The 112,502-nt window shown below is 65.7% G+C and carries 108 protein-coding genes, 1 tRNA gene and 1 riboswitch (2 of these 110 cut by a window edge); of the genes, 65 read left to right on the top strand and 44 right to left on the bottom strand.

Annotated features, from left to right (window positions below; all coding sequences use genetic code 11):
- Together phoU and phoB are read left to right on the top strand one after the other, a co-directional pair.
- Positions 1-597: the 3' portion of a phosphate signaling complex protein PhoU gene (gene phoU / locus AAFG50_RS39980; protein ID WP_011083915.1), read on the top strand. Its footprint begins 120 nt before the window's first position; the window shows 597 of its 717 coding nt (coding positions 121-717); the start codon falls outside the window, past its left edge; its stop codon occupies positions 595-597.
- Positions 598-619: 22 nt separating this feature from the next.
- The gene (gene phoB, locus AAFG50_RS39975; protein WP_008143479.1) at positions 620-1,327 is read left to right on the top strand and encodes a phosphate regulon transcriptional regulator PhoB; all 708 of its coding nucleotides are present in this window, start codon (positions 620-622) and stop codon (positions 1,325-1,327) included.
- Positions 1,328-1,560: 233 nt separating this feature from the next.
- Here phoB and AAFG50_RS39970 read toward each other — a convergent pair whose 3' ends face one another.
- Positions 1,561-2,070: a GcrA family cell cycle regulator gene (locus AAFG50_RS39970; protein WP_011083916.1), complete on the bottom strand. Its 510-nt coding sequence runs from the start codon at positions 2,068-2,070 to the stop codon at positions 1,561-1,563.
- Positions 2,071-2,524: 454 nt separating this feature from the next.
- On the opposite strand from AAFG50_RS39970, the gene AAFG50_RS39965 reads away from it, so the two are divergent.
- The 3 genes from AAFG50_RS39965 to AAFG50_RS39955 all read left to right on the top strand — a co-directional run bounded on the left by AAFG50_RS39965 (position 2,525) and on the right by AAFG50_RS39955 (position 5,822).
- On the top strand, positions 2,525-3,733 hold the full coding sequence (locus AAFG50_RS39965) for an aspartate aminotransferase family protein (RefSeq protein WP_028172739.1): 1,209 nt from the start codon (positions 2,525-2,527) through the stop codon (positions 3,731-3,733).
- Positions 3,733-4,656, top strand: coding sequence for an ornithine carbamoyltransferase (argF, locus tag AAFG50_RS39960; protein ID WP_011083918.1), 924 nt, complete (start codon positions 3,733-3,735; stop codon positions 4,654-4,656). The genes AAFG50_RS39965 and argF overlap by 1 nt, the downstream gene beginning before the upstream one ends.
- A gap of 158 nt (positions 4,657-4,814) precedes the next feature.
- Positions 4,815-5,822: an Hsp33 family molecular chaperone gene (locus tag AAFG50_RS39955; RefSeq protein ID WP_028172740.1), complete on the top strand. Its 1,008-nt coding sequence runs from the start codon at positions 4,815-4,817 to the stop codon at positions 5,820-5,822.
- Positions 5,823-6,040: 218 nt separating this feature from the next.
- Here AAFG50_RS39955 and apaG read toward each other — a convergent pair whose 3' ends face one another.
- Positions 6,041-6,433 carry a Co2+/Mg2+ efflux protein ApaG gene (gene apaG, locus AAFG50_RS39950; protein ID WP_028172741.1) on the bottom strand — a complete coding sequence of 131 codons (393 nt, stop codon included), beginning with the start codon at positions 6,431-6,433 and terminating at the stop codon, positions 6,041-6,043.
- Positions 6,434-6,629: 196 nt separating this feature from the next.
- Here apaG and AAFG50_RS39945 point away from each other — a divergent pair, with 196 nt between their 5' ends.
- Genes AAFG50_RS39945 through AAFG50_RS39935 form a run of 3 tightly spaced genes read left to right on the top strand, consistent with a single transcriptional unit; the run spans position 6,630 to position 9,661 of the window.
- Entirely contained in the window at positions 6,630-7,877 is a 1,248-nt protein-coding gene (locus AAFG50_RS39945; RefSeq protein ID WP_011083921.1) for an OpgC domain-containing protein, read from the top strand.
- The gene (locus AAFG50_RS39940; RefSeq protein ID WP_028172742.1) at positions 7,877-8,656 is read left to right on the top strand and encodes a lipolytic enzyme; all 780 of its coding nucleotides are present in this window, start codon (positions 7,877-7,879) and stop codon (positions 8,654-8,656) included. Before AAFG50_RS39945 ends, AAFG50_RS39940 begins: the two co-directional genes overlap by 1 nt.
- A gap of 12 nt (positions 8,657-8,668) precedes the next feature.
- Positions 8,669-9,661, top strand: coding sequence for an SGNH/GDSL hydrolase family protein (locus tag AAFG50_RS39935; RefSeq protein ID WP_028172743.1), 993 nt, complete (start codon positions 8,669-8,671; stop codon positions 9,659-9,661).
- Positions 9,662-9,787: 126 nt separating this feature from the next.
- Here AAFG50_RS39935 and AAFG50_RS39930 read toward each other — a convergent pair whose 3' ends face one another.
- Positions 9,788-10,975: an O-succinylhomoserine sulfhydrylase gene (locus AAFG50_RS39930; RefSeq protein WP_028172744.1), complete on the bottom strand. Its 1,188-nt coding sequence runs from the start codon at positions 10,973-10,975 to the stop codon at positions 9,788-9,790.
- 74 nt (positions 10,976-11,049) lie between these two features.
- Positions 11,050-11,129, bottom strand: a riboswitch (SAM riboswitch).
- Positions 11,130-11,239: 110 nt separating this feature from the next.
- On the opposite strand from AAFG50_RS39930, the gene AAFG50_RS39925 reads away from it, so the two are divergent.
- From AAFG50_RS39925 to AAFG50_RS39915, 3 genes are all read left to right on the top strand, one after another.
- Complete coding sequence (locus AAFG50_RS39925; RefSeq protein WP_028172745.1) at positions 11,240-12,346, top strand: 2'-deoxycytidine 5'-triphosphate deaminase; 1,107 nt, start codon at positions 11,240-11,242, stop codon at positions 12,344-12,346.
- 192 nt (positions 12,347-12,538) lie between these two features.
- Entirely contained in the window at positions 12,539-13,591 is a 1,053-nt protein-coding gene (locus AAFG50_RS39920; protein ID WP_271556994.1) for a hypothetical protein, read from the top strand.
- A 347-nt stretch (positions 13,592-13,938) separates the two neighbouring features.
- A complete protein-coding gene (locus AAFG50_RS39915) occupies positions 13,939-15,384 on the top strand; it encodes an MATE family efflux transporter (RefSeq protein WP_028172747.1) in 1,446 nt (481 codons plus the stop codon).
- Here AAFG50_RS39915 and AAFG50_RS39910 read toward each other — a convergent pair.
- From AAFG50_RS39910 to AAFG50_RS39885, 6 genes are all read right to left on the bottom strand, one after another.
- Positions 15,381-15,881, bottom strand: a complete 501-nt coding sequence (locus AAFG50_RS39910) for a hypothetical protein (RefSeq protein ID WP_028172748.1) — start codon at positions 15,879-15,881, stop codon at positions 15,381-15,383. The genes AAFG50_RS39915 and AAFG50_RS39910 overlap by 4 nt on opposite strands.
- A gap of 113 nt (positions 15,882-15,994) precedes the next feature.
- On the bottom strand, positions 15,995-16,396 hold the full coding sequence (locus AAFG50_RS39905) for an SRPBCC family protein (protein ID WP_028172749.1): 402 nt from the start codon (positions 16,394-16,396) through the stop codon (positions 15,995-15,997).
- 124 nt (positions 16,397-16,520) lie between these two features.
- Positions 16,521-16,880 (bottom strand): VOC family protein, encoded by a 360-nt coding sequence (locus AAFG50_RS39900; protein WP_028172750.1) that lies wholly within the window; start codon positions 16,878-16,880, stop codon positions 16,521-16,523.
- Positions 16,881-16,983: 103 nt separating this feature from the next.
- Positions 16,984-17,343 (bottom strand): hypothetical protein, encoded by a 360-nt coding sequence (locus AAFG50_RS39895; RefSeq protein ID WP_039186574.1) that lies wholly within the window; start codon positions 17,341-17,343, stop codon positions 16,984-16,986.
- A 130-nt stretch (positions 17,344-17,473) separates the two neighbouring features.
- Positions 17,474-18,313 carry an AraC family transcriptional regulator gene (locus AAFG50_RS39890; protein WP_028172751.1) on the bottom strand — a complete coding sequence of 280 codons (840 nt, stop codon included), beginning with the start codon at positions 18,311-18,313 and terminating at the stop codon, positions 17,474-17,476.
- 10 nt (positions 18,314-18,323) lie between these two features.
- Positions 18,324-18,902: a methylated-DNA--[protein]-cysteine S-methyltransferase gene (locus tag AAFG50_RS39885; protein WP_028172752.1), complete on the bottom strand. Its 579-nt coding sequence runs from the start codon at positions 18,900-18,902 to the stop codon at positions 18,324-18,326.
- A 172-nt stretch (positions 18,903-19,074) separates the two neighbouring features.
- Between AAFG50_RS39885 and AAFG50_RS39880 the strand changes: the two genes are divergently transcribed.
- Positions 19,075-19,148: transfer RNA gene (locus AAFG50_RS39880), tRNA-Gly, on the top strand.
- Positions 19,149-19,237: 89 nt separating this feature from the next.
- On the opposite strand, the gene AAFG50_RS39875 is transcribed toward AAFG50_RS39880, so the two are convergent.
- Positions 19,238-20,230: an alpha/beta hydrolase gene (locus tag AAFG50_RS39875; protein WP_028172788.1), complete on the bottom strand. Its 993-nt coding sequence runs from the start codon at positions 20,228-20,230 to the stop codon at positions 19,238-19,240.
- Between the two features lie 175 nt (positions 20,231-20,405).
- Here AAFG50_RS39875 and AAFG50_RS39870 point away from each other — a divergent pair, with 175 nt between their 5' ends.
- The 11 genes from AAFG50_RS39870 (at position 20,406) to AAFG50_RS39820 (ending at position 30,775) form a co-directional block, all read left to right on the top strand.
- Positions 20,406-20,987, top strand: coding sequence for an XRE family transcriptional regulator (locus AAFG50_RS39870; RefSeq protein WP_028172789.1), 582 nt, complete (start codon positions 20,406-20,408; stop codon positions 20,985-20,987).
- Positions 20,987-21,499, top strand: a complete 513-nt coding sequence (locus AAFG50_RS39865) for a GNAT family N-acetyltransferase (protein ID WP_162185887.1) — start codon at positions 20,987-20,989, stop codon at positions 21,497-21,499. Before AAFG50_RS39870 ends, AAFG50_RS39865 begins: the two co-directional genes overlap by 1 nt.
- Before the next feature lie 2 nt (positions 21,500-21,501).
- Positions 21,502-21,966 (top strand): GNAT family N-acetyltransferase, encoded by a 465-nt coding sequence (locus AAFG50_RS39860; RefSeq protein WP_028172791.1) that lies wholly within the window; start codon positions 21,502-21,504, stop codon positions 21,964-21,966.
- A 101-nt stretch (positions 21,967-22,067) separates the two neighbouring features.
- The gene (locus AAFG50_RS39855; protein ID WP_028172792.1) at positions 22,068-23,111 is read left to right on the top strand and encodes a LacI family DNA-binding transcriptional regulator; all 1,044 of its coding nucleotides are present in this window, start codon (positions 22,068-22,070) and stop codon (positions 23,109-23,111) included.
- A 77-nt stretch (positions 23,112-23,188) separates the two neighbouring features.
- The gene (xylB, locus tag AAFG50_RS39850; RefSeq protein WP_028172793.1) at positions 23,189-24,643 is read left to right on the top strand and encodes a xylulokinase; all 1,455 of its coding nucleotides are present in this window, start codon (positions 23,189-23,191) and stop codon (positions 24,641-24,643) included.
- The gene (gene xylA / locus AAFG50_RS39845) at positions 24,644-25,966 is read left to right on the top strand and encodes a xylose isomerase (RefSeq protein WP_028172794.1); all 1,323 of its coding nucleotides are present in this window, start codon (positions 24,644-24,646) and stop codon (positions 25,964-25,966) included.
- Positions 25,967-25,978: 12 nt separating this feature from the next.
- The gene (locus tag AAFG50_RS39840) at positions 25,979-26,737 is read left to right on the top strand and encodes an ATP-binding cassette domain-containing protein (protein WP_011083940.1); all 759 of its coding nucleotides are present in this window, start codon (positions 25,979-25,981) and stop codon (positions 26,735-26,737) included.
- On the top strand, positions 26,737-27,819 hold the full coding sequence (locus AAFG50_RS39835) for an ABC transporter permease (RefSeq protein ID WP_028172795.1): 1,083 nt from the start codon (positions 26,737-26,739) through the stop codon (positions 27,817-27,819). The genes AAFG50_RS39840 and AAFG50_RS39835 overlap by 1 nt, the downstream gene beginning before the upstream one ends.
- Positions 27,820-27,913: 94 nt before the next feature.
- The gene (locus AAFG50_RS39830; RefSeq protein WP_028172796.1) at positions 27,914-28,846 is read left to right on the top strand and encodes a sugar-binding protein; all 933 of its coding nucleotides are present in this window, start codon (positions 27,914-27,916) and stop codon (positions 28,844-28,846) included.
- Between the two features lie 99 nt (positions 28,847-28,945).
- Positions 28,946-29,923, top strand: a complete 978-nt coding sequence (locus AAFG50_RS39825; RefSeq protein ID WP_011083943.1) for an aldo/keto reductase — start codon at positions 28,946-28,948, stop codon at positions 29,921-29,923.
- A 3-nt stretch (positions 29,924-29,926) separates the two neighbouring features.
- On the top strand, positions 29,927-30,775 hold the full coding sequence (locus AAFG50_RS39820; protein ID WP_028172797.1) for an amidohydrolase family protein: 849 nt from the start codon (positions 29,927-29,929) through the stop codon (positions 30,773-30,775).
- A gap of 201 nt (positions 30,776-30,976) precedes the next feature.
- Here the strand turns inward: AAFG50_RS39820 and AAFG50_RS39815 are convergent, their stop codons facing one another.
- The 4 genes from AAFG50_RS39815 to AAFG50_RS39800 form a co-directional block, all read right to left on the bottom strand.
- A complete protein-coding gene (locus tag AAFG50_RS39815) occupies positions 30,977-31,342 on the bottom strand; it encodes a nuclear transport factor 2 family protein (protein WP_028172798.1) in 366 nt (121 codons plus the stop codon).
- Positions 31,343-31,499: 157 nt separating this feature from the next.
- Positions 31,500-31,850, bottom strand: a complete 351-nt coding sequence (locus AAFG50_RS39810; protein WP_011083946.1) for a RidA family protein — start codon at positions 31,848-31,850, stop codon at positions 31,500-31,502.
- 150 nt (positions 31,851-32,000) lie between these two features.
- The gene (locus AAFG50_RS39805; protein ID WP_011083947.1) at positions 32,001-32,918 is read right to left on the bottom strand and encodes a PHB depolymerase family esterase; all 918 of its coding nucleotides are present in this window, start codon (positions 32,916-32,918) and stop codon (positions 32,001-32,003) included.
- Positions 32,919-32,921: 3 nt separating this feature from the next.
- Entirely contained in the window at positions 32,922-34,580 is a 1,659-nt protein-coding gene (locus AAFG50_RS39800) for an FAD-binding dehydrogenase (RefSeq protein WP_028172799.1), read from the bottom strand.
- A gap of 265 nt (positions 34,581-34,845) precedes the next feature.
- Between AAFG50_RS39800 and AAFG50_RS39795 the strand changes: the two genes are divergently transcribed.
- The 5 genes from AAFG50_RS39795 to AAFG50_RS39775 all read left to right on the top strand — a co-directional run bounded on the left by AAFG50_RS39795 (position 34,846) and on the right by AAFG50_RS39775 (position 39,317).
- Entirely contained in the window at positions 34,846-35,367 is a 522-nt protein-coding gene (locus AAFG50_RS39795) for a hypothetical protein (RefSeq protein WP_028172800.1), read from the top strand.
- Between the two features lie 110 nt (positions 35,368-35,477).
- Positions 35,478-35,672, top strand: coding sequence for a hypothetical protein (locus AAFG50_RS39790; protein ID WP_028172801.1), 195 nt, complete (start codon positions 35,478-35,480; stop codon positions 35,670-35,672).
- 24 nt (positions 35,673-35,696) lie between these two features.
- On the top strand, positions 35,697-36,287 hold the full coding sequence (locus tag AAFG50_RS39785; protein ID WP_028172802.1) for an SCO family protein: 591 nt from the start codon (positions 35,697-35,699) through the stop codon (positions 36,285-36,287).
- A gap of 301 nt (positions 36,288-36,588) precedes the next feature.
- Positions 36,589-37,524, top strand: a complete 936-nt coding sequence (locus AAFG50_RS39780) for a transporter substrate-binding domain-containing protein (protein WP_011083951.1) — start codon at positions 36,589-36,591, stop codon at positions 37,522-37,524.
- Positions 37,525-37,673: 149 nt separating this feature from the next.
- A complete protein-coding gene (locus tag AAFG50_RS39775) occupies positions 37,674-39,317 on the top strand; it encodes a lysine--tRNA ligase (RefSeq protein ID WP_028172803.1) in 1,644 nt (547 codons plus the stop codon).
- 21 nt (positions 39,318-39,338) lie between these two features.
- On the opposite strand, the gene AAFG50_RS39770 is transcribed toward AAFG50_RS39775, so the two are convergent.
- The gene (locus AAFG50_RS39770) at positions 39,339-39,824 is read right to left on the bottom strand and encodes a cupin domain-containing protein (protein ID WP_049832441.1); all 486 of its coding nucleotides are present in this window, start codon (positions 39,822-39,824) and stop codon (positions 39,339-39,341) included.
- A 109-nt stretch (positions 39,825-39,933) separates the two neighbouring features.
- Positions 39,934-40,704, bottom strand: coding sequence for an AraC family transcriptional regulator (locus tag AAFG50_RS39765; RefSeq protein ID WP_168772759.1), 771 nt, complete (start codon positions 40,702-40,704; stop codon positions 39,934-39,936).
- A gap of 214 nt (positions 40,705-40,918) precedes the next feature.
- Between AAFG50_RS39765 and AAFG50_RS39760 the strand changes: the two genes are divergently transcribed.
- Positions 40,919-41,275, top strand: a complete 357-nt coding sequence (locus AAFG50_RS39760) for a hypothetical protein (protein ID WP_049832442.1) — start codon at positions 40,919-40,921, stop codon at positions 41,273-41,275.
- Here AAFG50_RS39760 and AAFG50_RS39755 read toward each other — a convergent pair.
- Both AAFG50_RS39755 and AAFG50_RS39750 read right to left on the bottom strand, forming a co-directional pair.
- A complete protein-coding gene (locus tag AAFG50_RS39755; protein WP_028172806.1) occupies positions 41,254-42,006 on the bottom strand; it encodes a carbonic anhydrase family protein in 753 nt (250 codons plus the stop codon). The two genes, AAFG50_RS39760 and AAFG50_RS39755, sit on opposite strands and share 22 nt — an antisense overlap.
- A gap of 89 nt (positions 42,007-42,095) precedes the next feature.
- Entirely contained in the window at positions 42,096-42,749 is a 654-nt protein-coding gene (locus AAFG50_RS39750) for a helix-turn-helix transcriptional regulator (RefSeq protein ID WP_028172807.1), read from the bottom strand.
- Between the two features lie 303 nt (positions 42,750-43,052).
- On the opposite strand from AAFG50_RS39750, the gene AAFG50_RS39745 reads away from it, so the two are divergent.
- Together AAFG50_RS39745 and AAFG50_RS39740 are read left to right on the top strand one after the other, a co-directional pair.
- The gene (locus AAFG50_RS39745) at positions 43,053-43,400 is read left to right on the top strand and encodes a DUF952 domain-containing protein (protein ID WP_011083958.1); all 348 of its coding nucleotides are present in this window, start codon (positions 43,053-43,055) and stop codon (positions 43,398-43,400) included.
- On the top strand, positions 43,397-44,494 hold the full coding sequence (locus AAFG50_RS39740) for a quinone-dependent dihydroorotate dehydrogenase (RefSeq protein ID WP_011083959.1): 1,098 nt from the start codon (positions 43,397-43,399) through the stop codon (positions 44,492-44,494). Before AAFG50_RS39745 ends, AAFG50_RS39740 begins: the two co-directional genes overlap by 4 nt.
- Before the next feature lie 75 nt (positions 44,495-44,569).
- Here the strand turns inward: AAFG50_RS39740 and AAFG50_RS39735 are convergent, their stop codons facing one another.
- From AAFG50_RS39735 to AAFG50_RS39715, 5 genes are all read right to left on the bottom strand, one after another.
- Positions 44,570-45,895: an MATE family efflux transporter gene (locus AAFG50_RS39735; protein WP_028172808.1), complete on the bottom strand. Its 1,326-nt coding sequence runs from the start codon at positions 45,893-45,895 to the stop codon at positions 44,570-44,572.
- 1 nt (position 45,896) lies between these two features.
- The gene (locus AAFG50_RS39730) at positions 45,897-46,631 is read right to left on the bottom strand and encodes an MBL fold metallo-hydrolase (protein WP_028172809.1); all 735 of its coding nucleotides are present in this window, start codon (positions 46,629-46,631) and stop codon (positions 45,897-45,899) included.
- Positions 46,632-46,662: 31 nt separating this feature from the next.
- Positions 46,663-46,965, bottom strand: coding sequence for a DUF6460 domain-containing protein (locus AAFG50_RS39725; protein WP_028172810.1), 303 nt, complete (start codon positions 46,963-46,965; stop codon positions 46,663-46,665).
- A gap of 331 nt (positions 46,966-47,296) precedes the next feature.
- Positions 47,297-49,174 carry an ATP-dependent DNA ligase gene (locus AAFG50_RS39720; RefSeq protein WP_028172811.1) on the bottom strand — a complete coding sequence of 626 codons (1,878 nt, stop codon included), beginning with the start codon at positions 49,172-49,174 and terminating at the stop codon, positions 47,297-47,299.
- The gene (locus AAFG50_RS39715; protein ID WP_028172812.1) at positions 49,171-50,208 is read right to left on the bottom strand and encodes a ligase-associated DNA damage response exonuclease; all 1,038 of its coding nucleotides are present in this window, start codon (positions 50,206-50,208) and stop codon (positions 49,171-49,173) included. Before AAFG50_RS39715 ends, AAFG50_RS39720 begins: the two co-directional genes overlap by 4 nt.
- 64 nt (positions 50,209-50,272) lie before the next feature.
- Between AAFG50_RS39715 and AAFG50_RS39710 the strand changes: the two genes are divergently transcribed.
- From AAFG50_RS39710 to pdeM, 4 genes are all read left to right on the top strand, one after another.
- A complete protein-coding gene (locus tag AAFG50_RS39710; protein ID WP_028172813.1) occupies positions 50,273-51,199 on the top strand; it encodes a methyltransferase domain-containing protein in 927 nt (308 codons plus the stop codon).
- Positions 51,200-51,315: 116 nt separating this feature from the next.
- Entirely contained in the window at positions 51,316-52,545 is a 1,230-nt protein-coding gene (locus AAFG50_RS39705) for an ABC transporter substrate-binding protein (RefSeq protein ID WP_028172814.1), read from the top strand.
- Positions 52,546-52,708: 163 nt separating this feature from the next.
- Entirely contained in the window at positions 52,709-55,384 is a 2,676-nt protein-coding gene (locus tag AAFG50_RS39700; protein ID WP_028172815.1) for a ligase-associated DNA damage response DEXH box helicase, read from the top strand.
- Positions 55,385-55,437: 53 nt separating this feature from the next.
- Positions 55,438-56,109, top strand: a complete 672-nt coding sequence (gene pdeM, locus AAFG50_RS39695) for a ligase-associated DNA damage response endonuclease PdeM (protein ID WP_049832443.1) — start codon at positions 55,438-55,440, stop codon at positions 56,107-56,109.
- Between the two features lie 93 nt (positions 56,110-56,202).
- On the opposite strand, the gene AAFG50_RS39690 is transcribed toward pdeM, so the two are convergent.
- Positions 56,203-57,066: a LysR substrate-binding domain-containing protein gene (locus AAFG50_RS39690; RefSeq protein ID WP_028172817.1), complete on the bottom strand. Its 864-nt coding sequence runs from the start codon at positions 57,064-57,066 to the stop codon at positions 56,203-56,205.
- A 98-nt stretch (positions 57,067-57,164) separates the two neighbouring features.
- Here AAFG50_RS39690 and AAFG50_RS39685 point away from each other — a divergent pair, with 98 nt between their 5' ends.
- Both AAFG50_RS39685 and AAFG50_RS39680 read left to right on the top strand, forming a co-directional pair.
- Positions 57,165-58,106 carry a DMT family transporter gene (locus AAFG50_RS39685; protein WP_028172818.1) on the top strand — a complete coding sequence of 314 codons (942 nt, stop codon included), beginning with the start codon at positions 57,165-57,167 and terminating at the stop codon, positions 58,104-58,106.
- Positions 58,107-58,118: 12 nt separating this feature from the next.
- Complete coding sequence (locus tag AAFG50_RS39680) at positions 58,119-58,892, top strand: MBL fold metallo-hydrolase (protein ID WP_028172819.1); 774 nt, start codon at positions 58,119-58,121, stop codon at positions 58,890-58,892.
- Positions 58,893-59,007: 115 nt separating this feature from the next.
- Here AAFG50_RS39680 and AAFG50_RS39675 read toward each other — a convergent pair whose 3' ends face one another.
- From AAFG50_RS39675 to AAFG50_RS39660, 4 genes are all read right to left on the bottom strand, one after another.
- Positions 59,008-59,778 carry a TIGR02186 family protein gene (locus AAFG50_RS39675; protein ID WP_028172820.1) on the bottom strand — a complete coding sequence of 257 codons (771 nt, stop codon included), beginning with the start codon at positions 59,776-59,778 and terminating at the stop codon, positions 59,008-59,010.
- Positions 59,775-60,692, bottom strand: a complete 918-nt coding sequence (locus AAFG50_RS39670) for a sulfite exporter TauE/SafE family protein (protein WP_028172821.1) — start codon at positions 60,690-60,692, stop codon at positions 59,775-59,777. Before AAFG50_RS39670 ends, AAFG50_RS39675 begins: the two co-directional genes overlap by 4 nt.
- Positions 60,693-61,007: 315 nt before the next feature.
- On the bottom strand, positions 61,008-64,451 hold the full coding sequence (locus AAFG50_RS39665) for a tetratricopeptide repeat protein (protein WP_028172822.1): 3,444 nt from the start codon (positions 64,449-64,451) through the stop codon (positions 61,008-61,010).
- A gap of 372 nt (positions 64,452-64,823) precedes the next feature.
- Positions 64,824-65,414, bottom strand: a complete 591-nt coding sequence (locus AAFG50_RS39660) for a PadR family transcriptional regulator (RefSeq protein WP_028172823.1) — start codon at positions 65,412-65,414, stop codon at positions 64,824-64,826.
- 200 nt (positions 65,415-65,614) lie between these two features.
- Here AAFG50_RS39660 and AAFG50_RS39655 point away from each other — a divergent pair, with 200 nt between their 5' ends.
- The 5 genes from AAFG50_RS39655 (at position 65,615) to ltrA (ending at position 73,269) form a co-directional block, all read left to right on the top strand.
- The gene (locus tag AAFG50_RS39655; protein WP_028172824.1) at positions 65,615-65,998 is read left to right on the top strand and encodes a nuclear transport factor 2 family protein; all 384 of its coding nucleotides are present in this window, start codon (positions 65,615-65,617) and stop codon (positions 65,996-65,998) included.
- Between the two features lie 118 nt (positions 65,999-66,116).
- Complete coding sequence (locus AAFG50_RS39650; RefSeq protein WP_028172825.1) at positions 66,117-67,907, top strand: acyl-CoA dehydrogenase C-terminal domain-containing protein; 1,791 nt, start codon at positions 66,117-66,119, stop codon at positions 67,905-67,907.
- A 70-nt stretch (positions 67,908-67,977) separates the two neighbouring features.
- The gene (locus tag AAFG50_RS39645; protein WP_011083978.1) at positions 67,978-69,186 is read left to right on the top strand and encodes an acetyl-CoA C-acetyltransferase; all 1,209 of its coding nucleotides are present in this window, start codon (positions 67,978-67,980) and stop codon (positions 69,184-69,186) included.
- A 20-nt stretch (positions 69,187-69,206) separates the two neighbouring features.
- Positions 69,207-71,420 (top strand): FAD-dependent oxidoreductase, encoded by a 2,214-nt coding sequence (locus tag AAFG50_RS39640; RefSeq protein ID WP_028172826.1) that lies wholly within the window; start codon positions 69,207-69,209, stop codon positions 71,418-71,420.
- A gap of 472 nt (positions 71,421-71,892) precedes the next feature.
- Positions 71,893-73,269, top strand: coding sequence for a group II intron reverse transcriptase/maturase (gene ltrA, locus AAFG50_RS39635; protein WP_028144467.1), 1,377 nt, complete (start codon positions 71,893-71,895; stop codon positions 73,267-73,269).
- 474 nt (positions 73,270-73,743) lie between these two features.
- Here the strand turns inward: ltrA and AAFG50_RS39630 are convergent, their stop codons facing one another.
- Together AAFG50_RS39630 and gstA are read right to left on the bottom strand one after the other, a co-directional pair.
- A complete protein-coding gene (locus AAFG50_RS39630; protein WP_039186809.1) occupies positions 73,744-74,067 on the bottom strand; it encodes a hypothetical protein in 324 nt (107 codons plus the stop codon).
- 228 nt (positions 74,068-74,295) lie between these two features.
- Complete coding sequence (gstA, locus tag AAFG50_RS39625) at positions 74,296-74,910, bottom strand: glutathione transferase GstA (RefSeq protein ID WP_028173710.1); 615 nt, start codon at positions 74,908-74,910, stop codon at positions 74,296-74,298.
- Positions 74,911-75,036: 126 nt separating this feature from the next.
- Between gstA and AAFG50_RS39620 the strand changes: the two genes are divergently transcribed.
- The 3 genes from AAFG50_RS39620 (at position 75,037) to AAFG50_RS39610 (ending at position 77,687) form a co-directional block, all read left to right on the top strand.
- Complete coding sequence (locus tag AAFG50_RS39620) at positions 75,037-75,534, top strand: MarR family winged helix-turn-helix transcriptional regulator (protein WP_011083982.1); 498 nt, start codon at positions 75,037-75,039, stop codon at positions 75,532-75,534.
- 96 nt (positions 75,535-75,630) lie between these two features.
- Entirely contained in the window at positions 75,631-77,001 is a 1,371-nt protein-coding gene (locus AAFG50_RS39615; RefSeq protein WP_028173709.1) for a glutamate--cysteine ligase, read from the top strand.
- A 113-nt stretch (positions 77,002-77,114) separates the two neighbouring features.
- Positions 77,115-77,687, top strand: a complete 573-nt coding sequence (locus AAFG50_RS39610; RefSeq protein ID WP_028173708.1) for a PAN domain-containing protein — start codon at positions 77,115-77,117, stop codon at positions 77,685-77,687.
- 124 nt (positions 77,688-77,811) lie between these two features.
- On the opposite strand, the gene AAFG50_RS39605 is transcribed toward AAFG50_RS39610, so the two are convergent.
- From AAFG50_RS39605 to AAFG50_RS39590, 4 genes are all read right to left on the bottom strand, one after another.
- The gene (locus AAFG50_RS39605) at positions 77,812-78,378 is read right to left on the bottom strand and encodes a nucleotidyltransferase family protein (RefSeq protein ID WP_011083985.1); all 567 of its coding nucleotides are present in this window, start codon (positions 78,376-78,378) and stop codon (positions 77,812-77,814) included.
- A gap of 22 nt (positions 78,379-78,400) precedes the next feature.
- On the bottom strand, positions 78,401-79,180 hold the full coding sequence (lepB, locus tag AAFG50_RS39600) for a signal peptidase I (protein WP_011083986.1): 780 nt from the start codon (positions 79,178-79,180) through the stop codon (positions 78,401-78,403).
- Positions 79,177-80,604, bottom strand: coding sequence for a metalloprotease TldD (tldD, locus tag AAFG50_RS39595; RefSeq protein ID WP_028173707.1), 1,428 nt, complete (start codon positions 80,602-80,604; stop codon positions 79,177-79,179). The genes lepB and tldD overlap by 4 nt, the downstream gene beginning before the upstream one ends.
- Before the next feature lie 101 nt (positions 80,605-80,705).
- The gene (locus AAFG50_RS39590; RefSeq protein WP_162185888.1) at positions 80,706-81,221 is read right to left on the bottom strand and encodes an invasion associated locus B family protein; all 516 of its coding nucleotides are present in this window, start codon (positions 81,219-81,221) and stop codon (positions 80,706-80,708) included.
- A 465-nt stretch (positions 81,222-81,686) separates the two neighbouring features.
- Between AAFG50_RS39590 and coxB the strand changes: the two genes are divergently transcribed.
- From coxB to AAFG50_RS39545, 9 genes are all read left to right on the top strand, one after another.
- A complete protein-coding gene (coxB, locus tag AAFG50_RS39585) occupies positions 81,687-82,526 on the top strand; it encodes a cytochrome c oxidase subunit II (protein ID WP_011083989.1) in 840 nt (279 codons plus the stop codon).
- Between the two features lie 88 nt (positions 82,527-82,614).
- On the top strand, positions 82,615-84,240 hold the full coding sequence (gene ctaD / locus AAFG50_RS39580; RefSeq protein ID WP_011083990.1) for a cytochrome c oxidase subunit I: 1,626 nt from the start codon (positions 82,615-82,617) through the stop codon (positions 84,238-84,240).
- A 60-nt stretch (positions 84,241-84,300) separates the two neighbouring features.
- Complete coding sequence (locus AAFG50_RS39575) at positions 84,301-85,245, top strand: heme o synthase (RefSeq protein WP_028173705.1); 945 nt, start codon at positions 84,301-84,303, stop codon at positions 85,243-85,245.
- A complete protein-coding gene (locus tag AAFG50_RS39570; RefSeq protein ID WP_011083992.1) occupies positions 85,242-85,415 on the top strand; it encodes a hypothetical protein in 174 nt (57 codons plus the stop codon). The genes AAFG50_RS39575 and AAFG50_RS39570 overlap by 4 nt, the downstream gene beginning before the upstream one ends.
- Positions 85,416-85,420: 5 nt before the next feature.
- On the top strand, positions 85,421-86,065 hold the full coding sequence (locus AAFG50_RS39565; protein WP_028173704.1) for a cytochrome c oxidase assembly protein: 645 nt from the start codon (positions 85,421-85,423) through the stop codon (positions 86,063-86,065).
- A 79-nt stretch (positions 86,066-86,144) separates the two neighbouring features.
- The gene (locus tag AAFG50_RS39560; RefSeq protein WP_011083994.1) at positions 86,145-87,041 is read left to right on the top strand and encodes a cytochrome c oxidase subunit 3; all 897 of its coding nucleotides are present in this window, start codon (positions 86,145-86,147) and stop codon (positions 87,039-87,041) included.
- 97 nt (positions 87,042-87,138) lie between these two features.
- On the top strand, positions 87,139-87,540 hold the full coding sequence (locus AAFG50_RS39555) for a DUF983 domain-containing protein (protein ID WP_011083995.1): 402 nt from the start codon (positions 87,139-87,141) through the stop codon (positions 87,538-87,540).
- On the top strand, positions 87,537-88,289 hold the full coding sequence (locus AAFG50_RS39550; protein ID WP_028173703.1) for an SURF1 family protein: 753 nt from the start codon (positions 87,537-87,539) through the stop codon (positions 88,287-88,289). The genes AAFG50_RS39555 and AAFG50_RS39550 overlap by 4 nt, the downstream gene beginning before the upstream one ends.
- A 116-nt stretch (positions 88,290-88,405) precedes the next feature.
- The gene (locus tag AAFG50_RS39545) at positions 88,406-88,771 is read left to right on the top strand and encodes a nuclear transport factor 2 family protein (protein WP_028173702.1); all 366 of its coding nucleotides are present in this window, start codon (positions 88,406-88,408) and stop codon (positions 88,769-88,771) included.
- On the opposite strand, the gene AAFG50_RS39540 is transcribed toward AAFG50_RS39545, so the two are convergent.
- Positions 88,768-90,108: a histidine kinase gene (locus AAFG50_RS39540; RefSeq protein WP_028173701.1), complete on the bottom strand. Its 1,341-nt coding sequence runs from the start codon at positions 90,106-90,108 to the stop codon at positions 88,768-88,770. The two genes, AAFG50_RS39545 and AAFG50_RS39540, sit on opposite strands and share 4 nt — an antisense overlap.
- 86 nt (positions 90,109-90,194) lie before the next feature.
- On the opposite strand from AAFG50_RS39540, the gene AAFG50_RS39535 reads away from it, so the two are divergent.
- From AAFG50_RS39535 to AAFG50_RS39515, 5 genes are all read left to right on the top strand, one after another.
- Positions 90,195-90,839 (top strand): response regulator transcription factor, encoded by a 645-nt coding sequence (locus tag AAFG50_RS39535; protein WP_011083999.1) that lies wholly within the window; start codon positions 90,195-90,197, stop codon positions 90,837-90,839.
- Between the two features lie 548 nt (positions 90,840-91,387).
- Complete coding sequence (gene thrC, locus AAFG50_RS39530) at positions 91,388-92,806, top strand: threonine synthase (protein ID WP_028173700.1); 1,419 nt, start codon at positions 91,388-91,390, stop codon at positions 92,804-92,806.
- On the top strand, positions 92,803-94,092 hold the full coding sequence (locus AAFG50_RS39525) for a pitrilysin family protein (protein WP_011084001.1): 1,290 nt from the start codon (positions 92,803-92,805) through the stop codon (positions 94,090-94,092). The genes thrC and AAFG50_RS39525 overlap by 4 nt, the downstream gene beginning before the upstream one ends.
- 39 nt (positions 94,093-94,131) lie before the next feature.
- Positions 94,132-94,719 carry a GNAT family protein gene (locus AAFG50_RS39520; protein WP_011084002.1) on the top strand — a complete coding sequence of 196 codons (588 nt, stop codon included), beginning with the start codon at positions 94,132-94,134 and terminating at the stop codon, positions 94,717-94,719.
- Between the two features lie 131 nt (positions 94,720-94,850).
- Positions 94,851-95,504: a hypothetical protein gene (locus tag AAFG50_RS39515; RefSeq protein ID WP_011084003.1), complete on the top strand. Its 654-nt coding sequence runs from the start codon at positions 94,851-94,853 to the stop codon at positions 95,502-95,504.
- Positions 95,505-95,721: 217 nt separating this feature from the next.
- On the opposite strand, the gene AAFG50_RS39510 is transcribed toward AAFG50_RS39515, so the two are convergent.
- The 5 genes from AAFG50_RS39510 to AAFG50_RS39490 all read right to left on the bottom strand — a co-directional run bounded on the left by AAFG50_RS39510 (position 95,722) and on the right by AAFG50_RS39490 (position 98,358).
- A complete protein-coding gene (locus tag AAFG50_RS39510) occupies positions 95,722-96,207 on the bottom strand; it encodes an ATP synthase subunit b 1 (protein ID WP_011084004.1) in 486 nt (161 codons plus the stop codon).
- 5 nt (positions 96,208-96,212) lie between these two features.
- The gene (locus AAFG50_RS39505; RefSeq protein WP_028173699.1) at positions 96,213-96,776 is read right to left on the bottom strand and encodes an ATP synthase subunit b 2; all 564 of its coding nucleotides are present in this window, start codon (positions 96,774-96,776) and stop codon (positions 96,213-96,215) included.
- Between the two features lie 62 nt (positions 96,777-96,838).
- The gene (locus AAFG50_RS39500) at positions 96,839-97,069 is read right to left on the bottom strand and encodes a F0F1 ATP synthase subunit C (RefSeq protein ID WP_007599451.1); all 231 of its coding nucleotides are present in this window, start codon (positions 97,067-97,069) and stop codon (positions 96,839-96,841) included.
- Positions 97,070-97,122: 53 nt separating this feature from the next.
- The gene (locus AAFG50_RS39495; RefSeq protein WP_011084006.1) at positions 97,123-97,872 is read right to left on the bottom strand and encodes a F0F1 ATP synthase subunit A; all 750 of its coding nucleotides are present in this window, start codon (positions 97,870-97,872) and stop codon (positions 97,123-97,125) included.
- A 111-nt stretch (positions 97,873-97,983) separates the two neighbouring features.
- Positions 97,984-98,358 (bottom strand): AtpZ/AtpI family protein, encoded by a 375-nt coding sequence (locus AAFG50_RS39490; protein WP_028173698.1) that lies wholly within the window; start codon positions 98,356-98,358, stop codon positions 97,984-97,986.
- Positions 98,359-98,717: 359 nt separating this feature from the next.
- Between AAFG50_RS39490 and AAFG50_RS39485 the strand changes: the two genes are divergently transcribed.
- Both AAFG50_RS39485 and AAFG50_RS39480 read left to right on the top strand, forming a co-directional pair.
- Positions 98,718-99,239 (top strand): hypothetical protein, encoded by a 522-nt coding sequence (locus tag AAFG50_RS39485; protein ID WP_028173697.1) that lies wholly within the window; start codon positions 98,718-98,720, stop codon positions 99,237-99,239.
- A gap of 143 nt (positions 99,240-99,382) precedes the next feature.
- Positions 99,383-99,856, top strand: a complete 474-nt coding sequence (locus AAFG50_RS39480; protein WP_028173696.1) for a secondary thiamine-phosphate synthase enzyme YjbQ — start codon at positions 99,383-99,385, stop codon at positions 99,854-99,856.
- A 164-nt stretch (positions 99,857-100,020) separates the two neighbouring features.
- Here AAFG50_RS39480 and AAFG50_RS39475 read toward each other — a convergent pair whose 3' ends face one another.
- Complete coding sequence (locus tag AAFG50_RS39475) at positions 100,021-101,646, bottom strand: MFS transporter (protein ID WP_171463736.1); 1,626 nt, start codon at positions 101,644-101,646, stop codon at positions 100,021-100,023.
- Between the two features lie 345 nt (positions 101,647-101,991).
- Here AAFG50_RS39475 and AAFG50_RS39470 point away from each other — a divergent pair, with 345 nt between their 5' ends.
- Entirely contained in the window at positions 101,992-102,663 is a 672-nt protein-coding gene (locus AAFG50_RS39470) for a response regulator transcription factor (protein ID WP_011084012.1), read from the top strand.
- Between the two features lie 5 nt (positions 102,664-102,668).
- Here AAFG50_RS39470 and AAFG50_RS39465 read toward each other — a convergent pair whose 3' ends face one another.
- On the bottom strand, positions 102,669-105,509 hold the full coding sequence (locus AAFG50_RS39465) for a winged helix-turn-helix domain-containing protein (protein ID WP_028173694.1): 2,841 nt from the start codon (positions 105,507-105,509) through the stop codon (positions 102,669-102,671).
- A 199-nt stretch (positions 105,510-105,708) separates the two neighbouring features.
- Between AAFG50_RS39465 and AAFG50_RS39460 the strand changes: the two genes are divergently transcribed.
- The 3 genes from AAFG50_RS39460 to AAFG50_RS39450 all read left to right on the top strand — a co-directional run bounded on the left by AAFG50_RS39460 (position 105,709) and on the right by AAFG50_RS39450 (position 107,820).
- A complete protein-coding gene (locus tag AAFG50_RS39460; protein WP_011084014.1) occupies positions 105,709-106,128 on the top strand; it encodes an organic hydroperoxide resistance protein in 420 nt (139 codons plus the stop codon).
- 36 nt (positions 106,129-106,164) lie between these two features.
- On the top strand, positions 106,165-107,193 hold the full coding sequence (locus AAFG50_RS39455) for an alpha/beta hydrolase (protein WP_028173693.1): 1,029 nt from the start codon (positions 106,165-106,167) through the stop codon (positions 107,191-107,193).
- 72 nt (positions 107,194-107,265) lie between these two features.
- Positions 107,266-107,820 (top strand): cytochrome P460 family protein, encoded by a 555-nt coding sequence (locus tag AAFG50_RS39450; RefSeq protein WP_028173692.1) that lies wholly within the window; start codon positions 107,266-107,268, stop codon positions 107,818-107,820.
- A 39-nt stretch (positions 107,821-107,859) separates the two neighbouring features.
- On the opposite strand, the gene AAFG50_RS39445 is transcribed toward AAFG50_RS39450, so the two are convergent.
- Together AAFG50_RS39445 and hemA are read right to left on the bottom strand one after the other, a co-directional pair.
- Positions 107,860-111,369, bottom strand: a complete 3,510-nt coding sequence (locus AAFG50_RS39445) for a PAS domain-containing hybrid sensor histidine kinase/response regulator (RefSeq protein ID WP_028173691.1) — start codon at positions 111,367-111,369, stop codon at positions 107,860-107,862.
- A 300-nt stretch (positions 111,370-111,669) separates the two neighbouring features.
- Positions 111,670-112,502, bottom strand: the 3' portion of a protein-coding gene (gene hemA, locus AAFG50_RS39440) for a 5-aminolevulinate synthase (RefSeq protein ID WP_028173690.1). Its footprint extends 397 nt past the window's final position; 833 of the gene's 1,230 nt are visible here — the last part of the coding sequence; its start codon lies off the right edge, out of view; its stop codon occupies positions 111,670-111,672.

The raw sequence follows: 112,502 nt of genomic DNA, 5'->3' as shown, positions 1-112,502 counted from the left end.
CGCCGAGACGTCGCGCTCGGCCAGCGCGTCGTCGCCACCGACACCGAGCTCGACGCGCTGCAGAAGCGCATCGAGGAGCGCGCCGTGCTCACCATCGCCCGCCGCCAGCCGATGGCGGTCGATCTGCGCGAGATCGTCGGCGCCATGCGCGTTGCGACCGATCTCGAGCGCATCGGCGACCTTGCCAAGAACATGGGCAAGCGCGTCGCGGCGCTGGAGACGGATTTCCATCCGCTCAAGCTGTTCCGCGGCCTCGAGCACATGACCGACCTCGTGCAGCAGCAGGTCAAGTCGGTGCTGGACGCCTATGCCGCGCATGATCTGCCGGCGGCGATGGCGGTGTGGAAGGGCGACGAGGAAGTCGACGCCATCTGCACCTCGCTGTTCCGCGAGCTCCTCACCTACATGATGGAGGATCCGCGCAACATCTCGTTCTGCATCCATCTGATGTTCTGCGCCAAGAACATCGAGCGGATCGGCGACCACGCCACCAACATCGCCGAGACCGTGTTCTACATGATCGAGGGCCAGGCGATCACCGACAAGCGACCGAAGGGCGACATGACGACCTTCGCCACGACGGTCCCGAATACCTGAAGACTTAAGGAGCGACGACACCATGGGCGCACGCATTATGGTGGTTGAGGACGAGGAAGCTCTCACCGAGCTTCTCCGCTACAACCTCGAAGGCGACGGCTATGATGTGGAGACGGTGATGCGCGGCGACGACGCCGACACCCGCCTCAAGGAACACATCCCCGATCTGATCGTACTCGACTGGATGCTGCCGGGCCTGTCGGGCATCGAGCTGTGCCGCCGGCTGCGGACCCGGCCCGAGACCAAGCAGCTCCCGATCATCATGCTCACCGCGCGCGGCGAGGAGAGCGAGCGGGTGCGGGGTCTTGCGACCGGCGCCGACGACTACATCGTCAAGCCGTTCTCGGTGCCGGAGCTCTTGGCACGCGTGAAGGGCCTGCTGCGGCGCGCAAGCCCGGAGCGGCTCGCCACGGTGCTGGCCTATGGCGACATCGAGCTCGATCGCGACAAGCGCCGCGTCGCGCGCTCGGGCCGGCCGATCGACCTCGGCCCGACCGAATATCGCCTCTTGGAGTTCTTCCTGGAGCATCCCGGCCGCGTGTTCTCGCGCGAGCAGCTGCTCGACAGCGTCTGGGGCCGCGACATCTACATCGACGAGCGCACCGTCGACGTCCACATCGGCCGCCTGCGCAAGCTGCTCAATCTCGGCCGCGAGCAGGATCCCATCCGCACCGTCCGCGGCGCCGGCTACGCGCTGGATGATCGCTTTGCGAAGGCGGAGCAGACGTAAGCTAGGGGCGAGTTGGTTTGGCGAGCTGTCGCCACGATATCGGTGTCGTCCCGGCGAAGGCCGGGACCCATAACCCCAGGGCGCAATTGTTTGCGCGACAAGGGTAACTCCGTGTCCCCGTAACCACATCTGCTGGTGGTTATGGGTCCCGGCCTTCGCCGGGACGACATCGGAGTGTGTCGATCCGTCATCGCGTGACGGCGCCGTCTTTGCAATCAGCTAGAGCGACAAACTCACCGCGAGGGCTTCGCCGGTGCGCGCCGGCGATCCGCGGCGGGCTGATATGCCACGCGCGAGTGCTGCGCGCAGTAGGGCAGGCCCGACAGCGCCCTGCCGCCGCAGAAGAAGAAATCCGGGCTCGAGGGATCGCCGACCGGCCAGTGGCAGGTCGCCTCGTTCAGCTCCAGCAGCGACAGCCGCTGGCTCATCGGCACCACGTTGTCGTAGGTGACCGGTTCGGCCTCCACCTCGACCTCGAAGGCCTGCGCCAGCGCGGTGTTGCCGCGCGCAATGGGGCGGCTCACCCGCATCATGTGCTGCGCGGGGCGCGCCTTGCGCGGCCGCGGAGCCGCCGATGAGGGGCTCTTGGCGCGGCCGGATAGGCCGAGCCTGTGTACCTTGCCGATCACGGCATTGCGGGTCACGTTCCCGAGCTCGGCTGCGATCTGGCTGGCCGATAATCCGGCCTCCCAGAGCTTTTTCAACTGCTCGACGCGATCGTCGGACCAGGTCAAAACCGTCATTGCACCCTTTCCCTCGCCGTGCGGCTGCCATCCTGGCGCCTCGCGGCGAATGCCTAAGCCTCGAAAAACCCGTGCCGTCAGAATCCCTTAAGGCTCGCCGGGCGCGCCGATAACGCCCGAACGTCTACGCCGGTACATGAGGACTTAGAGGATCAGAAACACTGCACGAGATGTCGTATCTGACAAGCCAAACGCTACAATATGGCGTGACTCACGCGCAAGAGTCCGCCGACTCGCTTCCACATGTTCCGTGGCGAAAACCCCGCAATTTCGGCTCCGCAAGACTACGGATTCAGCGTTTCGCGAGGCTTTCGGGCGGCATTGACACCGGTTTCACCAGGCATAAGATAGTGTCACGTGCCGCCCTTAAAAGGCGGCACGTTTCGTTTTCCGGGCCGGTCAATGGTGCGCTGCGTGAGCGTGTTCAGGCCGTCCGCAACATCAAGTGATCGTCATGACTAACAGCGCAGCGCCGCATTTGCTTCCCGTTTTCGCCAGATCCGACCTCGGTTTCGAGCGCGGCGAAGGCTGCTGGCTGATTGCGACCAATGGCGATCGCTATCTCGATTTTACCTCGGGCGTCGCCGTGAACGCGCTCGGCCATGCCCATCCCGCGCTGGTCAAGGCGCTGCAGGAGCAGGCCACAAAACTCTGGCACATGTCGAACCTGTTCCAGAGTCCGGACGGCGAGAAGCTCGCTGCGCGCCTGTGCAATGAAAGCTTCGCGGACTTCGTGTTCTTCTGCAATTCCGGCGCCGAGGCGCTGGAAGGTGTGATCAAGCTGGTCCGCCATCATCACTTCTCCAAGGGGCATCCGGAACGTTACCGCATCATCACCTTCGAAGGCGCCTTCCATGGCCGCACGCTGGCGACGCTGGCTGCGACGGGATCTGCAAAATATCTCGAAGGTTTTGGTCCGCCGATGGATGGCTTCGACCAGGTCCCGCATGGCGACATCGAGGCCGTGAAGAAGGCAATCGGTCCGCAGACCGCCGGCATCCTGATCGAGCCGATTCAGGGCGAGGGCGGCGTGCGTTCCGCAACGCCTGCGTTCCTCAAGGCATTGCGCCAGCTTTGCGACGAGAAGGGCCTGCTGCTCGCCTTCGACGAGGTGCAGACCGGCATGGGCCGCACCGGCGATCTGTTCGCGCATCGGCGTACCGGCGTCACACCTGACGTGATGTCGCTGGCCAAGGCGCTCGGCGGCGGCTTCCCGATCGGTGCGATCCTGGCCACCGCGGACGCGGCGGCCGGCATGGGTCCCGGCTCGCACGGATCGACCTTCGGCGGCAATCCGCTCGCGATCTCGGCTGCGAATGCCGTGCTCGACGTCATGCTGAAGCCCGGCTTCTTCGATCACGTGCAGAAGATGTCGCTGCTGCTCAAGCAGAAGCTCGCCTCCGTGATCGACCGTCATGGCGATGTCGTCAGCGAGGTGCGCGGCGAGGGCCTCCTGATCGGCATCAAGGCCGTGGTGCCATCAGGCGATCTCGTCGCGGCGCTGCGCAACGAGAAGCTGCTCACGGTCGGCGCCGGCGACAATGTCGTGCGTTTCCTGCCGCCCTTGATCGTCACCGAAGCCGAGATTGAGGACAGCGTCGGGCGGCTCGAACGCGCCTGCGCCGCGATCTCGTCCAGTCAGACCAAGCGGGCGGCAAGCTGATGAGCAAGTCGCCGAAGCACTTCCTCGATATCAACGAGCTCCCGCTGTCGGAGCTCAAGAGCATGCTCGATGCCTCCTCCGCCATGAAGGCGAAGCAGAAGGCGCATCAGCCGGTGAGGCCGCTCGAAGGCAAGACGCTGGCGATGATCTTCGAGCGCCCGTCGACCCGTACGCGGGTGTCGTTCGACGTCGCCATGCGCCAGCTCGGCGGCGAGCCCATCATGCTCACCGGCGCCGAGATGCAACTCGGCCGCGGCGAGACCATCGCCGACACCGCGCGCGTGCTGTCGCGCTATGTCGACGCCATCATGATCCGTATCCTCAACCACGACGCCTTGCTCGAGCTTGCGGCCAACGCGACCGTGCCCGTCATCAACGGCCTGACGCGGCGCTCGCATCCCTGCCAGGTGATGGCCGACCTTCTGACCTATCAGGAGCACCGCGGCCCGATCGAGGGCCGGACGGTGGCCTGGACCGGCGATGACAACAACGTGCTGGCGTCCTGGGCGCATGCCGCGGAGCGCTTCAAGTTTCAGCTCAATGTCGCAACGCCTCCGGAGCTTGCGCCGAAGAAGGCGATGCGCGACTGGATCAAGGCTTCAGGCGCGCCGATCATGCTCGGCACCGATCCGGAAGCCGCCGTGCGCGGCGCCGATTGCGTCGTCACCGACACATGGGTGTCGATGGGCGACAAGGAGGGCGAGCACCGCCACAACGTGCTCAAGCCCTACCAGGTCAATGCCAAACTGATGTCGCTGGCCAAGCCCGACGCGCTGTTCATGCACTGCCTGCCCGCCCATCGCGGCGAGGAGGTCACCGACGAGGTGATCGACGGTCCGCAATCGGTCGTGTTCGACGAGGCCGAAAACCGCCTGCACGCGCAGAAGGGTATTCTGGCCTGGTGTTTTGACGCGGTGAAGTAAGTTTGGCGTAGGCTTGGCGGCCGCCTCACATGCAACTGTCGTCCTGGCGAACGCCAGGACGACGCGGAGGTTGCCGTCCTTGCATACGTCCATTCTGCATTGCCGGATGCAGCCGGAACCCCTTCCATTTCCCACCCACCGACCCCAGATAGACGGCCATGGATTCCCAATCCCCTGACATGAAAACCAGGCCGGAAGGCCCGGTTCGCGCACCATCAGCGGTTCCGATCGACGACGCCGCGCTGCCCTACGAGGTCGACGCGCTCGACGTGCGCGGCCGGCTGGTGCGGCTCGGTCCGGCGCTCGACGACATCCTGACCAAGCACGATTATCCCGCGCCCGTCGGCAAGCTGCTCGGCGAGGCCATCGTGCTGACGACGCTGCTCGGCTCGGCGCTGAAATTCGAGGGCCGCTTCATCCTCCAGGCCCAGACCGACGGCCCGGTGTCGTTCCTGGTGGTGGACTACAAGGCGCCGGACCAGCTTCGCGCCTATGCCCGCTTTGACGCCTCGCGCCTGGGCACGGCGAAGGATTCCGGCGCGCTGCTCGGCCGCGGCCATCTCGCCATGACCATCGACCAGGGCCCCGACATGAGCCGCTACCAGGGTCTGGTCGCGCTCGACGGCGGCAGCCTCGAAGACGCCGCCCACGAATATTTCCTGCGCTCCGAGCAGATCCCGACGCGCGTGCGTCTTGCGGTCGGCGAGGAGTGGCGCTCGAACGACGGCGGCAGGCATCGCTGGCGCGCCGGCGGCATGTTGATGCAGTTTCTGCCGAAGGCGCCGGAGCGCGCGCGGCAGGCGGACTTGCATCCCGGCGATGCGCCCGAGGGCGCCGAAGTGCACGCCGTCGCCGAAGATGACGCCTGGGTCGAGGCGCGCTCGCTGGTCGAGACCGTCGAGGACGTCGAGCTGATCGATCCGGAACTGTCCGGCGAGCGGCTGCTCTACCGCCTCTTCCACGAGCGTGGCGTGCGCGTGTTCAAGCCGCTGGTCCTGAAGGCGCAATGCTCCTGCTCGCGCGATGCGGTCGCCGCGATGCTGAAGAGCTTCTCGCCGGACGATCGCGCCGCGATGGTCAAGGACGACAAGGTCGTTGTCACCTGCGAGTTCTGCTCGTCGGTGTACGATTTCACGCCCGATGAGGCGGGCGTGGAGGACGCGTAACTCTATCGTCCGTCATTGCCAGCGCAGCGAAGCAATCCAGAGTCTTTCCGCAGTGGCAGTCTGGATTGCTTCGCTGCGCTGGCAATGACGACGGGGAAACAGCCTGCCAAGTGCTCGGACATCGTAGGGTGGGCAAAGCGTAAGCGTGCCCACCATCTTTCCGCGTCACCACCGAAATGGTGGGCACGCTTCGCTTTGCCCACCCCACGGCCCCGCCCCTAGTTCAACACCCGCTTGTTGTCCGGGCTATCCAGCGAAAACGTCGGCACGTCGATCTCGAAGCGTTCGCCGCTTTCGCTGACCATCTGGTAGCGGCCGGTCATGAAGCCGGAGGCGGTCGAAAGCGGCACGCCGGAGGTGTATTCGAAGCGCTCGCCGGGGGCCAGGGTCGGCTGCTCGCCGACCACGCCCTCGCCCTTCACCTCCTGCTGGCGGCCGGTGGCATCGGTGATGATCCAGTGCCGCGTCTTGAGCTGCACGGTCTCCTCGCCCGAATTGGTGATGACGATGGTGTAGGACCAGAAGTAGCGGGAGCGGTCGGCCGACGACTGTTCCGGAACAAAGTTCGGCTCGACGGTCACTTCGATCTGGCGGGTCACGGCGCGGTACATGGCTGCCATCATAACGAAAACCCGGCCGGGAACCAAACGCCGCAAGCGGCTTTCGCGACATCGTCCCGCCAGAATTCGCGGAGAAAGACACCCCAAAGAAAGACACCCTTATGTGATCCGGCCGCTTTGCGAGACGACGGCCGGACCGGTACAATCCCTATAACGTCGCGATTTGTGTGAGGGTTTCCAGGCCCCGATGACCATTGCGGACCAAGTGACGGGATCGACGATCGCGGGGGCCAAGCCTGCGGATGCAAAGCCGCGTGCGGCCGCGCCGGCCATCTCTCTGCCCGCCATCGGCGAGCGCGAGCTCCGGCTCGACCTGTTCCGCGGCCTCGCGCTGTGGCTGATCTTCATCGACCATCTGCCGTCGAGTCTTTTGACTTGGTTCACGATCCGCAATTACGGCTTCAGCGACGCCACCGAGATCTTCATCTTCATCTCCGGCTACACCGCCGCCTTCGTCTACGGCCGCGCGATGCTGGAGAGCGGCGTCGTCATCGCCACCGCGCGCATCATGCGCCGGGTCTGGCAGATCTATGTCGCCCACGTCTTCCTGTTCACGATCTTCCTCGCCGAGATCTCCTACGTCGCGACCAGCTTCGAGAACCCGCTCTACACTGAAGAGATGGGCATCATGGACTTTCTCAAGCAGCCCGACGTCACCATCGTGCAGGCGCTGCTGTTGCGCTTCCGTCCCGTCAACATGGACGTGCTGCCGCTCTACATCGTGCTGATGCTGGCGCTGCCTTTGATCCTGTGGTCGATGAAGTGGAAGCCCGATGTCACGCTCGGCCTCTCGGTCGTGCTCTACGCGGTCACCTGGGAATACGACCTCTACTTCTCCGCCTATCCGAACGGCTTCTGGGCGTTCAATCCGCTGGCCTGGCAATTGCTGTTCGTCTTCGGTGCATGGTGTGCGCTTGGAGGTGCGCGGCGCATGTCGCGTATTCTGGCTTCACCGGTGACGATGTGGATCGCGATCGCCTATATCGTCGCGGCGTTCTACGTGACGCTGACCTGGTATGTGCCGCAGCTCTCGCATCTGATGCCGAAGCGGCTCGAGCAGTGGATGTATCCGATCGACAAGACCGACCTCGACGTGCTGCGCTTCACGCATTTCCTGGCGCTGGCAGCGCTCACCGTGCGCTTCCTGCCGCGCGACTGGCCGGGCCTGAAATCGCCCTGGCTGCGGCCGCTGATCCTGTGCGGCTCGCATTCCCTGGAGATCTTCTGCCTCGGCGTGTTCCTGGCCTTCGCCGGTCATTTCATCCTGGCCGAGGTCTCCGGCGGCGCCGTCATGCATGCGGTGATTAGTCTCTCCGGAATCCTGATCATGTGGGGCGTGGCCTGGGTGATTTCGTGGTACAAGCGCGTAGCTGACAAGAGCGGTGCGAAAACCAAGAACGCCGTCGGCAACGCCGATCTGGCGGGAGGGGGCTGATGAAGGCGAAGGTTCTCCTGAGCCTGATCCTGCTATGCGGTGGCCTCGCCGCGCCGTCGGCGCGCGCGGAGGATGCTGCGCCGCCCGCTCCGGCCGCGCCCGCAGCCTGCGAATTGCCGTCCTATCTGCTCACCAGCGAAAGCCAGCTTCCCAAGGTCGCCGACGCCATCAAGGCCGGCAAACCGCTCGAAATCCTGGTCATCGGCAGCCGTTCGACCACGATTCCGGCCTCCGAGGACGCTTCCTATCCGGCACGCATGCAGGCCATTTTGAAGGACAAGCTGTCGCCATCGGAAGTTGTGCACGTCTCCGTAGAAATACAGAGCAAGAAGACGGCAGAGGAGGCGGCCGCCAGCTTCGTTAAGCTGATGGAAGCAAAAAGGCCTACTTTGGTCATCTGGCAGACCGGGACCGTGGATGCTATCCGAGCAATCGATCCCGACGATTTTCGCGGTGCGGTGACCGGAGGGGTTTCCGCATTGCAAAATGCAGGGGCTGACGTCGTGTTGATGAACTTGCAGTACAGCCCGCGTACCGAAACCATGATCTCGGTGCCGCCCTATCTCGACAATATGCGGGTGGTGGCACAGGAGCACGACATCCCGCTGTTCGACCGTTTCGCGATCATGCGGCAGTGGAATGATCAGGGTCAGTTCGACCTGTTCAGCCCGTCCCGCGGGCCTGAGCTCGCGAAACAGGTCCACGATTGCCTTGGCCGGGCGTTGGCACAGTTCGTGATCGACGCAGCCCATCTGGGGCCGGCCCAGCAGCAAAATTGAGGTCTAGTGTTAATGAGTTCTATCCGCCCTTTTTGCCTGACGGCATGGCTGGCAGCACCCGTGGCGGCGGCGCTGCTGTTGCTGACTCCTGTTTCGCAGTCGCGCGCGCAGGCGCAGGCCGCGCAGGCAACGCCCGCGCCCGCGCAGGCCGCTAATCCCGCTCCGGCATCGCCCTCCCAGACCACCGTCGCCGCGACATCTCCCGAACAGCGCGGCATCACCGCGCGCGCCATCGACAAGGTGAAGCAGGTCGCGAAATCCGCCGGTGACGTCTTCAACCGCGTCCCCTGCCTGCCGCCGAAGGGCGGCGCGAAGGCGATGGGCTCGCTGCCGCATGTCGCGGGCAAGCTCGTCGCCGGCAAGCCTGTCGTGATCGTCGCGTTCGGCTCGTCGTCGACCGCCGGCTACGGCGCAAGCTCGCCCGATTTCAACTATCCGAACCGTCTTGCGGCGCAGCTGCGCCGGCAATATCCGACCGCGGACATCACCGTCATCAATGCCGGCGTCGGCGGCGAGGACGCGCCCGAGATGATGAAGCGCCTCCAGAAGGAGGTGATCGACGTGCATCCGGACATGGTGATCTGGCAGGTCGGCACCAACGCCGTGCTGCGCAATCTCGATCCCGGCGACACCGCCAAGATGGTCGAGGACGGCATCGCCCGCATCCAGGCCGCCGGCGGCGCCGATATCGTGCTCGTCGATCCGCAATATTCGCCGGCCGTCAACCAGCGCAAGGAGAGTGCCGGCAAGATGGTGAAGCTGCTCGGCAAGGTCGCTGAGCTCCGTCACGTCGGCATCTTCCCGCGCTTCGAGGTGATGCGCGACTGGCACGAGAATCAATCGATCCCGGTCGAGAGCTTCGTGATCGCCGACGGCCTGCATATGAACGATTGGGGCTATGCCTGCTTCGCCCAGCTCCTCGGCGACGACATCATCCGCTCCGTCGGCCAGATCAAGCTCGGGGTCAACGTGCCCGGGGACGTGCGGGCGTACCGGCCGATGTAGTTCGGCTGCGTAGCCGTAGGGTGGGCAAAGGCGCGCTCTTCGCGCGCCGTGCCCACCATCTATCGCCAGCTCGGTGGTGAATGGTGGGCACGCTTCGCTTTGCCCACCCTACGGAGCTCGATCGCCTCACGCCCTCTCCAGCGCCGCCGTCAGATCCTCGATCAGATCGTCCGCATGCTCCAGCCCCGCGGAGAAGCGGATGAAGCCCTCGCTGATGCCGAGCGCGGCGCGGTCTTCCGGCTTCAGGCGCTGATGCGTCGTGGTCGCCGGATGGGTGACGAGGCTCTTGGCGTCGCCGAGATTGTTCGAGATCTTCGCAAGCTTGAGCTCGTTGAGCACGCGGAACGCGGCCGCCTTGCCGCCCTTGACCTCGAAGCCGACCAGCGTCGAGCCGCCGCGCATCTGCTTCTTCACGAGCGCTGCCTGCGGATGATCGGCGCGGCCGGGATAGATCAATCGCGAGATCTTCGGATGGCCGGCCAGCACTTCCGCAACGCGTGCCGCGGTGTCGGTCTGCGCGCGCACGCGCACGGCCAGCGTCTCCAGGCCCTTGAGCAAGACCCAGGCGTTGAACGGCGAGATCGACGGCCCGGTCTGGCGCATGAAATTGTGGAGGTGCTCGGCGACGAAGGCTTCCGACGACAGGATGATGCCGCCGAGGCAGCGGCCCTGGCCGTCGATGTGCTTGGTCGCGGAATAGACCACGACGTCGGCCCCTAGCGCGAGCGGGCTCTGCCAGATCGGCGTCGCAAACACGTTGTCGACGACGAGCCGCGCGCCGCCCTTGTGCGCGATCTCGGCGATGCCGGGGATGTCGAGCACGTCGAGCGTCGGGTTGGTCGGGCTCTCCAGGAAGAACGTCTTGGTGTTCGGCCGCAAGGCCCGCTGCCACTGGTCGAGATCGAGGCCGTCGACCAGCGTGGTTTCGATGCCGTAGCGCGGCAACAGATCCTGAATGACGTAGAGGCACGAGCCGAACAGCGCGCGGGAGGCGACCACGTGGTCGCCGGTCTTCAGCGGCGCCAGGATCGCGGTCGTCACCGCGGCCATGCCGGTCGCCGCCGAACGCGCCGCTTCGGCGCCTTCTAGCTCGATCATGCGGCGCTCGAACATCGAGATGGTCGGGTTCGAATAACGCGAATAGATGAAGCCGGGATCCTCGCCCTTGAACCGCGCCTCGCACTCCTCGGCGCTGTTGTAGACGTAGCCCTGGGTCAGGAACAGCGCCTCCGACGTCTCGCCGAATTGCGAGCGCAGGGTGCCGGAATGGACCAGGCGGGTTTCGGGACGGTAAGTGGCAGGCGACTTCGACATAGGTACCTCCGACATGACCGTCTCGTCGAAAACGGTCACAAAAAAACCGGCCTGGATATATCCACGGGCCGGGATCACAGAGGTCCCCGGCCTGTTTAGCGACTTATTTAACGTGGCTGCAAGCCGGCCGGCTCAAATCACCACGGGATAAGTGATGCTCATATTCCGCAATGGCCTTTCCGTCAAGGCGTCCATCGGATAGCCGTAAAAGGCTAGTATTTCCCGCACGTCCGGATGCGTTTGACCCCTGACGAGGACCCCCGGTTGAGCTTCACGATCGCCGCCGACGCCAATGGTATCCTGCCCGACCGCATGATCGCGGCGATGGCGGAGGCGGGCCTCATCCTGCCCGCATACGATTTCGTCGAAAGCCAGATCCAGCCGGCGAGCCTCGACCTCCGCCTCGGAGACATCGCCTATCGCGTCCGCGCCAGCTTCCTGCCTGGTCCCGGCGCCACGGTGGCCGAGCGCATCGACGAATTGAAGCTGCACGAGTTCAGCCTTGCCGACGGCGCGGTGCTGGAAACCAACTGCGTCTACATCGTGCCGCTGCTCGAGAGCCTGGCGCTGCCGCCGGAGATCGTCGCGGCTGCGAACCCCAAGAGCTCCACCGGCCGGCTCGACGTCTTCACCCGCGTGATCGCCGACGGCACCCGCCGCTTCGACATGATCGGCGCCGGCTATCACGGCCCGCTCTATGCCGAGATCAGCCCGAAGACATTTCCGGTGCTGGTGCGCGAGGGCTCGCGCCTGTCGCAGGTGCGCTTCCGCACCGGTGACGCCATCCTCAATGCCGACGAGCTCGATGCGCTGCATGCGTCCGAGCGCCTTGTCGACATCGACGATGCCGATCTGGCCGGCGGCGTCGCCGTCTCCGTCGATCTCTCCGGCGAGAAGGCGAGCGGCTTCGTCGGCTACCGTGCCAAGCGCCACACCGGCGTCGTCGATGTCGATCGCCGCTCCGGCTATTCCGTCGAGGACTTCTGGGAGCCGATCTCGGCCCGGCCCGACGGCAGCCTGATCCTCGATCCCGGCGAGTTCTACATCCTCGCCTCGAAAGAGGCCGTGCAGGTGCCACCCGACTTTGCAGCCGAGATGGTGCCGTTTGATCCGCTGGTCGGCGAATTCCGCGTGCACTATGCCGGCTTCTTCGATCCCGGCTTCGGCTATGCCGGTGCCGGCGGGTTGGGATCGCGCGCCGTGCTGGAGGTGCGCTCGCGCGAGGTGCCGTTCATCCTCGAGCACGGCCAGATCGTCGGCCGCCTCGTCTACGAGAAGATGCTCGCCCGCCCCGACGCGATGTACGGCCAGCGCATCGGCTCGAACTACCAGGCGCAGGGCTTGAAGCTCTCGAAACATTTTCGGGTGTAGCGACATCTCCAACTGTCATGCCCCGGCTCGACCGGGGCATCCAGTACGCCGCGGCGTCTCGATTCAATCATAACTGTCTCTGGAATACTGGATCGCCCGGTCTTCGCCGGGCGATGACACCGAGTCTGTGGCTGGTTGCGCCGCCCCAGCCGCGATGACACACTCCCGTAAAACAACAAGCCGGGAGCGAACATGACCGCCGCAGCTGACTCCGCGCAGGAAGCCCAATGGAAGCGCTGGCGCGCGGTCGCCGATCTCTATCACGCCTATTTCACCGGCCTTATCCTCACCGTCGTCACGCGGCGCGGCACCGCGGATGCCGCGGAGTTCGTCTTCCGCGTGTTCCGCCGTCAGCAGCAGGAGCGCTTCCTGCCGGGGCTGGAAAAGCTCGGGCTCAGCCATCTGCCGCCGGCGGTCGCGGCTGCGCAATATCACTACCTCTCCAACTGGATCGGCGGCGTGCATGTCGAATACATGTATGAGAGCGACGTCAAGGCCTGGATCCGCTATCCGCCGCCGCGCTGGATCTGGAAGGGCACCGCGATCTGCGGCGTGCCGGGCGAAGTCTCACGCGCGATGCTGCGCGGCTGGCACGCCAATAACGGGGTTGCGCTCGGAGATCTTCGCCTCGGCTTCGTCTGCACCAAGCAGAGCGTCGACGGCCAGGACGGGCTCGAAGGCTATTATCATCAATACGACCATCCGCTCGAACTCGACCAGCGCCTGGTGTTCGCGCGGCATCTGGAAGCGCCGCCGTTCGATGCGAAGACCGCGCCGGCGCTGCCGGTCGCGAGCTGGCCGAAACCGCGGCTTGAAAAAGCCTATCGCAACTATGCGATGGAATATGTCCGCACCGCCGCGCCCGTGATGGTGCAGCTGTTCGGCCCGGAAGACGCCGGCTATCTGCTGCATCTCACCGGCAAGCTGATCGGGATGCAGTATTTCGACGAGGTAGCGGCCGCACTCGCGACGAGCCGCGGCGGCGCGAGGGAATTCGCATCGTTCCTGAACGCGCTGTTCGCTGCCCAGGACGACAATGCTGAGATGACGCAGTCCGAAGGCACCTTCGAAATCCGCCAGCAGAGCTGGAAGCTGATGGACGACGTCGCTGATTGTCACCGCGCCTGCGCCAAGGTGCTGGAGGGATTGTTCGAGGGATTGGCTGCCGGCTGCGGCCGGCATATCGGCATCCGCATGCGCCCGGCCGCAGGCGGCCGTCCGCCGCTGGTCTGGACGATTGGGTGACGAGAACGGCGCGGCCACTTCGCCTCTCCCCGCGTGCGGGGAGAGGCCGGATTGCATCGAAGATGCAATCCGGGTGAGGGGGACTCTCCGCGAGTCCAACTCGCATCGTTTTCGCGGACGCGGCCCCTCACCCCAACCCTCTCCCCGTAAGAACGGGGAGAGGGAGACGAGAGACCGCAATTCCACGGGCTGAAATGCGCTGCCGCAGGGCACGCCTGCATCAGGCGCAGGAGGAATCGGCAATTGCCGTGCTAACAAGCTTCTCGCTGCGCCTTCTGCGCGAAGAAATTCATTGGCACATCTAGTCATTGCCGCGCCGCAAATGGCGCTCGTGCCCGGGAGAGGACATGTCCGACATCGCCGAAATCCCGGTCGATGAACAAGAGCGCCCGCTGCCGCCGCCTCCGCGGCCGGTGAGGAGCGCGCTGATGGACGGACCGATCCTGCGCACGCTGCTCGGGCTTGCCTGGCCGAACGTGATCGCGCTCTCGGCCGGCACCTGCACGGTGATCGCGGAGACCTCCTATATCGGCCGGCTCGGCGTCGAGGCGCTGGCCGCGATGGCGCTGGTGTTTCCGACCGTGATCCTGACCATGACGATGTCGGGCGGCGCGATGGGCGGTGCGGTGGCCTCCGCCATCGCACGCGCGCTCGGCGCCGGCGATCGCGAGCGCGCCGGCACGCTCGCCGCGCATGCGCTGCTGATCGGCGTCACGTTCGGTCTCGTCTTCATGCTGGGCATGCTGATCTTCGGGCCCAAGGTGCTCGAGATGCTCGGCGGCCGCGGCGATGTGCTGACGCACGCGATCGCCTACACGCAGGTGTTTTTCGGCGGCGCCGTGCTGCCCTGGCTGCTCAACACCATGGCGGGCGTGCTGCGCGGCACAGGCAATATGAGGCTGCCCTCGTTCCTGATCCTCAACTCCGCGGCCTGGCAGATCGTGCTCGGCGGCACGCTGGGTCTCGGGCTCGGACCGGTACCGCAGTTCGGCATGCGCGGCGTCGCGGCCGGCGCGCTGATCGCCTATTGCATGAACATCGGCGTCATGGGCTGGTACCTGTTCTCAGGCCGCGCGCGCGTCGTCCCGAAGCTGCGCGGCCTCCGCATCCAATGGGCGATGTTCTTCGACATCCTGAAGGTCGGCGCCATCGCCTGCTTCTCGCCGCTGCAATCGGTGCTGACGATCTCGATCTTCACCCACATGCTGGCGAAGTTCGGTACCGCGATCCTCGCCGGCTACGGCATCGGTGCGCGGCTCGAATTCCTGCTGACCTCGATCGCGTTCTCGTTCGGCATCGCCTCGGTGCCGATGGTCGGCATGGCCGTCGGCGCCGGCCGCATCGCGCGCGCCCGGCGCATTGCCTGGATCGCGGGTGCGAGCGCCTTCGTCGCCGTCGGTGCGCCGGCGTGCCTGGTCGCGCTCTTCCCCGATCTCTGGGTCAACATCTTCACCGACAGCGCGACCGTCCGCGCGGCCAGTCACCAATATCTGTCGACGGTGGCGCCGTTCTACGCCTTCATCGGCCTTGCCTCGACGATGTATTTCTCCTCGCAAGGCGCGGCCAAGGTGATCGGCCCGGTGCTGGCGCAGACCGCGCGGCTGATCTACATCTCGGCGACCGGCTGGTGGCTGTCGACACATGAGGTGACCGCGCAGAGCTTCTTCTGGCTGGCCGCGAGCTCGATGGTCGTGCTCGGCCTGCTGTCGTGCTCCAGCGTGGTGCTGACGCGCTGGGGACCGCGCAAGAGCAAGCCCGCGATCAGGCCGGCTCTCTCAGGCGTCGCGGACTAGCGATGCCTGTGGCGGCGATGGCCGCCACCACCGCCGACATTGGCGAGCCGCATCAGCTGCGGGATCATCGCCATCATGTCGCCGCCACTGGTGCCGCCGAGCATGCCCATGATGTCGCCGCCGCCCATGCCCGTTGGCATGTAGCCGCCACCGCCCATCGGGGTGTAGCCGCCATAATTGGGCGCACCAAAGCCGCCGCCGAGATTGCTGCCGCCGAGGCCACCGCCGCCCATCATGCCGCCGAAGCCGCCACCACCATTCTCCATCATGCGGCTCATCATCGGGCCCATGGTCTGCATCAGCATGGCGAAGCGGCGCTTGCCCATCTTCGCCTTCATCATCTCCAGCATCGGCGCCATCTGGGTCATCATGTCCTCGCCGCCGGCGCCTCCGCCGCCACCGAAGCCCGCGAGCTGCGCCTCCGCCGGCGTGCTCGCGACCGAGAACAGCAGCAGCACGGCGGCCGCCTGGCAGATCACCTTGTCCGCACCTCTCATGGCATGCTCCTCGCGTGCGTGGCTTCGCCGGAAGAGCGGAGCCAACCGGACGCACGCAGCCATGGTTACGGCCGAGGAGGCGAGGGCTCTGTGAGAAAAGTCACAGAGGTCAGTCAGGCGGCCGCGGCTGGAAACGCCTTGTGCATGGCGGCGACGGCTTCCTTCGTCTGCCCCTGGACATACGGCGCAAGCTCGTTCGGCAGCATGTCGATGATCCAGACCAGGCGGCACCGCGCATCGCCCTCGGCGATCACCTGCACCGAGGCGCTGTAGTGCTTCAGCCGCTCGTTGTTGATGGCATAGACGAGGCGCTGCCGCGCATCATTGCAATCGACCAGCACCTCGCGCGCGACGGAGCCGTTGGCGAAGGTGACGATGCGTGCATCGCCATCGAGCGTGCAGGCCGTGACGAAGCCCGGCACCAGCCGCTGATGCAGCGCGCCGAAATCGCGCACCGCGTCCCAGACCTCGCGCGCAGGGGCGTTGAGGGGAATGTCGTTGTGGATGGAGGCCATGAAGGTGTCCTTGGTTGAAGGGGTCGTAGGGTGGGCAAAGGCGCGCTCTTCGCGCGCCGTGCCTACCATTCATCGGCACCGTCGCACGTGGCACCCTACGAATGCTCGTGCGTGGGGCGCTTGCTCACACGCAAACCGCCTCGACATTGTTGCCGTCCGGATCGATCAGAAACGCCGCATAATAGGTCGGGCTGTAGTCCTTGCGCGGGCCCGCGCCGCCATTGTCGCGTCCGCCGCTCTTGAGCCCCTCGCTGTGGAACGCCTTGACCGCGTCATGATTCCCGGCGCGAAACGCGATATGCGCGCCGTCGGCCTTCCGCCCCTTGTTCAGGTGCAGCCACAGCGCCGGCGCGCCCTTCGGCCCGAAGCCGGCATAGCCGTCGCCGCTCGAGCACAGGACGTAGCCGAGCGGCGCCAGCACCGCGGTGTAGAAGCGCGTGGCGGCATCGAGATCGGCTACGCGAAGTCCGATGTGGTCGTACATGTTCGTCTCCATTGCAAAGCGCGCCGCGCGTGGCGCACGCCGGAGACGAACCTAGTCAATTGAAGGCAAGCCGCTCTTGGAGAATCTTGCGCATCTCGCCCGGCTAGTTCGCCGGTGCCTCCGCCTGCCAGCGGACCACCCGTTTCAGGTGATAGACCTGCACCCACATGTTCGTTCCAATCACGCTGATCGTCGCGACGATCAGGGCTGTGAGCTTCTGCGGTGCATGAAGGGCGAGGACGAGCAGGAACATGGAAAGGGCCGCCGTGACGCCGAAGCTGAACCAGAGCCCAACGAGGCGTGGTGCAAACCAGGCCGGCTGACCGTCGGTGTCCCACTGCATCGGAATCCTGCGCGAGCTGATCTGGCGGCCGTAATAGACGGCACAGCCCGCGATGAAGGCGAGGCCGACGACAAGCGCGATCAGCGTGGTCGCAATCACGTCAATCGAGGTCCTGTCCATTTGCCGGCTCGCCGCCTTGAAGGAGCGCCAAATCGCCCTTCGGTTGTAATACCGCGCGGGGTACCGCAAGTGCCAGTGCATCGCACCCGTCTGGTCAACAGACTGTTACTGGCGAAGCGGCCCGTGTGTCTCAGTTGAGGACGAGTCGTTCCCCGAAGATCCTGCGCTCGCCCTTCGACGCCTGCCGGAACTTCGTCGGCGACACGCCGGCGGCGCGATGGAAGGTGCGGACGAAATTGGAGAGATCGCCGAAGCCGACGTCATAGGCGACGTCGGTGACCGCGATGTCGTCCTCGGAGAGCAGGCGCGCGGCGTGCCGCAGCCGCGAGCGCACCAGATATTGATGCGGGGTGACGCCGAGCACGGCCGAGAACAGCCGCAGGAAATGGAACGGGCTCAGTCCCGCGTGCCGCGCGGCCTGTTCGAGGTCGACCTCGGCATGCGAGTTGGCGTCGATCCACAGCGCGGCTTCGACGGCGCGGCGGCGGTCGCGTGCGGTGGGCGTGGCCGGCTTGCGCGCCTTGCCGGAGACGACATCGACGAAACGGCCGGCGAGGATCTGGCCGATCTCGTCGAGGCCCAGATCGCTGTTGCCATCTGCCGCCGTCTGGGCGAGCTCGCCCAGCACCATCAGCTTGGGCAACGGCGGTGTCGCGCCGACCTTCCAGATCTCGTGCCGTCCCCCGAGGGCATCGACCAGGTCCTCGCTGAAGAAGAAGCCCAGGCAGACGTCGCCGCTGACATGCTCATGCGTGCAGGTGTACTCCTCGCCGGGGGCGCCGACCAGAATCGAGCCTGCCACCAGTTCGAAGAAGCCGGCGCGGCAATGGCAGCCGAAGCTGCCGGAGCGGACATAGGCGATGGAATGCCCGGTGCGGCACTCCGCGAACGGCGTGTCGTCCGGCCCCGCATCGCAGCGGAACTCGGAGACCGTGATCGAGCGTGTCGTCAGCAGCGTGGTCGCATCCATGCGACCTTATCTAGGTGGGCGCCCGAGGCGGGGCAACGGGCAGCAACACCTCGAACAGCGTCTTGCTGGCGACGGGATGGGCACCCTCGAGCGCCAGCAGCCGCCGCTTGGAGATCACCCCGCCATAGGGCGAGAGACGGTCTGTGTAGTTGCCGGCCTCCAGCACCCGGTGGCAGGGCACGATCAGCATGTAGGGATTCTTCGCGACCGCCTGCGCCACCGAATGCGCCGCGCCGGAGGCCCCCAGCGCCTTGGCGATCTCGTGATAGGTGCGCGTCTCCCCGCGCGGGATAGTGCAGGTGTACTCGTAGACCCGCCGGTTGAAGCCGGGCACGCCGCCGGCATCCAGGCTGACGTCGGAAAAATCAGGATCGCTGCCCTGCAGCAGGCCCACGATGCCCTCGATCGCAAGCTCGGTATTCAGCGGAGGCTGCTGCTCGCGCGCCTCGGGATGGACCGCGAAGATCCGGCGGCGGGTGTCGATCTCCCGCGCCTCCGGCAATTGCACGGCCACCACGCCGGTGCTGCTCCAGATGATGCCGCAGCGCCCTATGGCCGTATCGAATATCGTATAGCCACGCCCCACCATGCACACGCCCCACTCAGTGCACGTATCCCCCAGACGCGAGATCATAACACCGCCACAATCCGGCGCACCCAAAATCTTGCCAGGACGTTAACAACCGTCCGGCCAGGTGCGCCAAACCGCTTGGCGAGACGCGCCGTCTCGGCTAATCAGGACGGGCGTGAGCAGCGCATCCGCGGGCGTAGTTCAATGGTAGAACGGCAGCTTCCCAAGCTGCATACGAGGGTTCGATTCCCTTCGCCCGCTCCATCCTGCTTCGCGCGAACGCGCTTCGCAGGATTTCCATTCTTCGGCAACGTGATGCAGGATGCCCTTCGAAGCTTTAGCGGAGAAGGGTGCTAACCTGGCAGGCTCCGCAAAAATTCGACGATCGCAGCATTCACGTCGGCCGGCCGTTCCTGCTGCGTCCAGTGTCCACAGCCCGGCAGGATCTTGATCTCGCGCAGCTGCGGCACGAATTGCTTCATGTTGGCGAGGTGCTCGGCGGCGCCGGGGAAGGCGATGACCATGTCGTGGTCGCCGGCGATGAAGAGCGAGGGCACCACCACCTTCACGCCCTCGAAGGCCCCCATCAGCTCCCAGTTGCGGTCGATGTTGCGGTAGTAGTTGAGCGGCCCGCGAAACCCGCTGCGGGCAAATTCGGCGCTGTAATAGTCGAGGTCGGTGGCGCTCAGCCACGACGGCAGCGGCACCTGCACCTTCGGCAACATGCCGTCCTTGCGGGAGACCATGCCGACGCCAACGGTTCTGCCGGCGCGCTCGGCGTTGGCGCGGATCGCCGCCGCCCCTTCGCCGGAACCGCCAAAGAGCATGGCGCCGAGCGTTGCGCGCGGATCCCGTTCGAACTCCGCTTCGGCGACCCCCGGCTCCTGGAAATACAGCTGGTAGAACTGCGCATCTGCCGTCTGCGGCATGACACTCGTCGGCCGCGCCTCGCTTCGCGGCCGATAGGGCACGCTGAGGATCGCGGCGGCGCGGAAGCGATCGGGCCGCAGGCGCGCCGTGTGCCAGGCGATCGTCGCGCCCCAGTCATGCCCGACGATGACGGCGTCCTTCACCTCGAAGGCGTCGAGTACGCCGACAAGATCGCCGACCATGTGGAGGATCGTGTACTGGTCGATCGCCTCGGGCCGGTCGCTCTTGCCGTAGCCGCGCATGTCGGGCGCGACCGCGTGGTAGCCGGCCGCCGCCAGCGCCTCGAGCTGATGCCGCCAGGAGTACCAGCCTTCCGGAAAGCCGTGGCAGAGCAGCACCATCGGCCCCTTGCCCTGCTCGGCGACGTTGAGGCTGATACCGTTGGCCTTGATCGTCCGTTGCGTTGGCTCGCCCATCTCGTCGCCTCCGGATCATTTGTGATTGGGGCGCATCCTAACCGACCCTACGAGCTCTGCGAAGATTCTAATATATTAGACTGCCGCTCACGGCGTTCGCCTCCGTCCGCGCTAAGCTCCCTCTCACCCTGATGGGTGGTGCGGTCTGTGGCCGGGCAATGTTCGGATGAAGACCATGGACCAGCAGAAACTCGACCGTGCGATCGGTCGTCGCTTGAAGACCCTGAGGACGCAGGCGGGCATGACGTTGAACGAACTTGCAGGCCGCTCCGGCGTCAGCCGGGCCATGATCGGGCGGGTGGAGCGGGCGCAGAGCAGTGCGACGGCGGCGCTGCTCAACAAGCTCTGCGCGGCGCTCGACGTCACGCTCAGCGACGTCGTCGCGCTCGCCGAGAAGCCGCCCGAGCGGCTGATGCGGCTTGCCGACCAGCCGCATTGGCGTGATCCCGACAGCGGCTACCGCAGGCGCCATGCCTCGCCGCCGGATGCGGCAAGCGGCATCGAGATCATCGTCGTCGACCTGCCGGCCGGCGCGCGCGTCTCCTACAGCCCCTGGGGCCGCAACGCCTTCACCCAGCAGCTGCTGATGCTTGAGGGGGCGGTGTGCGTGCATATCGACGCCAAGACGGTGCGCCTGCGCGAGGGCGACTGTCTCGATTTCGACGTGATGCGTGCGGTGACCTTCGAGAACGAAACCAGACAGGACGCGCGCTACGTCATCATCACGCGGCGCGGCACTTCTTACGGGAAAATGTGATGTCGCTGATCGTGCGGGACGCCACGCTGGAGGATGCCGAAGATATTTTGGCCATCTACAACCATGCCGCGATCAACACCACGGCGGTCTGGACCGACGGTCCGGTTGATCTCGAGTCGCGGCGCGCGTGGATCCGCGCGCGACGGGAAGCCGGCTATCCTGTTCTGGTCGCCATGAAGGGCAGGGATGTGGTTGGCTTCGCGTCCTTCGGCGATTTCCGTCCCTGGCCCGGCTATCGCCACACGGTCGAGAATTCCGTCTATGTCGACGAGCGGCATCATCGCGCGGGCGTCGGCCGCGGCCTGATGGTTGCGCTGATCGAGCGCGCCACGGCGCTGAACAAGCACACGATGGTCGCCGCGATCGAGGCCTCGAATTCCGCCTCGATCGCGCTGCACGCCTCGTTCGGCTTTGCCGAGGTTGGCCGTATGCCGGAGGTCGGCTGCAAGTTCGGCCGCTGGCTCGATATGGTCCTCATGCAGATGCGGCTTGCAAGCGGAGTGAGGCCGTGACGATGCAGATCCGTCCCGGCGACACTTTCGATCCGCGCGTCGTCGCGCTGCTCGATCATCACGTCACGGCGGCGCGGGCGCAGACCGCGCCGGGCAGCGCCCATGCGCTCGATCTGGCGGGCCTTCGCGCGAGTGACGTCGCGTTCTGGACCGGCTGGGACGGCGAGACGCTGGTCGTCACCGGCGCGCTGAAGACGCTTTCGGCCACCCATGGCGAGGTCAAGTCGATGCACACGCTGCAGACCACGCGGCGGCGCGGCTTTGGTCGCGAGATGCTCCGCCACATCATCAGTGAAGCCCGCGCGCGGGGCTTGACGCGGCTCAGCCTCGAGACCGGCTCGTGGGACTATTTCAAGCCGGCCCACGCGCTGTACCAGGCGCATGGCTTCGTCCTCTGCGGCCCGTTCGAGGGCTATGTCGAGGACCGCAACAGCCTGTTTCTGACGCTGGATCTGAGCGGCCGCTGAGCTCTCCGGCCGACTGCCGCAGTGCAACCGGGGGCCGAAAATTCTTTCACGCCCCTCAAAATGAGTTGCGTACCTCAAAAAACCTCTGCTAGCCTTCAGCCATGGCCGATACTCTCACCGCCGCCGCGCTGACGCTGAAGGACATCGCCCGCGAGGCGGGTGTCAGTCTCGCGACGGTGGATCGTGTGCTGCACAACCGGCCGGGGGTGCGGCCCGATACGGTCCGGCGCGTCAAGGCGGCGATCGAGCGCAACGCGTTCCAGCCGCACGTGGCCGCCGCAGAGCTCGCCCGCGGCCGCGCCCGCCGCTTTGCCTTCGTGATGCCGTTCGGGCCGAACCCATTCATGCAGCAGATCGAGGCCTATCTCGGCGAGATGTCGGCCTGGCTCTCGGCCCGCCGCCTCGGTGTCGAGATGGTCGCAACCGACGTGTTCGATCATTCCATGCTCGCAGCCTCGCTTGAGGCGCTGTCGGGCGATTACGACGGCGTCGCCGTGGTGGCGCTGGATCATCCCGGCGTCCGCGCCGCGATCAACGATCTCGTCGATGCCGGCACCAAGGTGGTGACGCTGGTCTCGGACGTGCCGTCGTCGCGCCGCCACCATTATGTCGGCATCGACAACATCGCGGCGGGGCGCACCGCCGGCGCGCTGGTCGGGCGGCTGGTCGGCGGGCGCTCCGGCAAGGTCGCGATCGTCGCGGGCTCGCAGGGCCTGCGCGACCATGCCGAGCGCATCTTCGGCTTCAATCAGGTGATGGCGGCGGAATTCCCTGGCCTCAGCGTGCTGCCGGTGCTGGAAGGGCGCGACGAGGACGAACGTTCGGAACAGGTTCTGGCCCGGCTGCTCGGCAGGCATGCTGACATTGTCGGCCTTTATAATGTCGGCGCCGGCACACAAGGTGTCGCCAAGGCGTTGAGCGATGCCGGCCGCGACAAGCAGGTGGAGTTCGTCGGGCACGACGTCACGGCGCTGACGCGCCGGCTGCTGTTGCAGGGCGTGATGGATGCCGCGATCTCGCAGAATCCGGGACATGAGGCGCGCGCCGCCGTGCGCGTGCTGCTCGCGCTCGCCCGTGGCGAGCCCATCCTGCACGAACAGGAGAAGATCAGGATCGACATCGTGATGCGGGACAATCTGCCTTAGCGGCAGCGGATCGAACGGCCCGTTGCGGGCAAGGCGACGCAAGATCGCACACGGCGACAGGCGAAAGGGAGGACGGCGTGTATCTCGGATTGGACATCGGCACGTCCGGTGTGAAGGCGGTGCTCGTGAACGATGCCGGCGCGGTTGTCGCGACGGCGGCGCGCGAGCTTGCGCTGTCGCATCCGGCGCCGCTGTGGTCCGAGCAGGATCCCGACACCTGGGTCGATGCGGCGACCGGTGCGGTCGATGATCTCGCATCGCGCCATCCGCGCGAAGTCGCGCGGGTCGCCGGCATCGGACTGTCCGGCCAGATGCATGGCGCGACGCTGCTCGGCGAGGATGGGCGGCCGCTGCGCCCCGCCATCCTCTGGAACGACGGCCGCTCGCAGGCCGAATGCGTCGCACTGGAGCGGCGCTGTCCGTCGCTGCACACGATCGCCGGCAATCTCGCGATGCCCGGCTTCACCGCGCCGAAGCTGCTCTGGGTCGCGCGGCATGAGCCAAAGATCTTCGCGCGTGTCGCAAAGGTGCTGCTGCCGAAGGCTTATGTCCGCTATCGGCTGACCGGCGAGATGGTCGAGGACATGTCGGACGCGGCCGGCACGCTGTGGCTCGATGTCGGCCAGCGCCGCTGGTCGGCGCTGCTGCTGCATGCGACCGGCCTCGATCTCCACCACATGCCGCGCCTCGTCGAGGGCAGCGCGGTGAGCGCGGTGCTCGCGCCGGAATTCGCGCAGCGCTGGGGCATGGCAAAGGATGTCGTGGTCGCGGGCGGCGCCGGCGATAACGCCGCCAGCGCGATCGGGCTTGGCGCGATCGCGCCCGGCGATGCGTTTTTGTCACTGGGAACGTCAGGTGTGATGTTCCGTGTCACCGACCGCTTTGCGCCGGCGCCGGCTTCAGCCGTGCATGCGTTCTGCCACGCGCTACCCGGCCTGTGGCACCAGATGGGGGTGATGCTGTCGGCGGCGGCCTCGCTCGCCTGGCTCGCGAGCGTGATGGAGACGCCGGCCGCCGCGCTGCTGGCGCCGCTCGGCGAGCGCGTCGATGGGCCGAGCCCGATAAGATTCCTGCCATATCTCGACGGCGAGCGCACGCCGCACAACGACGCCGCCGCCAGCGGCGCCTTCGTCGGTCTGCGCGGCGCGACCGGGCGCGGCCAGATCGTGCAGGCCGTGCTCGAAGGCGTCGCCTTTGCCGCGCGCGACAATCTGGCGGCACTGAGCGCGGCGAGCGGGCCGATCGTGGAAGTCGATCTCGTCGGCGGTGGCTCGCGCTCGCCGCTCTGGGCCCAGATCTGCGCCGACGTGCTCGGCATTACCGTCCACCGCGTCGAGGAAGGCGAGGTGGGTGCCGCGCTCGGCGCCGCGCGGCTCGGACGCCTTGCCGCCACCGGTGAAGATCCTGCTGAAGTTTGCACGCGCCCGCGCCGGCTTGCGAGTTTCGCACCCCGCGCATCCGTGACCGCCGCCTATGACGAGGCCTATCGCCGCTGGCGCGCGCTTTATCCCGCGTTGAAGGAGTCCGCTTAAGTGAACGTGTCAGCCAAATTCTTCGAGGAAAGCACGCCTGTCGCCTTCGCCGGCCAAGATGCCGGACAAGCGCCCGCCTTCCGCTGGTACGACAAGGACCGCCTCGTCCACGGCCGCCGGCTCGAGGATCACCTGCGCTTTGCGGTCTGCTACTGGCACTCCTTCTGCTGGCCGGGCGGCGATCCCTTCGGCGGCGAGACGTTCCTGCGGCCCTGGCATCGCGGCACCGACGCGATGGCGCAGGCACGGGCCAAGGCTGATGTCGCCTTCGAGCTGTTCCGGCTGCTGGACGTGCCCTTCTTCACCTTCCACGACGTCGATGCGGCGCCGGAGGGTGCTTCGCTCGCGGAGTCGGTCGCCAACCTCAACGCGATCGCCGATCTGTTCGAAGCGAAGATGACCTCGGCCAAAGTCCGGCTGCTCTGGGGCACCGCCAATCTGTTCACGCATCGCCGCTACATGGCGGGCGCCGCGACCAATCCGGACCCTGACATCTTCACCTATGCCGCCGGCCAGGTCCGCGCCGCGCTGGAGGTGACGCACCGGCTCGGCGGCCAGAACTACGTGCTGTGGGGCGGCCGCGAGGGCTACGAGACGCTGCTCAACACCGATCTCAAGCGCGAGCTCGACCAGCTCGGCCGCTTCATCTCGCTCGTCGTCGAGCACAAGCACAAGATCGGCTTCAAGGGCCCGATCCTGATCGAGCCGAAGCCGAAGGAGCCGACCAAGCATCAATATGATTTCGACGTCGCCACCTGTTACGGCTTCCTCGCGCGCTACGACCTGCTCAAGGACGTCAAGCTCAACATCGAGCAGAACCACGCCATTCTCGCCGGCCATTCCTTCCATCACGAGGTCGCGCTCGCCGAGGCGCTCGGTGTCTTCGGCTCGCTCGACGTCAACCGCGGCGACGATCTGCTCGGCTGGGACACCGACCAGTTCGCGATGAACGTGCCGGAGCTGGCGCTGGTGTTCCACGAGATACTGAACCGCGGCGGCTTCACGTCCGGCGGGCTCAATTTCGACGCCAAGATCCGGCGCCAGTCGATCGACCCCGACGATCTGATCCACGCCCATGTCGGCTCGATGGATGCCTGCGCGCGCGCCTTCCTTGCCGCCGCCGACATGCTTGATGCCGGCGCCCTCACCGCACCGCTCGACAAGCGCTACGAGGGATGGGCCGGCTCCGAGGGCCGCGCCATTCTCGGCGGCCAGCGCTCGCTCGCCGATCTCGCCGATCGTGCGCTCGGCCCCGGTTTCGACCCGCAGCCACGCTCGGGACGGCAGGAATATCTGGAATCCCTCGTCAACCGCTATGTCTGAGGAAGGCCGCTGATGACAAGTGCTGAGGCAACACCGGTGCTCCAACTCTCCGGCATCGGCAAGGAGTTCGGCGCGATCCGCGCGCTGCATGACGTCGACATGCAGGTCTTCCCCGGCGAGGTGGTCGGCCTGATGGGCGACAACGGCGCGGGCAAGTCGACGCTGGTCAAGATCATCGCGGGCAATTTCCGCCCCAGCCATGGCGAGATCCGCTTTGCCGGCAGCGCGGTTCATTTCAACCGGCCCGTCGATGCCCGCACGGTCGGGATCGAGGTCGTCTATCAGGATCTTGCGCTGGCCGACAATCTGACCGCGGCCGCCAACGTCTTCCTCGGCCGCGAGCTGAAGCGAAAATTCGGCCCGTTCGCCTTGCTCGACCACAAGGCGATGGCGGCGCGCGCGCTGGAATTGTTCGGCGAGTTGCGCTCGGAGACGCGCCCCGACGACCTCGTCAAGCAGATGTCGGGCGGCCAGCGCCAGGCGGTCGCGATCGCGCGGACGCGGCTCTCCAATGCACGGCTGGTGATGATGGACGAGCCGACCGCCGCGATCTCGGTCCGCCAGGTCGAGCAGGTGCTGAGCCTGATCCACCGGCTCAAGGAGCAGGGCGTCGCCGTGATGCTGATCTCGCACCGCATGCCCGACGTGTTCGCCGTGTGCGACCGCGTGATCGTCATGCGCCGCGGCGAGAAGCGGGCCGACAAGGCGATTCAGGCGACGTCCCCCGAGGAAGTCACTGCCCTCATCACCGGCGCGAAGGAGGCGGCGTGATGGCCATGCCCCTGGAATCCCCGATCACCTTCTCCAATATCGGCAAGATCAAGTGGTGGCAGCGCGGCATCTTCGCCTCCCAGACCGGCTACGTGCTGCTCGCGCTGGCCGTGCTGCTGGTGATCATGCATTTCGCCAGCCCGTATTTCTTCACCCAGGGCAACATGCAGAACGTGGCGAAGAACTTTTCCTTCATCGCCATCGCCACCCTCGGCGTCACCTTCGTGATCATCACCGGCGGCATCGATCTCTCGGTCGGCTCGATGATGTGCTTCTCGGCCATGATCACCTCGATGGTCATGACCGAGCTGTCGACGCCGGGCGGGCTCGGCGCCTCGCTCTTCGTGCACATGGCGGCCGACGGCAAGACGGTGCTGGCCAATGTCCCCGGCCTGATCCTGCTGATCTCCGTCGTCGCGGGCCTTGGCGTCGCGCTGATCGCCGGTCTCGTCAACGGCTTCTGCATCGCGGTGCTGGGCCTGTCGCCGTTCGTGACCACGCTCGGCATGCTCTCGATCGTGCGCGGGCTCGGCTATGTCGTCTCCAACGGGCGCGGCAGCTTTCCTGGCGGGCCGGACGCCGATTACTTCTACGCGCTCACCTCGGGCGACGTGCTCGGCGTGCCCGTACCGTTCATCTATCTCGTGATCCTTGCGCTGGCGATGGCGGTGGTGCTGCACCACACCTCGTTCGGCCGCCACGTCTTCGCGCTCGGCGGCAACGAGAAGGCGGCCGAACTGACCGGCATCCCGGTCGTGCGCGTGAAGATCGAGGTCTATGTGCTCTGCGCGCTCGCCGCAGGCCTCCAGGGCATCATCATCTCCGGCTGGCTCGGATCGGCACCCGCCAACATGGCGACCTCCTACGAGCTCAACGTGATCGCGGCGGCCGTCATCGGCGGCGCCAACCTTGCCGGCGGCATCGGCGGGCCGCTGGGGGCCATTGTCGGCTGCGTGCTGCTGGAGGTGATCCGCAACGGTCTCGTGCTGGCACAGGTCAGCTCCTACTGGCAGCAGACGCTGGTGGGCGTGATCATCATCCTGGCCGTGCTGGTCGATCGTGTGCGCTCGCGGATGATCTGAAAGTGACGTCGTTCGGGAGGACCACGAAAATGCCGCCTGTCCGCTTCCCGGACGAACTTGAGAGGACAGGCGCCAAAGAAGGGTGGAGGAGACGATGAGGAAACTTCTTCTTGCGGGCATCGCTGTCGCGCTGATGGCGACGCCGGCGTTCGCTGCGAACTATCGCTTCGTGATCGTGCCCAAGGCGATGAACAATCCGTTCTTCGATTTTGCGCGCGACGGCTGTCTGAAGCGCGCCAAGGAACTCGGCAATATCGAGTGCGTCTACAAAGGGCCGGTCGAGCACGAGCCGGCGACGCAGGCGCAGATCATCCAGGACTTCGTCACCCAGAAGGTCGACGGCCTCGCCATCTCGGTCGCCGACGTCGCGGCCATGACCAAGTCGATCGAGGCGGCGACCGCGGCGGGCATCCCCGTCATCACCTTCGATGCCGATGCACCGGGATCCAAGCGCATCGCCTATATCGGCACCAACAACAAGGAATTCGGCGTCGCGCTCGGCAAGCAACTCGTGAAGATGCGGCCTGACGGCGGAAAGTACGCGATGGTCTCGGGCGGCCCCGGTGCCAAGAACCTTGCCGAGCGCGTCGATGGCGTCCGCGAGGCGCTGAAGGGCTCGAAATGGACCGAGGTCGCGGGCTCGCCGACCTTCTGCAACGACGATCCGGCACTCGCGGTCCAGCAGATGACGGATATGCGCACCGCAACGCCCGATCTCGCCGCCATCGTTCCCATCGGCGGCTGGCCGATGTTTGCCCCCGAAGGCTTCAAGGCTTTCGCCAGCAGGAACAAGAAGGACATCGATTCCGGCAAGTTCACGCTGGTCGTTGCCGATACGCTGAAGATGCAGCTCGAATTGCTGCGCGACGGCTATGCCAATGCGCTGGTCGGCCAGCGACCGTTCGAGATGGGCGAGAAGGCGATGGACACGCTGCTCGCCATCAAGAAGGGCGAGAAGGTGCCGGAGATCGTCTATACCGGCCTCGATCTCGTCACCAAGGACAACGTTGCGCAGATGCTGAAGTAGGAGCGCCGCCAGCCCCGCACTCCTGCTCCTGCGTGCCTCTCCCGCTTGCGGTTTCCGCAAGCGGGAGAGATGATTTGGACTGCCGGAAGGAAATTTGGAATGAAACGGTCGCGGCTCGGCTCTCTCGACGTCACCTCAATCGGCCTCGGCTCCGCCCCGCTCGGCGGATTGTTCACCCCCGTCAGCGATGCCGATGCGCAAGCGACGCTCGAGCGGGGTTGGTCGGCCGGCATCCGCTTCTACGACACCGCGCCGCTCTACGGTTTTGGCCTGGCGGAACGGCGGCTCGGCGCATTCCTGCGGCAACAGCCGCGTGACTCCTACGTCATCTCGACCAAGGTCGGCCGCCTGCTGCGCTCGGGCGATGGCGCTGCCGCCGAGGACGAACATTACAAGAGCACGCCGCGCGAACGGCCGGTGTTCGATTTCAGTTACGACGGCGTGATGCGCTCGGTGGAGGAGAGTCTGGCTCGCCTCGGGCTCGACCGCGTCGATGTCCTGCTCGTGCATGATCCCGACGATCATTATGACGACGCCGTCGCCGGCGCCTTCCGCGCGCTCCAGCGCCTGCGCACGGAGGGCACGGTCAAGGCGATCGGCGCCGGCATGAACCAGTCGGAAATGCTGGTCCGTTTTGCCGAAACCGTGCCGGTGGACTGCTTCCTGCTCGCCGGCCGCTACACGCTGCTCGACCAGGGCGCGCTGGATGCGCTGTTTCCTGTCTGCCAGGCAAAGAACATCGGCATCCTGCTCGGCGGCATCTACAACAGCGGCATTCTGGCCAACCCGCACACCGGCGCGAAGTTCAACTATCAGGACGCCGACGCGGCGCTGATCGCGCGGGCGCTCGAGCTCGACGAGCTCTGCCGCAGGCACGGCACCGAGCTGAAGGCCGCCGCGCTTCAATTCTGCATGGCCCATCCGGCCGTGACGGTCGCCGTGCTGGGCGCGCGCAATGCCGGCGAGGTCGCCGACAACATCGCGATGTGGCAGGCGCCGGTGCCGCCGGCCTTCTGGCAGGAGCTGCGTGCGCGGAAGCTCGTCGACGCGCGGGCGCCGCTGCCGGGTGGAGTGTAGGGCATGGTGATCGACGCCCATCAGCATTTCTGGGATCCGGCGCGCGCCGACTATCCCTGGATGGAGGCGCCCGAACTCGCGCCGATCCGCCGTGCCTTCGGCCCCGCCGATCTCGCGCCGCTGTTGAAGGCGAATGGCATCGACGCGAGCATCGTGGTGCAGTGCCGCTCGGCGCTGGAGGAGACCGAGGAATTCTTGCGCATCGCGCATGCGACGCCCTCTGTCGTCGGCGTCGTCGGCTGGGTCGATCTGACCGATGGCGCGCTTGGGGACACGCTCGACCGGCTGCGCGCCGCGCCGGGCGGCGACAAGCTGGTCGGCATCCGCCACCAGGTCCACGACGAGGCCGATCCAGATTGGCTGCTCCGCGAGGACGTCCGGCGCGGGCTTGCCGCATTGTTCGTCCGCGATCTCACTTACGACTTCCTCGTCCGCACCCGCGAATTGCCGGCGGCGATCGCAACCGCGCAGGCCTTTCCCAACGCGCGCTTCGTACTCGACCATGCCGCCAAGCCGCCGATCGCTTCCGGCGGAAGCGCCGAATGGGCTGATCGCATCAAAGCGCTCGCCGCTTGCGGCAATGTCTGGTGCAAGATCTCCGGGCTCGCGACGGAAGCGGTCTGGAGCGACTGGGACGCGGATCGGCTGTTGCCGTTCGTCCAGCACGCCGCGACATGTTTCGGTGAGGATCGTTTGATCTTCGGCTCCGACTGGCCGGTGTGCCTGCTTGCGGGAAGCTATGCCGAGATCAAGGGCGCGCTGGAGGCGTGTTTGGCGAGGCTCGGGCCGGGCGTGCGGGACAAGGCGTTCGGGGTGAATGCGAAGGCTGCGTATCGGCTAGCGATTGCTTAAGCCGAACTCGCGCCCCAACCAAGGTGTCGTCCCGGCCTAGTGCGCAATTGCGCACGGGGGGCCGGGACCCATAACCCCAAGGGAGTAGTCTGGCGAAGACTAGTCGTTCGGTACTCCCACCGCGCGCAGTCCGAGAGATCACGCGGTATGGGTCCCGGCCTGCGCCGGGACGACGACGGAGCTTGAGGCTGCGCTCGCCCCTCACGCGCCCGCGGGCACCTGGTCCAGGAATCCCGTGATGCTTCTGATGCGCCCGTCCTTCAGCACGGCGAAATCGGTGCCCTTGATCGGGCTGTCGGCGCCATCGGGGCCGAGGCCCCAGCTGAAGCGGAGATGATCGCCGTAGCCGTTGGGCTCGCCGAGCAGCTTGAACTTGAAATCGGGAAAGCGCTGTTGCACGCCTGATATCAGCGCGTCGATGCCGTCCTGGCCGTCGCCCTTCATCAGCGGATCGACATAGCTCGCATCCGCCGTCCAGTTCTGGCTCAGCAGCTCGCGCCGGCGGCTTGTCGTGCGCTCGTTCCAGAGCTCGATGTAGCGGCGGGCAATGGTGACGTGGTCGGTCATGGTGCTCTCCTTCGATGACGCCGTGTTCGGCTGATCGTCACTATCGAAGGTTCGCGCACGCCGATCGATTACCTCTGAGGTCATCGGCGTGCGCAAAAAAATGAAGCGCGATGATGTTCTCATCGCGCTTCAGTCGCATGCGAATTGTTCGCGAAGATTACTTCGCGGCTGTGACCATGATCTCGACGGTGTATTGCGGCGCGGCCAGCTTGGCCTCGACGGTGGCGCGGGCCGGGGTATTGCCGGGGGAGACCCAGGCGTCCCACACCGCGTTCATCTCGCCAAACGTCTTCATGTCGGTGATGTAGATCGTGGCCGAGAGCAGCTTCGACTTGTCGGTGCCGGCCTTGGCGAGATGGCCGTCGATCGTCGCCAGGATGTCCTGGGTCTGCTTCGTCACGCTTTCGCCGGCGGCTTTGCTCGCGACGACACCGGCGAGATAGACGGTGTTGCCGTGCACGACGACCTGGCTCATGCGCGGGCCGGTTTCAAAACGCTGAATGCTCATTTGGGATCTCCTGGTGGAATGGCGGCCCTGTCTAGCCCAGCACCTCGCGCTCAGCCACCCCAGGCACGCATGCGTTGCCAGGCACGCATGCGTTGCCAGGCACGCATGCGTTGCCCGTGGCGCATGCGTCGTGGGCGTTGCACGCGTTCCCTACGGAAACTGACTGAAGAACGTCCAGATCGTCTCGGCGCCGTCGATGTCGCTGTTCTGAGGCCCGAGCAGGCTGGTTGCGACCTTGGGGAAGCGGGCATCCGGCGCGAAGCCGGGCATGCGATGGCCGCCATGGTTGACGCGATAGAGCACGACGTCGTGCCCCCTGGGGCAGCGCGAGGAGATCCGCGTGACCGTGGACTGGTCCGCGGGTGCCCTGTCGGGCATTTCAGTCAGATTGGCATCATCGGTCTCGCAGCCGTTGAGCTTGCGCCAGAAGGCAAACGTCTCTTCGGTCGACCAGAACCCGTCCGCGGCAAAATAGCTCGATCCGCGTCCGCCCTCGTAGGGCACCAGCGGGTCGGCCGTGCCGTTCATGATCAGCATCGGCAGCGGCCGCGACGGATGGCACGTGACCGCGGCTTCGTCGGTGAGGTTCATGATCACGCTCGCGCCTGCCGTAAACAGATCGGCGCGGGCGCAAGCAAGCGTCATCGCCATGGCGCCGCCATTGGAGATGCCGGCGACATAGACGCGGCCAGGGTCGGCCGTGCCGTTCGTCACCAGTTTCTCGACGAGCTTGGCGATGAAGGCGACGTCGTCGGTGCCCTCGGGCGGGCCTCGGAGCGCGGGTCCCGCCTTCGTCCTCGCATCGGCCCAGGCATGGTTGAGCCCATCCGGAAAGACCACCGCGAAACCTTCGCGCTTTGCGACCTGCGGCCACGCCGTCCGCGCGACCATGTCGGCGCCGCGCTGGGTCTTGCCATGCAGCACGACCACCAGCGGGACAAGTCGCTTGGCCGGCAGTTGCACGGTGTAGGACCGCATCACGCCGTTGACGTCGATGGTGTCGGCGGACGCAGCCGGGGCGGTGGCGAAGCCCGCGAGAAGCGCCCCGATATGCATCCACCGCCGCACGATCTAGCCTACCGCCTTCGCCGCCGCACGGCCCGCATTGCGGCCTGAGAACAGGCAGCCACCGAGGAAAGTGCCTTCGAGGGAGCGATAGCCGTGCACGCCGCCGCCGCCGAAGCCCGCGGCTTCGCCGACCGCATAGAGGCCGGGAATGACACTGCCTTCGCCGCCGAACACGCGCGAGTCGAGATCGGTCTCGAAGCCGCCGAGCGTCTTGCGGGTGAGAATGTTGAGCTTGACCGCGATCAGCGGTCCGTGTGCGGGATCGAGGATGCGGTGCGGGGAGGCGGTGCGGATCAGCTTGTCGCCGATATAGCGGCGCGCATTGTGGATGTTCATCACCTGCGCGTCCTTGACGTAGGGATTGGCGATCTCGCGGTCGCGCGCCTCGATCTGCATCTTGATGTGCTCGAGCCTGAGGAGGTCGCTGCCGGCAAGCTTGTTCATCGCCGTAACGAGATCGTCGATCTTGTCGCGCACGATGAAGTCGACACCATGGCTTTTGAATGCTTCCACCGGCGCCGGCGCGCCCTTGTTGGTGGCGCGGCGCAGCGTCATGCGCCAGCTCTTGCCGGTGAGGTCAGGGTTCTGCTCCGAGCCCGACAGCGCGAACTCCTTCTTGATGATGCTCTGGGTCAGGATGAACCAGGAATAATCATGGCCCGTCGACATGATGTATTTGAGCTGGCCGAGCGTGTCGGAGCCGGGGAACAGCGGCGCCGGCAAACGCGTGCCGGTGGCGTCGAACCACATGGACGAGGGCCCCGGCAGGATGCGGATGCCGTGGCGCGGCCAGATCGGTGACCAGTTCTGGATGCCCTCGACATAGTGCCACATGCGATCGCGGTTGATCAGCCGCGCACCCGCCTGCTCCGTGATGCCGATCATGCGGCCGTCGACGTGTTCGGGCACGCCCGAGATCATGAATTTTGGCGGCTCGCCGAGCCGCTTGGGCCAGTTCTGCCGCACCAGCTGGTGATTGCCGCCGATGCCGCCGGAGGCGACGATCACGGCCTGCGCCTTCAGTGCAAACTCCCCGACGACATTGCGCGAGGAGCTCTTGCCGCGCTCGACATTGTCGGGCGCGAGAACGGCGCCGCTGACGCCGTCCACCGTGCCATTGGTGATGGACAACGCGTCGACGCGGTGGCGGAATTTGAAGATCAAGCGGCCGCTCTTCATCGCCTCGCGCGCGCGGCGCTCGAACGGCTCGACGATGCCGGGCCCGGTTCCCCAGGTGACGTGGAAGCGCGGCACCGAATTGCCGTGGCCCATCGCGTCATAGCCGCCGCGCTCGGCCCAGCCGACCACGGGGAAGATGCGATGTCCCATCGCGCGCAGCCAGTCGCGCTTCTCGCCGGCCGCGAAGGCCACATAGGCCTCGGCCCATTTGCGCGGCCAGTGATCCTCGTCGCGGTCGAAGCCGGCGGTTCCGAGCCAGTCCTGCATCGCGAGATCGAAGGAATCCTTGATACCGAGCCGGCGCTGCTCGGGCGAATTGACCAGGAATAGTCCGCCGAACGACCAGAACGCCTGGCCACCGACCGACTGCTCGCCTTCCTGGTCGACCACAATCACGCGCTTGCCCGCATCCGCGATCTCGGTTGCGGCCACGAGGCCCGATAGTCCGGCGCCGACAACGATGACGTCTGTCTCTTCAGCCATGCGCGTCCCCCTCCATAGGTTCCCCCCTGTAGTTGCCCGGATTGAAGCCAGCGGTTCTAACTGAGATCAAGGGTGTGGCGCGTAAGACATCATTAACTTGTTCCACTTTGGGATAGAGCCCGGCCAAGTGCAGCGCGGACGCAACACTGGATTTGAATTTGTTTTGAGTCAGCCGGCCTGCCTAGACAAAACCTTGGTTACGACGGACGCTAGCCGTGCATCACCACCTGACACGCAGATTCGAATTCGACTGGGGCGGGGGACAATGAAGTTTCTGACGGGGTTGCTGGCGGCGGTTGTGCTCATCGCTTGCATGGGGGCTTCTCACGCGGTGGTTCGCATCGCGGATGACCGCGGCGGCCGGATCGGAACCTACGTCGACAAATACCAGGACCTGCGGCAGTCCGGCGAAACCGTCATCATCGACGGCCTCTGCGCCTCCGCCTGCACCATCGTCCTCGGCGCCATCCCGCACGACCGCATCTGCGTGACCTCGAGCGCGACGCTCGGCTTCCATGCCGCCTGGGATTTCGGCGCCAATGGCCGCGCCGTCACCAATTCCGAAGCAACCCAGATGCTTTACGCAATGTATCCCTCGCAGGTGAGGCGCTGGATCAGCCAGCGCGGGGGCCTGACCCCGCACATGCTTTTCCTGAGGGGCAAGCAGCTTCAGGCCATGTACAAGCCCTGCTACATGGACGCGCAGGCCTCGGCGATCAAACCGACCCGCCGGTCTCTCCCGCAATCGGACCAGCTCGAGTCCGCCCGGGGCCAGCTCCTGCACTGACATCCTCGGCACGACGGGTTTGCTTTAGCCCGCCAGCGGCGCCTTGCCCGCAGGCGGGCTAAAGCTTATCTCAAAGCTAGGGAACCGGGGCTTTCGCCCCGATCGTTGTCATGGCTCAACCAGTGCGCCCGGCCGATCCGTTACAGGACAATTCGCCCAATGCCGGCCGGACGCCGTCTGTGCTGCTGTTGGCTGGCACAGGTGTCGGCGGCCTGGTCGTGATCGGCGCGCTGGCGCTGTGGTTCCACTATGGCACCCAGGTGTTCTTCGAAATGATCAGGACCGGCTTCATTGCCTGCTTCTGACCCCCGACAGGAAGTCTTCCGCCCATGAGCTCCGCCACCCGCCCGCTGGTGATCGCGACCGCCTTCGCCGCAAGCCTGATCGTCGGGCTGCTGATCATGTTCTGGGCCATGGGCGGGGTCGGCAAGGTGGCGCAACCGGCTGCGATCGGCGGCCCGTTCCAGCTCACCGACCAGAACGGCAAGGCCGTCACCGACAAGAGCCTGAAGGGCAAGCCGACCCTGATCTTCTTCGGCTACACCCATTGCCCCGACGTCTGCCCGACCTCGCTGTTCGAGATCTCGGAAGTGCTGCGCGCGATGGGCAAGGACGCCGACAAGGTCAACGCCATCTTCATCTCGGTCGACCCCGAGCGGGACACGCCGGCGACGATGAAGAACTATCTGTCGAGCTTCGATCCGCATCTCGAGGGCCTCAGCGGCGATCCCGCCGAGATCGCCAAGGTGATCACGTCCTACCGGGTCTACGCCAAGAAGGTCGCGACCAAGGACGGCGACTACACCATGGACCACACCGCGCTGATCTATCTGATGGACCGCGACGGCCGCTTCGTCTCGCCGTTCAACCTGAAGCGGACGCCGGAAGAGGCCGCGGCGGACCTAAAGCGTTATCTGTAGTTTGGTGGATCGGTCGGGCCGCGTCCTCGGTGTAACCTCTCCCGCTTGCGGGAGAGGTATAGGCCGCTTTTGGCGGCCGTCCTCTAAGACGCCGAGGCAAAGCCTCGGCTATGGCAGAGCGCCGGGTGAGGGCTCTCTCCTCTCGGGGATTGTCCCTCCGCGGAGACACCCTCTCCCCGACCCTCTCCCGCAAGCGGGAGAGGGAGCGCACCTTCACCCTGACCGCAATCGGCGCTCGCGTTCCCGGGCGGATGGTCTATAAGGCCCTCCGATCCCAACGAAATTCGTTCATTTCCGGCCGATGGCTCCATCGCAACAGGCGAAATCGTCCAAATCTGCCCGTGGCTTGCTGACAGGGCTGGCCGTCGGCGCCTGCCTGTTCGCCGGCCTGCCCGGCGCGCAGGCGCAGGCCCCGGCCAAGCAGCCTCCGGCGGCGCCCCAGGTCACCCCGCAGGTCGCGCCCCAGGCGGCCCCGCAGGCCGTGCCGGGCTTCTGGGACCCGCGGCGGCGGCCGGAGCGGCCGGACCTGTCGCGCCTGACCGTGATCCGCTTTTTGACCGAGACCGACTATCCGCCGTTCAACTACACCGGCGCCGACGGCAATCCGGCCGGCTTCAACGTCGATCTCGCCCGCGCGCTCTGCGAGGAGATCAAGGTCACCTGCACGGTGCAAATGCGCCGCTTCGAGACCCTGGTCGACGCGCTCACCTCGAACCGGGGCGATGCCATCATCGCCTCGATGGCGGTGAGCCCGCAGCTCCGGGCCCGCGTCGACTTCTCCGATCCCTATTACCGCGTGCCGGCGCGCTTTGCCTCGCGCAAGGATGCGGTGATGCCGGAAATCCGCCCGGAATATCTCGAGGGCAAGAAGGTGGGCGTGATCGGCGGCTCCGCGCATGAAGCCTATCTCAAGGCGATGTTCACCGACGCCGAGCTGCACCCCTATCCCAACGACGACGCGATGCGCGCCGCGCTCCGCAAGGGCGAGGTCGACTTCATTTTCGGCGACGCCATCTCGCTCGCCTTCTGGATCAACGGCACGGATTCGGGCGATTGCTGCGCCTTCTCCGGCGGTCCCTTCGTTGAGAGCCGCTTCTTCGGTGAAGGCATCGGCATCGCCGTGCGCAAGGGCAACGACGTGCTGCGCCAGGCCCTGAACTGGGCCCTGTTCCGCGTCTGGGAAAAAGGCCGCTACACCGACCTGTGGCTGCGGTATTTTTCGGTGAGCCCGTTCTAACCATCGATCGTCATTCCGGGGCGCGCGAAGCGCGAACCCGGAATCTCGAGATTCCGGGTTCGATGCTGCGCATCGCCCCGGAATGACGATCAAGACCATTTTTGCATTCTGCCGGGAAATCGCTATTTTCCGCGGCCCGGAGGCCCCTGATGTCCGTTATCGATCTTGCCGCGAATCCGAGCGACCTGCGTGCGCTCGCCGAACAATCCAACGCCTGGCCGTTCGAGCAGGCGAAGGCCATTGTCGCGCGGCTGAAGAAAAGCCCGAAGGACGAGGTGCTGTTCGAGACCGGCTACGGCCCCTCGGGCCTGCCGCATATCGGCACGTTCGGCGAGGTCGCGCGCACCTCGATGGTGCGCCATGCCTTTCGCGTGCTGACCGAGGACAAGATCAAGACGCGCCTGCTCGCCTTCTCCGACGACATGGACGGGTTTCGGAAAGTGCCGGACAACGTCCCCAACAAGGAGATGCTGGCTGCGCATCTCGGCAAGCCGCTGACGCGCGTGCCGGATCCGTTCTCCAACGAATATCCGTCGTTCGGGCACCACAACAACGCCCGCCTGCGCGCCTTCCTCGATCATTTCGGCTTCGACTACGAGTTCGCGAGCTCGACCGACTATTATACGTCCGGCCGTTTCGACGCGACGCTGCTGAAGATGCTCGCCGCCTACGACAAGGTCATGGCGATCATCCTGCCGACGCTGGGGCCGGACCGCCGCGCGACCTATTCGCCGTTCCTGCCCATCAGCAAGACCACCGGAATCGTGCTCCAGGTGCCGATGATCCGCCGCGATGTCGCGGCCGGCACGGTGACCTATGTCGATCCGGATACCAACCAGGAAGTCGAGACGCCCGTCACCGGCGGCAACGTCAAGTGCCAGTGGAAGGCCGACTGGGCGATGCGCTGGGTTGCGCTCGGTGTCGACTACGAGATGGCCGGCAAGGACCTGATCGATTCCCTGAAGCTCTCCGGCGCGATCGCCAGGGCGCTCGGCGCCACGCCGCCCGAAGGCTTCAACTACGAGCTCTTCCTCGACGAGCAAGGCCAGAAGATCTCGAAGTCGAAGGGCAACGGCCTCACCATCGACGAATGGCTGCGCTACGCCTCGCCGGAATCGCTGTCGCTGTTCATGTATCGCGAGCCGAAGGCGGCCAAGCGGCTGTATTTCGACGTCATCCCGCGCAACGTGGACGACTACCAGCAGTTCATCGACGGCTTTGCGAAGCAGGATGGCAAGCAGCAGCTCGGCAATCCGGTCTGGCACATCCACAACGGCCATCCGCCGAAGGGCGACATGCCCGTCACCTTCCAGCTTCTCTTGACGCTGGTGTCGTCGTCGAATGCGGAGAATGCCGAGACGCTGTGGGGCTTCATCGGCCGCTATCGTCCCGGCGTGAGCCCCAAGACGCATCCCAGGCTCGATGCGATGGTCGGCTACGCCATCAACTATTACCGCGACTTCGTGGCGCCGACGAAGCAGTTTCGCGTACCGAGCGAGACCGAGCGCGCCGCGCTGCAGGATCTGCGCGATGCGCTGTCGCAGCTTCCGCAGGAATCCTCGGCCGAGGACATCCAGAACGTCGTCTACGAGATCGGTCGCCGCGAGCCGTTCCTCGACCAGGTCAAGAAGGGCAAGGACGGCCGTCCGGGCGTGACGCTCGACTGGTTCAACATGCTCTACCAGGTGCTGCTCGGCCAGGAGAAGGGCCCGCGCTTCGGCTCCTTCGTTGCGGTGTACGGTGTGCAGAACGCGGTCAACATGATCGACGGCGCGCTGGCGCGGAGCGCGTGAGGCAGGTAGCGAGGCGCGGCCCTAAAGCGGCTCGCCCGCCTTGGTCGCGAACTTGTAGACGCCATCCGGCCCGAGCACGGCCTGCATGTCGACGTCGGGATAGCTGATCATGTCGTCCGGCGTGCGATCGCCGATCACGAGCAGCCTGACGTCGCGCGTGGTGCGATTGACGAAGCGGTGCGCATCGCCGCTGCCGGCGGGGAAGCCGGCGCACATTCCCGTCGTCAGCACCTGCGCGCCGGCATCGGTCTCGAGCACCACTTCGCCCTCGATCACGAAGACGAACTCGTCCTGGCGCGAATGCGCGTGACGGAACGAGGATTGCCCGCCCGGAATGATCCGGGTCAGGTTGACGCCAAAATTCTTCAGCCCCGCATGCTCGCCGAGCCGGCGGTTGTAGCGCATCTGGTTGGCGGCCCGGTGCAACTGCGGATAGCCGGTGAAATTGCTCTCGCTGACGTCCTCCGGATCGAATGCGGGGAGTCTCGGTTTCGCTGGTGTGGTCATTTCGCTTTCTCGGTCAGGCCAAGAATCGGCACGGCGCCCGCCGCGCAGAACCTCCGCAGCATCGCAGTAGGGCGCGCGTTCCCCGGCAGTATTGGCTGAAATTGCCGCGTCAGCCCGCCCGCGCGGCCTGCGCAAACTGCAGGGGCGTGATGCCGTAGCAGCGCCTGAAATGCTTGTTGAGCGCGGCCTGGTCGCAGAATCCCGCCGCCAGCGCGCTGTCGGCCAGCGAATGGCCACGCCTCAAGAAATGGCAGGCCGCGTTGAGCCTGATTTGGACGAGATAGGCGTGCGGGGTGAGGCCAACCGTGCGCTTGAACAGCCCGATCAGCTGGAAACTGGTGAGGCCTGCGAGGCCGGCAAGCTGGTCCAGGCTCAGATTTTCGGCATGGCGCTCCCGCATCAGGGCGATCAACCGCGACACGACGGCGTCGCGGCCGGCAGGGATCTTGCTGCGGCGTCCGTCACCATAGCGCTCGAACAGACGGCCGAAGGCATCGGCGACCAGCTCGTCGGCCAAGAGGTCGTCCTGTTCCGTTTCCAGCACCCGGTGCAACCGGTCGAAGCGCCCGATCAGATCGCCGTCGTCGAGCATGCTCTCCCGGAGGTGGGGCAGGGGGTCCGTGCCGAAGCGCCGCGCGAGGTCGCCGATTGCAGGCTGGGCGAGATAGAAGGCGCGATAGCGCCATCGTCCGCTATCGCCCATCCGGGCCGACTGCCGCTCGTCCGGATTGGAAACGAACAGCGTGGCGGCGCCGACCGTTCGCACGACATTGCGGTTGCGGATTTCGGCGCCCCCGGACTCCGTTACCGCGATCACATAGGCATCATGGGTGTGCGAACCGTAGTCGTGGTGACGGAAATCGGCGCGCAGCAGGCTCATGCCGGGAATCCGCCGGCTGTGCCAATAGCTCGTGTGGTTGCCAGTGTGCCGGCGCGCCATCGTCGGTCCGTGTGCTCCGTCTCTCGCACATCATGACGCGACGCGCGGTCCTGGACGAGAGGCAGAATCGGGATGGGAGCGTTGCCGCAATTTCAGCCAATACGGCGCCGGGGGTGTTCCCCGAGACTCGGCCTTGCATGCTTCGGAGAGAAGGATGATCGCTCGCGTCTGGCGTGCGGCGGCCACGCGCGACAAGGCCGCCCTCTATCAGCATCACTTTGCAACCCGGGTGGTGCCGCACCTTGAGGCCATCGACGGCTTTTCCGGCGCCTCGCTGTTGCGCCGCGAGGTGGAGGGGGGCACCGAAGTGCTGGCGCTGACGCTGTGGCAGGGCCTCGACAGCATCCGCGCCTTCACGGGGCCCGATCCCGACAAGGCCGTCGTCGATCCTGAGGCGCAGGCCATGCTGACGGCCTTTGATGCAACGGCCGCCAACTACGAGGTCGTCGTGGACATCAGACAGAACGTCCGAGGCGCCGAGGCTGCGCCTCAGGTCGAGCGTAGCACGTAACGCCGGTTGTCCTTCTGCACCGGCCGCGCGTTCATCGGATAGAGCTTTGCGAAGGCGGCGACGTCGGCGGCCGAGACCTGGATCGGGGTGGTCAGCAGCAGCCATTCGACCACTTCCGAGCAGGGCGGCGTCGTCAGCGAGCCGGGATAGCGGAAGTAGCTGAGCCTCGTTGGCAGCATGGCGAGGGGGTCGATGCTCGCGTCGGCTTTCACCGCGGGGCCTTCCGCCGCGGGCATGGTCTTGACGATCTTGCCGAAGGCCGGGTTCGGCTTGCCCTCGGCCATCAGCACGCCGACCACGGCGAGCCCGCCGGCATCGTTGCGATGGACGAAATGCGCCTCCATCGGAAAATTCTTGCCGCCGATCATGTGCTCGCTCGGCCGGTGGAAGTGGACCTGGAGCAGCTTGTATTTGACGTCGCCGAGCGTGAGCGTGCTGCCTTCGGCGAAGTTGAGCTGGATCGTGTGCCCGTTGTTGACGATGGTGTCGGCGCTCTTGCCCCAATTCAGCTTCAACGTCGGCAATTGCGACTTGATCGTCGCCTCGATGTCGATCGGCGATTGTTGCAGGCCGACCGCGCAGGCCTTGTTGGCCGCGTCGAGATCGCCCCATTTGGCAGGAGCTCCGGCGCCTTCATAGCTCCAATGCACGCCTTCGGCGGCGAAGGCCGGCTTGCAGACCGGACAAAGCGCAAGACCCGCGAGGGCCTTCAATGCGTGACGGCGATTCATCATATTCCCCCAAGATGAATTAGATCGGCGATGCGCGCGCAACCTAGGCGAGAGGCGCGGTGAGTCGCAATGGCCGTCGCGCGTTGAATTTATTGGCTCGCCCACACGATCCTTGCGACCCACGCGAGCTCACCCGCCGCGATCGTGCGCTCGGCCTGCGAGGCATCGAGCGGCAGCAAGTCCAGCGCCTTGGCCGTGCGGCGCTTCAACGTTGCGACCGTCACCTCGCCCGCCTTGGTCGTCACCACGACACGATCCCCCTTGCGGATCGGCGTGCCGGGTGAGACCAGGATGACGTCGCCGTTGCGATAGGTCGGGGCAAGCGCATCGCCGGCAATCTCCAGCGCAAACGTCTGGCTGTCCTCGGCGGTGGGAAGCGCGAGCTCGGTCCAGCCCTTGCCGGACGGAAGGCCGGTCTCGTCGAAAGCGCCGCTCGCGCCCGCCTGTGCGAGCCCGAGCAGCGGCACCGAGCGGCTGTTGCCGGTCTCGTCGCTGATCAACCCGGCAAAGACATCGATTGAGGCGCCGGCCGCTGCCAGCGCTTTTGCGATCGATTCGGTCGAGGGCCAGCGCTCGCGGCCGTCCGAGGTGACGCGCTTGGACCGGTTGAAAGTGGTGGGGTCGAGCCCTGCCCGCTTGGCGAGGCCGGACGGAGACAGCCCGGCGCGCGCCGCCAGCCGATCCAGCGCGACCCAGATCTGGTCGTGAGTCAGTATCCTCTGCGCTTTGGCCTGTCTGACCATGGAAGGTCCAGCCCGTCGCAACTCAGGAAAACTGTCCTCAAATCAACCGGTTTTCCGATTTTCGCGCAAGAGGCGACGGCGGACGCGCTTTCAAGCGAAGCGGATACCGGTTCGCGTCAAGAATACGCGTCAAAACAAGAATTTAGAGCCCATTCCGATTTCATCGGAATGGAATAGGCTCTAAGTCTTGAGTTCGGAAGGGGCCGCCTTTACGGTCGCGCCGGGTTTTGAGACCCGCAAGAGACGAAAAACCCCAAGAGACTCAACGAGCTGACTCAAAGAGCAAACAGGGCTCCACATCAGGTGGTCAACAAGATCTACAAAATCTGTCCGGCCTCGGCCTGGCGCGAGGCGGAACGGCAGGGCGTGTACCGCGGCAGCGCGGACGACGCGCGCGACGGCTTCATCCATTTCTCGACGGCCGCCCAGGTTCCCGAGACCTTGCGCAAGCATTATTTCGGGCAGCGCGCGCTGTTCCTGGTCGAGGTCGACGGCGATGCGCTCGGCAGCGAATTGCGCTGGGAGCGCTCGCGCAATGACGAGCTGTTTCCGCATCTCTATGGCGAGCTCGATTTCGGCGCGGTCATCTCGGTGGTGAACCTCAACATGCGCTCGGACGGCGGCCACGACATGCCGGAGCTTGCCCCGTGATTCGCGCCTTCGATGCTCTTTCGCTGCCGGTGCTGCGCTGGCTCGATCCGGAGGATGCGCATCGCCTGGCGATCCAGGGCCTGCGCTTCCTGCCGCCGGTCAAGCCGCGCGCTGACGATCCCAAGCTCGCGGTGCGCGCCTTCGGGCTTAACTTTCCCAACCCGATCGGCATGGCCGCGGGCTTCGACAAGAGCGCGGAGGTGCCGGATGCGCTGCTGCGCCTCGGCTTCGGCTTCGTCGAGATCGGCTCGGTGACGCCCAAGCCGCAAAGCGGCAATCCGCGGCCGCGGCTGTTCCGGCTCGAGCGCGACGAGGCCGTCATCAACCGCATGGGCTTCAACAATGATGGCGCGGATGTCGCGCTGCGCAGGCTCGCCGCGCGCGCGCAGCACGGCGGCATCGTCGGCGTCAATGTCGGCGCCAACAAGGATTCGCCGGACCGCGTTGGGGACTACGTCAAGCTGATCGAGGCCTTTGCGCCGGTCGCGAGCTATTTCACGATCAACGTCTCCTCGCCGAACACGCCGGGCCTGCGCAACTTGCAGGAAGGCGCGCTGCTCGACGACCTCCTCGCAAGGGTGATCGACGCGCGCGAGCGGGTGCGCCAGAAGGCCGGCGACACGCCGGTGCTGCTGAAGATCGCGCCGGATTTGAGCCTTGCTCAGCTCGACGACGTCGTGCAGGTCGCGCGCTCGCGCCGGGTCGACGGCATGATCGTGTCGAATACGACGATCGCACGGCCGAGCACGCTGCGCGAGGAAATGCGGGCGAAGGAGCAGGGCGGCCTGTCCGGCCGGCCGCTGTTCCGCCTGTCGACGCGCATGGTCGCGGAGACCTATGTGCGCGTCGAGGGCGCGTTCCCGCTGGTCGGCGTCGGCGGTGTCGATTCCGGCGGCGCCGCGCTGACGAAAATCCGCGCCGGCGCGAGCCTGATCCAGCTCTATTCGTCGCTGGTCTACAAGGGCCTCGGCCTCGTCGAGGAGATCAAGCGCGACCTCACCTCGACATTGCTGCGCACGGGCCGGGATTCGCTCTCCGACATCGTCGGCGCGGATGCTGCGACGCTGACGGCGGAAGACTGGCCGGGGATGTGAGGCGCCGTTCTTCGCCTCTCCCCGCAAGCGGGGCGAGGGAGAAGAGAAAGCCGCTCCATCCGGGCCACGATTGTTCTACGATTTCGGAAACGTCGCCCCATACAGCGCCGGATAACGCGCGCCCTGCAGGCCGCCGCGCGCGACATAGAAGGCGATCAGCGCGCACCATAGCCCGGCATTGCCGAGGGATTGCAGCGCCCACCAGGTGATGAGGAAGATCGCCAGCGAGGCCAGCATCAGATTGCGCATCTCGCGGGCCCAGGTGGCGCCGATATAGATCCCGTCGAAGCCGAAGGCGAACACGCCGGGCACCGGCGCGAGCACGATGAAGGGCAGGAAGTCGCGCGCGGCCCGGCGAACGTCTTCGCTCGCGGTCATGACATTGATCAGCGCCGTCCCGAACAGCGCGAACAGCACCGCGACCACCAGCGCGAAGCCGAGCCCCCACGCGAGCACCAGCCGGGTCGAATCCGCAAAACCCCTTGCATCGCGTGCGCCAAAGGTGCGGCCGCAGAGCTGCTGGGCCGCGTTCGCAAGACCGTCGAGGAAGAAGGCGCTGACCAGCAGGAAATTGTTGAGCACGGAATTCGCGGCCAGCGTGACATCGCCGGCGCGCGCGCCCTTCGCGGTAAAGAACAGGAACACGGCGATCAGCGCCGCGGTGCGGATCATGATGTCGGAGTTCACCGCCAGCATCCGCATCAGCTTGGCCCGGTCGAACAAGGTGGCGCGAGGCACGCCAAAGCCGCCGTCCGCATAGCGGCGGCAGACGATCACGCCGAGCGCGAAGCCGATGGTCTCCGAGAGCAGCGCGGCGATCGCAGCGCCCGCGATGCCGGTGTCGTAGACCAGCACGAGCAGGATCGTCGCCGCCATGTTGACGAGATTGATGACGATCTGAAGCAGCAGCGCCGGATTGGCGCGGGCCTGCCCCACCAGCCAGCCGAGGATGACATAGTTGGCGAAGGCCAGCGGCGACGACCAGATCCGGATCATGAAATAGGTCTTGGCGGCGCGCGTGACGCCTTCGCTGCCGCCCATCAGGTCGAACAGCACGGCCGCCAGCGGCAGTTGCAGCGCGATCAGCGCCGCCCCGATCAGGCCCGCGACGATGAAGCCGCGCATCAGGATCGCGGTCAGCTCGCGCGTCTCGCCGGCGCCGAGCGCCTGCGCGGTGAAGGCGAGCGTGCTCATGCGCAGGAAGCCGAACAGCCAGAACAGGCAGTCGAAGATGACGGAGGCCATCGCCACGCCGCCGAGCAGCGCGGCATCGTCGAGCCGCCCGATCGCCGTAGTCGAGACCACCCCGATCAGCGGCGTGGTGAGGTTCGCAACCATCGCCGGACCCGCGATGGCGAAGACCTGGCGGGAGCCGATCTTGGGGGGAACGGGCGCGTGCATGTCAGAACACGAGCACCATGCCGTCTTCGGCGGCGAGATGCTCGATATCGGCGAGGCGCGACAGCATGTCGTCGCTCATGTGGGTGAGGACGAGGCGTTTGGCGCCGATCGCCGGCAGATGCTGTTCCAAGGTCTTCAGGCTGAGATGGTTCTTGACCACCTTCTCGTACATATAGGCTTCCGCGACGAAAAGGTCCGCGCCATGCGCCAGCGGAATGAGCGTCTCCGTCCACTCGGTGTCGGCGCTGTAGGCGAGCGTGCGGCCCTCGGTCTCGACGCGGTAGGCGAGGAACGGGCCGCCGGATTCGCCGTGCACGATCGGGTAGGGCGTCACCGTCACCGCACCGAAATTGCGCCTTTGCCCGGGCGCGAGCTCGACGACGGAGAGCTCGAAGCGCTGCTTGGTCTTCGAGGAATGCTCGAACAAAACCTCCATCACCTCGCGCAGCCGCGTCTCGATGCCTCGCGGGCCCGCGATCGTCAGCGGTCGCGTTCGCCGCGAGAACTGCGCGTCGAGCAGGACAAACGGTAGGCCGGCAAAATGGTCGCCGTGGAAATGCGTGATCAGGATCAGATCGATATCGTTGCGGTCGATCTCGAGTCGCTTCAGCGCAGGCAGGGCCGACGCGCCGCAATCGATCAGGAAGTTGGCCTCGCGCCCCGCAACGTGGAAGCAGGTGTTGAGCCTGCCGCCCGAGCCGAAGGCGTCGCCGCAGCCGACAAAGCGTAATTGCATCGGCTGCGGGCTCCCTGAGCTTGACCCGGACTTAGCGGCGCGGCGCGCCGAAGACGCGCGACAGCAGCCAGATCGGAATCACGATGACCGCGCCGAGCAGGAAGTAGCGCCACAGCCAGTTCACGGCATCGAAGCCGAGATCCCACAGCCGCTGGAACAAGAGGCGAATGCTGTAGATGATATTCCAGGGATCGAAGCCGATCGCCGCCAGCACGACGCCCACCAGGATCGAGAGCAGGACGAGGCGAAACGCGACCGCCAGCGGCGAGCCGCCGAGAAAGCGGTTCAGGCCGTCACTGCGGCCGGCCGGCAAATCTCTGACGTCTTGGACCATCGCAAAAAACTCCTCGCGGGATTCGATCCGATTATAAGTCACGGCGGGGCACATGGGGAACCCGTAACCGGCCGTCAATCAGCTTACCGCATTTTAATTTCGGCAGCGCGCCAGCGATTTGGGTGCACGCCGGCGGCTGGGCTCACCTCTCCCGCTTGCGGGAGAGGTCGGCGCGTCCGGCGATGCGAAGCATCGTCCCGAGCGCCGGGTGAGGGCTCTGTCCTCTTGGGGAATCCCGATGAGGGGACACCCTCACCCCAACCCTCTCCCGCAAGCGGGAGAGGGGGCGCACCGTCGCCTTGGCGACAATCGAGCCTCGTCTCAGCACGCTTCAAGCCTCAACCTCCGCCGCCTCCGCCTTCAGCATCTTTTCCAGGGTTTCCAGCCGGTCGGCCTCCCGCGGCGGCTTGTCCCACCGCAGTCGGCTGATGCGGGGAAAGCGCATCGCGACGCCTGATTTGTGCCGCGGCGAGCGCTGCAGCCCTTCGAACGCGACCTCCAGCACCAGCCCCTTGTCGCCCTCGTGCACGACATGGCGCACCGGGCCGAACTTTTCCGTGGTGTTGCGGCGGACGAAGCGGTCGATCTGGAGTAGTTCCTCGTCGGTGAAGCCGAAATAGGCCTTTCCCACCGGTACCAGCTCGTCGCCGGTCTCACCTTCGGTCCAGACGCCAAACGTGTAGTCGGAATAATAGGACGAGCGCTTGCCGTGGCCGCGCTGCGCGTACATCAGCACGGCATCGATGATGTGCGGGTCGCGCTTCCACTTCCACCATTGGCCCTTCGGCCGGCCGGGCAGATAAGGCGCATCGCGCCGCTTCAGCATCACGCCCTCGACGGCGTCGGCATCCTCGCCGGCGCCGGCACTTGCGGGGTCGGCGCGCGCGGCGGTCAGCGCCTCCCAGCTCGCGAAGGGCACGATGGGCGACAGATCGATGCGGGGATCGCCGAGCTTAGTGATGAATGTTTCCAGCCGTTCCCGCCGCTCCGTGAACGGCAATTCACGCAAATCGTTCTCATCGTCGCCGAGCAAATCGTAGGCGCGCAGATGGATCGGGAATTCCTTGATCAGCTTTGGCGAGACCACCTTGCGATTGAGCCGCTGCTGGAGAACGTTGAAGCTCTGCACGCGGCCCTCGCGCAGGATCAGAAGCTCGCCGTCGATCGCGCCCGGCAGGCGCAGCGATGGCACGAGATCCGGAAAGCTCCCCGTGATGTCCTCGCCGGTGCGCGAATAGAGCCGGGCAGTGACGTGGCCGCGGTCGTCGCGGCCCGCAACCGCCTGCACGCGGATGCCGTCCCATTTCCATTCGGCGATGTAGTCGGCGGGATCGAGCGCGACGAAATCGGTATCGTCGATCGCATGCGCGAGCATCACCGGGCGGAACGGCGCGGGATCGCGATTGACCGGCTTTTCGCCGCGGCCTTCCAGCCAGGCGAACAGGTCGAGATAGGGTGGCGCGAGCCCCGGCCAGATCAGCTCGACCTCATGCGGGTCCTTGTCGCCGAGCGCCGCCGCGGCGGTCTTCGCCAGCCGCGCGGAAATGCCGATGCGAAGCGCGCCGGTGACGAGCTTCAGTAGCGCCCAGCGGCCGGTCTCGTCGAGCTCGTCGAGCCAGCGTTCGAGCTGTTTTGGCAGCTCGGTCTTGCCGAGGGTGCGGAGCGTGGTGACGACTTCGGTGAGGGTTGGGGGAGGTGGGTTGTTGTGGTTGCTTGGGTGGAGCGCATCGCTGGCATCTCGCCCGCGGTACCCCCCTCCCTGACCCTCCCCCGCAAGGGGGGAGGGAACGGAGAGGCTCGTGCCTCCATCACTTTGGGAATCGCTATTAGTTGTTGTGCTCGCTGACAGCGCCGCGTTCCGCTGCGCTCCCTCCCCCCTTGTGGGGGAGGGCGGGGGAGAGGGGTGGCCCGGAAAAGACTGCCCGCCATCTCCCGCGCGCTTCGGCCACATCAGCGCCACCGTCTCCGAGAGATCGCCGACGTAGTCGTAGGACAACCCAAACAGCACCTCATCCGTGCGCGACGCGATCAGGTCGCGGATCAGCGCCGGCTTGGCGTGCTTGAAGCTGAGCGCGCCGGTCAGCGCAGCGAGCGCGTAGCCGCGATCGGGATCGCCGACCTCGCGGAAATAGCCGGTGATCAGCCGCAGCTTGTTGTTGCGGCCGGGCTCGTAGGCGAGACGGTCCAGAAGTTCGGCGAAACGGTTCATCCTTCCGCCTCGTCTTGAAGCTGCGTCTCGCTCTCCTCCTCGTCGCCATAGCCGACGAGATCGAGCGGCTGCGCCCGCAGGCCGCGCGATTGGCACCAATGCACCAGCGCGTCTTCCTGGCCGTGGGTGACCCAGATCTCGCCGGCGCCGGTCGCCGCGATCGTGGCGGTGAGGCCGTCCCAGTCGGCGTGGTCGGAAATCACGAGCGGCAATTCGACGCCGCGCTGCCGCGCGCGGGCGCGCACGCGCATCCACCCTGAGGCGAAGGCGGTGACGGGATCGGGAAAACGGCGCGTCCAGATATCTGATGTCGCTGACGGCGGTGCCAGCGTGATGGTGCCGGCGAGCGCCGCCTTCTTCACGCCAATCACGGGCCTGAGATCGCCGAGTGCGATCCCGCGGCTCTGGTAGTAATGGGTGATCGTCTCCATGGCGCCATGCAGATAGATCGGTGCGTCATAGCCGGCCTGCCGCAGCAGCGCGATCACGCGTTGCGCCTTGCCGAGCGAATAGGCGCCGACGAGATGCGCGCGTTCGGGAAACAGCGCGACCGAGGCGAGCAGCTTCTTCACTTCATCGGCCGCATCGCCATGCCGGAACACCGGCAGGCCGAACGTCGCCTCGGTGATGAAGACGTCGCAGGGCACCAGCTCGAACGGCGCGCAGGTCGGATCTCGCGCGTCCTTGTAGTCGCCGGAGGCGACGATGCAGGTGTCTTTGCATGTCACCGCGATCTGCGCCGAGCCCAGCACATGCCCGGCCGGGTGGAATTTCACGCTGACATCGCCGAGCCGGATCTCCTCGCCGTAACGGATGGCTTGCGTCGAGCCGGCGAAATTCTCGCCATAGCGCAGCCGCATCATGTCGAGCGTTTCCTGCGTCGCCAGCACCGCGCCATGGCCGGCGCGGGCATGGTCAGAATGGCCGTGGGTGATCAAGGCCCGCTCGACCGGGCGCACGGGATCGATGTGGAAGCCGCCGGGCTTGCAGCACAGGCCGGCAGCAGCTGGCAACAGGATGTCTTGCGGGCGCATGACTGATATATAGGCTGCTTCACCGCATCTTCGAGTCACCACCCGCTTCGCTTCCTGGTTCCCAATGCCGCTCCGCCTGTTTCTGACCTCCGGCGATCTCATGGCCGACCGCCGTTTCGAGTTCGCGCGCGACCTCCAGCTCAAGGGCGATCTGCCTGCCGCCGCCGACCTCCTGGAGCAAGCGATCGAGCTCGCACCGAATTTCGCCTCGGCCTGGTTCACGCTCGGCGAGATCCGACAGCAACTCGGCGAGCCCGACAAGGCCATCGCGGCCTTTCGCAAATCGCGGGAGTCCGATCCTGGGGATCAGCACGGTGCCGGCCTGCATCTGATCCGGCTCGGCGACGCGCAGATGACGGAGATGCCCAAGGCTTATGTGCAGGCCCTGTTCGACCAGTACGCGCCGCGTTTCGAAGACGTGCTGATCAACGATCTCGGCTATCGCGCCCCGGCGCTGATCTTCAAGGCGGTGCTGGCCGCCCGCGTTGCCGCGAAGAAGCCGGCTTTCTTCAAGCGCACCATCGATCTCGGTTGCGGCACCGGGCTTGCGGCCGCCGCCTTCGCCAAGCAGGTCGATCATTTCATCGGCATCGACCTGTCGCCCGGCATGATCAGGGTGGCGCGCGCGACCGATCTCTACGCCGAGCTCGAGGTCGCCGACATGATCGAGGGCCTGCGCAGCAAGGGCGATGGATGCGCGAACCTCGTCGTGGCCGCGGACGCGTTCGTCTATCTCTCCGATCTCGCGCCGGTGTTGGCCGAAGCCGGGCGCGTGCTTGCAGCGGGCGGCGTGCTTGCCTTCACGCTGGAGACGCATGACGGCAGCGGCATCGTTCTCGGCGAAGGCCTGCGCTATGCCCATTCGGCGGAATATGTGCGCGGCGCCATTGCGCAAGCCGGACTGAAGCTCCTCACCCTGGAGCCGGGCTCTCCGCGCAACGAGAACAACGAGCCGGTGCGCGGCCTCGTCGTCGTCGCCGAGAAAACTTGAGTCTAGGCGCTAAACGCCCCGCGATTTGAGCGTCATTGCGTCGCAAAGCGACGACTTCGGACTTGCGAGCCGTGCTGCGATGCCAGCACAATGCGCGCGCCAGGGAGAAACAAATAATGACCAAGAATCCATCGCGGCGCGATTTCAGCGCCGCCGCGCTCGCCACCATCGCCGCATCCACCTTGCCCGCGCCATATGTCTGGGCCGCGGAGAAGAAATACGATGCGGGCGCCAGCGACACCGAGATCAAGATCGGGCAGACCGTGCCGCATTCCGGCCCCGGCTCGCTCTACGGCGTGCTCGGGCGCGTCGGCGAGGCCTATTTCCAGATGCTGAACGAGAAGGGCGGCATCAACGGGCGCAAGATCAAGTTTCTCACCATGGACGACGCCTACAGCGCGCCGAAATGCGTCGAGGCGACGCGGCGCCTGGTCGAGCAGGAGGAGGTGCTGGCGCTCTACGGCTCGCTCGGCACCGCGCCGCAGACCGCCGTGCACAAATACCTGAACTCCAAGGGCGTGCCGCAGCTGCTGCTCAACACCGGCGCGTCGAAGTGGAACAATCCGAAAGAGTTCAAATGGACGATGGCGGGCCTGCCGCTCTATCCGACCGAGGCGCGCATCCTGGCGCGGCATGTCGTCAGCGTGAAGCCGAACGCCAAGATCGGCATCCTCTACCAGAACGACGATTTTGGCCGCGACTTCCTCGGTCCCTTCAAGAAGGTGCTGACTGACGCCGGCGGCACCGCGCAGGTGATCATGGAGCAGACCTACGATCTCACCGAGCCGACCGTCGATTCCCAGCTCATCAATCTCTCAAAGTCGGGCGCCGACGTGTTCTACAACATCTCCACCGGCAAGGCGTCGTCGCAGTCGATCCGGAAAGTGGCCGAGCTCGGCTGGAAGCCGCTGCAACTGTTGTCCGCGGGCTCGACCGGCCGCTCGATTCTGAACGCCGCGGGCCTCGAGAATGCCGCCGGCATCGTCGCCATCCGCTACAACAAGGAAGTCGGCCTGCCCAAATGGGAGAAGGACCCCGACGTGATGGCGTTCGAGGAGCTGCGCAAGAAGTACACGCCGGCCATCGACCCCGACAACACCATCGCCTTCGCCGGCTACGGCCAGGCCGTCACCATGGGCGAGATCCTGCGCCGCTGCGGCGATGATCTCACGCGTGCCAACGTGCTGAAGCAGGCCTCGACTCTTGCCGGCTTCCACTCGCCCTATTTCCTCGAGGGCGTCACCTACAGCTACACGCCCGAGGACTACACGCCGATGAAGACGCTCTTCATCTCCACCTTCACCGGCAAGGATTGGGATATCTCCGACAAGCCGATGTCGGAGTAGGAAACGGGCAGGACGTCGTAGGGTGGGCAAAGGCGCATAGCGCCGTGCCCACCATCTCTCCAGGTATCCATACGCGAATGGTGGGCACGCTACGCTTTGCCCACCCTACGAGACCTCCCTCCACCCCTCGACGAACCCGCCCCCACGGCTTACCTGTGATGCCGTGCCGCCCCGCATCCACAAAATCCCGGCCGAGCCGGCCGCGCCGCTGCCCGACCGCTTCGAGGCGTGGTTCGCGGCGCGCGGCTGGTCGCCGCGCGCGCATCAACTGGTGCTGCTGGAGAAGGCGCGCGAGGACCGCTCCGCGCTGCTGATCGCGCCGACCGGTGCCGGCAAGACGCTGGCGGGATTTCTGCCGACGCTGGTGGAGTTGTCTTCTTTCTCTTCTCCCTCCCCCCTTGTGGGGGAGGGGCGGGGAGGGGGGTGGCCACAAGCACCGTTCGTGGCTCTACCCCCCTCCCGGCAGCCTGCGGCTGCCGACCTCCCCCACAAGGGGGGAGGTGACAACAACAGCCTCGTCTCCACCGGCCGCAGCGTGCAGCGTAGCGCTGGCCTCCACACGCTCTACATCTCGCCGCTCAAGGCGCTCGCCGTCGACATCGCGCGCAACCTGGAGCGACCGATCGCCGAGATGGCGCTGCCGATCAAGGTCGAGACCCGCACCGGCGACACGCCGGTGTCGCGGCGGCAGCGCCAGCGGCGCTATCCGCCTGATATCCTGCTGACGACGCCGGAGCAGCTCGCCCTTCTGCTCTCCTCCGACGACGCCCCGTTCCTGTTCTCCTCCTTGAAGCGCATCGTGCTGGACGAGCTGCACGCGCTGGTGACGTCCAAGCGCGGCGATCTGCTCTCGCTCGGGCTGGCGCGGTTGTGGCGGCTGGCGCCGCAGATCCGCGCGATCGGATTGTCGGCGACCGTGGCCGAGCCTGATCAGCTCGCGCGCTTCCTGGTGCCGCAGCCCGGCGGCAAGGAAGTGGCCGCCGACATCGTGATCGCCGGCGGTGCCGCGCCGCCGCTGGTCGAGATGCTCGATACGCGCGAGCGGCTGCCCTGGGCCGGCCACGGGGCGCGCCACGCGCTCAGCGAGGTCTATGAGCTGATCAAGGCGAACAAGACCACGCTGGTCTTCGTCAACACCCGCAGCCAGGCGGAGATGTTGTTCCAGGATCTCTGGCGCATGAACGACGACGGGCTCGCGATCGCGCTGCATCACGGCTCGCTCGACGTCGCCCAGCGCCGCAAGGTCGAGGACGCGATGTCGGCAGGTAAGCTGCGCGCCGTGGTCTGCACCTCCTCGCTCGACCTCGGCGTCGACTGGGGCGACGTCGATCTCGTCGTCAATATCGGCGCGCCCAAGGGCTCGTCGCGCCTGATGCAACGCATCGGCCGCGCCAATCACCGCCTCGACGAGGCCTCGCGCGCGGTGCTGGTGCCGGCCAACCGTTTCGAGGTGCTGGAGTGCCGTGTCGCGATCGATGCCATCGCCGAGAATGCGCAGGACACGCCGCCGCTGCGCACCGGCGCGCTCGACGTGCTGGCCCAGCATGTGCTCGGCTGCGCCTGCGGCGAGCCGTTTCTCTCCGACGAGCTCTATGACGAGGTGCGCACTGCCGCGCCTTACGCCGGTCTGGCGCGGCAGGATTTTGACGATGTCGTCGATTTCGTCGCCTCCGGCGGTTACGCGCTGAAGACCTACGAGCGCTTCGCCCGCATCAGGCAGGATAAGCAGGGACGCTGGCGCGTCGCCAATCCAAAGGTGCGGCAGAGCTATCGTCTCAATGTCGGCACCATCGTCGAGGAGCCGATGCTGAAGGTGCGGTTGGTGCGTTCCCGCTCCACCGGCAGCGGTTCGACCGGCGCGATCGCGCGCGGCGGCCGCGTGCTCGGCGAGATCGAGGAATACTTTATCGAGGGGCTGACCGCCGGCGACACCTTTGTGTTCGGCGGCGAGGTCGTGCGCTACGAGGCGCTTGCCGAGGATCAGGTCTATGTTTCCCGCGCCAACGACAAGGATCCGAAGGTGCCGTCCTATATGGGCGGCAAGTTCCCGCTCTCGACCTATCTGGCGGAGCGTGTGCGCCGCCTGCTCGACGACAGGCGCGCATGGAACGGTCTGCCGGAGCAGGTGCGCGACTGGCTGTCGTTGCAGAAGGACGTCTCGCGCGTGCCGGGTGTCCGCGAGCTTCTGGTTGAGACCTTTCCACGCGGTAACAAGCATTATCTGATCTGCTATCCCTTCGAAGGGCGCCTCGCGCACCAGACGCTCGGCATGCTCTTGACGCGTCGTCTGGAGCGTGCCCGCGCCCGGCCGCTCGGCTTTGTCGCCAACGAATATGCGGTGGCGATCTGGGGGCTGGGCGACGCCTCCTTCATGGTCCGCAACGGTGAGCTCAATCTCGACGCGCTGTTCAACCCCGACATGCTGGGGGACGATCTCGAAGCATGGCTGGCCGAATCCGCGCTGATGAAGCGCACCTTCCGCAACTGCGCGCTGATCTCCGGCCTGATCGAGCGCCGCTTCACCAATGAGGACAAGAGCCGCCGCCAGGTGCTGTTCTCGACCGATCTCGTCTACGACGTGCTGCGCAAGCACCAGGCCGATCACGTCTTGCTGCGCGCCGCCCGCGCCGATGCCGCCACCGGGCTGCTCGACCTGCGCCGTCTCGGCGGCATGCTGGCCCGCATCCAGGGCCGTATCACCCACCGGGAACTCGACCACGTCTCCCCGCTCGCCGTCCCCGTGATGCTGGAAATCGGCCGCGAGTCAGTCTATGGCGAAGCTGCAGACGAGCTCCTGGCCGAAGCCGCCGACGAGCTGGTCAAAGAGGCGATGGGATAAGAGCAGGTTTTGACGTGACGGCAGGCGCGCTGGTTTCAGGAGATGTCGAGGACATGCGCGTTTCCAGAGTCACCATCAGCGATGTGACGTTCGCCGCCGATCTCTCCGGCGCCCTGTTCTGGGAAGAGCAGCGCCTGCTCGTTGTCTCCGACCTGCATCTCGAAAAAGGCTCGAGCTTCGCCAGCCGCGGCGTGTTGCTGCCGCCTTACGATACGATCGCGACACTCGGCCGGCTCGCTGCTGTCATCTCCCGCCATGATCCGCGCACCGTCATCGCGCTTGGCGACAGTTTTCACGATCGCACCGCGCATAAGCGACTCTCCGCTGAGGATCGCGACGCCGTCGCCGGACTCCAATCCGGTCGCGACTGGATCTGGATCTCCGGCAACCACGATCCGATGCTGCCGCGCGATCTCGGCGGCACCGTCGCCGACGAGGTCGCGATCGGCCCGATCACGTTCCGCCACGAGCCGACCGGCGCGCATGGCGAGATCGCCGGCCATCTCCATCCCAAGGCCCGCGTCTCCGCGCGCGGCCGTTCGATGGAGCGCCGCTGCTTCGCCAGTGACGGGATGCGCGCCGTGATGCCCGCCTTCGGCGCCTATGCCGGCGGCCTCAGCATCCGCGACGCGGCGTTTGCAAAGATCTTCCCGAAGAACGGTTTTGTCGCCCATCTGCTCGGCGACCGCCGCGTCCACGCCATCGCCGCGTCGCGGTGTTATTGAGCGTAGCGTACTGAACACACGCTGCGCGCGCCACGTGCACAACTGCACTCCCTCCCCCGCAAGGGGGGAGGGAACAGACCGACCTCGTGGCGACTAGGCCGCCTTCGCCTGCACGTTATCGCAGAACTCCGCGAGTCGATCCGCGAGCCGCAGCGTTGCCGGGCTCGCATCCGGCGCAGCCATCAGCGCCACCTCGGTCTTGTTGATTGGCGCAAAGCCGTCCTTCGCGGTCAGCACGCGATGATCGGCCTGGATCGACATTTCGGACAGGATGCTCAGCCCCATGCCGGCGGCGACCGCGGCCTGGATGCCGGCGAGGCTCGATGACGTGTAGGCCATGTGCCAGGTGCGGCCCGCACTCTCCAGCGCGTGGATGGCGCCGGCGCGATAGAGGCAGCCCAGCGGAAAGCCGATCAGCGGCACCGACGGCGCGCCCGCGTCGATCGGATGGCTCTTGCTGGTGACCCAGTGCACCCGCTCCGGCCACACCGCGATCGCGCCCTTCTCGCCGGCCTCGCGCTTGTAAAGCGCCAGATCAAGCTCGCCGCGTTCGAGATCGCGGGCGAGGTTCTTGCTCTGGTCGGCGCGGACGTCGAGCCGCAGGCCGGGATGCGAGCGCGAGAACGTCGCCAGCAATTTCGCCAGGCGATAGGCCGCAAAATCCTCGGGAATGCCGAGCCGGATCGCGCCTTCGCTGTCGGGCTGGCTCAGCACGTCGCGCGCTTCTTCTGCAAGCGAGAGCAGCCGCCGGGCGTAGGACAGCAACCGCTCGCCGGCTTCGGTGGGACGCACGTCCTTGCCGTCGCGGTGCAGGAGCACCTGGCCGACATCCTCCTCCAGCCGCTTGATCTGCTGGCTTACGGTCGATTGCGTGCGGTGGACGCGCTCGCCGGCGCGGGTGAAGCCGCCGGCCTCGACCACCGAGACGAAGCTGCGCAGAAGCTCGAGATCGAGCATGGGCGCCTCCATTCGAAAATCCACTGATTGGAAGTTAATCATTTAATTTCCAAATGGCAAGCGGCCTCCCTAGATCGAGGGCTCAGGAGAATGCCCTCATGTCGCTCGCTCCCTCGATTCCCGTTCCCCGCAGCCGCTTCAACACGCTGCCGCTCGCCATCGGCCTGTTCTGCCTGCTCTGGAGCTATGCCTTCGTCGCCGGCAAGATCGGCGTCACCCATTGCCCGCCGCTGATCTTGCTCGCCGCGCGCTTCTCGCTCGCCGGCATTTTGATCCTCGGTGCGACGCTGATCCGCGGCGACAGCTGGTCCTTGTCCTGGCGCGATGCCGCGATCTTCGCTGTGCTCGGCATCGCCAACAACGCGCTCTATCTCGGGCTCGGCTACACCGGCCTGCAATCGGTCTCCGCCGGGCTCGGCGGCCTGATCGTGTCGGCCAATCCGGTGTTCACCGCGGCGCTCGCTGCATTGTTGCTCGGCGAAGGCATGACCTGGCGCAAGGCGGGCGGTCTCCTGCTCGGCGTCATCGGCGTGACGGCAATCGTCTGGCATCGCCTGTCGGTCGGCACCGATTCATGGCACGGCATCGTCTTCACGCTGGCCTCGCTCGCCTCCATCGTCCTCGGCACGATCCTGTTCAAGCTGCTCGCGCCGAAGGGAAGCCTGTGGATCGGCAACGGCGTGCAGAATCTCGCCGCCGGCATCGTCCTGACGCCGGTCGCGCTCACCTTCGCCGACGTCCACGCGATCGATGTCACCCCAAGCCTGATCGGCGCCTTCGCCTTCCTCGTGCTCGGCGGCTCCATCCTCGCCTACTGGCTCTGGTTTCATCTCCTGAAAGTGTGTGGCGCCACCGCTGCCAGCGCCTATCATTTCCTGATGCCGCCGCTCGGCATGCTGTTCGCCTTCCTCGTGCTCGGCGAGCATGTCGAGGCCCGCGACCTGCTCGGCATCATCCCGGTCGCACTCGGCATCTATCTGGTGACCCGGCCGGCCAAGTCGCCTTCGTCAAAGCCGCTTCCGTCAAAGGCCGCATCGTAAGGAAGGTTCATCATGCCCATCTCCATCACCCTGATCGGCGGCCCGACCGCGCTGATCGAGATCGACGGCTTCCGTCTCCTCACCGACCCGACCTTCGATGCGCCAGGCGCGTACCAGCTGCCGCATGTGAAGCTGGAGAAGACGATCGGGCCCGCGTTGACAGCCGATATGATCGGTCCGGTCGATGCGGTCCTGCTCAGCCACGACCAGCATTCGGACAATCTCGACAATTCCGGTCGCGAGTTTCTCAAACATGCGAAGCGCGTGCTGACGACAGAGGCCGGAGCCAAGCGCCTCGGCGGCCATGCCGAAGGCCTTGCGCCCTGGGCGACCTCGCATGTGAAGGATCGTGACGGCAATTCTCTGACGATCACCGCGACGCCGGCGCGTCACGGTCCTGCCGGCATCGAGCCGCTGTCGGGTGATGTCATCGGCTTCGTGGTGTCCTCAAACCGCAAGGACACAAGCGCGGTCTATATCAGCGGCGACACCACCTGGTTCGACGGCGTCGCCGAGGTCGCGCGCCGATTCAAATGCGGCGTGGTGCTGCCGTTCGCGGGCGCTGCGCAGACGCGCGGGCCGTTCCATCTCACCATGGACACCAACGACACCATCGAGACCGCACGGGCCTTTCCCGATGCGATGATCGTGCCGCTGCATACCGAAGGCTGGGCGCATTTCCGCCAGAACAGCGAGGACCTGCGCAAGACGTTCGATGTGCTCGGTTTCGGGACGCGATTGCGATTGCTGGAGCCGGGCGTGCCGACGGTGGTGGAAGCGCCGTGATGGAGGTCGTCATTCCGGGGCGACGCGAAGCGTCGAGCCCGGAATCCATCGCGCCGCCTACTCCGCCGATCGATGGATTCCGGGTTCGCGCTACGCGCGCCCCGGAATGTGAGTCTCAATCCTTCCTGAACACGATCGACGCCATCCAGCCCGTCATCAGCGCCATGGCCGCGGTGGCGAGGCCGTAGATCAGGCCGTTCTGTCGCGCGGTCGTTGCGACGAACTGTTCGAAACCGACCTTGACGATCTCGAAGGCGGTTTCGGTCCTGCCGATGAATGCGCCGCCCGCAAACAGCTTGATCTCGACCTCGTAGGTCCCGATCGGCACCTCGGCCGGCAGCGGAATGCCGGTGCGGAACAGCGTCGGTGTCAGGAACGTCACGGCGCTCGCATCCTCGCGATAGAGGCCGCGCTGGGTGCGCAGGCGGATGAAGGCGGAGCGGAATGCGTCGTTCGGCACCACGTCGGCATAATCGCCGCTGACGCGCTGGGTCAGCCGCACGTTGTTCAGCCCGATCTGCTGCCGCCGTGCGATGTCGGGCGAGGTGATGACGTCGAACGGACGGTTGGCGAACAGCGCCAGATAGCTCGGCACCTGCAGGAATTGCCGGTAGTCGGTGTTGATCCAGATGCCGAAGGTGCGCTCCTTGCGCCGTGTCACCATGTCGGCGTGCGGGCCCATCACGGTGACCACGAGGTCGTAAGCCGTGCGGTCCGCGGGCGTCGTGGCGTCCTTCTCGACCGAGCCGAACAGCACCAGCTCCTCGCCGGAATAATTCGGCGTCACCGTGACGCGGTGGTTGGAGACCGACACGATCAGCCGCTCGGCCCGCACGGCGCTGCCGAGCAGCAGGACGAGAACGATTGCGAGCAGCGCGCGAATCATCCGCTCACTCCGAGCTCACGGATGGTGAAGAGATCCTCCGGCCGGATCACCAGCTCGATCGCAAAGCGGACGCCGACCGAGAGGATCAAGAGGCCCAGCAGCAAACGAAGCTGCTCGCCGCGGATCTTCTGGCCGGCACGTGCGCCGAACTGCGCGCCGGTGACGCCGCCGACCATCAGGATCAGCGCCAGGACGGCATCGACGAGGTGGTTGGTCACCGCATGCAGCATGGTTGCGAACAGCATGGTGACCAGGGTCAGGACCATCGACGTCCCGATCACCGTCGAGGTCGGCACTCGCAGCAGGTAGATCATGATCGGCACCAGGATGAAGCCGCCGCCGATGCCCATGATGGCGCCGATAAAGCCGATCATGGTGCCGACGATCAAGACGGGGATCACCGAGAGATAGATCTTCGAGCGCTTGAACCGCATCTTCAGCGGCAGGCCATGGATCCAGTTGTGCGTGCGCCGCGGCGGCACCGTGCCGCGCCGCGTCCGCATCAGGGCGCGCAGGCCTTCGGAGAACATCAGGCTGCCGACGGTGGTGAGCAGCACGACGTAGGACAGCGCGATCATCAGATCGAGCTGGCCGAGCGCGCGGAGCTGCGTGAAGGTCCACACCCCCAATGCTGTGCCGGTCACGCCGCCGCAGAGCAGCACGCTCGCCAGCGCCGGATCGATCGCGCGCCGCCGCCAGTAGGAGATCGCGCCGGAAAAGGAGGACGCCGCGATGTGGCTAGCGACCGAGGCGACCGCGACCGCCGGCGTGATGCCGATGAAGATCAGCAGCGGCGTCATCAGGAAGCCGCCGCCGATCCCGAACATGCCGGAGACGAAGCCGACCGCAGCGCCCATCGCCAGCACCAGGAAGACGTTGACCGGAAGATCGGCGATCGGAAGGTAGAGCTGCATTGAACCACGCACCGGCGAGACGGATCGATTGCCGCGTCTCTCAATAGCGGAATTCGCTGTCGAGCGGATCAGGAATTTTGGGCGTGGTGAATGGGTGTGAGGAGTGTGATGAGATTGGGCGTGATCGTTGCGACAATGGAGGTGCGCTCCCTCCCCCGTTTGCGGGGGAGGGCTGGGGAGAGGGTGTCTCCGCAGTGAGACTCTCCAAGAGGATAAAGCCCTCACCCGGCGCTCTTGCGAGCGCCGACCTCTCCCGCAAGCGGGAGAGGTGCACCGAGCCCGTGGCCCGCTTGGTTCAATCTAATGCTATGCGGCTCAGTGAGCCGCTGACGCCGACCGCTTCGTCGCGACCGGCTTCGGCGCGGGCTTGGCGTTCGCCTGCGGCGCGCTGTCCCAGCCGCCGTTCGGGGCTGGGACGTTGACGGCATCGTCGGGCTGCGGTTCGGCGCTGAAAGTCTGGATCGCGAGCTTGGCGGCGGCGAGCGATTGCGGATCGAGGCGCTTGGCGACGTCGTCGCGCTTCCCGGCGGCGTCCGCATCGCCCTGGGCGGCTGCCAGGCTGAACCATTTGTAGGACTCGGCGAGGTTCTGCTCGACGCCGATGCCGCGGGCATAGAGGATGCCGAGATTGAACTGGCTGTCGGCGACACCGCGGTCGGCCGCTTTCCTGAACCACTGCGCCGCGCTCTTGTAATTGGCGCCGCGTCCGCCGCCGTCGGCATCGAGCACAGCGAGATTGTGCATCGCCTTGGCGTTGCCGCGCTCGGCGGCCTGCGTGTAGTAGCGGCGGGCGATGTCGGCGTCCTTCTTCACCCCGAGGCCCTTTTCGTAGAGCGTGCCGAGGCGGAAGGTTGCGGGCATCACGCCGGCCTGCGCCGCGCGGTCGTACCATTTCGCAGCTTCGTCGTAGTTTGCAGCGACGCCCTTGCCTTCGGCAAAGCGCACGGCGATCTCGTAGGCGGCAGTGGCATCGCCCTTCATCGCGGCGGTGCGCAAGCCTGGGCCGCCGATGGCGTCGGGCAGTTTCTCGCTCGGCGGCACCTGGACGAGGCCGAGCCGCGTGCGGCTGGCCCCCGACAGCGCGCCGGTGACGTCGCTGGCGGCAGGCGGCACGGCCGCCGGAGCGGGCGGGATTTCAACCGAGGCCGAGCTGCCGGAATTGGGCGTGGGAGCCGGTGCGGCATTGTTCTGGGATTGCCGTCCGATCGGCGTCGGCGAGGTCATCGAGGGCGTGACCTGCTCGGGTATGGCGGGCTTGGTCTCGACCGGAGGCGGCGAAGCCTGCGGCGCGGGCTGGCTCACCGAATTCTCCATCGCCTGCGGCGCCGGCGGCGCGCTGCCGCCATCGAGCAGGTTCATCGCCATCTTGAAGGTGCCGAGCACGATCACGACCACGCTCGCGCCGACCAGCAGCGAGCGGATCTTCGAGGTGATGGTCGAGGCGCCTTCCTGGCCCTTGTCCTTGGCGCGGGCGATTGCGGCCTTGGCGCCACGGGCCGGCTTCTCGGGCGGCTGCGCGGCGGCGGCCTGGGCGGCGCGGCGCGCGGCCGCGATGAAGCTCGACGACGACACCGGCTCCTTCGGAGCAGTGGGAATTCCGCTGATCGCGCTTTCGGACGCGGCGATGCGCTCCGACGGCGTGGCAACGCGCCCGCCCGGCCGCGTGCCAGGCTCGAGCGGATGATCCGGCGGCAATTCCGGCGCCAACGCGGCGCGGGCGGGCGCCGTATGCGGCTCCAGGATTTCACTGATCGCGCGCGGCGGCAAGGGTGGTGCGGCTTGCGGTGCCGTCGGCGCCATCGGGACCGGCGGTGGAGCTGCAGGTGCCGCGGCGGCGTGGAATTCGCGCGGCGCGGCCACGAAGGCGGAATGCGCCGGCTGCTGCATGGCGGCCGGATTCGGCAGCTCAGGCTTCGGATCGTATTTCGGCTGCTGTGCTTGCTGCCGAGCTTCGCGCGCCATCGGCGCGGGCTCCATGGGCGCAGCCATCGGCATCGGCATCGGCTGCGGCGCAGGGGCCGGCGGCGCGGTGCGCACCGCGCGCAGATCGCCCTCGATCATCGAGAGGCGATCGACGACGTGGCCGAGCGCGCTGTGAACGGCTTCGAGCGAGTCCTGGGTGCTGCGGTTGGTTTCGGCCTGGCTGAAGCGAATGTCGGAGAGCTCGCGCTTGACGAGATCGACCATGCCGGAATCGGGGGACGGCGCCGAACTGCGGCTCTCGGCGAGCGCGGAATAGGTCGCCTGCTGCCGTTCGAGATGGCGCAGGATGTCGTGCAGCCCGTCCTCGACGCGGCTGAGATTGGTGTTGCGCGGATCGGAGGCAGCTTCGATCCGCTCCAGCAGATAGGAGACGCGCTGTTCGAGATGCGCAAAGGTCGAGGCCGAATCGCTGCCGACCTGCATACGGTCGAAACGATCCGACAACGCACGGATTGCGGCCTCGAGGTGCTCGGTGCTCTCGGCGGGCTGAGGCCGCTCGCGCGTCTCCAGCGCGGCGGTGAGTGCCGCGATGCGCTGCTCGAGCACGGCAAAGCTGTCGCCGGGGCCGGACGAGCGGGTGATCTGGTCGACCTTGGACGACAACAGCTGCACGTCCTCGGACAGCCGTGCCAGCGCTTCGTTGGAGGCGACGTTGGAGACGATGCCGCGCAGCGCCGAGATCGCGCCTTCGAGCTGGCGCACCGTGGACGGATCGTCATTGGCGCGCAGGATCAGATCGAGCTTGGCGCCGAGATTGCGGATCGCCTCGTCATAGCCGGTGAGCTGCTCGGCCGGCGTCAGCGTGCGCAGCACCTGCTTGATGTCGGACAGCGCGTGCTCGATGCCTGACAGAACCTGGCCGTCGGTGCCGGACGAGCGGGTCTCGTCGATGCGACGGTGCAACGAACGGATTTCGTTTTCGATCGATTCGATCGCGCGGCGCGGCATCGCCTCGGTGATGGCGTGGCGGATCTCCGCGAGCTCGCTGCGGAAAGCGTTGATCGCCTGCTCGGTATTGTCGGGGCGCTGGAGCGACTCGATCTGGCTCGTGATCTTGAGCAGATGGCGCTCGAGCGACGAGAAATCCGGCCCCGGCTGCGGTGGCGGCGGAGCGTAGGCAGGCGCGGGTGGCGCCATCGGCGCGGCGAAAGGAGCTGCCGCGGGCGCAATCGACGGCGCGGCGCGCGGCGGCATCTGCCTGGGCGCAAAGCCGTCGAGCTCGCTCTGCCGCGCCGTGATCTCGGCGACGGCAACGTCGAACGAGGCGGGGCTCAGCGGCGGCGAACTGCGATAGACCTGCGCGGCCGCGCGCTCGACCGCATCGGCCTGGCGCTGGCGCGTCTCGACGGGTGCGGGCCGCGGAGCCTGAGGCGGCTGCGGTTGCAGCTGCTGCGGCTTTGAGATTTGCGACAGGCGCGCATCGAGCCGCGAGATCGCGTCGTTGAGCTGGCGTGCGACGCCCTGCTCGCGCGAGACCTCTTGTCGTGAAGAGTCCTGGCGAGGGGTGGGCTTCGAAATCCGTTCGATCTGCTGGGTGATCGCGTCGAGCCGCTGGTGGATGTCGGCGACTTCGCGGCTTTCCGGACTCGGTACCTGGTTCGGCATGTGTTGCGGACGCTGCTCGTAAGGTCCGCGAAAGTTTGGCGGGGCAGTTTCGCCGAGCGTGGAGTTCAGCCAATCGTTGAGTGACATGCCGGCTCTGCGAGCAGCAGCTTCGGCCCGCTCCCGGACGGAGGGATCGATGCCGTCAACACTCCACGATACGCGCGAATTCATGACTCTGTCCGGTTCCGACTTCGGCGCCCCACCCGGCGACTCCAGCCTTCCCACGCGTGCCGGTTGCAAAGACAATCGGATTTGGCGCGGGTCGTCTGCCTCGAAAACCGACTTTTGTCTGTTACGGTAAATAACGGGTTAAGGAACGCGGGCCCGGTGTCTTAAAGTTGGGCGGCGGGAACCCAATGAACTGAACCTCAGCTTTCGCCGCATAGTCGGAGCGCTCCCTCCCCCGCCTGCGGGGGAGGGCCGGGGAGAGGGTGCTTCCGCAATCGAGGATCCCCAAGAGGAGAAAGCCCTCACCCGCGCCTTCGGCGCGACCTCTCCCGCAAGCGGGAGAGGTGACGGGCACCGCCGAGGCCGATCTAGCCCTCAGCCCTTCCCCTCGCGCTTGCCGTCCTCCAGCGGCACCACCGTGCCCTTGCCGCTCATCGTCGACAGCGCCTCGAGTGTCTCTTCGCAAAAGTCGGCCACCATCTGCTCGTGGCGGGCGCCGAGGCGGAGCAGGAGCAGGTTGCCGAGATCGAGCCGGCCCTCCGCCGTGCCGTCCGGAAATCGCTTTTTCAGAATCCGCTCATAGTTCGCGTGGCGGTCGCGGTGGTGCTCTAGCCGGGCCATCAGGTCGGTGCGAAGGGGTTCGATATCGATGCTGTCGAGCGCATGCAGCCGAACCAGCAGATCGTCCTTGGTCGAGGCTGGCGTGCTTGGCCGCGCGGCCCAGTGCCGCAGCGCTGTTCTACCCTCGGGGGTGAGCGTATAAACCAGCTTGTTGGGCTTGCCTGATTGCACGACCTCGCGGCCCTGGATGTAGCCGCGGTCGCGCAGCTTGGAGAGCTCGCGGTAGATCTGCTGATGGTCGGCCTTCCAGAAGAAGCCGATCGAGGAATCGAACGTCTTGGCGAGCTCGTAACCCGTCATCGGACGTTCCGTCAGGCATGCGAGGATTGCGTCGCCCAGTGCCATGACACCGGCCTCCCTTCTTCGACCTTGACCAACCAGCTTGACTTTATGCGCATCTGCGCATATGCGTCAATGTGCATATGAGGCAGCTTCGGAGCGGGCCAAAGACCCACCTCGAAGGTCCAGCAAAATCAACCTCTTCGCTACTGTGCATGGGGTTGTTTTCGCGCTTTTTGCCCAGGCCTTTAGGGAGGCGCCCGAGAATGACCGGCCTCGATTCCTGGTACGGCTACATGAAGTCCCATGACCGCAAGGCGCTCTGGGACCTGCTCCATCCCGATGCCGTGTTCGAAAGCCCTGTGGTGCATTCGCCCCAGCGCGGCCGCGACATCACCTTCAAATATCTGTCGAGCGCCGAGAAGGTCCTCGGCGGTCCCGGCTTCACCTATGTCGGCGAGTGGACGAGCGTCAATGGCGCCGTCCTCGAGTTCAAGACCATGATCGACGGCATCGAGATCAACGGCGTCGACATCATCACTTTCGATTCCGAGGGACGCATCACGCATTTCAAGGTGATGGTGCGTCCGCTCAAGGCGATCAACATGCTGCACCGCCTGATGGCGGAGCAGCTTGCCGCCCCATCATGACCCTGCCCTGAGGTTGCAGAAGCAGCTAAGCTTGCTGGCAAAGGCTGCGCCGCAGGAATCACGAGAACATCGTCACTTCAAGCCCCAATGACTTCAAGGTACCTGCCGGGAGACCACCATGCCGATCTATAAAGCCCCCGTCGAAGACGTGAATTTCCTGCTCAACGACGTCTTCCAGATCGATCGTTACGACAATCTGCCCGGCTTCTCCGATGCGTCCAGCGACGTGCGCGAGGCGATCCTGGGCGAAGCCGCCAAGCTCGCCGAAGAGGTGCTTCAACCGCTCAACCGCGTCGGCGATCTCGAAGGCTGCAAGCGCGCCGATGACGGCAGTGTCACCACGCCGAAGGGCTTCAAGGACGCGTTCAAGCAGGTTGTCGAGGGCGGCTGGCTTGGCCTGTCGGCTCCGACCGAGTTCGGCGGGCAGGGCCTGCCGGTGACGCTCTCCCAGGCGGTCAACGAATTCCAGATCTCCGCCAACATGGCGTTCTCGATGTATGGCGGCCTCACCATGGGGGCGACCGCAGCCCTGATCGTGCACGGCAGCCCCGAGCAGAAGAAGACCTATGTGCCGAAGATGGTGGCGGGCGAATGGACCGGCACCATGAACCTGACCGAGCCGCATTGCGGCACCGATCTCGGCATGCTCCGCACCAAGGCGGTGCGCCAGCCCGACGGCAGCTTCAAGATCACGGGCACCAAGATCTTCATCTCCGCTGGTGAGCACGACCTTGCCGACAACATCATCCACCTCGTGCTCGCCCGCATTGAGGGCGCGCCTAGCGGCATCAAGGGCGTGTCGCTGTTCGTGGTGCCGAAATTCCTGGTGAATGCCGACGGTTCGGTCGGCGCCCGCAACGGCGTGGTCTGCGGCTCGATCGAGCACAAGATGGGCATCCACGGCAATTCCACCTGCGTGATGAACTACGACAGCGCCACCGGCTGGCTGATCGGCGAAGAGAACAAGGGCATGCAGGGCATGTTCGTGATGATGAACGAGGCCCGCCTCGGCGTCGCCGTGCAAGGTCTCGCGCAGTCCGAGGTCGCCTATCAGAACGCCGTCGCCTATGCCCGCGAGCGCATCCAGGGCCGTTCCCTGACCGGCACCAAGGCGCCGGACAAGCCGGCCGATCCGATCATCGTGCATCCCGACGTGCGCCGTACGCTGCTCTCGATCCGCGCCTTCAACGAGGCCGCGCGCGCCTTCGTGATGTGGACCGCTCTGAAGAGCGACGTTGCTCACCGGTCGGAGGATGCCAAGGACCGTCAGGCCGCCGACGACCACATGGGCCTGATGACGCCGGTGCTGAAGGGCTTCCTCACCGACTACGGCTTCGCCAACGCGGTGCAGGCGCAGCAGATGTATGGCGGCCACGGCTACATCGCTGAGCAGGGCATGGAGCAGTTCGTGCGCGATGCGCGTATTGCGATGATCTATGAAGGCGCCAACGGCATCCAGGCGCTCGACCTCGTCGGCCGCAAGCTGCCGCGCGACGGCGGCCGCGCCATCATGGCCTTCTTCGGCGAGGTCATGGCCTTCGCCAAGGAGAGCGGCGGCGACGAGGCGCTAAAACCCTTCATCACCCCGCTCTCGGCTTCGCTCGGCCATCTCCAGCAGGCCACCACCTGGCTGATGCAGAATGCGATGATGAAGCCGGACAATGCGGGTGCTGCCGCAACCGATTACCTGCATCTCTTCGGCTTCGTCGCGCTCGGCTACATGTGGGCGAAGATGGCCAAGGTGACCAATGCCAAGATTGCCGAGAGCGGGGCGACGCCCTATCTCTCGACCAAGCTCGTCACCGGCCGCTTCTTCATGGAGCGGATGTTGCCGGAGACCGCGGCCAATCTCGCGCGCATCCAGTCGGGCTGCGCCACCATCATGGAACTGCCGGCAGAAGCGTTCTGAGCATTTTCGCTTCACCAATAATGCCGATCGCGTCGCGGTCGTAACCAATAGCTGCAATCAGGAGGCTCCCATGGCAGATGCCTACATCTACGACCACGTCCGAACCCCGCGCGGCCGCGGCAAGGCGGACGGCGCGCTGCACGAAGTGACCGCGCTGGCGCTCGCCGCGGTGCCGTTGAAGGCGCTGAAGGACCGCAACAACCTGCCGGAAGATTGTGTCGACGACGTCGTGCTCGGCGTGGTCGATCCCGTCGGTGAAGCAGGCAGCGACATCGCGCGTTTCGCCGCGCTGAAGGCGGGCCTCGGCGAAGCCGTGCCAGGCGTGCAGATCAGCCGCTTCTGCGCCTCCGGTCTGGATGCCGTGAACTTTGCGGCCGCGCAGGTGATGAGCGGTCAGCATGAGCTCGTCATCGGCGGCGGTGCCGAATCGATGAGCCGCGTCGGCATCGGCGCCTCCGGCGGCGCCTGGCCGATGGATCCCTCGATGGCGGTACCCGCCTATTTCATGCCGCAGGGCGTCTCGGCCGATCTGATCGCGACGAAGTACGGCTTCTCGCGTGACGACGTCGACGCTTACGCCGTGCAGAGCCAGCAGCGCGCCGGCAAGGCCTGGGACGAAGGCCGCTTCAACAAGTCGGTCGTGCCGGTGAAGGACATCAACGGCCTCACCATCCTCGCCAAGGACGAGCACATGCGTCCCTCGACGACGATGCAGTCGCTGGCGCAGCTTCAGCCGGCGTTCACGATGATGGCGCAGATGGGCGGCTTCGACGGCGTCGCGGTGCAGTCGCACCCCGAAATCGAGCGCGTCAATTACGTGCACCACGCCGGCAACTCGTCGGGCATCGTCGACGGCGCCGGCGCCGTGCTGCTCGGCAGCAAGGACGCGGGCAGCAAATACGGCCTGAAGCCGCGCGCAAAAATCCGCGCGTTTGCGAACATCGGCTCCGAGCCCGCGATGATGCTGACCGGTCCGGTCGACGTCACCGAGAAGCTGTTCGCGCGCTCCGGCATGAAGAAGTCGGACATCGACCTGTTCGAGCTCAACGAGGCCTTCGCCTCGGTCGTGCTGCGCTACATCCAGGCCTTCGATATCGACAACGCCAAGATCAACGTCAACGGCGGCGCGATCGCGCTCGGCCATCCGCTTGGCGCGACCGGTGCGATGATCCTCGGCACCGTGCTCGACGAGCTCGAGCGCACCAACAAGTCCACCGCGCTGGTGACGCTGTGCATCGGCGGCGGCATGGGCACCGCGACCATCATCGAGCGCGTCTAAGGCGAAGGGGAGCAACCAACATGGCTTACAAGAATTTCAAGGTTGAAACCGACGCCGACGGCATCGCGCTCGTCACCTGGGACATCCCGGGCCGTTCGATGAACGTGCTCGACGAGACCTCGACCAGCGAGCTCGACGCGATCGTCAAGGCGACCACCGCCGACGCCGCGGTGAAGGGCATCGTCATCACCTCGGCCAAGGAGGCGTTCTGCGCCGGCGCCGATCTGTCGATGCTCGAGGGCATGAACCAGGCCTACGCCAAGGTCTTCAGGGAGCAGGGCGAGACCGCCGCGAACCAGATGCTGTTCGAGCAGAGCCGGCGCTTCTCGCAGGTGCTGCGCTCGATCGAGACCTCCGGCAAGCCGTGGGCGGCCGCGATCAACGGCCTCGCGCTCGGCGGCGGCTTCGAGATCACGCTGTGCTGCCACTATCGCGTGGCGGCGGAAAATCCCAAGACGCGCCTCGGCCTGCCCGAGGTCAAGGTCGGCCTGTTCCCCGGCGCCGGAGGCACGCAGCGCGTGCCGCGCCTGGTGCCGCCGCAGGACGCGATGACCATTCTGCTCAAGGGCGATCCGGTCACGGTCGAGAAGGCCAAGGCACTCAATCTGATCCACGCCATCGTTCCGGCCGCTGATCTTATCAAGGCCGCGAAAGACTGGATCAAGGGCGGCGGCAAGGCCGTCGCGCCCTGGGACGAGAAGGGCTTCAAGCTGCCCGGCGGTCCGGTGTTCTCCAAGGCCGGCATGATGATGTTCCCGGCCGGCAACGCGATCTATCGCCGCGAGACCTACGACAACTATCCGGCCGCGCGCGCGATCATGAGCTGCGTCTATGAAGGCCTGCAGCTGCCGATCGACGCCGCGCTGCGGGTCGAGTCGCGCTACTTCACCTCGGTGCTGCGCTCCAAGGAGGCGGCCGCGATGATCCGCAGCCTGTTCCTGTCGATGCAGGAGCTCAACAAGGGCGCGCGTCGTCCGAAGGACGTGCCCGCAACCAAGGTGAAGAAGATCGCCGTGATCGGCGCCGGCTTCATGGGCGCGAGCGTCGGCTACGTCTCCGCGCGTGCCGGCCTCGACGTGGTCCTGATCGATCGCGACCAGGAAAGCGCCGACAAGGGCAAGGCGCATGCACAGAAGGTGATCGAGGAGCAGATCAAGAAGGGCCGCGCCAAGCCCAATGATGCCGAAGCGCTGCTCGCGCGCATCACGCCGACCGCGGACTATTCCACGCTCAAGGACGTCGACCTCGTCATCGAGGCCGTGTTCGAGGACCGCAAGGTCAAGGCGGAGACGTTCGCCAAGGCGCAGGAATATCTGAAGCCGGACGTGATCTTCGCGTCGAACACCTCGACGCTGCCGATCACCTCGCTCGCGGAAGCCTTCAAGGACCAGGGCAAGTTCGTCGGCATCCATTTCTTCTCGCCGGTCGAGAAGATGATGCTGGTCGAGATCATCCTCGGCAAGAACACCAGCGATGTCGCGCTCGCGACCGCGCTCGACTATGTCCGGCAGATCGGCAAGACGCCGATCGTGGTCAACGACAGCCGTGGCTTCTTCGCCAACCGTTGCGTCGGCCGCTACGTCGCCGAAGGCAACGAGATGTTCCTGGAAGGCGTGCCGCCGGCGATGATCGAGAACTGCGCCAAGATGGCCGGCATGCCGGTCGGCCCGCTCTCGCTGTCGGACGAAGTGGCGCTCGACCTCGGCCTCAAGATCATGAAGGCGACCGAAGCCGATCTCGGTCCGAACGCCATCAACCCCGATCAGAAGAAGCTGATGGTGGAGATGGTCGAGAAGCAGGGCCGACTCGGCCGCAAGAACAGCAAGGGCTTTTACGACTATCCCGAGAAGGGCAAGGGTCAGAAGAGCCTGTGGCCGGGCCTCTCGGCGCTCCAGCCGAAGCAGCTCGACCCCGACACGCTCGACGTCGAGGAGCTGAAGCAGCGCTTCCTGGTGGTGCAGGCGGTGGAAGCCGCGCGCACGGTGGAGGACCACGTCATCACCGATCCGCGCGAAGCGGATGTCGGCTCGATCCTCGGCTTCGGCTTCGCGCCGTTCACCGGCGGCACGCTGTCCTACATCGACTTCATGGGCACGAAGAAGTTCGTCGAGCTCTGCCACAAGCTGGAAGCGAAATACGGCTCGCGCTTCACGCCGCCGAAGCTTCTTGAGGAGATGGCGGCGAAGGGCGAAACCTTCTACGGCCGCTTCGCGCCGAAGAAGGCGGCGGCCTGATCACCCAAGGCCATTTGAGAACAAAGGCCGGATCGTCGATCCGGCCTTTTGTTGTGTGCCGAGTATGAGCGACAGCTTGGAGGTGGAAGTCCTCTATCCAGCCTGATGGCGGCGAAGGATTAGCGAAGCGCAAGGGCGTCATCGTGAGGTGGGGTCTGAAGAAAGCGTGGAGCAAAGCCGCGGCCCGATGGACAAACACCGGATAACGAGGCCTACCCGGCCGGACGAGCGAGCAATTGATCGCGAAGTCCAAGGTCATCAAAGGTCGGGGTGGTAAATTCGGCGGGCGTGCGGTGAAGGCGGTCGGTCTTACCTCGGGAGGTCTGCGCTGTGTCTCGGCAACGAGACTGAGACCGTCGCAAGACGGCCTGACCGCAGCGCAGAAGTCAGCCGAGGGCGTAGTAGGCGGCAGCGCGCCGCTGAAGGCCTGAACGGTGGAAGTGGTCAGTAGAGCGGCGATCTCGTGCGAGCCATGCGGCAGAAGAATCAGGTCGAGCTGAACTTGAGCCCCGGAGCGGAGGGTGAAGCCCGAAGCGCCGGCGCCCGAGAGCCTGAAGCGCGTGCGGCGGAAGTCTGTCTCGAACGCCCGGCGGTCGCAGGACCGTCGATGGAAGACGTTGTCGAGAGTGAGAATCTGAAGGCAGCGTTGGCGCAAGTAAAGCGCAACAAGGGCGCGGCGGGCGTCGACGGGATGACCGTCGGCGAGCTGTCAGCCCACCTGAAGGAGCACTGGCCTGCGATCCGAGCCCAGTTGCTTGACGGCACCTACAAGCCACAGCCGGTGCGGCGGGTGGAGATACCGAAGGCGTCGGGCGGCCTGCGGCCGCTCGGCATTCCGACGGTGCTCGACCGCTTGATCCAGCAGGCGGTGATGCAGGTGCTGCAGGCGGATTGGGATAGGACGTTCGCCGAGACGAGCTTCGGCTTTCGGCCGGGGCGCTCGGCACATCGGGCGGTGGAACGGGCGCAGGCGTACATTGCGGCCGGCCACAGCATCGTGGTGGACATCGACCTGGAGAAGTTCTTTGACCGGGTCAACCACGACATCCTGATGGGACTGGTTGCCAAGCGGGTTGCTGACAAGCGCATCCTGAAGCTCATCCGCGCCTTCCTGAATGCGGGTGTGTTGGAAGGAGGGCTGGTCAGTCCGACGGAAGAGGGCACGCCGCAGGGCGGTCCGCTCTCGCCGCTGTTGTCGAACCTGATGCTGGATGTGCTGGACAAGGAACTGGAGAAGCGCGGCCACCGCTTCGTGCGTTACGCCGACGACTGCAACATCTACGTGCGCAGTCAGCGGGCGGGCGAACGGGTGCTGGCTGGCGTCGAGAGGTTCCTCGAAAAGCGCCTCAAGCTCAAGATCAACAAAGCGAAGAGCGCGGTTGCCAAACCGAGTGTTCGCAAGTTCCTGGGCTTCAGCTTCACCGGCGGGCAAGAACCGCGGCGGCGCATCGCGCCGCAGGCACTCGCCCGCTTCAAGGCGAAGGTTCGGGAGCTCACGCGACGCACGCGTGGTCGATGCCTCGTGCAGATCGCCAAAGAACTGTCGACCTACCTGATTGGGTGGCACGGCTACTTCGGCTTCTGTCAAACCCCGTCGGTGTTGCGCGTGCTTGACCAGTGGATCAGGCGACGGTTGCGCGCCGTTGCCTGGAAGCAATGGAAGTATGGACCCGCTCGCTTTGCCGAGTTGCGACGCCGCGGCGTCGGCCGGGATCTGGCGGCGCAAACCGCCGGCAGCCCACGTGGCCCTTGGCGGCTCGCGAACAGCCCCGCGCTCACCATTGCTCTGCCAAACGGCTTCTTTGCCTCACTCGGCTTGGCTTCCGTCGCGGCACGGCGACCCGCATAATCCGCTGAACCGCCGGATACGGACCCGTATGTCCGGTGGTGTGGGAGGGGCGGAGCCGCGAGGCTTCCCCCTATCCCGATTGGGGAGACGTCATCACGGTTGCGTCAGGAGGTTCCCGATCTGTGGAACCGGTCACAGAATTCGCGTAGGAACCCTGCCAGAGTCCCCGCTGCCGCGGTGTCGCGCAATTGTCATAGGCGCGCCAAAGCGGCGCCGTTCTTTTGCTCGGCCCTGGCACTAGTCTTGCTGCGGGTCAGGGTCACGAACCCGGTTGGGACGCTTGCCGATCCATCGGCGAGTTGAAGAGAAAATAAGAAAGTGTCCTTGATGAACTCCTTGGTGCTGCGGAAGGCCGCGCTTGGCCGCGATCTCACCGCGAAATACACTGTTGCGCCCGCGAATGGCCGCCTGTCGCCGCAACAAAAGCCGGTGCGCCTGCGCCGCAAGGGCCCGGTGCTTTGGGCAGCCTTGGCGTTACTTGTGCTCGCGGTGGATTTTCTGCTCGCCTGTCTCGCCTGGCTCGCCGTCGATTTCGTCATGGGATGAGACGTGATGGGATGAGGCTTGGCGCGCGTGCAGCACATAGGCTGCCGCGAAATAGGCGAGCTGGCAGACGGCAAGACAGATGGCAATGACGATCACGCCCGCCATCATCCCGAATTCGTAAGCGCGCAGAATTATCGCCGAGAACACTGCGATCAACGGTGAGATCACAACCAGCGCCCAGATCTTGAAAACGCAACCTGTCGCGATTCCCACCAACGCACTTGCGACGATCAGGACGAAGGCAATCGTCAAGTTCAACTCCGATGAGAGCCCAAAAAATCTTCAAACAATTCAGCCAAGCTCGCCCGCTTTGCGAGTGCTGACAAGACAGCACTACTTACGTTTGGCGAACAGTAGTTCATAAGTCAAACTAAGGTACGATGATCCGGCGCAATGGGGTCGCTCCCGCGCCGCCCGGCAGCATAAAAAGAAAGGCCGAATCGTCGGTCCGGCCTTTCGCTGCTTGCGTCTTGCGAGCGCTTACTTTGCCTGCGCGAGGCCTTCCTTCCTCAGCGCCTCCTGCACCTGCGGCCGTGCCGCGACGCGGGTCTTGTAGGCGGTGAGGTTGGGCATCGCCGAAAGATCAAACTTCATCCGGTCGGCCCAGGTCAGCATCGTGAAGAGATAGCCGTCGGCAACCGCGAACTGCTTGCCCATCAGGTAGTCCCGGCCGGCGAGCTGGCTGTCGATGTATTTCAGCTTGCCCATGACGCGGTCCTTGAAGAACGCCTTGGCCTCGTCGTTCAGCGCCGGCGCGAACATCGGGCCGAAGCTCTTGTGCACCTCCGAGGTGAGGAAGTTCAGCCATTCGAGCAGCTTGTAGCGCTCGGCGCTGCCGTGGGCCGGCGCCAGCGCCTTGGCAGAAGCCTGGTCGGCGATCATCTGGACAATCACCGGGCCTTCGGTCACGATCTCACCGCTGTCGAGCCCCAGCGCAGGGACCTGCCCCTTGGGGTTCAGCTTCAGATAATCCTCACCATTTTCGAGCTTCTTGGCCCGGATATCGACCTTGACCAGCTCGTAGGGCAGGCCGGCTTCGAGGAGTGCGATGTGGGGGGACAGGGAGCAGGCGCCGGGCGAGTAATAGAGTTTCATGGAATTTCCTCCTCTTGTTGCTTGGCTTGGGCGAATGAACGCCTACATGCAGCTGCATGCAATAGTCAAGATTGATGCAGGTGCATCGAGTAGGGTAAGAGACGGGCGACGAGTTTGAGCGGGACCATGAAACGCAAGCCATCGACCGAGGCAACCGCCGCCTGGATCCGCCTGATGCGGGTGCAGAGCCGCGTGCTCGACTGCGTCGAGCAGGACCTGAAGAAGGCGGGGTTCCCGCCGCTGGCCTGGTATGACGCGCTGCTCGAACTGTCCCGCGCGCCCTCCGGCGAGTTGCGGCCGGTGGAACTCGAACGGCAGATGCTGATCCCGCAATACTCCACCTCGCGCCTGATCGACCGCCTGGTCGATGAGGGCCTTGCCTCGCGGCGCGAATGCAAGATCGACAAGCGCGGACAGTTCGTCGAGATCACGGAAGCCGGCCGCGAGTTGCAGAAGCGGATGTGGAGTGCCTATTCCGCTGCGATCGAGAAATATGTCGGCTCGAAGCTGTCCGATGCCGATGCCGTCAAGCTCAGCGGCCTGCTCGACCGGCTGGGCTGCTCGTGCGGCGAGATGAAGCTTCCGCCCGTCGCCAACGTCAACGAAAGCACGCCGCCGCGATGATCGCGCGGCAAACCAGCACGTCCGCGCGCCCGTCGGTTCGCGGACCATCCCTGTCACCCGCGCATTCGGTCGAAGCGCTTTTGATTAGAGTTTGATATGGCGCGAGACCAGATCGATATGACGCCGTTGCAATCGCGCGACGAGCTCGTTGCGTGGTTCGAGGAAGGCTGCAAGGACCCGTCCGAATTCCGCATGGGCACCGAGCACGAGAAGACGCCTTTCACGCTCGAGGGGCACCGCCCGGTGCCTTACGAAGGCGCACGCGGCATCGGCGCGCTGCTCGAGGGCATGAAGCTCCTGCTCGGCTGGGAGCCGATCATGGAGAAGGGCAACATCATCGGCCTCTACGACGTCACCGGCGGCGGCGCGATCTCGCTCGAGCCGGGCGGACAGTTCGAGCTTTCCGGTGCGCCGGTCGAAAACGTGCACCAGACCCAGAGCGAGCTGATGGCGCATCTGGCGCAGGTGCGCGAGATCGCAGCGCCGCTCGGCATCGGCTTCCTCGGGCTCGGCATGACGCCGTCCTGGTCGCGCACCGACATCCCGGTGATGCCCAAGGGCCGCTACAAGATCATGACCAACTACATGCCGAAGGTCGGCCAGTACGGCCTCGACATGATGTACCGGACCTGTACGGTGCAGACCAATCTCGACTTCTCCTCCGAAGCCGACATGGTCAAGAAGCTGCGTGTGTCGCTCGCGCTCCAGCCGGTCGCAACCGCGCTGTTCGCAAATTCGCCGTTCACCGAAGGCAAGCCGAACGGCTTCCTCTCCTTCCGCTCCGAGATCTGGCGCGACACGGACAATGCGCGCGCGGGCATGATGCCCTGGGCGTTCGAGGACGGCATGGGCTTCGAGCGCTATGTCGACTACGCGCTCGACGTGCCCATGTATTTCGTCAAGCGCGGCGAAGACTACATCGACGTCTCGGGCTCCTCGTTCCGCGCCTTCTTCGACGGCCGCAACAACAATCTTCCCGGCGAGCGGCCGACATTGTCGGACTGGGCCAACCATCTCTCGACGATCTTCCCGGAAGTGCGGCTGAAGCGCTATCTCGAGATGCGCGGCTCCGACGGCGGACCGTGGGGCCGTCTGCCGGCGCTGCCGGCGTTCTGGGTCGGGCTGCTCTATGACGATGTGTCGCTCGATGCCGCCTGGGACATGGTGAAGCACTGGAGCGCGCATGAGCGTCAGGCCCTGCGCGACGACGTGCCGCGCTTCGGCTTCAAGGCGCGGATCAAGGACCGCTATCTGTTCGAGATCGCCAAGGAATGCCTCGTTCTGGCACATGCCGGCCTGCGCCGGCGCGGCCGGATCGACCAGCTCGGCCGCGACGAAACGCGGCATTTGGAGCCGCTCGACCGCATTATCGATTCCGGCCGCACGCCGGCCGAGGAAATGCTCGAGAAGTTCAACGGCCCCTGGAAGGGCTCCGTGGAACCGGCCTACGCGGAGTACGCGTTCTAGACCAACAGGCCAACGACCGGGACTTAAGCCGTTCATCGCCCATACAGGTTTGCGGCGATCAAATGACCGGCTGAAAAAACCTGAGCGTCGTCAATAACTCGAAAGCTGTTCTGATGGGGAAGGGCCGCCTGTCCGTCATGGCAAGGGTCTTGGCAAGCGTCGTGGCATGCGCCGCGCTGCTCTCGCTCGTGCTTGCGAGCTGGCCTGCGCGCGCCCAGACGGCATTCGACCGGCCCGGCGGTGACTATTTCAGCACGCCGGTCACATCGGGCGACCCCGAGGATTGCGCGCTGCTGTGCGAGCGCGACCGCCGTTGCCGCTCGTGGAGCTTCAGCTATCCCGACATCGACGGCGCCGCGGCGGTGTGCTGGCTCAAGAACACGGTGCCGCCGCGCGTGCCGGGCAATTGCTGCATCTCCGGTGTGCGCGGCGCCGGCGTGATCGAGCCGCGCGTCGAAGGCGTGGAGACCTCGATCGACCGCCCCGGTGGCGACCTGCGCAATTTTGAACTCAAGGACGGCGAAGGCGAGGAGGCGTGCAAGGCCGCCTGCACCGCCGACAACAAATGCCGCGCCTTCACCTATGCCCGTCCCGGCTACACCGGCCGCGAAGCGCGGTGCTTCCTGAAAAAGGAAATCAAGCCGCCGCGCCGCAAGGCGGGGTTCACGTCGGGCGTGGTGCGGTAGGATTTAGCTAGCGTCGAATACACGGTCGTCATGCCCGGGCTTGTCCCGGGCATCCACGTCGTTTCTCCATCGCGGCTGCGCGTGGATGGCCGGGTCAAGCCCGGCCATGACGTGGCGAGGCATCTCACTCCGCCGCAATGACCGTGAGCTCCGGCCACAGCGCCTTCCATCGCGCGGCCTTCGCCGCGTAATTGGCAATGGAAAAATTCTGTGCCCGATTGGGCCGCACGATCAATCGCGCGACGTCGTCGAACCCGTGCGGCGCATAGACGTCGAAGCTCCCGCCCGCAGGTTGGATACCGAGCTGGGTATTCTCCGTCAGGAAGCGGTCGATGCCGTCGGTTGAACGCGTCAACGGCGGATAGGGCAGGCCGTGCTTGTCGGGGTACCACAGATGCACGCGCGCCTGATTGCGGATCTCGACCTTGACGCCGAGATGCGCCAGCCGTGCCTGCAGCTTGCGGATCACCGCGTCTTCCGCCTCCCACGACGTATCGGGATCGAAATAGAACACGTCGTAGTCGGCGATGCCGTGATCGACGGCGCGGCCCGTGAGCACGTTCCACACCGTCTGCACCAGGCAACCTGCGACCAGCCACGCATCCGGAAGGGCGAGCCGCGCGAGTTCGTCGATGATCGTAACGTTGACGGGATTTCTCAGCGCGAGCGCGAGGAATTCGTCGCGGTTCATCGTGAGGTGAGGAGACTTCCGGTCAATGCACGGCGGTGAAGAACCGCGCGAGGCGGAAACCGGACAGCCAGGTCCACACCGGCTGGCCGCGCATGCCGAGGTCCCAGGAGCCGAGCACGGCATCCGCGCGTCCGACCAGATTGTCGATCGGCAGCAGACCGACGCCGCCGGAGCGCAGCGGCACGCGGCTGTCGGCGGAGTTGTCTCTGTTATCGCCGAGCACGAAGAGATGTCCGGCCGGCACCGTCACCTCCGGCGTGTTGTCGAGCGGGCCATTGTCGCGCATCTTGAAGATCAGGTGCGAGACGCCGTTCGGCAGCGTCTCGACATAGCGGTAGGCAGGCTCGCTGCCGCCATTGTCGTCCTCGGCGGCGCCGATGCCGTCGGGCTTGAGCTCGGCGGGCCGGTCATTGATGAAGAGCTGGCCCTGCCGCATCTGGATGCGGTCGCCGGGCAGACCCACCACGCGCTTGACCCAGGCCTGCGAGCGATCGCCGGGCCAGCGGAACACCACGACGTCGCCCTGCTTCGGCGTCTCCGCGAACACGCGGCCGCTCTCGGGCAGGTTGATCTGGATCGGCAGCGACGAGGTGCCGTAGCCGTAGGGGAATTTCGAGGCGAGCAGGGCGTCGCCGATCAGCAGCGTCGGCTCCATCGAGCCCGACGGCACGTAGAACGGCTCGGCGAGCGCGCCCTTGGCGATGAACACCGCGGCGACGATGCCGGCGAGTTGCACCAGTTGCCCGCCCCAACCGCTGCTCTTCCGCTTGGTGGTGGTCGCAGTCATCTTCTCAACACTCATGCGCCTGTTCCACCCACCGTAATGCGTTCCATCAGAAGCGACGGCTGGCCGACGCCAACCGGCACGCCCTGGCCGTTCTTGCCGCAGGTGCCGATGCCGGTATCGAGCGCGAGATCGTTGCCGATCATGCGGATGCGATGCAGGTCGGTCGGCCCGTTGCCGATCAGCATGGCGCCCTTGAGCGGGGCGCCGATCTTGCCGTTCTCGATCTTGTAGGCCTCGGTGCACTGGAACACGTATTTGCCCGAGGTGATGTCGACCTGGCCGCCGCCGAAATTCGCGGCGAAGACGCCGTTCTTCACCGACGCCAGGATCTCGGCCGGATCGCGGTCGCCCGCGAGCATGTAGGTGTTGGTCATGCGCGGCATCGGCACATGGGCATAGCCCTGGCGGCGGCCGTTGCCGGTTGGCTTCATGTTCATCAGGCGCGCGTTCTGGCGGTCCTGCATGTAGCCGACCAGGATGCCGTCCTCGATCAGCACGGTGCGGTTGGTCGGCGTGCCTTCGTCGTCGATCGACAGCGAGCCGCGGCGCGAGGCAATGGTGCCGTCGTCGACCACGGTGACGCCCTTGGCCGCGACCTGCCGGCCCATCAGGCCGGCAAAGGCCGAGGTCTTCTTGCGATTGAAGTCGCCTTCGAGACCGTGGCCGACTGCTTCATGCAGCATCACGCCGGGCCAGCCTGCGCCGAGCACGACGTCCATCTCACCGGCAGGGGCGGGAACGGACTCCAGATTGACCAGCGCCTCGCGCAGCGCGCCGTCGGCGGCGTCGCGCCAGTTCTTGCTCTCGATGAATTCGGCATAGCCGGCGCGGCCGCCATAGCCCTTGCTGCCGCTCTCCTGGCGGTCGCCCTGGCCGGCGACGACGGAGATGTTGACGCGCACCAGCGGGCGGATGTCGCGATAGCTCTCGCCGTCGGGCCGCAGGATCTCGACCACCTGCCAGGTCGCGCCCAGGCTGACGCTGACCTGCCGCACCCGCGGATCCTTGTCGCGCAGATAGGCGTCGATCTCGGCGAGCAGTTTTACTTTTGTCTCGAAGCCGGGCGCATCCAGCGGATTGTCGTCACTATAGAGCCGCACATTGGTATGCGCCGGCGGGGCCGCAAAGCTGCCGGAGTAGCCGCCGCGCACGGCCGCAACCGCATCGGCGGCGCGCATCAGCGCCGGCAGCGAGACGTCGGAGGAGTGGGCGTAGCCGACGGCATCGTCCTTGACGGCGCGCAGGCCGAAACCCTGCGATGTGTCGTAGGTCGCCTGCTTCAGCCGCCCATTGTCGAACATCAGCGCTTCGGTCTGGCTGTACTCCAGGAACAGCTCGCCGTCGTCGGCGCCGGCAAGCCCGCGCGCGACCTCGTGGCGAACCTGGTCGCGGTCGAGATTGGCGCGGTCGAGCAGGGAGGTTGTGGCGGGATTGGTCATGTGTCCGTCCATTATCTGGAGATCTGGGGCAAGATAATGGTTTCAGACCAGTTCCGCGAGGGCGCGAAGCCTCACATTACGGAAACAATAGGTCCAGCTGCCTACGGCAGCTTGTCGTACCCCTCGCCCAGTCCGTTCAGGCTGAGCGGGAAGCCGATGCCTTCTTCCGGCGTCTCGAAGATGATGAAGGTCGCGGTCTTGGCGGTGCGGAGCTGGCCGAGCAGCTTGTCGTCCATGACGACCTCGGCGACGCAGCCATTGGGCAGGCAGCGCACGAAGCCGGCGCGGCCGACGTCCTGATTGTCGAGCTTCAGCCCGAGGCCGGAGGGCAGCAGGACGCCGAGGGGGGCGACCACGCGCATCAGGCGGCTCTTCTGGTCGGCGGTCTTGAGCACGATCACGGTCAGGCCGGCATTGGAGCGGTCTTCGGCCACGACGCTCTGGATCAGGGCGCATTGCTCGGCCTGGGCGCCCGGCGGGGTGTCGCAGCGGATCTGCCAGTCGCCATGGACGGAGCGCACCGCGCCCTGCGCATGGGCGAGGCTGGGTAAAGCAAGGAGAAGGGCGGCGGCCAGAAGGCCGATCAGCGCGTTGAGGCTGCTATCCGGCCTTGCCATGCATCTCGAAAGCCCCATCGGGGTCGGTCCCTCTGCTCGCTTGGGTCGCTTGCGCGGGTGGACTGATACGGAAATGACGGCGTCTTGAAGGCAATTCCCAAGCAAATTCCGCGCCGCCGAGGCCGCCGCCGCCGGCACGAATCAGGTTCCTGTGCGGCCGTTCGCCAGTGCCTACAACGGGCAATTCCGCTGTCAAGCCGCAGCATCCCGGGAAACGGTATTTTTGTCTGATGTTACTAGGAAATATCTTGCGGGTGATCGCTGGCAGATGGGGTTCAAGACTGCATTGCGATAGATCAAGAATTATGGTTTGAGAAGCTTGATTTCGGCGTTCTAGCGATCTGGCCCCAATTCCTCTTAGAGGTATTCTTGAGTGGCGGTTTGTCAGACGGACGGATCGAATAAGCGTTTCCCGGAAATAGGGGGACGCACCTGGGGTGATTTCGTAAGGGGAGCGCGAACGGCATGAGGATGTCGAAGGGCCGGGTAGGCCGGCATTTGCTGGGATTGGCCGTAGCTGGTCTGACACTGGCGACGGGCAGCGCGGCATTTGCCGAGCTTGGGCAGCCGGCGCCATGGGAGTGGACGCTCCAGCAGTCCGGCTCGCCGGTGATGGACAATATCGTCTGGTTCCACAACTTCCTGTTCGTGCTCATCGCGCTGATTACGCTGTTCGTTCTGGCGCTGCTGGTGGTCGTGGTCATCAAGTTCAACGCGAGGGCCAATCCGGTGCCGTCGCGGACCACCCACAACACGCTGATCGAGGTGGCCTGGACGCTGGTTCCGGTGCTGATCCTGGTCGGCATCTCGGTGCCGTCGTTCCGCCTGCTGTTCCTGGAGCTCGACGTGCCGAAGGCGGACCTGACCATCAAGGCGACCGGCAAGCAGTGGTACTGGTCCTACGCCTATCCCGACAACGGCAAGTTCGAGTTCGACTCGCTGATGGCCCAGGACAAGCAGCCCCGCCTGCTCGGCGTCGACAACGAGATGGTGGTGCCGGTCAACAAGGTGATTCGTGTTCAGGTGACCGGTGCGGACGTCATCCACGCCTTCGCGCTGCCGGCGTTCGGCGTCAAGATCGACGCCATTCCGGGGCGACTGAACGAAACCTGGTTCAAGGCCGCCAAGACCGGCATGTTCTACGGCCAATGCTCGGAGCTCTGCGGCAAGGATCACGCCTTCATGCCGATCGCGATTCGCGTCGTGGAAGACAAGGAATTCGCCTCCTGGGTCGAAACGGCGAAGAAGAAGTTTGCGAGCGGTGGCACCGGCACCTACGCCTCCGCGGCCGGCCCGACGCAGTAGGCGTCGGGTAAAGGCTCGAGGGGACTGAAAGCGACATAAAGGGCGGGACCTCCAAAGGTCCGATTGGGACGCAAGGCAGGATTTGAAAATGGCAACCAGCGCAGCGGCACACGGCGATCACGCGCAAGACCACGGACATGACGAGCACGCCCATCCGACCGGATGGAGACGCTACGTCTATTCGACCAACCACAAGGACATCGGCACGATGTACCTGATCTTCGCGGTCATCGCCGGCGTCATCGGTGCCGCGATGTCGATCGCGATCCGTGCCGAGCTGATGTATCCGGGCGTGCAGATCTTCCACGAGACGCACACTTACAACGTCTTCGTGACCTCCCACGGCCTGATCATGATCTTCTTCATGGTCATGCCGGCGATGATCGGCGGCTTCGGCAACTGGTTCGTGCCGCTGATGATCGGCGCGCCCGACATGGCGTTCCCGCGCATGAACAACATCTCGTTCTGGCTGCTGCCGGCCTCGTTCGGGCTGCTGCTGATGTCGACCTTCGTCGAGGGTGAGCCGGGCGCCAACGGCGTCGGCGCCGGCTGGACCATGTATGTGCCGCTGTCGAGCTCGGGTCATCCCGGCCCGGCCGTCGACTTCGCGATCCTGTCGCTCCATCTGGCGGGCGCCTCGTCGATCCTCGGCGCCATCAACTTCATCACCACGATCTTCAACATGCGCGCGCCGGGCATGACCCTGCACAAGATGCCGCTGTTCGTGTGGTCGATCCTGGTGACGGTGTTCCTGCTGCTGTTGTCGCTGCCGGTGCTTGCCGGTGCGATCACCATGCTGCTCACCGACCGCAATTTCGGCACGACCTTCTTCGCGCCCGACGGCGGCGGCGACCCCGTGCTGTTCCAGCACCTGTTCTGGTTCTTCGGCCATCCCGAGGTGTACATCCTGATCCTGCCCGGCTTCGGCATGATCAGCCAGATCGTCTCCACCTTCTCGCGCAAGCCCGTGTTCGGCTATCTCGGCATGGCCTACGCCATGGTCGCGATCGGCGGCATCGGCTTCGTGGTGTGGGCGCACCACATGTACACGGTCGGCATGTCGTCGGCGACGCAGGCCTATTTCGTCGCGGCGACGATGGTGATCGCGGTTCCGACCGGCGTGAAGATCTTCTCGTGGATCGCCACGATGTGGGGCGGCTCGATCGAATTCCGCGCGCCGATGATCTGGGCCGTGGGTTTCATCTTCCTGTTCACGGTCGGTGGCGTCACCGGCGTCGTGCTGGCGAATGCCGGCGTCGACCGCGTGCTCCAGGAGACCTACTACGTCGTCGCGCACTTCCACTACGTGCTGTCGCTCGGTGCGGTGTTCGCGATCTTCGCCGGCTGGTACTACTGGTTCCCGAAGATGACGGGCTACATGTACAACGAGACGCTGGCGAAGGCGCACTTCTGGGTCACCTTCATCGGCGTGAATCTGGTGTTCTTCCCGCAGCACTTCCTCGGCCTGTCGGGCATGCCGCGCCGCTACGTCGACTATCCCGACGCGTTCGCCGGCTGGAATCTGGTCTCGTCGGTCGGCTCCTACATTTCCGGCTTCGGCGTCCTGATCTTCCTCTATTGCGTGATCGATGCCTTTGCGAAAAAGGTGCCGGCCGGCGACAATCCGTGGGGTGCCGGCGCGACCACGCTGGAGTGGACGCTGCCCTCGCCGCCGCCCTTCCATCAGTTCGAAGTGCTGCCCCGCGTGCAGTAAGCGATCACCCGCGGCGCCCATCACGGGCGCCGCGGCTCCATAACGAAGCGAGTTGATTTAGTGTCCGTCCTCGACCACAACGCCGTCGACATCAATCCCCGCATCTCCGAAGCGGAGGTGGGCGACTACATTGCGCTGCTCAAGCCGCGGGTGATGTCGCTGGTGATCTTCACCGCGCTGGTCGGAATGGCGATGGCGCCCGGGCATTTCCACCCGGTGCTGGCGATCACCTCGCTGCTCTGCATCGCCGTCGGCGCCGGCGCCTCCGGGGCGCTCAACATGGCGCTCGAAGGCGATATCGACGCCAAGATGTCGCGCACGGCGAACCGGCCGATTCCGCGTGGCCGCATCACCCGTCCCGAGGCGATGACGTTCGGCATGACGCTCGCCTTCTTCTCGGTGATGACGCTCGGCATCCTCGTCAACTGGATCGCGGGCGCGCTGCTCGCCTTCACCATCTTCTTCTACGTCGTGATCTACACGATGTGGCTGAAGCGCTGGACCGCGCAGAACATCGTGATCGGCGGCGCCGCCGGTGCGTTGCCGCCGGTGGTGGCCTGGGCCGCGGTAACCGGCACGGTCGACGTCGAGCCGCTGCTTCTCTTCGCCATCATCTTCTTCTGGACCCCGCCGCATTTCTGGGCGCTGGCGCTGTTCCGCTCGGACGATTACGCGCGCGCCGGCATTCCGATGCTGCCCAATGTCGCCGGTCCCGATGCGACCCGCCTCCAGATCCTGCTCTACACGATCGTGCTGATCGCGGTGGCCGCCGCGCCCTGGGCGCTCGGCTATTTCGACGCCGTCTACGGTGTCGTCTCGCTGATCCTCGGCGCCGGCATGCTGGTGCTCGCGATCAACGTCTATATGCGCCGCGAGCGCAGCCAGTCGTTGCGCGCCACGCGAAAACTGTTCGCCTTCTCCATCCTTTACCTGTTCGCGCTGTTTGCGACCCTGCTGGCCGAGGTCGTGTTCCGGGCGCTTGCTCCGATGGCAGGGGGCGCATGATCGCGGTGGCGGACAAACCCGAGCCAGATGGAATCGTCCTCACCGAGGCGCAGAAGAAGAGCCGCCGTCAGCGCTCGATCGCGATCGCGCTCGCGCTCGGCGTGCTCGTGGTGCTGTTCTTCGCCGTCACCATGGTCAAGGGACCGGCAGTTCTAGTCCGGCCGATGTAGGGAAAATGGATCACGAGCCGACCATATCGCGGGATCAGAGCCGGACGGCCAGGAAAGGCGTCGGTAAGGGCCTCGGTCGTGACGTGCTGGTCGCCTCGATCTGCGGCGGCGTGGTGGCGCTGATGGTCGGCGCCTCCTACGCGGCGGTGCCGTTCTACAACTGGTTCTGCCGCGCCACCGGCTTCAACGGCACGACCCAGGTCGCCACCGCCGCGCCGGCCACCGGTCCGATCGCGCGGAAGATCGCGGTGCGCTTCGATTCCAACGTCGCGCCCGGTCTGCCCTGGAAGTTCGAGCCGGAGCAGAGCGAGATCGAGGTCAATATCGGCCAGGTCACGACCGTCTTCTACACCGTGACCAACCAGGCCGCGCGCACCACTGCCGGCCAGGCCGCCTACAACGTCGCGCCGCTGACGGTCGGGTCCTACTTCCAGAAGATCAACTGCTTCTGCTTCACCGAGCAGACCATGGCGCCCGGTGAGAAGCGCGAGATGCCGGTCGTGTTCTACGTCGATCCGTCGATCGCCGACGACCACGAGAACGACGGGCTCAGCACGATCACGCTGTCCTACACGTTCTACCCGGTGAAAGATCCGGCGGTGAAGCCGCTCGCGTCCGGGGAAGGCGACAAACGCAAGGGAAATCTCTGACCGCCGGGCTCACGCTCTGGGGGTTGGACACAAGGGGATAAGTGCCGGACAGGCACGGGATTGAGGAGAGAGACCGCAAATGGCTACCGCGCAAGGCAAGCATCACGACTATCATCTGGTCGATCCCTCTCCCTGGCCGGCGGTCGGTTCGCTCTCGGCCTTCATCATGGCGGTCGGCGCGATCGCCTGGATGCACCACATGTTCTCGGCCGCGCCGATCGTGTTCGGCGTCGGCACCGTCGGCGTGCTCTACACCATGGCGAGCTGGTGGGGCGACGTGATCAAGGAAGCCCAGTACAAGGGCGACCATACCCGCGTCGTGCAGCTCCATCACCGCTACGGCATGATCCTGTTCATCGCCTCCGAGGTGATGTTCTTCGTCGCCTGGTTCTGGGCCTATTTCAACGCGGCGCTGTTTCCGGCCGACGCTGTCCACGCCACCCGCGATGCCGTGTTCGGCTGCGGCCTCGGCACCGCGGCCGGAGCCTGCGCGGTCCCCGGCACCTGGCCGCCCCACGGCATCGAGACCTTCGATCCCTGGCATCTGCCGCTCCTGAACACGCTGATCCTGCTCACCTCGGGCACCACGGTGACCTGGGCGCACCATGCGCTGCTCGAGAACGATCGCCAGGGTCTGAAATACGGCCTGATCCTCACCGTCGTGCTCGGCGCGCTCTTCACCTGCGTGCAGGCCTATGAGTACAGCCATGCGGCGTTCTCGTTCGCCGGCAACGTCTATGGCGCGACCTTCTTCATGGCGACCGGTTTCCACGGCTTCCACGTGCTGGTCGGCACCATCTTCCTGCTGGTCTGCCTGTTCCGTGCCTATGCCGGCCACTTCACGCCGAAGCAGCATCTCGGCTTCGAGTTCGCCGCCTGGTACTGGCACTTCGTCGACGTGGTCTGGCTGTTCCTGTTCCTCTGCATCTATGTGTGGGGACACGGCGCCGAGACCATGGCCCACGGCGCGCACTGAGCAGCTTTGGATCGATCAGAAAGGGCGGCCGCAGGGCCGCCCTTTCGCTTTTGCGCCGCCGGAAGTTTCGGCGGAAACTGTGATAGAGTCCGCCATCATGAATGACACCGCCGGTCCACCCAAGTCCGAAACCACCGTCCTGCAAAGCGCGATGCGCGGGCTGGCCTGCAAATGTCCGCGCTGCGGCCAGGGCAAGCTCTATGCGGGCTTCCTGACGCTCGCACCCTCCTGCGACCGCTGCGGCCTCGACTATGCCTTCATCGACACCGGCGATGGCCCGGCAATCTTCATCATCATGCTCGCCGGTGGGATCGTCGTTGCGTGCGCGCTGATCGTCGAGGTCAAGTACCAGCCGCCGTACTGGCTGCATGCCGTGCTATGGCTGCCGCTGATTCTCGCCACCACGCTCTTGCCACTGCGCGCGATGAAGTCGCTGCTGATCGCGCTGCAATTCCACCACAAGGCTGCGCCGGGCCGGCTGGTCGACCGCGCGAAATGAACGAGACTGCGCGCAAGCCTCGCGTGGCCGGCTTTGCGCTGTTCACGCTTCTCCTGGCGGCCGCCTTCGTTGCCCTCGGCGTCTGGCAATTGCAGCGCCGGACCGCCAAGCACGCGCTGATCGCAGCACTCACCGAGCGTCTGGCGGCGGCACCCATTGCGCTGCCGCCGCCCGCACAATGGGCTGCGCTCAATCCCGCGCGCGATGAATTCCGCCGTGTCAGCTTCACTGCGACCTACGCCGCCTCGCCCGATGCGATGGTCTATTCGTCCGGCTCGGCCGTACGCAAGGACGCTTCCGGTCCCGGCACCTGGGCCTTCCTGCCGGCGCGGCTTCCGAGCGGCGAGATGGTCGTGATCGATGCCGGCTTCGTCGAGAACACGATGCAGGATCGCAGTGTCGAGGATCGCGCGGTGAAGAAGCTCGTGACCGGGCAGCCGGTCGCGCTCACCGGCTATCTGCGCTTTCCCGAACCGCCGGGCTGGCTGACGCCGGCGGAGAGCCGCGACAAGCGGCTCTGGTTCGTGCGCGATCATGTGGCGATCGCGAGCGCGCTCGGCTGGGGCACGGTTGCGCCGTTCTACATCGATCTGGAGCAGCCCGCGCCCGAAAATGGCATCCCGCGTCCGGGTCCGCTCGACGTGCATCTGAAGGACGATCACCTGCAATACGCCGTCACCTGGTTCGCGCTTGCAGGCGCGGTGCTGATCGCGTTCGGCGTCTGGGTGAGGGGACGTCGCTCGAGCTGAATCTTCCGTAGGTTCCCGGGAGGAACCCGTTATCACCCGGGGTTTACCATTCAGCGCGCATTCACGAGTGTGGTCCTAAGCCGCATGCAAAATTTCGCGGCAGACAGGATTACGGCGTGAGCGATTTCGATCAGATGGGAATTGTCGTCGATTGGGTGGATGCCTGCCGGAAGGGCGACCTCGCGACGCTGCTCGACCTCTATGCGGACGACGCGCAGATCGAATGCACGTGCAACGGCACGCAGCGTTATCGCGGCCGAGACGAGCTCGAAACCTACTGGGGGCCGCGGCTCAGCGCATTCTCGTCGGCCGGCTTCGGTCTCGAGGAGATCCATCCCGTGCCTGATGGCGTCGATCTCGAATATTCCGTCGCAGGCGCGCTGCGCATTCACGCCTCGTTTCGCTTCAGTGCGGAAGGCAAAATCGACAGCACGCTGTGCGCGCCGGCGCGACAGAACGCGCATCACGGCTGCCCGTGCTAGCTTTGCGCCGGCTCGTCGCGCGTCCCCTGCACGGGCAGACGGCAGCGCACATAGGTTCGTTCATCCGCGCGCAGCAATGACAGCGATCCGCTGAGCGCGCGCACGCGCTCGTGCATGCCGGTCAGACCCCGGCCGAACACGTTGCCCTCGAGAAATCCCCCGCCGTCGTCGGAGATCTCGATGGCGAGCGCGTCGCCTGATATGGCCGCCTGCACATGGGCATTGCGTGCTGCGGCATGGCGCAGCACGTTGGTCAGCGCCTCCTGGATCACGCGATAGACGGTCTGGGCCAGCGGCCCGTCGAGCCCGTTGAGACCAGGATCGACCGTGGCGGTCAGCCCGATATGCGGGGCCTGCTTGCGAAAGTTCCGGAGCAGCGTCTGCACGCTGGTTTCCAGCCCCAATTCCTCGATATAGAGCGGCCGCAGCCGGTCGAGGATGCGGCGGTTGGTCTGCTGGAGCGCTTCGACCGATTGCAGCACCTCCTGCGCCGTATTGCCGAGATGTCCCACCGGCGGCGAAGCCTCGATCAGGGCGATCGTGCCGGCGCGGATGCTGAACAGCAGGGGGCCGAGCTCGTCGTGCAGCTCGCGAGCGAGATCGCGCCGCTCGTCGTCCTGGAGCGACACCAGGCGGTGCAGCAGGTCGCGATTGTCCTGGCTTAGTCGCGCGAGCGTCGCCGCCAGCGCATTGGCCTCCTCGCAGCTCTGCCGGATCTCCGGCGGCCCTGCCACCGGGATCGGCGTCGCATAATCGCCGCGCCGTATTCGCGTGAGGCCTGCGCCCAGATTTTGCAGGGGGCGCAGTGCCGATTCCGCGAAGAGATAGGCGATCGTTCCGGTCAGCACCGTCAGCACGGCGATGAGGCTCGTCAGCGCCAGAAAACCGATCCATTTCTCGAACAGGTCGGCCGACAGGTCGGGCAGGAACACGAGATCGCCGACCCGCTTGCCGTCGATGATCAGCGGGGACGCCGCGTCCATGTCCGGGATGGTGAGCAGGTCGATGAACCATTGCGGCACGCTATGCGGCTTGCGCGGACCGGCCGTTGGCGAGGGCTCGGGACCCGCTTCGACAGGACGGAATTGGATATCGGAGGAGGTGCCCAAAGAATGGACAAAGGCGTCGAGCGTCTGCCGCGGATTGTCCGAGGCGCGCAGGGTGTTGTTGAGCGCCGCGGCGACCGCTCGGGCCGAATGTCGCCCCAATTCGTTCTCGTCGGCCAGCTGGCCGGTCGCAAAGCTCTGGAGCAGCACGCCGCCCATGACCAGCGCGGCGAGGAAGCTCACGCCGAGCGGAAGAAACAGTTGGGTTCTGAACGACAGGTGTTGCCACATTAGTTCAATTCTAACGCGTCCCGGCGGATTTCTCTCTTTCCATTTGTTCCCGCCGGTCTATGAGTTGAAAAACCAGAGAGCGCGCGATGCAAGATACCGCCAAGCCGGCGACCAGGGTCCTGATCGTCGACGACCATCCTGTGGTGCTGTCGGGTTGCCGAACCCTGTTCGCATCCGACCATTCGATCCGCATCGACGAGGCGATGGACGCCAAATCCGGCCATCGCGCCTATATCAGCAAGCGGCCCGACGTCACCGTGATCGACATCAGCCTGCCGGATGTCTCCGGGTTCGAGCTGATGCGGCGGATCCGCAAGGACGATCCTGATGCCAAGATCATCATGTTCAGCATGAACGACGATCCGGCCTTCGTGGTGCGGGCGGTCGAGCTGGGGGCGCAGGGCTATGTCTCCAAGGGCGATGATCCCCGGATCCTGCTGAAAGCGGTGCGCAAGGTGGTCGCGGGCGACAATTTCATCTCGCCGCAGCTGGCGGAGGCCGTGACGTTCTCCGGTGCCGCGATCAAGGCCAATCCGGCCTCGCAGATGACGCCGCGGGAGCTCGAGATCCTCCGCCTGCTCGGGCGCGGCGATAAGATCGTCGAGGTCGCCGAGGCGCTTGGGATCTCCTACAAGACGGTCGCCAACACCACCTCCCTGCTCAAGCAGAAGTTGGGGGCCAAGAACCATTCCGACCTGATCCGGATTGCGGTGGAAATCGGCATGAACTGACGTCCCGCCAGCGACCGAACCGGCTGCTCCAGGATGCAGCGGTTCGGCCGACGGATCGGCGACTCCGCCGGCCGGGCAATGCGTGGCCGACGGCGGACGCTATCCGCCGACACAATGGACTGCGGCTGCGTTCGTTCCTGCCGCGATCAAGGGTTCAGGAAGAAATGGCAAAGCCGGCCTTGTGGCCAGTATGCGGACGGGTATGCGGCGTTCATACGCGTCGGGAAAAACAGGAACATTTGTCGTCGCGCCCGGTTTTCGCCCTTGACGGTCTGAGGACAGGCGACGAAAGCTTGCGCGAGCAGTTTTAGCGGGCAGGCGCCCCGGACGAGCCAAACTGGTCTGCACATATCAACGACAGACCTTCCAAGAGAGGGCTGCGGCATTGCCGCAGCCCTTTTCGTTGCAAAGGGTGCGGGCGGGAAGCGGTTTCCCGATGCCGCAAAACACTTTATGGTGGCCCAAAGCCTCTGGCTGTTAATCAGGAATATCGTGAAATCAAAGGCTTACGGATCAAGCTTCGGCTTGGCCGGCCTTTGGAGGGCAGTTTGACTCGTTATATCTCGACCCGGGGCGAGGCCCCCGAACTCGGCTTCTGCGACGTGATGCTGACCGGGCTTGCCCGCGACGGTGGCCTGTATGTGCCGGCGACATGGCCGCAGCTCTCGGCTGACACGATCGCCGGCTTCTTCGGCCGCCCGTATTGGGAGGTCGCCGTCGACGTGATCCGTCCCTTCGCCGGAGGCGAGATCACGGACGCCGAGCTCGGCCGGATGGCGAACGAGGCCTACGCCACCTTCCGCCATCCCGCGGTGGTGCCGCTGCGCCAGATGTCGCCGCACCAGTTCGTGCTGGAGCTGTTCCACGGCCCGACGCTCGCCTTCAAGGACGTGGCGATGCAGCTCATCTCGCGGCTGATGGACCATGTGCTCGCCAAGCGCGGCCAGCGCACCACCATCGTGGTCGCAACCTCCGGCGACACCGGCGGCGCTGCGGTCGAAGCCTTCGCGGGGCTGGAGAACGTCGATCTCATCGTACTGTTCCCGCACGGCCGCATCTCCGAGGTGCAGCGGCGGATGATGACGACGACGGGCGCGGCCAACGTGCATGCGCTCGCCATCGAAGGCACGTTCGACGACTGCCAGGCCCTCGTGAAGGGAATGTTCAACAACCATCGCTTCCGCGATGCGACCTCGCTGTCCGGCGTCAATTCCATCAACTGGGCGCGTATCGTTGCCCAGGTGGTCTATTACTTCACCTCCGCCGTTGCCGCCGGCGCGCCGGCGCGCGCGGTGGACTTCGTCGTGCCGACCGGCAATTTCGGCGACATCTTTGCCGGCTACGTCGCCAAGCGCATGGGTCTGCCGGTGCGGACCCTGCGCATCGCCGCCAACGTCAACGACATCCTGGCGCGGACGCTGAAGACCGGCATCTACGAGGTGCGCGAGGTGCACGCCACGGCGTCGCCGTCGATGGACATCCAAATCTCCTCGAACTTCGAGCGGCTGCTGTTCGAAGCCGGCCGGCGCGATGCGGCCGGTGTGCGCCGTCTCATGGATTCGCTGAAGCAGTCCGGGCGCTTCGTGCTGCCCGATGCGACGCTCGCCGCGATCCGCGAGGAGTTTGACGCCGGGCGCGCCGACGAGACCGAAACCGCGGCCGCGATCCGCGCCGCCTGGCGTGAGGCGGGCGAGCTGGTCGATCCCCATACTGCGGTCGCGCTCGCGGTCGCCGATCGCGACACCACCGACACCACGGTGCCCAGCATCGTGCTCTCCACCGCGCATCCGGCCAAATTCCCCGACGCGGTCGAAGCGGCCTGCGGCCAGCGGCCGCAACTGCCGGCCTGGCTCGACGGCCTCATGACCAAATCCGAACACATGAAGGTGATGAACAACGATCAGGCCGAGGTCGAGCGGTTCGTGCTGTCGGTCAGCCGTGCCGCAAAACAGGGAGTTGCCGGATGAGCGTCGAGATCTCCAAGCTTGCGTCCGGCCTCACCGTCGTCACCGACAAGATGCCCCATCTCGAGACTGCGGCGCTCGGGGTCTGGGCCGGCGTCGGCGGACGCGACGAGAAGCCCAACGAGCACGGCATCTCGCATCTCCTCGAGCACATGGCGTTCAAGGGCACGACCAAGCGCTCCTCGCGCGAGATCGTCGAGGAGATCGAGGCTGTCGGCGGCGACCTCAATGCCGGCACCTCGACCGAGACCACGTCCTATTATGCGCGGGTGCTGAAGGCCGACGTGCCGCTGGCGCTCGACGTGCTCGCCGACATCCTGGCCAATCCCGCCTTCGAGCCCGACGAGCTGGAGCGCGAGAAGAACGTCATCGTGCAGGAGATCGGTGCCGCGCAGGACACGCCCGACGACGTCGTGTTCGAGCATCTCAACGAGCTCTGCTATCCCGACCAGCCGATGGGCCGCTCGCTGCTCGGCACCGCCAAGACGCTGCGCGCCTTCAACCGCGACATGCTGCGCGGCTATCTGTCGACGCATTATCGCGGGCCCGACATGGTGGTGGCGGCCGCCGGCGCGGTCGATCACAGCCAGGTGGTCGCCGAGGCCGAGAAGCGCTTTGCGAGCTTTGAAGGAACGCCGGGCCCGAAGCCGCAGGCCGCCCAGTTCGGCAAGGGCGGCGCCAAGGTCGTGCATCGCGAGCTCGAGCAGGCGCATCTGACGCTGGCGCTGGAAGGTGTGCCGCAGAACGATCTGTCGCTGTTCTCGCTCCAGGTCTTCACCAACATCCTCGGCGGCGGAATGTCGTCGCGGCTGTTCCAGGAGGTGCGCGAGAAGCGCGGCCTCTGCTACTCGATCTACAGCTTCCACGCGCCCTATACCGATACCGGCTTCTTCGGCCTCTACACCGGTACCGATCCGGCCGATGCGCCGGAGATGATGGAAGTCGTGGTCGACGTCATGAATGATTCGGTGGAGACCCTGACCGAGGCCGAGATTGCACGGGCCAAGGCGCAGATGAAGGCGGGCCTCCTGATGGCGCTGGAGAGCTGCTCCTCCCGTGCCGAGCAGCTCGCCCGCCACGTCCTGGCCTATGGCCGGCCGCAGACGGTGCAGGAGCTGGTGGCCCGGATCGACGCCGTCAGCGTCGAATCGACCCGGGACGCGGCGCGTGCACTGCTTTCGCGCAGCCGCCCTGCGGTTGTCGCATTAGGCAGTGGCAGGGGTCTGGACACGGCGGTGTCTTTTGCGGAAGGATTGACCCGGGCACGTGCCAAGGCGCGACTGCATTAGGAGCCGCGCGTGGGCTGATCCGCCCCGGGAAGCATCACCATGGCCCTCTTTCGCCTGCCATCCAGTGGACCCGCCGCCCTCGCGCCGCGCGGCAACGGGCTTTTGCTGCGTGCACCGCAGATGTCGGACTTCCTGCAATGGGCTCACTTGCGCGAGTCCAGCCGCGATTACCTGACGCCCTGGGAGCCGATCTGGCCGTCGGACGATCTGACGCGCTCCGGCTTTCGCCGCCGCCTGCGCCGCTATTCCGAGGATATCGCCGCGGACCGCTCCTACCCCTTTCTGATCTTCCGTGAGCTCGACGGCGCCATGGTCGGCGGCATAACGCTCGCCAATGTCCGGCGCGGCATCGTCCAGGCCGGCACCATCGGCTATTGGGTCGGCCAGCCCCACGCCCATCGCGGCTACATGACGGCTGCGCTGCGGGTGCTGCTGCCGACGCTGTTCGGCGAACTCAACCTGCACCGGGTCGAGGCTGCCTGCATCCCCACCAATGCACCGTCGATCCGGGTGCTGGAGAAGTGCGGCTTCTCCCGGGAAGGGCTGGCGCGCCGCTATCTCTGCATCAACGGGGTCTGGCAGGACCATTTGCTGTTCGGTCTGCTGCACGAGGATTTCCGCGGCTGAGCCGGTCGGTTCGTACGGCCAAAGTCTCCGGCGTCCTGCCTTTTGCTGCCTTGGGTTCGCCGATTTTGGCGATATAACGCGGCGGGAAGGCTGGCGATCGGCCGGATTGTTGTCATGGAGTATGGGCGTTGATGGTGCACGAGCTTCGGTCATCGCGGAATGCGTTGCGGCGGGGGACAGCGGTCGCGCTGGCGTTGTCGGTTGCGTTCGCGTCCGTCTCGCCGGTGGCGGCCCAGTCGTTGAGCGACCGCTTCAAGAGCCTGTTCGGCGGCAAGTCCGACGAGCCGGCCCAGCCCAAGCCGGCGCCTGCGCCCGGACAGCCGGCCGACGACGATGTCGATTGCCCGCAGGTCACGGTGCGCGCCGGCGCCTCTACCTATGCGGTCGGAGCCACCGGCAAGCCGGCCGTCGGCAATGAGGTCCGCTTCCAGGCCACCATCACCAAGATGGCGCGTGAATGCGTGCGCAACGGCGGCGACATCACAGCCCGGATCGGCGTCCAGGGCCGCGTCATCGCCGGTCCCGCCGGCGCGCCTGCTAGCGTCGAGGTTCCGCTGCGCGTCGCGGTGGTGCAGGGCGGCGTCGGCGAGAAGGTAATCGCCTCGAAGGCCTATCGGACCACGGTCGGGATGTCGGAAGGCGGCAGCGTGCCCTTCACCTTCGTCGCCGAAGATCTGTCCTATCCGATCCCGTCGGCCGCGACCGCCGATTCCTACGTCTTCTACGTCGGCTTCGACCCGCAGGCGCTGTCGCCCGAGCCGAAGGCAAAGCCGAAGAAGAAGTAGGGTCTCGATCTCGGCTGGCACCGCAATTTCAGCTGTCATCACCCGCGAAAGCGGGTGATCCAGTATTCCAGAGACGTCAGCGGTCTACGGAAGGGCCGCGGCGTACTGGATGCCCCGCCTTCGCGGGGCATGACATCCAATTTGCGGCCACGGCGCCCGACAAACAAAAAAGCCGGCGCTCATCGCGCCGGCTTTTTGATTGATGAGGCGTTCGCGCTCAGTTCAGCTTCTGCCGAACTTCGCTGATGCTCTTGGCGAGCAGGTCGTCGGCGACCTGGCCCTTGACCGACTGCGACAGGATCGTGGAGGCGGCCTGGACGGCGGCTTCCGCGGCTGCGGCACGGACATCGGCCACCGCCTGGGCCTCGGCGAGCGCGATCTTGCTCTCCGCGGTCTTGGTTCTGCGGGCCACGAAGTCTTCCATCTTCGCCTTGGCCTCGGTCGCGATGCGCTCGGCTTCGACCTTGGCGTTGGCGATGATGTCGGCAGCCTCGCGCTCGGCCGTGGCACTGCGCGCCTTGTAGTCGGCGAGCACCTTGGCCGCCTCCTGCTTGAGGCGCGTCGCGTCGTCGAGCTCGGCCTTGATGCGCGCGGCGCGATGGTCGAGCGCGGTCATCGCAGACTTGAAGACCCCGAGATAGCCGAACACGACCATCAGGATCACGAAGGCGATGGCGACCCAGGTTTCAGGATCGAAGAACATCTCGATTAACCTTTCAGGGACGCATCGACCGCGGCATTCACTGACGCGGCATCGGGAACGACGCCGGTGAGCTGCTGCACGATCTGGCCTGCCGCATCGGCCGCGATGCCGCGGACGTTGCTCATGGCGGCTGTGCGGGTCGAGGCGATGGTCTTCTCCGCCCCGGCGAGCTTGGCCGCCAGCTGCTCTTCCAGGGCCTTGCGCTCGGCTTCCGCCTGCGCATTCGCCTTGTCGCGGGATTCATTGCCGATCGCCTGCGCCCGCGAACGCGCCGAAGCGAGTTCGCTTTCATAGGCCTTCAGCGCCGCGTCGGACTGGTCCCTCAGCGTCTGCGCCTCGGCGAGGTCACCCTCGATCTTGTTCTGACGCGCTTCGATCGCCCCGCCGACCTTCGGCAGAGCGAGCTTGGACACGATCACGTAAAGCACGACGAAGAAGATCGCGAGCGACACCAGCTGCGAAGCATAAGTGCTGCTCTCGAACGGCGGAAAGCCGCCACCGTGACCGCCTTCGGCCCCGGTGTGGGCGCCCGCCGCTGGACCCTTCGCCCCGCCATGACTCTCAGCCATGGAGTACTCCTGTTGCTGTCATGCGCGCCGCTTCGGTCGAAGCGGCGCGAAGAACGTCGTCCTCAGAGCGGAACGAACAGCAGCAGCAGCGCGATCAGCAGCGAGAAAATGCCGAGCGCTTCGGTCACGGCGAAGCCGAAGATCAGGTTGCCGAACTGGCCCTGAGCGGCCGAGGGGTTGCGAACGGCCGCGGCGAGGTAGTTGCCGAAGATCACGCCCACGCCGACGCCCGCACCGCCCATGCCGATGCATGCGATGCCCGCGCCGATAAGTTTTGCTGCTGCCGGATCCATTTTAGACTCCTTGGAAGAAAGATTGGGTTGTGGGTGGAAATTCCCCGGACCGCTCAGTGTCCCGGATGAATGGCGTCGTTGAGGTAGATGCAGGTCAGGATCGCAAACACATAGGCTTGCAGGAACGCGACCAGAATCTCGAGGGCGTACAGCGCGACCGTGAGCGCCAGCGGCAGCACGCCGCCGACCCAGCCGAGGGCGCCGAGCGAGAAGCCGAGCATGGCGACGAAGCCCGCGAACACCTTCAGCGCGATGTGGCCGGCAAGCATGTTGGCGAAGAGACGGACGCTGTGGGAGACCGGCCGCAGGAAGAACGACAGGATCTCGATGAACATCACCAGCGGCAGGATGTAACCGGGGACGCCGTGGGGCACGAAGATCGAGAAGAATTTCAGGCCGTTCTTGGCAACGCCGTAGATCAGGACCGTGAAGAAGACCAGCAGCGCCAGGGCTGCCGTCACAATCAGATGGCTCGAGATCGTGAAGGTATAGGGAATGATGCCGATCAGGTTCGAGACGCAGATGAACATGAACAGCGAGAAGATCAGCGGAAAGAACTTCATGCCTTCCGAGCCGGCGGTCGAACGGATGGTCGACGCGACGAACTCGTAGGAGATCTCGGCGACCGACTGAAGGCGCCCGGGAACCAGCTGCGCACCGCTGGCAAGCATCAGCAGCGAGATGATCGCCACGGCGATCAGCATGTAGAGCGATGAATTGGTGAAGGCGATCGTCTGATGGCCGATATGGCCGATCGTGAAGAGAGGCTCGATGTTGAACTGGTGGATCGGGTCGATTTTCATCAGCGCGGCATCTCTTGGTCTGCCGGGCAATGCCGGCGGGTCTCGGTCTGCCGGCCGGGCCGGCCCGTACCGGCAAAGCCGGCACGATCATTCCTCTCCTGAGCGGATCGCTTAAGAACCACCGCGCCTGTTTTGACCTGCCCCTGCCGTTCTCACCACATTCACCACGCCGGCGACGAAGCCCAGCAGCAGGAACACGATAAATCCGAAAGGCGACGTCGACAGCAAGCGGTCGAAACCCCAGCCAATCCCCGCTCCGACGACGACCCCGGCGACCAACTCCGAAGATAACCGGAAACCAAGCGCCATCGCCGAGGCTCTGGCCGCTCTGTCTCCATCGTCACCTGCGGGTTGCTCGGTCTTGACGTGGCGGCCGCGAAGTTCGGACAACCGCTGATCAAGATTTCCGAGCCGTTCGGAAAGCGCAGCTTCCTCGGGCGATCTATCGCGATCTCCATTCTCGCCGTGTCCCGTGCCCTGTGTCATGCAACGAAGACCCGAAACGCCGCGGCTGAATGGAAATTACGCCCGCCACCCTCAAAAGCCGCGCGGACCATACTGATGGCCCATAATCAAGTCAAGCCAAGTCACGATTGCGTCGCTTTCTGTTATGTGTCTGATTTATTTGACGATATCGACGCACGCGGCAGCGCTGCACACAGCGTGACGCCGCACCGCAGCAGCTCCTCTCATGATCGGTGGATGCGGTCGCCATTTCGCCGTGCTGCCGGGATCAAACGGGCGGCCGTAATCGTTGATTCCGGGCGAGTGTTTTTGGCGGCGGATGGCCTTGCCGGGGTGTAGAATTGCAGATGTGCCACCTGCGCGGCGTGGCGGAGAGTGCGATGAGACCAGCGACGTCGTCCACAACATCATGGCTTTCGGCAGCGGCGCTGGCCGCGGTGATGGCCAGCAGCGGCGGTCTCGTTGCCGCGCAATCCGCGCCCGACGGCGAAAACGGCCGCTACAGCATGACGCCGATCCCCGAGGGCGTGCTGCGGCTCGACACCCGCACCGGCACGGTGTCGACCTGCACCAAGAACGGCGCCGGCTGGGCCTGCTACGCGGTGCCCGACGAGCGTGCCGCGCTCGACGCCGAGATCGGCCGGCTCCAGACCGAAGTCGAGAAGCTGAAGGGACAGCTCGCGGCGGGACCGACCGTGTCGGGCAAGATCGACGAGGCGCTGCCGAAATCCGACCCGCTCAAGAAAGCCGATCCGAAGGTCGCCGAGGGCGACCGCAAGATCGAGATCCCGCTGCCGAGCGACCAGGACGTCGATCGTGTGATGTCGTTCCTGGAAAAGGCCTGGCGTCGGCTGATCGACATGGCCAACCGCGTGCAGAAGGACGTGTCGGGGAGGATCTGAGTTTGTCGTCCTGGCGAAAGCCAGGACACATACGGCGCGGCCTCTCGGTTCATTCTCGAAGCGCGTTGCCACCTTTTGCCGTCACGCGCATTCGGGGTAATGAGTCCTGGCTTTCGCCAGGACGACGTTACGAGAGAACCTCCATGACATCAGCCAGATCCGTAACCCGCTCGGCGCCATCCTCGGTGCAAGCCACCATTATCTCATCGTCGCTGCTCACCGTGGAGACGCAGGGGCGCGGCTTCACGGACCTGACCCGCGAAGCAGCGGCGTTCATTGCCGAGGCCCGCGCGCGCGAGGGCGCGCTGACGCTGTTCATCCGTCACACCTCGGCCTCGCTGACGATCCAGGAAAACGCCGATCCCTCCGTGCTGGTTGATCTCACCACCGCGCTGTCCAGGCTCGCGCCGGAGAACGCCGGCTGGACCCACGACACCGAGGGGCCGGACGACATGCCCGGACATATCAAGACCATGCTGACGCAGACCTCGCTTCAGGTCCCGGTCCTGAACGGCAGGCTCGCGCTTGGCACCTGGCAGGCGATCTATCTGATCGAGCATCGCGCCCGCCCGCACCGGCGCGAGGTGGTGCTGCAATTCATCGGCGCCAATCAGTAGAGCGTTTTCGAGCGAAGTGGATCCCGGTTCGCGTAAAGAAAACGCGTCAAAACAAGAATCGAGAACTTCGGTTCTGTTTCCAATCAGAACCGAAGCTCTCGGCCCAAAGCAAAACCGGCCGCGGAGACCGCGGCCGGTTGGTGTTGGTTGATCGTTGCTTGCGATCAGGTCGCCTTGATGTCCACGTCCTTGGTCTCGGGCAGGAACAGGAAGCCGATCACGACGGTGATGGACGCGAAGATGACCGGATACCAGAGACCCGCGTAGATATCGCCGGTCGAGGCCACGATGGCGAAGGCGGTCGCCGGCAGCAGGCCGCCGAACCAGCCGTTGCCGATGTGGTAGGGCAGTGACATCGAGGTGTAGCGGATGCGGGTCGGGAACAATTCGACCAGCATCGCGGCGATCGGGCCGTACACCATGGTGACGAAGATCACGAGGATGAACAGCAGTCCGATGGTCGCGGCCACCTGCGGACGGAAGATGTCGAACGGATGCGCCATCTTCACGATGCCGGCGTCGCCGGTCTTCGGATAGCCGGCGGCCTGCACGGCGGCGAGAACCGCAGGATTGCTGTCCTTGGCGTTCGCGTAGGCAACTTCCTTGCCGTTGACCATCACCTTCACGCCGGAACCGGCCGCACCCGATGTCGTCGAATACTTGACCGACGACTGGGCGAGGAAGGCGCGTGCGGTGTCGCAAGGCGCGGTGAAGACGCGGGTACCGACCGGGTTGAACAGGTCGCCGCAACCCGCGGGATCGGCCACCACCTCGACCTTGGCCTGCTCGATGGCCTTTTCCAGCGCCGGGTTGGCGTTGGAGGTGATCATCTTGAAGATCGGGAAGAAGGTCAGTGCCGCGATCAGGCAGCCGCCGAGGATGATCGGCTTGCGGCCGATCTTGTCGGAGAGCATGCCGAACACGATGAAGAAGCCGGTGCCGAGCAGCAGCGACCAGGCGATCAGGAGGTTGGCGGTGTAGCCGTCGACCTTCAGGATCGATTGCAGGAAGAACAGCGCGTAGAACTGGCCGGTGTACCAGACCACGCCCTGGCCCATCACGCCGCCGAGCAGCGCGAGCAGCACCAGCTTGCCGTTCTGCCAGTTGCCGAAGGCTTCCGTCAGCGGCGCCTTCGAACTCTTCCCCTCGTCCTTCATCTTCTGGAAGATCGGCGATTCGTTGAGGCGGAGCCGGATCCAGACCGAGATGCCGAGCAGCAGCACCGAGACCAGGAACGGGATGCGCCAGCCCCAGGCCGCGAAGTCGGCTTCGCCGATCGCGGAGCGGGTGAACAGGATCACCAGCAGCGACAGGAACAGGCCGAGCGTTGCCGTGGTCTGGATGAAGGAGGTGTAGTAGCCGCGCTTGCCGTTGGGGGCATGCTCGGCGACATAGGTCGCCGCACCGCCATATTCACCGCCGAGCGCGAGACCCTGGGCAAGGCGCAGCGCGATCAGGATGATCGGGGCCGCGATGCCGATCGTCGCCGCATTCGGCAGCAGGCCGACGATGAAGGTCGACAGACCCATGATCAGGATGGTGACGAGGAAGGTGTATTTCCGGCCGACGATGTCGCCGATGCGGCCGAACACGATCGCGCCGAACGGGCGCACCAGGAAGCCCGCGGCGAATGCCAGCAGCGCGAAGATATCGCGGGTTGCCGGCGGGTAGGCCGAGAAGAACTGCGCGCCGATAATGCTGGCCAGCGAGCCGTAAAGGTAAAAATCGTACCACTCGAAGACGGTACCCAGCGAGGAGGCGAGAATGACGAACCGTTCGTCCTTCGTCATCCCTCCCACGCCAGCTTGAGACACAGCCATTGTCGACATGTTGAGTCGCTCCCCGAAAAATGCGTTTCCTCGCGCCCCAGACGCCCGGTCATGCCGGATCAACCCAGGTCTTGGCTCCAAGGTAACATCGGCGTGAAACCCGCCCCAATACGACTTTCGGCCTTGCGCGCTGACGCGCGCCTGACGGCGCGGTATCGGGCGCCGCTGCGCAGCCGCGAAGACTTCCGGATTAACCCCTTTGCAGCAAAGGGATAATGTGCACTTGCATGCCACGGCCGGTCAGGGAAGAATTGGCCAGCCGTGGCATCGACTCGCCAGCCGGTAGCGAATGACAGCAAGAGAACGATGAACGCTCCCTCGACCCATCTCGTCATTGCCGATGATCATCCCCTGTTCCGCGATGCGCTGCGGCAGGCGGTGGCGAGCGTCCTGACCTCGGCCAGGATCGACGAGGCCGGATCGTTCGAGGATCTGACCAAGCTGCTGGAGCAGACCTCCGACGTCGACCTGATCCTGCTCGATCTCTCGATGCCCGGGATCTCCGGCTTTTCCGGCCTGATCTATCTGCGCGCGCAATATCCGGCGATCCCGGTGGTGATCGTCTCGGCCTCCGACGACAGCGCCACGATCCGCCGCTCGCTCGATTTCGGCGCTTCCGGTTTCATCCCCAAGCGTTTCGGCGTCGAGACGCTGCGCGACGCCATCCTCAAGGTGATGGAGGGGGACGTCTGGGTTCCCGCCGACACCGACCTGTCGGCCGCCACGGACCCCGACATGACGCGCCTGCGCGACCGCCTGGTGACGCTGACGCCGCAGCAGGTCCGGGTCCTGATGATGCTGTCGGAGGGACTGCTCAACAAGCAGATCGCCTACGAGCTCGGCGTCTCCGAGGCGACCATCAAGGCGCATGTCTCGGCGATCCTGCAAAAGCTCGGGGTCGAGAGCCGGACCCAGGCCGTGATTGCGGCGGCGAGGATCGCCGGCGGCCAGTGGAAGCAGGGCACGTCGACGGGGTGAGCCCGCTACAGTGTGGCCAGGAGCGCGCTGGCCGCCCTGATATCCACCGTCTCGGAACCTTCGACGAAGCCTTCGAGCGCCGCCTGGAGCAATCGCTTTGCGTCCTCGCGGCCGTGCCGTTCGGCAAGCAGCTGCACAAGATCAATCGCCGCTCGCAGCTCCCAGGCTTTCGCAGCCTTGCCCCGGCTGAGCTCCAGCGACTGCATGAGGCAGGTCTCCGCTTCCCCGGTTTTCGGCTCCGGGAGCGACAGCAACACCTTGGCCCTCATGCGCAGCAATTCGGGCATATAGAGATGATCGCCGCCTTGTTCGACGAGGCGGATCGCATCGTCGACCAGGTGCGCGCTCTGCTCGACCTGCCCCAGTGCCAACAAGCCCTGGACCAGCGCGATGTTGAATGTCGTGGTAAGCAGCTCGTAACCGGCATCGTGAAGCTCGAGCAGGCAGGCCCTTATCGTCTCGACGCCGCCTGCGGCGTCGCCGCGCCGGATCGCCAGCTCGCCTTTGACGCCGCGGCCGACCGAGAGATAAGGGCCCATCGAACGCGAGGTGGCATGCGCGATGAAGTGGTCGATGCTCTCTTCCGCATCGTCGAGCTCGCCGCTCCAGAGCTCGATCGAGACCAGCCATATCAGCGCGATGCAGAGCGTGATCGGATGGTCCATCTGGGCGGCTTCGGTGACCGTCTGTCGCGCCAGCTGCCGCGCATCCCCGGGCCGGCCCTGCAGCCAAAGCTCTCGCGCGAGCGAGATGCCGGCCCGGTTGCGGTGATCGAAGCCATGGACCGTGCTGATCCGTTCGGTACCCGGACCCTGCCAGGCAGCCTCCAGCATGTTCAGCGCGTCGCGATGCTCGCCGGCCAGATGCAGCGAGACACCCAGGAGCGAATGGGCCAGTCCGAGGGACGCGGCATCGCCCAGCGTTTCGGCGACTGTGAGGCTCTGCCGTGCGTAACCAAGCGCGGCATCGAACTGCCCCATCCGCTCGTGGAAGATATGCATGCGGCCGAGCAGCTGAAGCTGGTTCGGCGCGTCGCCGCGCGCCTCCGCGATCGCGAGGCTTCTGCTCAATGCGCCGCGCGCCGCTTCGCTGCCGCCGCGCGTGAACATCAGGGTCAGTCCCAGGGCGGCCTGGATGTGCATTTCCTCGGCGCCGCCGCGCGTGGACGGATCGATCGCAAGCAGCGCCCGTTCCGACCAGCGCCGGCATTCGATCAGCAGTGACATTGCGAGAAAGATGGGAGCTGCCGCAGCGGCGAGCGCAATGCCGATGCATGCATCGCCGTTCGCGCCAAAACACCAGTCCAGCGCGGCGCGCACGTTGTGCAGCGCGGAGAAGTGGACCGCGCGTTCGTCGGCGCTCGGCACCGTCGCCCATGTCGTGCCGGCCTGTTCCAGCCATCGCCGGTAGTAGGTCGCGTGGCGGGCGGCGAGCGCCGCGTCGTCAGGCTCGATTTCGAGCAGATAGGCGCGCGTCGTGTCGAGCAGCCGGTAGCGCATCATGGCGCCGATCGGTCGCGGAGCGACCATCGACTTGGCGACGAGGCTGTCGATGGCGTCGAACAGGCGGGCGCGGTCGACACGGTCGTCCGGCACGACCTCGAGCGCCGCGTCGATGGTGAAATGGCCGGCGAAGACCGCGAGCCTGCGCAGCACGAGGCGCTCGCTGCCGGACAGCAGCCCGTAGCTCCAGTCCAGCGTCGCCTGCAATGTCTTCTGCCGCGGCGGCGCGGTGCGCTGCCCCTGCCACAGCAGATTGAGGCGTTCGTCGAGCAGCGCCGCCGTTTGCTCCAGGCCGTAGGCTTCGACCCGGCCGGCAGCGAGCTCGATCGCCAGGGCCATGCCGTCGAGCCTGCGGCAGATGCCAGCGACGATCGCCGCATTGCCATCGTCGAGCGCGATCTGCGCGCCGCCGGCGGTCGCCCGTTCGAGGAACAGCTGAAGCGCGGGATAGGTCTGCGCGACGGCCGCCGTCAGTCCGGCATCGTCAGGCGGAACGGCAAGCGGCGCCAATCGATAGACCTGCTCGCCCTCGACGCGCAGGGCTTCGCGGCTCGTGGCCAGGATATGGACATGCGGCGCGGCGTGGAAGATCTCCGCCGCCAGCGGCGCTGCGGCGGCGATGACGTGCTCGCAATTGTCGAGGATCAGCAGCATCCTCTTGTCCCGGAGATGCGTGAGCAGCGCGGGCATCGGGTCGTCAGTCTGGGCTGGCAGACCCAGCATCAGCAGGATCGAGGTGATCACGAGATCGGGATCGCTGAGCGCAGCAAGATCAACAAAGTGCGCGGCGTCGGCGAAGGTCGCGAGCAGGTCGTGAGCGACCGCCACCGCAACGGCGGTCTTGCCGACGCCGCCCGGGCCGACGATCGTGACGAAACGCGAGGTGATGAGCTTGTCCGAGATGGCCGCGACCACTTCGTCGCGTCCGACCATCCGCTGCAGCCGGTTCGGCAGCTTCACGGGCGGCGGTTCCATCCGCGGCGCGGGGCGCCGCTCTGCCGGAACATCCGTTTGCGAGATCGGCGCCACGAAGCAATAGCCGCGGCCGGAGAGCGTGGTGATGTAGCGGGCGCCGTCCTTGCCGTCGCGGAGGACCTTGCGAAGCGCTGCGACATGAAAGCGCAGATTGGCCTCCTCGACGGCCATGCCGGGCCACACCAGCGCCATCAGGTCCCATTTGCTGACGACCTCGTTCGGCCGCGATATCAGCGCGATCAGCGTGTCGAAGGCTTTCGTGCCGAGCGGCAGCGCGACGCCGTCGCGCGTCACGAGCCTTTCATGCGGTGTCACGGTGAATGGCCCGAACGACAGGGGTCCTGCCGTAGGCGCAGCCGGCTCAGTCATGGCGAGATCTAGGTCCTTGCGAATGGACCGGATAGCCAGATGATTGCGATCCGGCAAGGCCGCTCACGCATCGGCGTCAGACCGCGCATGCAGGCCTCATGAGGCACGCAGGCGGAGATCTCACAATTTCTCACAAGTCCAAACGGGTGTCCTGCGACAGCCGCTGCTAGTCAGTTGCGCGACGGCAAGGAGACCTTTCATGACGCAAGCGGCGAAACTGCTCTACACGGCCCGAACCCACACCGGCGGTGGGCGGCAGGACGGCATGTCCCGCAGTTCGGACGGCCGCCTCGATGTGCGGCTCTCTCCGCCGGGCGGCGCCGGCATCGGCACCAACCCCGAACAGTTGTTCGCGGCCGGCTGGTCGGCCTGCTTCGAAGGCGCCATGGAGATCGCGGCGCGCAAGCGGAAGATCACGCTTCCCAGGAAATGCGCAATCGATGCGGAGATCGACCTCCTTCTCGATGAGGGCGCTTACTCCCTCCGGGCGCGCCTCAATGTCAGCCTGCCGGGCCTCGATCGCGAGGTCGCACGCGACATCGTCGATGAGGCACACCAGACCTGCCCCTATTCCAAGGCCGTCCGCGGCAACATCGATGTCGCGGTCGCGCTGACCTGACGAACCATCTCCGACCATAAACAAGGTAGCACCATCATGAAGCAGCTCATCGACCAGCATCGCCGCAAGTTTTTTGGCGTCGCCGCGGGAACCGTTGCCGCCGGTCTTGGCGTGATCGATCTTGCCCGCGCTGAAACGGAAGCGCCGCGATCCCTCGCATCGAATGCGTCGTTCGGTACGATCAAGCAGATCGATGCCGGCGTCCTCAATGCCGGCTATGCCGAGGCTGGCCCGTCGAACGGTCCCGTCGCGATCCTGCTGCACGGCTGGCCCTACGACATTCATGCCTTCGTCGATGTCGCGCCGATCCTGGCAAAGGCCGGCTATCGCGTGATCATTCCTTATCTGCGCGGCTACGGCACGACGCACTTCCTCTCCAGCGAGACGCCGCGCAATGGCGAGCCGGCCGCAATGGCCGTCGACATCATCGCGCTGATGGACAAGCTCGACATCAAGAAGGCGGTCGTCGCCGGCTTCGACTGGGGTGCGCGCACCGCCGACATCATCGCCGCGCTGTGGCCGGAGCGCTGCCGCGCGCTGGTGTCGGTCAGCGGCTATCTGATCTCCAGCCAGGCTGCCGGCAGCGCGCCGCTGCCGCCGTCGGCCGAGCTGCAATGGTGGTATCAGTTCTATTTCGCGACCGAGCGCGGCCGCGCCGGATACGAGAAGTACACGCACGATTTCGCAAAACTGATCTGGAAGCTCGCCTCGCCGCAGTGGAAGTTCGACGACGCCACCTTCGACCGCAGCGCCGCGGCGCTCGACAACAAGGATCACGTCGCGATCACGATCCACAATTACCGCTGGCGGCTCGGGCTCGCCAAGGGCGAAGCGAAATACGAGGAGCTCGAAAAGAAGCTCGCGGCGGCCCCGCTGATCAGCGTGCCGACGATCACGATGGAAGGCGACGCCAACGGTGCGCCGCACCCCGACCCCAGCGTCTATGCCAAGAAATTCTCCGGCCGGTACGACTATCGCCTGATCACCGGCGGCATCGGCCACAATCTGCCGCAGGAGGCACCGCAGGCCTTTGCCAAGGCCGTCATCGACGCCGATGGCGCCTGAGGATCCGGCAGCACCTCGGTCCAGCCGGGCTGGACCGAGGCTCATCCGTAGATCCCAGCTTGATGAAGCGTCATGACGCCAACTGAACCTGCAAAGAAAAGACTGTCCTTCAGCACGGTGGTCGTGCTTGCCGCGCTTCTTCTGGTCGTTCTCCTGACCTGCGTGCCGTACCTCGTCTCGATCGCGCTCGCGGAGGGCCCCGCGACAGCAGATGCCTCGCCGATCTTCGGGGTCACGATTCCCGCGGGCTACAGGCAATGGGAGCTGGTCGCGCCGGCCGAAGAGGCCGCGCCGCTCGACGAGCTTCGCGCGGTCGTCGGCAACCAGGTGGCAGTCGACGCCTATCAAGCCGGAAAGCTTCCGTTCCCGGATGGCACCATTCTGGTCAAGCGCGCCTGGAAGCGGAAACGGTCACCGGAATTCGCGTCCGCGACGATTCCCGGCGCTGCCACCACGATCCAGGTGATGGTCAAGGATTCCAGGAAATATGCCTCAACCGGCGGCTGGGGCTTTGGCCGCTTCGTCAACGGCAAGCCGGTCGACGAGGCCCAGCACCGCACCTGCTTCGCCTGCCACGAGGCTCGCGCCAAGAGCCGCGATTACGTCTTCACGCGGCTTGCGCCGTAAGTTGCGACGGCGTGCCTGGCATTCGCCAACGGGCTTCTCTCACTCCGCCGCCACCATCTGCTGCGTGCGCCACTGGCCGAGCAGGGCGCGCAGCGAGGCCGGCTTCACCGGCTTGTTCAGCACCGCGATCTTCTCGTCGCGCGCCGCCAGCTGCACGGCGGGGCTGCGATCGGCGGTGATCAGGATCGCAGGGATGGCGTCGCCGAAGCGGCGGCGGATGTCGCGGATCGCGGCGATGCCGTTGCCGCGGTCGAGGTGATAGTCGACCAGCAGCCCGGTGACGCGCTTGCCCGCAACTTCGATCGCCGCGATCGCGCCTTCGGGATCGGCGACCGCGATCACCTCCGCGTCCCAGGCCTTCAACAGCGTGCGCATGCCGTCGAGGATCGCCGCATCGTTCTCGATGCAGACGATCAGCGCGCCCGCGATCGGCGTACGCGCCAGCGGCGTCGCGCTGGTCACCGCGGCGGTGAGGGTGATCGCCTTCGCCGTCGGCACCGTCACCGAGAATACCGAGCCACCGCCCACATTGGCGTCGATGGCGATGCCGTGGTTGAGCACGCGCGCCAGCCGTTCGACGATCGACAGGCCAAGGCCGAGGCCGCGCGCGATCCGCGCGCCCTGCTCGAGGCGGTGGAACTCCTTGAAGATCTCGCCGCGCTTGACCGTGGGGATGCCGACGCCGGTGTCGTAGACGCAGATCTTGAGCGAGGCGCCGCGGCGGCGGCAGCCGACCAGCACGCGGCCGCGCGGGGTGTATTTGATCGCGTTGGAGATCAGGTTCTGGAGCAGGCGCCGCAGCAGGAGCCGGTCCGACTCGACCGGCAGCGAGCAGGGCACGAAGGTGAGATCGAGGCCCTTGGCGCGCGCGATCGGTGCGAACTCGATCTCCAGCGAGCGCATCAGATCGGCCATCTTGAAGCTCGAGATCGAGGTCGCCATCGCGCCGGCGTCGAGCCTGGAGATGTCGAGCAGCGCGCCGAGGATCTCCTCGATGGCCTGGAGCGATTCGTCGATGTTCTCGACCAGCCGGGTCTCCTCGCCGCTGTGCTGGCGTTCGACCAGGCTGGTGACATAGAGCCGCGCCGCGTTGAGCGGCTGGAGAATGTCGTGACTGGCGGCGGCGAGGAAGCGTGTCTTGGAGATGCTGGCGTCTTCCGCCGTGCTCTTGGCCAGCGCCAGCTCCGAGTTCAGCCGGGTCAGCTCCTCGGTGCGGTCGCGCACGCGCTTTTCCAGCGTCGCGTTGGCGCGCTCCAGCGCTTCCGCGGCCTCGAAGGTGGGCGTGACGTCGGTGAAGGTGATGACGAAGCCGCTGCCGGGCATGCGGTTGGTGAGCACCTCGATCACCATATGGCGGTCCGGCAGGCGCTCGAGATAGGGCTCGCTGTCGATGGTATAGGCGGCAAGCCGCCGCTCCAGCATGGCCTCGCGCTCGATCGGGTCGGCCGGATTGCTCACGTCCATGAATTCCAGGATTTCGCGAAGCGGCGTGCCGAACTGGATGAAATGCGGGGGAACGTTGAGGAGATCGCCGAACTGCCGGTTGGAGCAGATCAGCTGCAGGTCGGCGTCGAACACCGCGATGCCCTGGCGCACATGGTTGAGCGCGGTCTGCAGGATCTCGCGGTTGAAATGCAGCGCCGCATGGGAATCGTCGAGCAGCTTCAGCGCGGCTTTGGCGGAGACCGTCCGCTTGCGCAGCAGCAGCGACATCACGAGGCGCGAGGACGCAGCTCCGATCGATGAGGCGATCAGGTGCTCGGCGTGCTGGAGCAGCTCGAAATCGGCGGGCGCTGCCGGCTCGAGCCGCACATTGCGACGGGCCGAGAAGGCCTCGAACGAATGCCGGGTGCGGTCGGGCCCGAGATATTGCGCGACCGTGGTCTGGATGTCCTGCACGGTGACGGTGGTGCGCCAGCGGCGGAAATTCGGGGAGATCGGCGCGAGCGTGTTGGGCACGAACAGATCGGCCTGCACCAGCTCGATGGACGAAGGCCGCCGTGCCAACGACAGCAGCACATAGGTGAGGATGTTGAGCGACAGCGACCAGATGACGCCATGCATCAGCGGCGGCAGGTCGGCGCCGAACAACGCCTGCGGCCGCAGCACCTCGATCCCGAACGGGCCGTGCTGGAGCAGCAGGATGCCTGCGGTCGAGGAATCCATGAAGCTCGGAATGAACAGCGTGTAGAGCCACACCGCGAAGCCGACCAGCATGCCGCCGATCGCGCCGCGCGCGGTCGCCCGCCGCCACAGCAGCCCACCGAAGAAGCTCGGCGCGAGCTGGGCGATGGCGGCAAAGGACAAGAGGCCGATCGCTGCGAGCTGGGTATTGCCGAGCGCGCGGTAGTAGAAATAGGCCATCACCATGATGGCGAAGATCGCGAGCCGCCGCGAGCGCAGCAGGAAGTCGCTGAAATCGGCGCCGCCGGTGCGCCCCTCCGGCCGCCGTTGCAGCACCAGCGGCACCACGAGGTCGTTGGAGACCATGATGGAAAGCGCGACGCATTCGACGATCACCATCGCGGTCGCCGCTGACAGGCCGCCGACGAAGATGGCGACGCTGAGCAGATCCGCGCCGCCCGCCATCGGCAGCGCCAGCACGTACATATCAGGATCGGCCGTGCCGAACGGAAAGCTGACGAGGCCGGCGATCGCGATCGGGATCACGAACAGATTGATGGCGACGAGATAGAGCGGGAACAGCCAGCGCGCGCGGCCGACCTCGGCATCGGAGGAATTCTCCACCACGCTGACATGGAACTGGCGCGGCAGCAGCATGACCGCGCACAGCGACAGCAGCGTCATGGTCAGGAAGTTGCCGATCGACGGCGAGTAGTTGATGGCGCGCACCGCCTCCGGCGTCTTCATCGCGCGCTCGATCAATTCATGCGGCGAGAACATCCAGAATGTGACGAAGATGCCGGCGGCGAGAAAGGCGACCAGCTTGACGATGGATTCGGTCGCGACCGCCAGCATCAGGCCGTGCTGGTGCTCGGTGGCGTCGGTCTGCCGCGTGCCGAACAGCACGGCGAAGGCCGCCATCGCCAGCGTCACCATCAACGCCATGTCGCCAAGGATCGGGATGTGGGAGAAGGCCTGATCCTCGCTCAGGATCGTCTCCAGCGAGGAGGCGACCGCCTTGAGCTGGAGCGCGATGTAGGGCACCGAGCCGATGATGGCGATCAGCGCCACGGTCGCCGCCACCGCCTGGCTCTTGCCGTAGCGGGCGCCGATGAAGTCGGCGATCGAGGTGATGTTGTGGGCCTTGGCGAGCTGGATCACGCGGCGCAGCACGCCGGCGCCGAGGCCGATCATCAGGATCGGGCCGACATAGATGGCGAGGAAGTCGGTCGAGGTGCGGGTGGCGAAGCCAACCGAGCCGAAGAAGGTCCAGGAGGTGCAGTAGATCGCCAGCGACAGCGGATAGATCAGGCCGGAGGCGCGGCCTGGCCCGGCCGGCGAGCGGCGGTCGCCGTGGCTCGCCACCAGGAACAGGAAGCCGATATAGCCAAAGGCGGCGGCAATCACGCCCCAGTCGTGCAGCATGGCGAGCGTGCTTCTCCCTGGGCGCGACGGCGCCCGGTCTCATTTTCCCTGCAAATCTAGCGCGTTGGGTGGGCGCAAGCGACAGCGAAATGCCCGGAAGGGGCGGGAACTGGCGTCGTCGTTAAGCCGTAGGGCGAGCTGCCTGCTCTCCCTCGCCCCGCTTGCGGGGAGAGGGTGGGGTAAGGGGGGCTCTCCGCGGGGACGGTGGCAGCTGGACTCGCGGAGACTCCCCCTCACCCGGATCGCATCTGGCGATGCGATCCGGCCTCTCCCCGCAAGCGGGGAGAGGCGAAGAAAAACCTACTCCGCCGCCAGCGACTTTTGCTTGAGCGGCAGGCCGAGGCGGTCCCACACTTGCAACAGGGCTTCGGCGAGTTGATCGATCAGGCCGTCGTCGTGATAGGGCGAGGGCGTGATGCGCAGGCGCTCGGAGCCCTTGGCGACGGTCGGATAGTTGATCGGCTGGATGTAGATGCCGTGCTCTTCGAGCAGGAGGTCGGAGGCCTGCTTGCACTTCTCGGCATCGCCGATGAACAGCGGCACGATGTGGGTGTCGCTCGACATCACCGGGAGACCGGCGGCGTTGAGGATCGCCTTGACCCGGGCGGCGCGGTCCTGGTGGCGCTCGCGCTCCCAGCTCGAGGTCTTCAGGTGCTTGATCGCGGCGGTCGCGGCCGAGCAGATCGCCGGCGGCAGCGCGGTGGTGAAGATGAAGCCCGGCGCATAGGAGCGCACGGCGTCGATGATCTGGCCGTTGGCGGCGATGTAGCCGCCGAGGCAGCCGAACGCCTTGGCCAGCGTGCCTTCGAGAATGTCGATGCGATGCATGACGCCGTCACGCTCGGCGATGCCGCCGCCGCGCGGGCCGTACATGCCGACCGCGTGGACTTCGTCGACATAGGTCATCGCGTTATATTTCTCGGCGAGATCGCAGATCTTGGCGAGCGGAGCGACGTCGCCGTCCATGGAATAGAGGCTCTCGCAGGCGATCAGCTTCGGCCGGTTCGGACCCGCCGCCTTCAACAGCGCTTCGAGGTCGGCGAGATCGTTGTGGCGGAACACTTGCCGCTCGCAACCGGACTGGCGGATGCCCTCGATCATCGAATTGTGGTTGAGCTCGTCCGACAGGATCA

The organism is Bradyrhizobium sp. B039, assembly GCF_038965675.1.
Lineage (GTDB): Bacteria > Pseudomonadota > Alphaproteobacteria > Rhizobiales > Xanthobacteraceae > Bradyrhizobium > Bradyrhizobium diazoefficiens.
This window is presented reverse-complemented; position numbering and strand designations above follow the sequence as displayed.

Coding starts and splice junctions, on each gene's coding strand:
- phoB (WP_008143479.1), top strand. CDS start 620: ATGGGCGCACGCATTATGGTGGTTGAGGACGAGGAAGCTCTCACCGAG.
- AAFG50_RS39970 (WP_011083916.1), bottom strand. CDS start 2,070: ATGACGGTTTTGACCTGGTCCGACGATCGCGTCGAGCAGTTGAAAAAG.
- AAFG50_RS39965 (WP_028172739.1), top strand. CDS start 2,525: ATGACTAACAGCGCAGCGCCGCATTTGCTTCCCGTTTTCGCCAGATCC.
- argF (WP_011083918.1), top strand. CDS start 3,733: ATGAGCAAGTCGCCGAAGCACTTCCTCGATATCAACGAGCTCCCGCTG.
- AAFG50_RS39955 (WP_028172740.1), top strand. CDS start 4,815: ATGGATTCCCAATCCCCTGACATGAAAACCAGGCCGGAAGGCCCGGTT.
- apaG (WP_028172741.1), bottom strand. CDS start 6,433: ATGTACCGCGCCGTGACCCGCCAGATCGAAGTGACCGTCGAGCCGAAC.
- AAFG50_RS39945 (WP_011083921.1), top strand. CDS start 6,630: ATGACCATTGCGGACCAAGTGACGGGATCGACGATCGCGGGGGCCAAG.
- AAFG50_RS39940 (WP_028172742.1), top strand. CDS start 7,877: ATGAAGGCGAAGGTTCTCCTGAGCCTGATCCTGCTATGCGGTGGCCTC.
- AAFG50_RS39935 (WP_028172743.1), top strand. CDS start 8,669: ATGAGTTCTATCCGCCCTTTTTGCCTGACGGCATGGCTGGCAGCACCC.
- AAFG50_RS39930 (WP_028172744.1), bottom strand. CDS start 10,975: ATGTCGAAGTCGCCTGCCACTTACCGTCCCGAAACCCGCCTGGTCCAT.
- AAFG50_RS39920 (WP_271556994.1), top strand. CDS start 12,539: ATGACCGCCGCAGCTGACTCCGCGCAGGAAGCCCAATGGAAGCGCTGG.
- AAFG50_RS39915 (WP_028172747.1), top strand. CDS start 13,939: ATGTCCGACATCGCCGAAATCCCGGTCGATGAACAAGAGCGCCCGCTG.
- AAFG50_RS39910 (WP_028172748.1), bottom strand. CDS start 15,881: ATGAGAGGTGCGGACAAGGTGATCTGCCAGGCGGCCGCCGTGCTGCTG.
- AAFG50_RS39905 (WP_028172749.1), bottom strand. CDS start 16,396: ATGGCCTCCATCCACAACGACATTCCCCTCAACGCCCCTGCGCGCGAG.
- AAFG50_RS39900 (WP_028172750.1), bottom strand. CDS start 16,880: ATGTACGACCACATCGGACTTCGCGTAGCCGATCTCGATGCCGCCACG.
- AAFG50_RS39895 (WP_039186574.1), bottom strand. CDS start 17,343: ATGGACAGGACCTCGATTGACGTGATTGCGACCACGCTGATCGCGCTT.
- AAFG50_RS39890 (WP_028172751.1), bottom strand. CDS start 18,313: ATGGATGCGACCACGCTGCTGACGACACGCTCGATCACGGTCTCCGAG.
- AAFG50_RS39885 (WP_028172752.1), bottom strand. CDS start 18,902: ATGGTGGGGCGTGGCTATACGATATTCGATACGGCCATAGGGCGCTGC.
- AAFG50_RS39875 (WP_028172788.1), bottom strand. CDS start 20,230: ATGGGCGAGCCAACGCAACGGACGATCAAGGCCAACGGTATCAGCCTC.
- AAFG50_RS39870 (WP_028172789.1), top strand. CDS start 20,406: ATGGACCAGCAGAAACTCGACCGTGCGATCGGTCGTCGCTTGAAGACC.
- AAFG50_RS39865 (WP_162185887.1), top strand. CDS start 20,987: ATGTCGCTGATCGTGCGGGACGCCACGCTGGAGGATGCCGAAGATATT.
- AAFG50_RS39860 (WP_028172791.1), top strand. CDS start 21,502: ATGCAGATCCGTCCCGGCGACACTTTCGATCCGCGCGTCGTCGCGCTG.
- AAFG50_RS39855 (WP_028172792.1), top strand. CDS start 22,068: ATGGCCGATACTCTCACCGCCGCCGCGCTGACGCTGAAGGACATCGCC.
- AAFG50_RS39840 (WP_011083940.1), top strand. CDS start 25,979: ATGACAAGTGCTGAGGCAACACCGGTGCTCCAACTCTCCGGCATCGGC.
- AAFG50_RS39835 (WP_028172795.1), top strand. CDS start 26,737: ATGGCCATGCCCCTGGAATCCCCGATCACCTTCTCCAATATCGGCAAG.
- AAFG50_RS39830 (WP_028172796.1), top strand. CDS start 27,914: ATGAGGAAACTTCTTCTTGCGGGCATCGCTGTCGCGCTGATGGCGACG.
- AAFG50_RS39825 (WP_011083943.1), top strand. CDS start 28,946: ATGAAACGGTCGCGGCTCGGCTCTCTCGACGTCACCTCAATCGGCCTC.
- AAFG50_RS39820 (WP_028172797.1), top strand. CDS start 29,927: ATGGTGATCGACGCCCATCAGCATTTCTGGGATCCGGCGCGCGCCGAC.
- AAFG50_RS39815 (WP_028172798.1), bottom strand. CDS start 31,342: ATGACCGACCACGTCACCATTGCCCGCCGCTACATCGAGCTCTGGAAC.
- AAFG50_RS39810 (WP_011083946.1), bottom strand. CDS start 31,850: ATGAGCATTCAGCGTTTTGAAACCGGCCCGCGCATGAGCCAGGTCGTC.
- AAFG50_RS39800 (WP_028172799.1), bottom strand. CDS start 34,580: ATGGCTGAAGAGACAGACGTCATCGTTGTCGGCGCCGGACTATCGGGC.
- AAFG50_RS39795 (WP_028172800.1), top strand. CDS start 34,846: ATGAAGTTTCTGACGGGGTTGCTGGCGGCGGTTGTGCTCATCGCTTGC.
- AAFG50_RS39790 (WP_028172801.1), top strand. CDS start 35,478: ATGGCTCAACCAGTGCGCCCGGCCGATCCGTTACAGGACAATTCGCCC.
- AAFG50_RS39785 (WP_028172802.1), top strand. CDS start 35,697: ATGAGCTCCGCCACCCGCCCGCTGGTGATCGCGACCGCCTTCGCCGCA.
- AAFG50_RS39780 (WP_011083951.1), top strand. CDS start 36,589: ATGGCTCCATCGCAACAGGCGAAATCGTCCAAATCTGCCCGTGGCTTG.
- AAFG50_RS39775 (WP_028172803.1), top strand. CDS start 37,674: ATGTCCGTTATCGATCTTGCCGCGAATCCGAGCGACCTGCGTGCGCTC.
- AAFG50_RS39770 (WP_049832441.1), bottom strand. CDS start 39,824: ATGACCACACCAGCGAAACCGAGACTCCCCGCATTCGATCCGGAGGAC.
- AAFG50_RS39765 (WP_168772759.1), bottom strand. CDS start 40,704: ATGAGCCTGCTGCGCGCCGATTTCCGTCACCACGACTACGGTTCGCAC.
- AAFG50_RS39760 (WP_049832442.1), top strand. CDS start 40,919: ATGATCGCTCGCGTCTGGCGTGCGGCGGCCACGCGCGACAAGGCCGCC.
- AAFG50_RS39755 (WP_028172806.1), bottom strand. CDS start 42,006: ATGAATCGCCGTCACGCATTGAAGGCCCTCGCGGGTCTTGCGCTTTGT.
- AAFG50_RS39750 (WP_028172807.1), bottom strand. CDS start 42,749: ATGGTCAGACAGGCCAAAGCGCAGAGGATACTGACTCACGACCAGATC.
- AAFG50_RS39735 (WP_028172808.1), bottom strand. CDS start 45,895: ATGCACGCGCCCGTTCCCCCCAAGATCGGCTCCCGCCAGGTCTTCGCC.
- AAFG50_RS39730 (WP_028172809.1), bottom strand. CDS start 46,631: ATGCAATTACGCTTTGTCGGCTGCGGCGACGCCTTCGGCTCGGGCGGC.
- AAFG50_RS39725 (WP_028172810.1), bottom strand. CDS start 46,965: ATGGTCCAAGACGTCAGAGATTTGCCGGCCGGCCGCAGTGACGGCCTG.
- AAFG50_RS39720 (WP_028172811.1), bottom strand. CDS start 49,174: ATGAACCGTTTCGCCGAACTTCTGGACCGTCTCGCCTACGAGCCCGGC.
- AAFG50_RS39715 (WP_028172812.1), bottom strand. CDS start 50,208: ATGCGCCCGCAAGACATCCTGTTGCCAGCTGCTGCCGGCCTGTGCTGC.
- AAFG50_RS39710 (WP_028172813.1), top strand. CDS start 50,273: ATGCCGCTCCGCCTGTTTCTGACCTCCGGCGATCTCATGGCCGACCGC.
- AAFG50_RS39705 (WP_028172814.1), top strand. CDS start 51,316: ATGACCAAGAATCCATCGCGGCGCGATTTCAGCGCCGCCGCGCTCGCC.
- pdeM (WP_049832443.1), top strand. CDS start 55,438: ATGCGCGTTTCCAGAGTCACCATCAGCGATGTGACGTTCGCCGCCGAT.
- AAFG50_RS39690 (WP_028172817.1), bottom strand. CDS start 57,066: ATGCTCGATCTCGAGCTTCTGCGCAGCTTCGTCTCGGTGGTCGAGGCC.
- AAFG50_RS39685 (WP_028172818.1), top strand. CDS start 57,165: ATGTCGCTCGCTCCCTCGATTCCCGTTCCCCGCAGCCGCTTCAACACG.
- AAFG50_RS39680 (WP_028172819.1), top strand. CDS start 58,119: ATGCCCATCTCCATCACCCTGATCGGCGGCCCGACCGCGCTGATCGAG.
- AAFG50_RS39675 (WP_028172820.1), bottom strand. CDS start 59,778: ATGATTCGCGCGCTGCTCGCAATCGTTCTCGTCCTGCTGCTCGGCAGC.
- AAFG50_RS39670 (WP_028172821.1), bottom strand. CDS start 60,692: ATGCAGCTCTACCTTCCGATCGCCGATCTTCCGGTCAACGTCTTCCTG.
- AAFG50_RS39665 (WP_028172822.1), bottom strand. CDS start 64,451: ATGAATTCGCGCGTATCGTGGAGTGTTGACGGCATCGATCCCTCCGTC.
- AAFG50_RS39660 (WP_028172823.1), bottom strand. CDS start 65,414: ATGGCACTGGGCGACGCAATCCTCGCATGCCTGACGGAACGTCCGATG.
- AAFG50_RS39655 (WP_028172824.1), top strand. CDS start 65,615: ATGACCGGCCTCGATTCCTGGTACGGCTACATGAAGTCCCATGACCGC.
- AAFG50_RS39650 (WP_028172825.1), top strand. CDS start 66,117: ATGCCGATCTATAAAGCCCCCGTCGAAGACGTGAATTTCCTGCTCAAC.
- AAFG50_RS39645 (WP_011083978.1), top strand. CDS start 67,978: ATGGCAGATGCCTACATCTACGACCACGTCCGAACCCCGCGCGGCCGC.
- AAFG50_RS39640 (WP_028172826.1), top strand. CDS start 69,207: ATGGCTTACAAGAATTTCAAGGTTGAAACCGACGCCGACGGCATCGCG.
- ltrA (WP_028144467.1), top strand. CDS start 71,893: ATGCGGCAGAAGAATCAGGTCGAGCTGAACTTGAGCCCCGGAGCGGAG.
- gstA (WP_028173710.1), bottom strand. CDS start 74,910: ATGAAACTCTATTACTCGCCCGGCGCCTGCTCCCTGTCCCCCCACATC.
- AAFG50_RS39620 (WP_011083982.1), top strand. CDS start 75,037: ATGAAACGCAAGCCATCGACCGAGGCAACCGCCGCCTGGATCCGCCTG.
- AAFG50_RS39615 (WP_028173709.1), top strand. CDS start 75,631: ATGGCGCGAGACCAGATCGATATGACGCCGTTGCAATCGCGCGACGAG.
- AAFG50_RS39610 (WP_028173708.1), top strand. CDS start 77,115: ATGGGGAAGGGCCGCCTGTCCGTCATGGCAAGGGTCTTGGCAAGCGTC.
- AAFG50_RS39605 (WP_011083985.1), bottom strand. CDS start 78,378: ATGAACCGCGACGAATTCCTCGCGCTCGCGCTGAGAAATCCCGTCAAC.
- lepB (WP_011083986.1), bottom strand. CDS start 79,180: ATGAGTGTTGAGAAGATGACTGCGACCACCACCAAGCGGAAGAGCAGC.
- tldD (WP_028173707.1), bottom strand. CDS start 80,604: ATGACCAATCCCGCCACAACCTCCCTGCTCGACCGCGCCAATCTCGAC.
- AAFG50_RS39590 (WP_162185888.1), bottom strand. CDS start 81,221: ATGGCAAGGCCGGATAGCAGCCTCAACGCGCTGATCGGCCTTCTGGCC.
- coxB (WP_011083989.1), top strand. CDS start 81,687: ATGAGGATGTCGAAGGGCCGGGTAGGCCGGCATTTGCTGGGATTGGCC.
- ctaD (WP_011083990.1), top strand. CDS start 82,615: ATGGCAACCAGCGCAGCGGCACACGGCGATCACGCGCAAGACCACGGA.
- AAFG50_RS39570 (WP_011083992.1), top strand. CDS start 85,242: ATGATCGCGGTGGCGGACAAACCCGAGCCAGATGGAATCGTCCTCACC.
- AAFG50_RS39565 (WP_028173704.1), top strand. CDS start 85,421: ATGGATCACGAGCCGACCATATCGCGGGATCAGAGCCGGACGGCCAGG.
- AAFG50_RS39560 (WP_011083994.1), top strand. CDS start 86,145: ATGGCTACCGCGCAAGGCAAGCATCACGACTATCATCTGGTCGATCCC.
- AAFG50_RS39555 (WP_011083995.1), top strand. CDS start 87,139: ATGAATGACACCGCCGGTCCACCCAAGTCCGAAACCACCGTCCTGCAA.
- AAFG50_RS39550 (WP_028173703.1), top strand. CDS start 87,537: ATGAACGAGACTGCGCGCAAGCCTCGCGTGGCCGGCTTTGCGCTGTTC.
- AAFG50_RS39540 (WP_028173701.1), bottom strand. CDS start 90,108: ATGTGGCAACACCTGTCGTTCAGAACCCAACTGTTTCTTCCGCTCGGC.
- AAFG50_RS39535 (WP_011083999.1), top strand. CDS start 90,195: ATGCAAGATACCGCCAAGCCGGCGACCAGGGTCCTGATCGTCGACGAC.
- AAFG50_RS39525 (WP_011084001.1), top strand. CDS start 92,803: ATGAGCGTCGAGATCTCCAAGCTTGCGTCCGGCCTCACCGTCGTCACC.
- AAFG50_RS39520 (WP_011084002.1), top strand. CDS start 94,132: ATGGCCCTCTTTCGCCTGCCATCCAGTGGACCCGCCGCCCTCGCGCCG.
- AAFG50_RS39515 (WP_011084003.1), top strand. CDS start 94,851: ATGGTGCACGAGCTTCGGTCATCGCGGAATGCGTTGCGGCGGGGGACA.
- AAFG50_RS39510 (WP_011084004.1), bottom strand. CDS start 96,207: ATGTTCTTCGATCCTGAAACCTGGGTCGCCATCGCCTTCGTGATCCTG.
- AAFG50_RS39505 (WP_028173699.1), bottom strand. CDS start 96,776: ATGGCTGAGAGTCATGGCGGGGCGAAGGGTCCAGCGGCGGGCGCCCAC.
- AAFG50_RS39500 (WP_007599451.1), bottom strand. CDS start 97,069: ATGGATCCGGCAGCAGCAAAACTTATCGGCGCGGGCATCGCATGCATC.
- AAFG50_RS39495 (WP_011084006.1), bottom strand. CDS start 97,872: ATGAAAATCGACCCGATCCACCAGTTCAACATCGAGCCTCTCTTCACG.
- AAFG50_RS39490 (WP_028173698.1), bottom strand. CDS start 98,358: ATGACACAGGGCACGGGACACGGCGAGAATGGAGATCGCGATAGATCG.
- AAFG50_RS39485 (WP_028173697.1), top strand. CDS start 98,718: ATGAGACCAGCGACGTCGTCCACAACATCATGGCTTTCGGCAGCGGCG.
- AAFG50_RS39480 (WP_028173696.1), top strand. CDS start 99,383: ATGACATCAGCCAGATCCGTAACCCGCTCGGCGCCATCCTCGGTGCAA.
- AAFG50_RS39475 (WP_171463736.1), bottom strand. CDS start 101,646: ATGACGAAGGACGAACGGTTCGTCATTCTCGCCTCCTCGCTGGGTACC.
- AAFG50_RS39470 (WP_011084012.1), top strand. CDS start 101,992: ATGAACGCTCCCTCGACCCATCTCGTCATTGCCGATGATCATCCCCTG.
- AAFG50_RS39465 (WP_028173694.1), bottom strand. CDS start 105,509: ATGACTGAGCCGGCTGCGCCTACGGCAGGACCCCTGTCGTTCGGGCCA.
- AAFG50_RS39460 (WP_011084014.1), top strand. CDS start 105,709: ATGACGCAAGCGGCGAAACTGCTCTACACGGCCCGAACCCACACCGGC.
- AAFG50_RS39455 (WP_028173693.1), top strand. CDS start 106,165: ATGAAGCAGCTCATCGACCAGCATCGCCGCAAGTTTTTTGGCGTCGCC.
- AAFG50_RS39450 (WP_028173692.1), top strand. CDS start 107,266: ATGACGCCAACTGAACCTGCAAAGAAAAGACTGTCCTTCAGCACGGTG.
- AAFG50_RS39445 (WP_028173691.1), bottom strand. CDS start 111,369: ATGCTGCACGACTGGGGCGTGATTGCCGCCGCCTTTGGCTATATCGGC.